This window comes from Marinifilum sp., from assembly GCF_965230805.1.
Classification (GTDB): domain Bacteria; phylum Bacteroidota; class Bacteroidia; order Bacteroidales; family Marinifilaceae; genus Marinifilum.
On record NZ_OZ246019.1, the window covers coordinates 2,941,244 to 3,056,586 of the forward strand.

The window sequence follows — 115,343 nt, forward strand, 5'->3', positions numbered from 1 at the left end:
CATGTTTGCACTAGGTATGGTTTACTGGATGTTCGATCGCCCGTTGGAACATACCGAAGAGTTTATTCAGAACAAGTTTAAGAAGCACCCGATGGTGGTTGAAGGTAACAAAAAGGTATTACGTGCTGGTTATAACTTTGCAAAAACAATTGAGGCATTAGCGTATAATTATAGTGTAGCTCCTGCTAAAATTAAGAAAGGAACCTATCGTAATATTACAGGTAACAAGGCAACAGCTTGGGGACTAATTGCTGCAGCCGAGAAAGCCGGCTTAGAGTTATTTTGTGGTTCGTATCCAATTACTCCTGCAACCGAAATATTACAGGAACTGGCTGCTCGTAAAGATCTGGGAGTAAAAACTTTTCAGGCAGAGGATGAGATTGCGGGAATTTGTACTGCAATCGGTGCTAGCTTTGCAGGTAATTTTGCAGTTACAACAACTTCAGGTCCAGGCTTGGCATTAAAGACCGAGGCGGCAGGTTTGGCGGTGATGACAGAATTGCCATTGGTAATTGTAAATGTTCAGCGTGGAGGACCATCAACAGGTTTGCCAACAAAAACTGAGCAATCAGATTTGATGCAGGCGATTCACGGTAGAAGTGGAGAATGTCCTATGCCGGTGATTGCAGCAAGTACGCCTTCAAACTGTTTTGAATATGCATATCGTGCTGGTAAAATTGCATTAGAGCATATGACACCAGTGATTCTTTTAACTGATGGCTTTCTTGCAAATGGTGCAGAACCATGGAGAATCCCTAAGATGGCAGATCTTTCGCCAATTACGGTTCCTTTGGCAAAAGAGGGCGACGATTACATGCCATATGCCAGAGATGAAGAAAAGCTAACAAGAAAATGGGCCGTTCCCGGAACGAAAGGCTTAGAGCATAGAATTGGTGGATTAGAAAAGATGGATGTTACCGGTACGGTTTCGTATGTTCCGGAAAACCACCAGGTAATGACAGATATCAGAGCCGAAAGAGTTAGAAAAGTAGCTAATTTTATTCCGGATCTACCAGTTAAAGGGGATGATCATGCAGATGTATTGGTAATTGGTTGGGGTGGTACTTACGGTCATCTTACCACTGCAGTTCGTGAGCTTCAGGCCGAAGACAAAAGCATTGCCTTGGCTCAATTTAATTATATTTTCCCATTGCCAAAAAATACCGAAGAGGTATTAAAGCGCTACAGGAAAATTATTGTTTGTGAATTGAACGATGGGCAATTTGCTGAATATTTACGAAGTAATTTTCAGGATATCAGATTCCAGCAATACAATAAATTACAAGGATTACCATTTACTGTAAAAGAGTTGAAAGAGACGTTTAACCAATTATTGGAGGAAAAATAATCATGGCAGATACATTATTAAAACAATCAGCTCCTGAGAAATTTACTCCAAAAGATTTTAAGAGTGATCAGGAAGTAAGGTGGTGCCCGGGATGTGGCGACCATGGAGTTTTAAACTCGGTACAGAAAGCAATGTCTTTAATGGGTAAACCAAAAGAAAACTTTGCAGTAATTTCCGGTATTGGTTGTTCATCTCGTTTCCCATATTATATGGACACTTACGGATTTCATTCGATTCATGGGAGGGCAGCAGCAATTGCATCAGGAGCAAAATCAGCAAATCCAAATTTGGAAATTCTACAGGTTTCGGGTGATGGTGATGCATTGGCAATTGGTGGTAATCACTTTATTCATGCTGTGCGTAGAAATATCGATATGACCATTTTGTTGTTTAATAATGAGATTTATGGTCTCACAAAAGGTCAGTATTCTCCTACATCAAAGCATGGTATGGTAACCAAAACTTCTCCCTTCGGAACAGTTGAGCAACCTTTCCATCCTGCTGAGTTGGCTTTGGGTGCTCAATCAAAGTTTTATGCAAGATCTATCGATACCAATATCAAATTAAGCTCGGAAATTCTCCTTGATGCCACCAAGCACAAGGGAACTTCGATTGTTGAGGTACTGCAAAATTGTGTAATCTATAATGATGGAGCTCATTCTTTAATTACCGATAAGAATACCAAAGAAGATTACCAATTGATTCTTCGACACGGTGAAAGAATGATTTTTGGAAAAGAAAAGAACAAAGGATTGGTAATGGGAGGTAATGGTAAACTGGTTGTTGTTACCATTGGCGAACATGGTATTACCGAGCAGGATGTTTTAATTCATGATGCTCATACTCCTGATCCGCACATGCACTGGTTGTTGTCTAATATGACAGCACCCGAATATCCGGTGGCACTGGGTGTAATTCGTGATGTTGCTGCACTTTCGTACGAAGAAAAAATGGTACAGCAGATCAAGTATGTTCAAGAACAATCATCTATTAAGTGTATGGATGATTTGTTGAACAGTGGTGATACATGGGAAGTTGAATAGCTTTTGTTGTAAATGTATATATATCAGAGAGGAGGCGATGAGTTTCCTCTTTGTTATTTACAGAAAAATTTAACTATTTTCGCCAATCTTTTATTGTGGGTAGTGTTCAATTTTATGAATCATTTGCTACAATTAAAAAGATTGTGAATAAGGCTTGTAAACAAAGACATTAGGCAATATTATTAGTATTTTGTACGTAATATTGCCTGAAACAAACAACACACTAAAATAACATTAACGGATATGGAAGAAATTTCGATTTCGAAGATTTATAAACGCAAAAAAAACGACCGCGATATATTTCAGGAATTGATGCCTTACAAAGTAAAGGAGATTCTGTTGATCGCAACCTATTACGATGCATATACAATTGTTCGGGAAGGTCAGTTCTCCGATAAAATTGTAGGAGAATATCTTCAGTTAAACTTATATGCTGCACCTCGTTTTACTAGTGTGGCAACTAACGAGGAAGCTTTAGAAGCACTTCAAAATCGACATTACGATATGGTGATTCTAATGGCTGGATTGGATAAGGAGTCGCCTCTGGAGCTTAGCCAACAGATAAAGACTGTAAATCCGGTAATTCCTGTTTTGGTTTTGGTGAATAACAATAGCGACCTTGCCTATTTCGATCGGGCTGCAGACAAAATAAAGAACAATATCGACAGAGTATTTGTATGGAATGGTTCTACCAAGATATTTATGGCCATGACCAAGTATATTGAGGATAAAATGAACTTGGAAACCGATACAAAAAGTGGTGATGTTCGTGTAATTCTATTGGCCGAGGATTCGGTAAAATATTATTCGCGTTATCTGCCATTGCTTTATACATCGGTAATGACTCAAACTCAGAAAGTAATTTCGGATGAAGGGGATATTGATGAATTGCACAAAATCTTAAAAATGCGTGCAAGGCCAAAAGTGATTTTGGTGAGTACCTTTGAAGATGCTGTTGAGGTTGTAGATAAATATCTGGAAAACCTGTTGTGTGTAATTTCTGATGTTCGTTTTGCCCGTAATGGAAAATTGGATGACGATTCGGGTGTAGATTTAATCAAATACGTACAGGCAAAAAACATGAGAATTCCATGTTTAATGCAATCGCACGATACCGATAATGCCATTAGAGCCATGCAGGTGGATGCTGATTTTATCAACAAAAACAGTGATACTTTGGCATTGGATATCTATAATTTCATTTATACGAAATTGGGGTTTGGAGATTTTGTTTTCCGAAATCAGAGCGGTACTCGTGTTGCAGTTGCAAAATCGATGGAGGAGTTTGAGGAGAAGCTAAAGTATATTCCGGATGAATCTTTGCTTTTTCATTCAAAACGAAATGGTATTTCGACATGGTTGATGGCTCGTGGCGAAATTAACATTGCTAAAAAATTAAGAAGGTATCAGATTGAAGATTTTAAATCGGTAAAAGATCTTAGAAAATTCTGTCTGGATGTTTTCGAAGCATCAAGAATTAAACAGTTAAGAGGCAGAATCATACGCTTTAAGCCAAACATTGTTAATTCCAATCATTACATCGTTCGTTTGGGTCGTGGTTCATTAGGAGGAAAAGGACGTGGTTTAGCCTTCTTGAGTAACTTTATCGAGAATATCTACTTTAAGAAATTGATTAAGGATATCAATGTGTCGATTCCTAAAACAGCTATTATTGGGGTTGATGAGTACGATAACTTTATCGAGAAAAATGATCTTTACGATAAAATTTACCTTGATAAAAATTATAAGAAGGTAAAAGAAATGTTCATTAAAGGAGATATTCCTGAAAAATTAGGCGGTAAGCTGCGTCAGTATCTCGAAGAAATCAATAAGCCATTGGCCGTGCGATCATCAGGATTGTTTGAAGACTCGTTGATGCAGCCATTTGCAGGAGTTTATGCAACTTATTTATTGCCTAATAACGATCCGGATATTGAAGTTAGATATCAACAACTGGTAACAGCGATTAAACTAATTTATGCTTCCATTTTTACGCCTGAGGCGCAATCGTATTTTAGTGCTGTAGATTACAAGATTGAAGAGGAAAAAATGGCTGTAATCATTCAGGAGGTAGTAGGTCAGGAATACAATGGTAAGTTTTATCCGAATATTAGTGGTGTTGCTCAATCGTACAACTATTATCCATTTTCTTATATGAAACCTGAAGATGGTTTTGCGGTAATCGCCATCGGCTTGGGAAAATATGTTGTTGGTGGAGAAAAAACTCATAGATTTTGCCCCGAACATCCAAAATTGCAATTGGCTTCTATCGAAGATCAGATAAAGGATTCGCAAAAATATTTCTATGGCATTGATATGCAAAAAGAGGGTATTGATCTTGTAAATGAAGGCGAAGATGCAGTAACCATTAAATATGAATTGGCACAAGCCGAGAAGGATGGCAATTTGTTGCATTGTGCCTCGGTTTACGATTTCCAGAATGATAGGTTGGAACCGGATTTGAACCTACGGGGACCAAGAGTTGTTGATTTTGCGAATATTTTAAAATACAACCAGGTACCAATTGCTCATGCTCTTAGTGTGTTGTTGAATATCTTTAAACAAGCCATGGGTGCTCCGGTCGAGATTGAATTTGCGGTGGATTTATCGAAAGGTAAAGATGCTAATCCAACTTTTCATTTGTTGCAAATAAAGCCTTTAATTCGTCAGGAAATGAGTGTTAATATCGATATGTCGAAAATAGATCGAGATAAACTACTTATGCTGGCCAATAAAGGAATGGGTAACGGAAAAGTGAAGCATGTAAGAGATGTAATTTACATGGATTTAAGCAAATTCGATAGAACCAAAACCGAAGAAATGGCTGAAGAGATGGAAATCCTGAACCAAAAAATGAAGGAGCAAGATCGTCAGTACGTTTTATTTGGTCCGGGTCGCTGGGGAACTCGCGATAAGTTTACAGGAATTCCTGTGCTTTGGTCACAAATATCCAATGCAAAGGTGATTGTTGAGCAAGGCTTGGAAGATTTTCCTTTGGATGCATCCTTGGGATCGCATTTCTTCCACAATGTAACTTCAATGAATGTTGGTTATTTTTCAATTAAGAGCAATTCGGAGTATAACTTTGTGAACATGGAGATACTGGAAAAGCAAGAAAAGGTGGAACAAATCAATTATTTTAAGCATGTACGCTTTAAGGAACCATTAGAAATTTTAATGGATGGTAAGAAACAAACCAGCCTCATTAGTTTTAAGTAACGTGAGTTCGAGGTAAAATTCGTTCACAGTTTGATCTGATTTTGAGTAGAAATTTTCTCAAATTTTCGAAGGAATATCGGGATATTTCAAGAAGATTTGAGGAAATTTATGCCGAAAGCAGGCAAACACATAATGGAAAGTTCTCTTTACGACATCTTCATATTAAAAATTCCTCAAAATAGCCCGCTATTCTTTCCAAATTTTTAATGCAAATCTATCGCAAATATAACTTTCTGTGGATAGAATTTTACGTCGAACTCACGTTAACTTGCAAAATGCAAATCCTTATCCCTTAATTTTTATACCATTTGTAATAAAACCGGCATTGGCTATAGAGCTCGATTGCATAAAAAAAGCTGCCCCAACGGACAGCTTTAAAAATATCATTAATATGGATTATCCCTGATATGAATCGATACCAGCTGTTTCCATTTTGCGATCAACTTTTTTCACTAATCCTTGAATTACTTTTCCGGGACCAACTTCTGTAAACGAAGAAGCGCCATCTTCGATCATATTTACCATTGTTTGAGTAAAGCGCACAGGAGCGGTTAACTGAGCAACAAGGTTTTGCTTGATTTCGGCAGGATCAGTAACAGGTTTAGCATTAACGTTTTGGTATACCGGACAAGCAGGAGTAGAAAAATTCGTATTCTCGATAGCTTCTTCCAATTCAACACGGGCAGGTTCCATTAATGGCGAATGGAATGCACCACCTACTTTTAATGGTAAAGCTCTTTTAGCACCAGATTCTTTCAATTTTTCGCAAGCAATTTCTATACCTTTCATGCTACCCGAAATTACCAATTGGCCTGGGCAGTTAAAGTTTGCAGGAACAACTATTTCATCAATTTCAGCACAAACTTTTTCAACAGTCTCATCATCTAAACCAATAATTGCAGCCATGGTTGAAGGTTCAATTTCGCAAGCTTTTTGCATTGCCATAGCACGTTGCGAAACCAATTTCAAACCATCTTCGAAAGAAAGAGTTTCGTTTGCTACCAAAGCAGAGAATTCACCCAATGAGTGACCCGCTACCATTTCAGGTTTAAAATCTTCGCCAAGAGTTTTTGCTAAAATTACAGAGTGCAAGAAGATTGCAGGTTGAGTCACTTTGGTTTGTCTTAAATCTTCGTCGGTTCCTTCAAACATTAAATCAGTAATACGGAAACCAAGAATTTCGTTAGCTTTTTCGAAAAGTTCCTTGGCAAGTTCCGAATTTTCGTACAGGTCTTTACCCATACCTACAAATTGGGCACCTTGTCCCGGAAATACATATGCTTTCATATTCATTCTCAATTAAAACGATCCATCATTTTTTTTGACAGATCATCATGGTAAGTTTTGAATTATTCGGGCACAAAGATATCTAATCCGTTCGCAATCTGCAATTTTACATTTTAGTATGCTGTTGGATGAATGGTTTGCAACCCATGAGGTAATAAAATTCTAAATGTTTTTTGTCGAAATTAATCGAATAAATTCTTCACGAGTGGCTAGGCTCTCGAATGCTCCTGTAAAATCGGATGTTGTGGTAATGGAATTTTGTTTTTGAACACCACGCATCGACATGCACAAATGTTGAGCTTCTATTACCACAGCTACACCTAAAGGATTAAGTGTATTCTGAATGCAATCTTTAATTTGCATGGTCAAACGTTCTTGCACTTGCAATCGGCGGGCAAAAGCATCAACAACTCTTGCAATTTTGCTCAAACCGGTAATGTGTCCGTTGGGAATGTATGCCACATGAGCTCTACCAATAATTGGAAGCATATGATGTTCGCACATCGAGTACACCTCGATATCTTTTACAATCACCATTTGTTTGTAGTCTTCCTTAAACATGGCCGATCGTAAAATATCTTCGGGTTTGATATGATATCCCTGACTTAGGAATTGCATGGCTTTGGCAACACGTAAAGGGGTTTTTTCAAGTCCTTCCCTTGCCACATCTTCACCCAGTAATTCTAAAATCTTTTTATAATGATACATCAGTTCTTCTGTAGTTTCCTGATTGTATTTTTCTATTTTTGTGAATCCTTTTTCTTCTTCTCCGTTTATTGAAAATTCCATTCGTTATTATTGTTGTTAATAAGTCGTTGTATTGCAATGCAAATTAAGTAATAATTTCACCTTTATAACAAACTTTTTGGAGCTTTGTTTAAGCTAAGTCCTTGCATTTATGGATATTTTAATCGTTACAGAGACTTTTGATGTGCTCAAAAATTTTATTTCCCAACTTGAATTGGAAGAAAATTTAGGTCATAATTATGCTCGCTTTACATATCAGGATCAATCATTGGATATTTTAATCACGGGATATGGGGGAAGTATATCTACTTAACGTGAGTTCGAGGTAAAATTCGTTCACAGTTTGCACTGATTTTGAGTAGAAATTTTCTCAAATTTTCGAAGGAATATCGGGATATTTCAAGAAGATTTGAGGAAATTTATGCCGAAAGCAGGCAAACACATAATGGAAAGTTCTCTTTACGACATCTTCACATTAAAAATTCCTCAAAATAGCCCGCTATTCTTTCCAAATCTATCGCAAATATAACTTTCTGTGGATAGAATTTTACGTTGAACTCACGTTACTTACGTTTTTACAAAGGCAATAGCCAATAAAAACTACGATCTGGTAATCCAATTTGGTCAGTTCTATTCATTAAAAGATCAAACTAAAAAAGATCAGATGGTTTGCATTATTGATGATTACTTTGGTGATATAGGTATAGCAGCAGTAAATCAGTTTGCATCGGTATTCGATCTTGGCCTGAGAAACCAAAATGAATTGCCTTTTAAAAATGAGATTTTAGAAAATGAAAGTCCGATTCCGGAAGTCTTAGCAGATATTCGAAAGGTAAGTGGTATTACTTGTAATGCCATTCCCAACCAGCTTAATCTTATTGCAAATTCCTATGCAAAAAATTATCCTGAGGTAATGAGCAGGGAAGGAGCCAATATGCTTTATGTCTGTCAAAAAGAATCAGTAAGATTGCTTCAACTTTTCTATGTTATCGATTGGATTGAAAATGTACAAAATGCAATTGCACCAAACGAATCAATGGCAAATGCAGTGAATAAAACCATAGACCTGCTTTTTAAAGAATCGCACCTGTGAAAATTCGTACTTTTTAAGCAGCGACTATTTTGAGAAGTAAACCATTACGGCTTTCTTGTAATAAATGGCTTGAAATAAACCTCTTGCAAACATAAAACCCAACATGGCTATCCAAAGGCCATGGTTTTCAAGCGACTCGTTTAAAAAATAATACAAGGGTATAAATATGAATAGGGTGGCAGCCAACATGGTTTTTCTCATGTAGGTTGAAGCGGTTGCCCCGATAAAGATTCCGTCCATTAAGAATGAGGCAAAGCTTAAAATAGGCAGCAGAATAACCCATTTTAAATAATCACGAGCCATTGCAATGGTCGATTCAACATCAGTAAGAATGGATAAAATATCAATACCCCAAAAGCCATAAGCAAGGGTGAACATTACGCTTATGCCAATTCCCCAAATAAAAAGTAAGCGAATTACTTTTGCGAGATTCTGAGAGTTGTTTGCTCCAATAAATTTACCAACCAAGGCCTCTGCTGCAAAAGCAAAACCATCCATAAAATACGAGAAGATAAAAAGGAACTGAAGCAATAAGGAATTTACGGCAAGAATTTCTTTGTTTACACTTGCCGATTCGGTGGTGAAAAAGGTAAACACAAAAATAATACAGAGTGTTCTGATGAAGATATCTTTATTCACCAGAAAGAAATGTTTTAATTCCTGTAGCTTCATCATTCCTTTGGCACTCCAATATTTAAATAGTCGCCTGTAGTTTTTAAAGATAAAGAACAGCGCAATCAGTAAGCTGCAATATTGAGCAATCAGTGTACCTAAGGCAACGCCTCTGGCATCCAGCATTAGTCCGTACACAAAAAATGCCGACAAAGCGATATTGATAATGTTTCCGGCTACTGCAATTAGCATTGGTGTTTTTGCATTTTGCATACCAATAAACCAACCGTTTAAAGCATAAAGACCAATGGTAGCAGGAGCTGCCCAAACTCTGATGTAGAAATATGATTTTGCAATGGATTCAACAGACGCCTCACTTTCGATCAACCAGAAACTTAGCATTTCAATAGGTTTTTGAAGGATAAGAATCAGTGCACTACCTACCAAAGCAACGCTCAAAGCTCTGGACAGCGAAAGAATGGCTTCGCTTAAGTTGCGTGCACCATAGGCCTGAGCCGTAATGCCGGTAGTTCCCATGCGTAGAAAGGCAAATCCCCAATATAAAAAATTGAATATGGTACTTCCTAATGCAATTGCCCCAATAAAATCTACTTTTCCCAAATGTCCCATTAAAGCCAGATCGACTAATCCCAGTAATGGAATGGTAATATTACTAACAATATTGGGTACGGCTATATTTAAGATTTTTCTATTCACAATTCAATTTCTAATCAGCAAGCGAAAGTAGCCAAAATTGTTCTGTTTCAAGAATGTTTAAAGGTGAGAAAATAAAAGATGAAAAAGTCTTTAAATTATTTGGAATTAATCTACGTAAAAATTAGATTTGTTTTAGTAACAATTAAATCTATTCACACAACCATAAAAAAATAAAAATATATGGCTTTCGAGTTACCAAAATTAGCTTATACGTATGATGCATTGGAACCGCATATTGATGCGAGGACAATGGAAATTCACCATTCGAAGCACCATGCGGGATATACAAATAATTTAAACGCTGCTATTGAAGGAACCGATTTGGAGAATCAAAATATTGAAGAGATTCTTGGCAATATTTCTCAGCATTCAGTTGCAATTAGAAACAATGGAGGAGGATATTTTAATCATGATTTATTCTGGAAGGTGATGTCTCCTGATGGAGGAGGAGAACCAACCGGCGATTTGCTCTCCGCCATCGAAAAAGATTTTGGATCTTTTGATTTCTTTAAAGCAGAATTTGCTAAAGCTGCTGCAACACGATTTGGTTCAGGTTGGGCTTGGTTGGTAAAACAAGCCGACGGCAAGTTGGTGGTTTCGTCAACAGCAAACCAGGATAACCCACTGATGGACATAGCAGATGTGAAAGGAACACCAATCTTAGGGTTGGATGTATGGGAACACGCGTATTACTTAAAGTTTCAAAATAGAAGACCCGATTATATCTCAGTTTTCTGGGAAGTAATTAATTGGGAGGAAGTGACTAAACGCTTTCAGGATTAGTTTTGTTTATTGTTTTTTTGATTTTGAGGCTGGTTCTTTTTATAAGAATCGGCCTTTTTCTTTTTTATTTTATTGAATATGTAATTTTTAATTGTGAAATTGAGGAGAAAATCAAAAATCAATAAAAAATGGAACACAAACTACCTACATTATCTTATGAATTAAGTGCTTTAGAGCCTTATATCAGCAAAAACACCCTGGAATTCCACTATGGAAAGCATCATCAGGCTTACATTACGAACTTAAATAATCTAATTAAAGGAACTGCTTTTGAAGATGCGAGTTTAGAGGACATTGTAAAACATGCCGAAGGTGGAATTTTTAACAATGGAGCCCAAGTTTACAATCATACCTTTTATTTTGAGGCATTTAAGCCAAAAGGAGGAGGCGAACCTAAGGGCAAACTGCTGGCAGCAATAAACTCATCATTTAACTCTTTCGATAATTTTAAAGCTGAATTTTCAAAAGCCGGAGCAACATTGTTTGGTTCAGGATGGGTTTGGTTGGCAGCTGATTCAGCAGGCAAACTTAATATCATTCAAAAAAAGAATGCAGAAAATCCATTAAGAGATGGTTATGTGCCAATCCTAACAATGGATGTTTGGGAGCATGCTTATTATTTGGATACTCAGAATGCACGACCAAAGTATATCGAGAATTTCTGGCAATTGATTGATTGGGATCTAATCGAAACAAGATTTGAAAAAAGTTGAGATCATTCTTACTACCAGTTTTGTATGAGATTTATTTCATGGCAATACTAGGTATACTGACAAAAATATTGAATTGATCCAGTGAAAGCTTATCACTGGATTTTTTTATTGATATTATTGGGTAGTCCAGGCTTTGGTTAAAGCCGTTGATTAATAATGAGTAATATCGGTATCAGTAATGATCTTGTGTAGCATTTTAAATATTGGATAGAATAGAATGTTTAATTTCTTTGATGAGTCAATAAAAATGGATTAATTTATATCCTAGACTAAATACAATAGGTGTATAACAATATTTCATTAAAAATGTTAAGAGAATTAGTTGCCAAAAACAGAAGTTACCGAAGGTTTTACGAAAATGAAAAGCCAAGTTCAGAGCAGCTTAAGGCTTGGATTGATTTAGCAAGACTTGGTGCCTCTGGAAGAAATGCACAAACAATAAAATACATGATAATCTTATCAGAAGAGATGTGCGAAAGTGTATTTGAACAATTGGCTTGGGCTGGTTATTTGCAAGATTGGGATGGACCACGAAAGGGGGAAAGGCCATCTGCATATGTGGTGATGGTAAACGATGATGCGCTTGGGAAAAACTATTTTAGTGATGATGGAATTGCAGCTCAAAATTTGCTGCTTGGTGCTGTTGAAAGGGGTTTTGGAGGCTGTATCATTCGTGCATTTAAAGAGAAAGAGCTTCGTGAACTACTAAAAATTGAGGCGGGATACTCCATAATCCAGCTAATAGCATTGGGAAAGCCAAAAGAGGAAGTAGTTATCGAAGAAATGAACAATGGAGATATCAAATATTGGCGCGACGAAAATGGGGTTCATCATGTTCCAAAACGTGGTATCGACGAGATCATTTTAGAAGAATTGTAACTGTAATTTTGCGGACTTAAAAAATACTGGTAAAATGAGAAGATATATGGTTGGATGCATTGCTCTTTTTTGTTTTGTTCTTGCAACAGAGAAGCTAAATGCACAGAAGATAAAAACAGATTCCTTGTTTTTTACAGGTGCGGTTATGGATCAGGAAGAACTTTCTTCATTGCCATATGCCCATTATACGGTAAATAATAAGAAGGCAGGAACCTCCAATGCATTTGGTCGCTTTTCATTTTGGGTAAATGCGGGTGATACCATTCAATATTCCTATGTTGGATATCAGAATGTACAAATTGTGGTTAGCGATAGCCTGACATATGATTCTTATCTTTTTGGGGTATTTATGGCAAAAGATACAGTAGCATTGCAGGAAGTATTGATTCTGCCACGATTTGGAGACTTTAAACAGGCTTTTATTAATGCCAAGGTAAATACGCCCGAGTATGTTAGGGCTAAGAACAATGTGAATTCGGCAACCTATGAAGCCTTAACCCAAAAACCCGAAGAGATGGATGCCAAGGCCAATACTGACATGTTAATTAAAAGACATGTGATAGAAAATAATAACAAAGCCATGGTTCCCCAAGAAATGGTTGCGGGAGTGAGTACCTTAAGAACTTTGCCCGAAGTAAAAAGACTTCAACGAAAGCGTACTATGAAAATCCCGGATAATTTGGTTACCGATAAGGAGATCATCAAACTAAAACAGATGTATCGATACGGAATTAAAACAAAGAATAAGAAATAATACAAAAGCGGTGAATTTTCACCGCTTTTGTATTATCCTCTATTAAATAAAGCCTTTATAATTAAGGAGGCCATTTTTGGATTTTCTTTTAATCTCCTGGTTGAATATCCAAACCAATCTTTTCCAAATGGCACATAAACCCTCATGTTATGTCCTTTCTCAACAATTGATTTTCTTAGCTCAGGAGTTACACCGTATAGCATTTGGAACTCATATTTATCTTTCGGTACATTGTACTTCTCAATCAATTTGTAAGCACCATCAACCAAGGGCTTGTCGTGGGTTGCAATTCCAGGATATACATCATTCTTAAGCATAAAATCCAAATCTTTCAAGAAGTGCTCATTGATTTCTTCGTATTTCTTGTATGCAATTTCATCGGGCTCAACATAGATTCCTTTACACAAACGGTAGTTTAGTTTCGAAACGCCGTTCTGCATGTCCATCATGTTGTTTAAGTCGTTAAGGGTGCGTTTTAGATAAGCCTGTACAACCAAACCTACATTTTTCGGGAACTCAGCCTTTAATCTTCTAAAGATGCTGATTTCTTTATCAACGCAAGGAGAATCTTCCATATCTATTCTAACAAAGTTGTTGTATTCAGACGCTTTAGCTACAACGGTTCGGATGTTCTGGTAACAAACTTCCTCGTCAAGCAACAACCCAAAAAAGGTGGGCTTAACCGAATAGTTTCCGTCAATTTTGTTGGCTTCGAAAGTTTCGATGATTTCCAGATAAGCCTCCGTGTTTTCGGTAGCTTCGTCAAGGTTTTTAATGAATTCTCCTAAAAGATCAACGGTAACTTTCATACCTTGATCATTTAATTTTTTTGATTCTCTTACTGCATCTTCAATGCTTTCTCCGGCAATGTATCTTTTAGAGAATATCCAAACTAATTTCTTTGGCATATAGGGGAGAGTTGCTGCTATAAGTTTATTGAACATTGATTTAAATTTTTAGTGATTAATACTTGATAATTGTAGTCCACAATGTAAAGAGTAAAAAGTAGAAAAAGAATGATGTTTATCAGCAAATAAAGATCTTTGGATATTTTAGGAGGTTTTAAAGTTGATGCGATTTTAAAATTGAGGCATTAGATAGAATTTAACCAATTTAGACTTCATTCTTTCATCCAAAAAAGCTGAGGGATAAATTTTAAACCCTTTCTGAATGTCAGGAATTTTTTAGTCTACTTATAAAAGTTATATTTGTTAGGCAAAATCAAAAAATGGCAATACCCTACTAAGAGGTATTGAAATAAATGAGAAAATTAAATACTAAATACCTATGAAAAATTTATCTGTTGCATTAAATGCCGTGTTAGTTGTTGCTGTTGCAATTCTTTACTTTGTTCAGTTCTCAGGTAAAGGAGAATCGAAAAATGTGAAAACTGTAGCGGAAGAAGGAGCTGTTGTGTACATTAATACGGATTCATTACTAAGCAACTATAACTTTTCACGCGATTTAAATGAGAAGTTTTTGAAGAAACAAGAAGATTCGCGTACTGATTTTAACTTTAAAGCTCAGAAATTAGAGAAAGAAGCAATGGAATTTCAGCGCAAGCTTCAAAATAATGGCTTTTTAAACCGTCAAAGAGCAGAAGAAGCACAGCAAAAGTTAATTGCCAAACAGCAAAATTTACAGCAATTGGATCGAGAGCTAAGTGCGGAGTTAATGGGTGAGCAGCAAGCAAACAGCAAGCGTTTGTTTGATAGTGTTACCAACTATTTAAAAGAATACAACTCAACACGTAACCACAGCTTGATTTTAAGTACTACCCAAGGAGGTAACGTATTGTTCTCGCAAGATGGTTTAGATATTACTCAGGAAATTATCGATGGGTTAAACGCCAGATATACACCTGAAACAAAATAACTGAAGGTTTTAAAATTTAAGAAAGGGCAGGTAGCTGATTAGCTAGCTGCCTTTTTTATATATTTGCCACGAAATTAGATCAGAGATATAAGAAATGAGACATTAAATTCCTTCCAAAGTAATAAGGATATAATCTCAGATCTCATATCTGGAATTTCGCATCTCATATCTATAAAAAATGGCTTTTGCTGATAAATACCTGAATAAACAACGCATGTACCCCGAGTACATCGCTGCCACTGTGGACGAAAGGTTGAACATGATTGTAACAATTCCTTGTTACAATGAACCAGATTTAATTCCAAGTTTGGAGGCATTATGGAATTGCGATCGGCCTTATGGTGTGGTGGAAGTAATTGTAATTGTAAATTCAGGAGAACAGACGGAGCAAAAAGTTTTAGATCAGAATGCCAAAACCATAGCCGAAGCAAGGGAGTGGATGGAAACCCATCAGGATGAGAAATTGAAGTTTTATTTAATTCATCAGCCCAAGCTAAAAAGAAAGTTTGCAGGTGTGGGTTTTGCTAGAAAAATAGTAATGGACGAGGCGGTGGCTCGATTCAATAAAATCGACAAATCGAATGGGATCATTACAGGTTATGATGCAGATTCGGCCTGTGATCCGAATTACTTGGTGGAAATTGAGAAGCTCTTTCAAAAGGATCCGAAAGCCAATGGAGCCAATGTCTTTTTTGAGCATCCTTTGGAGGGGGATGAGTTCGATCAGCAAATTTATGAGGCTATTTCGCAATACGAATTGTATCTGAGATACTACATGCTTGCGATGAGATATGCCGGACACCCTCATGCTTATCACACGGTTGGGTCAAGTTTTGCTGTAGCAGCAAGTGCATATATCAAACAAGGAGGAATGAATCGCCGACAGGCAGGCGAAGATTTTTATTTCTTGCAGAAAATTATACCACTGGGTAGGTTTTACGAGATAAAAACCACACGTGTAATTCCTTCTCCTCGTGTTTCGGATCGAGTGCCATTTGGAACAGGAAAAGCTGTTTCAACTTTTGTTGATGAGGGAATTGTTGATTACCAAACTTACAACTATACGGCCTTTAAAGAGCTTAAAGTATTCTTCGATAAAGTGGATGATTTCTTTGGAGTGGATTACGATACCTATTTAAATAGTTTATTGGTACAATTACCAGGCTCGGTTCGTAGTTATTTAAAGGAAGACAATTTCTTTGAGGTATTGGATGAAATCAATAAAAACTGTGCCTCAATCGATACATTTCGTAAGAAATTTTTTGGAGCCTTTAATGCTTTTAAAGTTTTAAAATTCTTAAATAATGTGCACGAGCAATTTATCGAGGAGGAAAGTATTGTGGTTTGTGCCAAGCAGTTGTTAGCCGATTTGGGAATTGATTCCAAAGGAATCTACTCAGCCAAGCAGTTGTTAGAGATTTATCGCGATTACGAAAAAAGATAAATCATACCAATTTCGGGGTAATACGGGTTAGTCTTCAATAAAAATAAAAATATCCTCATTTTCTTTTTTCATGAGGTACTGTTCGCGGGCAAATTTTTCCAGGTTTTTCTTGTTGGTTTTCAGTTGGTGAATTCGGGCTTTATCATTCTCAATTTTCTTTAGGTAATAAGCTTTCTCTTTTTCGAGAGCTTCAATTTTAGATTCATATTCTTTTCTTTCCCAAATGGAATGTTGGTCACCAAAGAACAACCACAAGTAGAAAATCAGGAAAGCAATAAGGTATTTACTTCTGATTATTTTTGGAAAGTATCTTTTTGCGAGTTTGAGAATCATTGCTTTGTCTTTCCGGCTAAAATACAAATAATGTGTAAGAGTGGAAAGGTGTAAAACTAGAAAATTTGTGTATTGGTAGAGAGCTTGCATGCAAGGTTTCTATAGAAATAATAACAGCGAGATATTATCCCAATAAAAAACGACCGAAGAGATTCCGGTCGTTTTCACCTTAAATATTCATACAAAATTGGAAACCGGAATCGTACTGACGTAGGTCCGACTTACGAATCCTATATTTTTATTCCTAGTCTTCCAAGAAGTTAGGGTACATATAATCTACAGGAGGAACAAATGATTCTTTGATGGTTCGTGGAGAAACCCAACGCAATAGGTTAATCATCGAACCAGCCTTATCATTTGTACCCGAACCTCTACCGCCACCAAAAGGTTGCTGACCAACAACAGCACCCGTTGGCTTGTCGTTGATGTAGAAGTTACCGGCAGTGTGAGTTAAACGCTTAACCAATTTTTCGATTGCGTAACGGCAACCAGCGAAAATAGCACCAGTCAATGCATAAATCGAAGTCTGATCAAGAATGTCTAAAGTTTCGTCTACCTTATCATCTTCGTAAACAAAGATGGTGATAATAGGACCGAACAACTCTTCTTCCATGGTAATGTAATCTGCTTTTTTAGCTTGAATTACCGTAGGCTTGATAAAGTAACCTACCGACTTGTCGTACTCACCACCAGCCACAATTTCGGCATCCGGAGAAGCCTTGGCATCGTCAATGGCAGAAGCTAACTTATCGAAAGTAGTTTCGTCGATAACCGCATTGTGGAAGTTTGTGAAATCTTCAGTTCCACCGGTTTTGATCTTTGCCAAATCTTCCTGAACTAATTTCAAAACAGCATCCCACTTGCTTGCCGGAATATAAGCACGCGAAGCAGCAGAACATTTCTGTCCCTGATATTCGAATGCACCACGAGTAATTGCAGTGGCAACTTCGTTTACATCAGCAGTTGGGTGCATAAAGATATAGTCTTTACCACCTGTTTCGCCCACGATACGAGGGTACGACTTGTATTTGTGAATGTTGTTACCAATGGTTTTCCAAATGTCCTGAAATACGCCAGTTGATCCTGTAAAGTGAATACCGGCAAAGTCAGGAGAGTTGAAAATTACGTCAGCAGCAGCAGGACCGGAAACGTATACCAAGTTGATAACGCCATCAGGTACACCTGCTTTTTTAAATACTTCCATTAAAACCTGAGCCGAGTAAACAGCAGTTTTAGATGGTTTCCAAACTACAGTATTACCCATCATAGCAGGAGCAGTTGGAAGGTTGCCTGCAATCGCTGTAAAGTTGAATGGCGTTAAAGCAAAAATAAACCCTTCAAGCGGACGTTGCTCAACGCGGTTCCAAACACCTTTCGACGACATTGGCTGTTGTTTGTAAATTTCAGTCATATACTGAACGTTGAAACGCAAGAAATCAGCAATTTCGCAAGCAGAGTCGATCTCGGCCTGGAAAGCATTTTTCGATTGTCCCAACATGGTTGCTGCGTTTAATTTCATACGGTAAGGACCGGAAATTAATTCAGCAGCTTTTAAGAAGATAGAAGCGCGATGTTCCCAAGCTAAATTTTCCCATGCTGGCTTGGCTGCTAAAGCTGCATCAATAGCCATTTGAACATGTTCTTTTCCTCCTTGGTGATAGTGTCCCAACACATGTTTGTGATCGTGTGGTGGCGTCATTGCAAACAAATTGCCTGTTTTTACTTCTTCGTTACCGATATACATAGGTACTTCGATTACTTCAGAACGCATTTTTTTAATGGTAGCTTGCAATTCAGCTCTCTCTGGAGTTCCTGGTGCATAGGAGTAAATAGGCTCGTTTGTAGCAACCGGAACATTGTATATACCTTTTGGCATAGTAATGATTGTTTAAGGGTTATTATTTTACAGTTTTTTTATTCTCTCAGCAAATCTATAAAAAAAACAATTCTTGATTTATGAGTATTATCATGATTTAGCATTTATATCAAAAACATTGTACCTAAGAATTTCACAAGATTTTGTATTAATGGCTTAATTTTTAACTTATGATATTTTTTAAGTGCCTAAAGTACTTAAAGTGTATGAAAAAAAGTTAAGACTCATTTCTTAATAGAACTGGTATTAATTCTTCGAATCTTGATGTTTAAATAAGCCATTGTGATGGAAACAAAGGGACTAATGATATTAAAGAAGCAGAAAGGTGCGAATGCTGTTGTTGCTACTCCCAATGCTCCGGCTTGTGCAGCTCCGCATGTATTCCAGGGAACCAAAACTGAGGTTACTGTTCCCGAATCCTCAAGTGTACGGCTTAATACTTCGGGTTTTAAATTTTGATCCTGGTATGATTTTGCAAACATTCTTCCGGTAACTACTATTGAGATGTACTGGTCGGATGCCGTTAAATTCAAAAATCCGCAGCTAATGGCTGTAGTGGCAACCAACGAGCCGTTTGAATGCACCGCCTTTAACATGTATTCTGTAATTTTTTTAAGAATACCTGCTGTTTCGAGGATACCGCTAAATACCATGGCGGTTAAAATCAACCAGATGGTATTCAACATTCCTTTCATACCACCTGTTGATAGTAAATCCTGAATGTTTTCATTATCGACAGGAACACTTATATCTGTAAAAATTGATTTCATTACCGCATCGTAGCTTGCTTCGATAAATGATGTACTATTCGAAAGTTGATTTATAATTTGCGGCTGGAAGATAATTGCAAAAATACCACCTATTAATGTACCTGCCAATATGGCTGGCAATGCCGGAACCTTTTTGCTGATGATTACAAATAATAGTATAGGAACCAGAAATAACCACGGCGTAATGGTGAAAGTTTCTTTGATAGCAAATTGTACTTGCTGTATGCTTTCCGGATCTATTTCGCCATGTTTGGTAAATCCTATGATAAGGAAAATCACCAATGTGATTAATATTGAGGGAACTGTTGTGTACATCATATAACGAATGTGTACAAACAAATCGACATTGGCCATGGCTGGAGCCAGATTTGTAGTATCCGACAGGGGAGAAACCTTATCGCCAAAGTAAGCGCCGGATATAATGGCACCGGCAACCAAAGCCGGATTAAACTGCATGGCATTTCCAATTCCGAGCAAAGCAACACCAATGGTGGCAATGGTAGACCACGAGCTGCCTGACACCACCGATATAATGGCACATATCACCACCGAAAGCATTAAGAATAGTTTCGGATTCAGGAATTCCAGTCCATAATAGATCATAGCCGGAACAACGCCCGAAATCATCCAGGTACCAGCTAACGAACCAATCAATAGTAATATCAGTATCGATGGCATTGCTGTACCAATACTCTTTACAAAGCCTTTTTGCAGATCCTCCCATTTTTTACCATGGCGCAGTGCAATAATACCGCCAATGGCAGCAGCTATTAATAAGGAGAATTGATTGGCACCTTCGATGGCGAGATCGTCAAAAACAATGGTATTAACACTTAGCAAGGCGATTAGAAGAAGAATTGGAATTATGGCTTCTCCTAAAGAGAGGGATTTGTTGTTCTTGGTCATGTGTAGGTTTTGGCTTAGTTTTAGAGCTTATGAACTTACAAAAAATAGGTGGGAATTGGAATTAAAATAAATCAGTTGTTAAATTTATATGCTGAGAGGTCGAAATCGATAGGAATTTGTTTTCTATCGAAATTAAGCCGGCAAACATCGAAAGATTTTTAGATTGAAGTATTGATTCCTTTATTTTGATTGTAGATCATGATCAAATAGACAGATGTTTCACTAAAACAAAAATCATGAATACAAAACTAAGTAATAAAACAATAGTTGTCAGATTTTTATTCATCCTAATCGTGGCTACCCAATCTTGTACGGTGAGTTCTTTAAATCCATTGTATACCGATAAGGACAGGGTGCATTTAGAGGAATTGAATGGAGAATGGATTGATCAGGACCAAACCATTTATGAGATCAAAACCATTGTAGATTCTCTAGGTTTAAATGAACCGGCTGTTAAAACAAAAGACGGAGAGGAATCCTATAATTTTGATTTTTTTACTACCGAAAAACGTAAAAAAGAAAAGATAAAGAGGATAAAAAGATATGCCAAGAATCCTGATCTACGAAAGCATTATAAGGTTACTATTATAAGTAAGAAGGATACTTGCGTTTTGGATGGGAGGTTGTCGAATTTAGATGATCACTATTTTATTGATGTTGTTCCTAATGAAGATGACATGTATGATAAAATGGGAGATACCTATGCAGCTGGATTAATGAGCAGAAATCATGGTTTTCTTAAATTGCATTTGAAAAAGAATGAGATCAATTTTAACTCACTTGAACAAGATGCATTTGACGAACTCGTACAAACAAAAAAAATAAGGATTGAGCATGTTAATAGAGACAATAAGATAATTATTACTGCGAAAACCGAGGACATTCAAAAGTTCTTAATCAAGTTTGCAGATTCTGAAATGTTTAATAATCCTAAGGAAGCATTGATTTTGAAAAGAACAAAATGATTCATCAATTGAAAAATATCTTAAGCAGAACAATCCAAAGCAGGTTTTTACATCACCTCCTGTTTTGGGTGCTTTCCTTTTATGTGCTGATCCATTATTTCTCCTACGAAGAGAAATTATCCAAAATAGACTATGTGTATACTGCTTTATTTCACATCAGTTTGGTCATTGGAGTATACATCAATCTACTGCTGTTGATACCAGGATTTTTAAGAAGGGAAAAGTACTTCTTATTCCTGGTTTGTTTTATTGTTGTATGGTTTGCCATTGCCTATTTAAATGAGTTTACATTCGGATATTTAAGTGATTATATTGCTCCGGATTATTTCTTTATCTCTTCCTACGAAATTGCTGATTTACTAAAGTTTAGTATCGTTTACTTGGGTCTAACTACATTACTTAAGCTTTCGGAGTCATGGTTTGCAGTGATCGAGACTGAGAAAAAATTGGTGGAGATGAAACAAAAGCAATCGGAAACTGAATTGTTGGCCCTGAAATCAAACATACATCCGCATTTTTTATTCAATAACCTAAATTCATTATATGCTTTGGCAAGAAAAAAGTCGGATGAAACACCGCACTACATTCTCCAATTATCCGATTTAATGCGATACATGATTTATGAGTCGAACGACCTGTATGTAGATTTGGAAAAGGAAATAGCCTACATTACGAATTATTTGGAATTACAAAAGCTAAGATGTAAAAACAAAACAAAAATTCAATACCTGATAGAAGGAGAATTGGACGGTCAGAAAATTGCACCCTTTTTAATGATTCCTTTCATCGAGAATAGTTTTAAGCATGGAGGTTTAAACCAGTTCGATCGGGATATCATTGATCTCAGTATTCGAATTGAAAATGCTAAATTGGAAATGAATTTGCGTAACTCTATTCCAAAGCAATCCCGTAAGGAAATTGATCCAATTGGTGGATTTGGAATTGAGAATGTAAAAAGCAGGTTGGATTCCCTTTATCCAAACAAACATGAATTGCATTTATCCAAACAGGAAGATGAGTTTAGCATAGCTCTTAAAATAGAACTTAATCATGAACAAAAGTATTGATAGAATATATACGTGTATTATTGTTGAAGACGAACCATTGTCGCAAGAGGTTTTAGAATCCTATGTACTGGATTGTGCTAAATTAAAGCTAAAAGCAATATGTAATGATGCCCTAGAGGCAAATCAATTCTTATTGAAAGAGCAGGTAGATTTGTTGTTTTTGGATATCAATATGCCCAAAATGAATGGCATTGAATGGTTGAAAAGTTTGGAGCAATCGCCAAAAGTAATATTCACCACTGCCTACCCAGAATATGCGGTTGAAGGATTTGATTTGAATGCTTTGGATTATCTCTTGAAACCCTTTTCCTTTGAACGTTTCTTAAGGTCGGTGAATAAATTTCTCTCTTTACAGGATAAGGCCGAGCAGAAACAAGATCTGCAGGAAGAAACGATTTTGGTCAAATCCAACAAGAAAACCTACCTGTTAAAACCGTCTGAGCTGAACTTTATTGAATCGGAAGGGGATTATTTAAAGCTACATAGAGAAGGTGATTGTTTGATAATTCATGAAACGTTAAAAAACTTCATCACAAAACTTCCCGAAAAGGTCTTCTTGCGTGTACATCGCTCTTATATTATCAATGTCAGGAAAATTGAATATTTGGAAGGGAATCGGCTTTGCATTGCTGGTAATATGGTTCCTTTAGCAAACTCTTATCGCGAGCAACTAATAGATCTTATTCAAGAAAGGTAATTTGAATTGTTGTTGACGGCTGTTTCCGGCATTGAAAATGGACCTTGAATTTTCCCGACATATGTTTCCGACATCGGAAACCCCCTTCGGGATCTGCAGGCGTATGTTTTCGGTCCCGGAATACCCCATTGTAATTTTCCAGGCACCCCATTCCGGAGCCGGAAAACCCTTCTGAATTTCTCCGATACACGTTTCCGGCGTCGGAATATCATGTCGGATTTCTCAGATGCGCATTTTAGATACCGGAAACATGTGTCTGGAAATCGTAGGCTTGATAGATTAATGAGAATAAAGAGCCTCACTAAAAAGTAAAGCTCTTCATAATTATCAGATTATTTATTCTTCAATTGTTGTTAATTCCTGATATTTGGTTGGAGTCAATCCCAACAGGCTCAACAAGTGCTCATCTTCGTTGATGGTCATATTGTCAACAGTAAGCAATTTATCTCCAAAGAAAATTGAATTTGCCCCGGCAAGGAAACAAAGAGCTTGTCCTTCCTGGCTGTAATGTGTTCTACCTGCTGCAAAGGCAACAACAGTTTTAGGCATTAAAATACGAGCTGTTGCAATGGCACGAACCATTTCGAAAATACCAATGGTTTCCTTTCCATAAAATGGAGTTCCTTCAACCGGTACCAATGAGTTCAATGGAACATTATACGGATGATGTACCTGGTTGGCCAAAGTTCGAAGCATTTCAATGCGATCTTCGTCGTTTTCACCCATACCTAAAATTCCACCAGAGCAATATTGAATTCCTGCTTCCTGAAGGTTTGCAAGAGTTTCCAATCTTTCAGAATAAGTACGTGTTGTTGTGATATTAGGATAGTGTCTTTCCGAAGTGTCGATATTGTGATTTACGGCGGTGATTCCTAGTTCAGCTAATTTTTGAGCTTTTTCTTTATTGATCATCCCCATGGTACAACAAACTTCCAGTCCCATTTTTTTCACTTCGGTAATCATTTCCGCAATCTCATCGAAACGGTCATCGCGGTTTCCATCTCTACCAGCTGAACTTAAACATACACGCTTAACACCATTTTCTTTGGCAAACCTGGCTTCTTCCAAAACTTTCTCAAGGCTAAGTTTTTGTGGTTTTACGTGGGTGTTGTACCTGGCTGATTGTGCACAGTATTTGCAATCTTGCGAACATGCTCCGGTACGAACCGAAATCAGCGTATTCATATTCATTTTCGATGGATCGTGATATTTTCTGTGAAGATTCGAAGCACGATTCACCAAATCAAGCAATGGTAAGTTGAAAATTTCTTTAACCTCTTCGTGAGTCCAGTTGTTTCTAATGTCAGTCATAATAAGATTTTTCTAGTCGTTTAATTTTTAGGATAGGATAAAACTTGAGCAGAAAGAATCTTATTCGACATTATGCCGGACCCTTTCCCATTGGTGATTTTTTTACTTTCGTTTTGTATCACCAGCATTTCGATGATTTCGGATGCTATAAGATCCGGATCATCCATTTCATTTTTATCCCGTCCGCTTTCTGGTAAAAAACAGAATCCCGAAAAGCCAGATTCTTTCGATGGCATCAGTAAGTTGTAACTTGCATTCATGGTGGAAATTTTTATTTCCTGATTCATACTTGCAAATACAGCATATGATTTTCTGCTCCATCGTCTGAATACCTGCAAATTCGATCTTTGTTTACCGATTTTTTGTACAGACGTCATCATTTCAATTTTTTGTTTGAAGATAGCAAGCTAAGATTAAATGATTGAAGAAAGCAAGATAGCTAATTCGGAGTCAAAAGTATTATTTTTTTCTTTTCGAACTTGATTTTGCAAGATGTAAGTAGAGGTGTTACAGGCTTGGTCAGTAAAATCAAAACCTCTCGGTAGAATTAATGCTTTTATAAGCAATCAACATATCGTAATTCAGAGCAATATCATGATAGTAAACATAGATTACATAGTCGTTTTCGGTTTCCCAATGATTGCCCTCAATATAAGATGTATCAGGAATCTTTGTATTGTGGTCAACCAAGGCAAACTGGTAATTGTAATAACCTTGTTTCATAAAAATTGTGGCAACATAAGCACCCTTCTCATAGTCGTAGTGCATTTTATTTCGCTCATTGCATTGCCAGTTGTTGAAATTACCATGTACATAAAAGTCACCATGCCTTAGTTCATTATCCATAGGCAAAGTAAAATTGATATATGCATAGTCTGCTTCAGTTTCGGGAGTATCACGCTCTTGAACTTCAATAAGGTAATTCCCATTAATATCCTGTTCGAAGATATATTGCTTAAAGTGGCGGTTGTTGCCTGGCGACAGTAGCACCAATGAGGTATCCATTTCTCTGGTAATTTCTCTGATGAATCTGGTTTGATATCTTAAACTTTTTAAATCAAAATGGCGGAATTCATTACCACCTGCAAATATGTTTTCCTCCTCGTAATCAAAAACCAATTCGTTTTTACGAATAAAAATGGGTTTTAATTTTTTCTCCGTGCCGTCCAATCTATTGTTTTGTGTTAGAACTACAGTAAGATCAAGTTGAGGGTTATCAATCTTGAAATTTGGGTGAAAAATGCTAAAATCCACTTCTTGATGAGAATCTCTTTTGTCAATTGAAACAGGATGTTTTACAATTCCTTGAATATCAACTTTGAGTCTAATATCATGAATCGCTGACGAATAACGACCTTTTCAGGATCAAAATCTTCGTAAACCTCAATCACGTAATTGCCGGATAGTTTTAAGCTGATATCATCATTGGGGATTTTAACACTATAGTGGATATAATTAACATTTGTATTAAAAGAGTGTTCGTACTCTGTAATTTGGTTTTCCGAAAAACCTTCAAGAAAATCGAACTCGCTAAGGCCTGAATTGTACCAATTTTTATCACAATGTAGAATTCGATAGGAGTAATCTTGAATATTTTCTTTAATTTCGTCAAAAGAAAAAAGGAGCTGATTATCTCCTTTTAATTGGATAACTGGTTCTGCAAGTTCCCAACCAATAGGAAACATCTGAACAGTATTAATGCTGTTTTTCTTTATTTCATTGCGATATATAAATCCAGAATCAAGATCGGAAGCCTTACAATTTACTGAAATTAAGATGGAAAAGGAGATAATGGATATCAAGAAAATTTTACGCATATTGATATGTATATATATTGGTTAAAAATAGACCAAAAACTTATATTTTAAGAATTTGCTTTATATATTTGTGAGCGAATTTTTTACATGTATTAAAAAACATGTATCCGATCGTTTTAGAACACATTCATGCAATTTGTTCTGTTATGAATTGGAGTATTAATTATTTATTTTTGACGCAAATTAATAAAATCAAATAGTTTAACATGTCTGAAGTTAAAAAGATCAAAAAAGGCTTAGATATTAAGCTGATGGGAAAGGCTGAAAAAGTACTTGAAAAATCTGATCGTTCTGAGACATATGCAATTAAACCTACCGATTTTCCCGGATTAACACCAAAATTAAAAGTTAAGGTGGATGCTGAAGTAAAGGCTGGAACTCCTTTATTCTTCGATAAGTATTGCCCTGAAATTAATTTTGCATCTCCGGTTAGTGGTAAAGTAGTTGCTATCAATCGAGGAGAACGAAGAAAGATTTTAGAAGTGGTTGTTCAAGCCAACGCAGAAATCCAATACGAAGAGTTTAAGAAAGCTGATCCTACTGGTCTTTCGCGCAATGAAGTTAAGGAAGAAATCCTTAAAAGTGGTCTTTGGGCCTTTATTCGTCAACGTCCTTACGACGTAATAGCAAAACCAGAAGAAACGCCTAAAGCAATCTTCATTTCTGCTTTCGATTCAGCACCTTTAGCGGCAGATGTTGATTTTCTTTTAGAAGGAGATGCAGAGGCATTCCAGATTGGTATTGATGCACTCCGCAAGCTTACCGAAGGAAAGGTTCATTTGAATATCAATCCGAATCTGAATCAGGCAAAAATATTTACAGAAGTTAAGAATGCTATCGTAAATCAATTTACAGGAGTTCACCCATCAGGTAATGTAGGCGTTCAAATCCATCATGTCGATCCGATTAACAAAGGAGAAGTTGCTTGGGTTGTTCGTCCGCAAGAAGTTGTTTTCATTGGTCGTTTGTTTCAGAAGGGGATTTATGATGTAAGTCGTAAAGTAGCTCTTTGTGGTTCCGAAGTTAAAACACCATGCTATTTCGAAAGTATAGCCGGATCTTCTGTTCGAAATATCTTAAAAGGAAAACTGAAAGATGATGAGAAGATTCGTGTAATTTCAGGTAATGTATTAACAGGGAAACAAATTCCGGAGGATGGTTTCATTAGTATGTACGATTCACAAATTACAGTGATTCCCGAAGGAGATAAGCATGAATTCTTAGGTTGGGCTATGCCTGGCTTCAACAAATTCTCTATGTCAAAAGCCTTTTTCTCATGGTTAAGTCCTAATAAGGAGTATCGTTTGGATGCTAATCTGCATGGAGAGCATCGTGCTTACGTTGTTTCCGGAGAGTATGAGAAAGTTCTTCCTATGGATGTATTGCCTGTTCACTTGATCAAATCAATCTTGGTTGAAGATATCGATCAAATGGAGCAATTGGGGATTTATGAAGTTGCACCTGAAGATTTTGCTTTATGCGAATTCGTTTGTACATCAAAAATTGATGTTCAGGATATCGTCCGTAAGGGAATTGATCTGATGATTAAAGAAATGAGCTAAAAATAGTTAGTACTTAAAGTCCATAAAGTTAAAAAGGAATAATTAATTCATAACTTTCAATTTTAGGCACTTCAAGTATTTAAAACTTAAAAATACAATGAAAGCACTTAGAAAATTTCTTGATAAAAAGAAACCTTTATTTGAAAAAGGGGGTAAGTTGGAAAAGTTGGCGTCTACTTTCGACGCTTTTGAGACTTTCTTATTTGTTCCTGATCATACTTCCAAAACAGGTACACACATCAAAGATGCTATTGATTTGAAGCGCACGATGTCTGTGGTTGTTATGGCTTTAATACCTTCCTTGTTGTTTGGTATGTACAACATAGGATACCAACACTTCTTATCTGTTGGTCAAACTACTGATCTAACTGAGATATTCGTATATGGTTTAATCAAAGTATTACCAATCGTGGTGGTATCATACGTAGTTGGTTTGGGAATCGAGTTTGCATTTGCGCAAATGAGAGGACATGCTGTAAACGAGGGATTCCTGGTTTCCGGTATGTTAATTCCTTTGGTTATGCCAATTGAAGCTCCGCTTTGGATGGTAGCTGTATCAACTGCCTTTGCAGTAGTTGTTGGAAAAGAAGTATTTGGCGGAACTGGAATGAATATTTGGAACCCGGCTTTGGTTGCACGTGCATTCTTCTTCTTTGCCTATCCGTCTAAAATGTCGGGTGACGCAGTTTGGATAGCTGAAAAAGCAGATACTTTTTCTGGGGCAACACCACTGGCTCATGCTGCGTCTTTGGTTGATACCAATGGTGATGTTGCAAAATCAATCTTTGAACAACATCTAAGCAATGCTTGGGACATGTTTGTGGGATTTATCCCTGGATCGATTGGAGAAACATCCACTCTTGCAATATTGATTGGTGCAGTTATTCTGATTGCTACTGGCATCGGAAGTTGGAGAATCATGTTATCGGTATTTGTTGGAGGTTACGCTATGGGAGCTATCTTCAACCTAATTGGTGCAAACCCATATATGGAATTAGTTCCTGCTTGGCAGCACTTAATTATGGGGGGATTTGCATTTGGTGCCGTATTTATGGCCACTGATCCTGTATCAGCAACTCAAACTACACGTGGTAAATACATTTATGGTTTCTTAATTGGATTTCTGGCTGTATTAATTCGTGTTGTAAATGCAGGTTTCCCAGAAGCCATGATGTTGGTAATTCTTTTCATGAACACTTTTGCCCCATTGATCGATCACTATGTTGTTCAAGGCAATGTGAAGAGAAGATTGAAACGAGTAAAGGTGAAAGCTTAATCAAATAATCAAACTAAGACATGAATACGAATAGTAATAAATATACTTTCCTTTATGCTTCTGTAATGGTGCTGATTGTAGCAGCTGTATTGTCTTTTACTGCCTTGCAATTAAAGCCACGTCAGAATAAAAACAAGGAAATTGAGAAAAAACAGGACATATTAAAAGCTGTGGGTATTACTTCAACTCCTGGTGATGCAGAAAAGTTGTATGATCAGTACATTGTTAAAGCTTTTACTGTTGGAGCAGAAGGTAAGGTGAAATCAGAAGACAAAGAGGAAGCCTTTAAGATAGATTTGAAAAAAGAAAGTAGTAAAGATCTTAACAAGAGAAATTTACCTGTTTTTGTTTTCAATAAAGAAGGTGTTGGTGAAAAAATGATCTTACCAGTAAGAGGTAAAGGAATGTGGGGGCCAATCTGGGGATACATTTCAATGGAAAAAGATGGAAATACCATTTTCGGGGCCACTTTTGCTCATAAAAGTGAAACACCAGGTTTAGGTGCAGAAATTGCTACCGATGAATTCCAGAATCAATTTGTTGGAAAACAAATTTTCGATGAGGTTGGCAAATTTACCTCTATCGTAATGGTAAAAGGTACGGCTAGTGGAAATCTCCATCAGTTCGATGCAGTATCGGGTGGTACTGTTACTTCTAAGGGGTTCGAAACCATGCTTCGTGATAACCTTAGTAGTTATGAAAAGTTTTTAAAATCTTCAAAATAAGTACGAGATGAGCGATAAAGAACCATTATTCTCGGCTAAAAACCGAAAATTGCTAACCAATCCATTGGGTAGTGATAATCCTATTACTGTGCAGGTATTGGGTATTTGCTCGGCCTTGGCAGTAACTGCAAAATTGGAACCAGCTATTGTTCTTTCCATTTCAGTTATGGCTGTATTGGCACTTGCTAATGTTATAGTTTCAATACTTAGAAATACAATCCCATCACGAATTAGAATAATTGTGCAATTGGTTGTGGTTGCTGCTTTGGTAATCCTTGTTGACCAGATATTGAAAGCCTTTGCCTATGATGTAAGCAAACAACTATCGGTATTTGTTGGGCTGATAATTACTAACTGTATTATTATGGGACGTTTAGAGGCATTTGCTTTAGGTAATAAGCCTTGGCCAGCATTCCTTGATGGAATAGGAAATGCTGCCGGCTATGGTATTATTCTGGTAATTGTAGCCTTTTTCCGTGAATTACTTGGATCGGGAACCCTTTATGGTTTTCATGTGATCCCGCAAGCAGTTTATGATATGGGTTACGAGAACAACGGATTAATGATTCTACCTCCAATGGCATTGGTGGTTGTAGGTATCATTATTTGGGTACAAAGATCTAAGGATAAGTCCTTAATTGAGTCGAACTAATCTAAAGAAAACTGAAACATGGAAAATCTGATTAATATATTTATCAAGTCGATCTTCATCGACAACATGGTATTCGCATATTTCTTTGGGATGTGTTCATACCTTGCGGTATCAAAAACCGTTAAAACTTCTATGGGATTAGGTTTGGCAGTAATATTCGTATTGGGTATTACAGTTCCTATGAACTACATGCTAAACAAATACATATTGGCTGAAGGAGCTCTGGTGTGGTTAGATCCTTCTATGGCAGATGTTGATTTAAGTTTCTTAAGCTTTATCATGTTTATTGCTGTAATTGCTTCTATGGTGCAGTTGGTAGAGATGATCGTTGAGAAATTTGCACCTACATTGTATTCTTCACTTGGTATTTTTCTACCATTGATTGCTGTAAACTGTGCAATTTTAGGTGGGTCACTATTTATGCAGGAAAGAGATTACTCCTCTTTGGCAGAAGCGACTTCTTTCGGTTTAGGATCTGGAATTGGGTGGTTACTTGCGATTGTAGGTATTGCAGCGATTCGCGAAAAAATACGTTACTCTAATGTTCCTGCTCCATTAAGAGGATTGGGGATTACATTTATTGTAACAGGATTAATGGGAATCGCCTTTATGAGCTTCATGGGTATCAAACTCTAAGCTTTAAATTAATTATTAATTATTAATGATGAATTAAGAATTAAAAGGAGTAAAATAAATTATTCATTCAAAATTTATAACTCTTCATTCATAATTCGAAATTAGAATAGAGATGATATTATTAACAACACAGGGAACAGTGATTGCCACAAGTATTGTTATTTTCTTGCTTGTGATACTGGTACTGGTTTCTATCCTATTGTATGCAAAGAAGAAACTTACTCCATCAGGAGAAGTTACAATTGATATTAATGAAGGAGACCTAAAATTGGTTGTTGAACCAGGGAATACTCTTTTGGGTACCTTAGGAGAGGAAAAAATCTTTTTACCATCTGCTTGTGGTGGAGGCGGTACTTGTGCAATGTGTAAGTGCCAGGTGCACGATGGAGCTGGATCAATTTTACCAACCGAAACAGGATATTTTACTCGTAAAGAAGCTCAAAGTGATTGGCGTTTGGCTTGTCAGGTTAAGGTAAAAGAGGATATGACCATGTCGATTCCTCAGGAAATTATGGGAATCAAGAAATGGGAGTGTGAAGTGGTTTCGAACCACAATGTGGCTACTTTCATTAAGGAGTTCGTGGTAAAACTTCCCGAAGGAGAAATTCTTGACTTTAAATCAGGGGGATACATTCAGATTGATGTACCTAAGGTTGATGTTGATTTTAAGGATATGGATATCGAAGAAGATTACAAAGGAGATTGGGAACAATTTAAGATGTTCGATCTTAAAATGAAAAACCCGGAGCCTACCTACCGTGCGTACTCAATGGCTAACCATCCGGCCGAGGGTAATATTGTGATGTTGAACATCCGTATTGCTACTCCTCCATGGGATAGAGTAAACAATAGTTGGATGAATGTAAATCCAGGGATCTGTTCTTCTTTCATTTTCTCTCGTAAGCCAGGTGATAAAGTAACTGTATCGGGTCCTTATGGAGAATTCTTTATCAAGGAAACAAACAACGAAATGATGTTTATTGGTGGTGGTGCTGGTATGGCTCCAATGCGTTCACATATCTTCCATTTGTTCCACACCGTAAAAACAGGTCGTAAAGCTACTTTCTGGTATGGAGCACGTTCCTTAAAAGAGGTGTTCTATGCAGATCAGTTCGACGCTATCGCTGCCGATTTCCCTAACTTTGAATGGCATTTGGCACTTTCTGAGCCATTACCTGAAGATAATTGGGAAGGACCAACTGGTTTTATTCACCAGGTGATTTACGATAAATACCTAAGTAATCATGAGGAGCCGGAAGATATAGAATACTATTTGTGTGGACCTCCAATGATGAATTCAGCTGTTCAAAATATGCTTTATGAATTAGGAGTGCCAGATGAAATGGTAGATTTCGACGACTTTGGATCGTAATAATAAAAAGTAAGCCTCGAATTTTCGAGGCTTGCTTATTTTTTGGACTCTTTGTAAATTCGAGAATTCGTAATATCATAATTTTCTATCATGAAAAAGTTTAAATTGCTAATCCTTTTGATGGCAGGATTCGTACTGTTTTCTTGTCAACCTAAAGCTAAATATCATTTCAACGAAGGAAAAGTGTTTGGAACATTTTATCACTTCGTATATCAATATTCGAATGACAAAGGACTTCAGACTGAAATTCTCAAACTGTTAAAGGAGTTCGATAACTCATTGTCAACCTATAATCCTGAGTCGGTAATTTCCAAGGTGAATGAAAACGATTCTTCAGTGGTTTTGGATGATTATTTTATCAACTGTTTTAAGACCAGTGAACAAATCGCAAAAATCACAGGCGGAGCATTTGATTGGACTGTAGCTCCTCTTGTAAACGCTTGGGGATTTGGGTTCAAAAATAAGCTCGAACCTGAGGATATACCAGTTGATAGTTTATTGAAAATAGTAGGATATCAAAAGGTGAAATTAGAGTCAGGGAAAGTGATAAAAGATGATCCTAAAATCATGTTCGATGCCAGTGCTATTGCAAAGGGATATGGAGTAGATATAGTTGCCGATTATTTGGAATCACAAGGGATTGTTAATTATATGGTTGAAATTGGAGGCGAGATTAGGGCGAAAGGCAATAGCAATAAAAAAAGGCCATGGCGAGTAGGAATTGATAAACCTATTGATGACCCATCTATTTTATCCAGACAAATACAAGATGTTCTTGAATTAGAGAATGGGGCTTTAGCAACATCAGGCAATTATCGCCAGTTCTACATTAAAGATGGAAAAAAATATGCTCATACCATTGATCCACGAGTTGGATATCCTGTGCAGCACAGCTTACTATCTGCATCGGTTGTGGCGCCAAACTGTATGAAAGCCGATGCTTATGCCACTGCATTTATGGTGCTAGGACTCAAAAAAAGCATTGAGATTGTTCAAGATGATCCCGAATTGGAAGCTTATTTCATCTTCACAGATAAAATGGGAAGCTTGCAAACATTTACTACAGAAAGTTTAAAAGGAAAGATTCTCGATTAAGATGATTTATAGCTAAATGTGAAGCTTAAATATTTTTTAGGTAGGATTTACGGGTAAATTCGATTAGCAAACTTTGTAAATGCAATAAGTTAATGGTTCTCTGGTATAATTGTTTGAAAAGTAGTTGTTATGAAAAAGAACTGGTATAATGCAAAGAGAGTAAAACAGAAAATTATATCGGTATCATTTTGTTTCGCATGATTCTACTTCATAATCATTGCAGACACACGAACCGCAACTACTTCCTGTAAATTTTGCTTTCTTATCGAACAGGAGTTTTATTCCAAATCCAATAAAAGCCAAAACAAGTAAAAATGCTGCGAGTAACAATATTTTAAAGAATACACCCATAAGTGTCTATTTTTTATATTTAAAACGCAAACATTAACGGACTTGTTCTGATACAACCCATATTTAAGATTTTTTAACTTTTATACCACCATTAAGTTCAGGCTGTGCCAGTATTATGATAAACCATAGCTTTAGTTACGGCGATATTCTTTAAGAACAATCAACTCAAAAGAATGAGACTTATTTTATGGTAATACCAGTAGTATTATAAGCTTTCCATTTCCTTATCCAGAAGACTTAAATTCTTATGTAATTTGGCATTTTTTGCTTTTTCCTGCTCTATTTTGTGTTGGGATGTGGCACAATTGATTCCTCGTTTTTTTAACTCTTCGTTTCTTCCAATATGGAGTTCAGGGAACCTTCCATTCTTTTTAATTAAGATTGAAATTGCAAAACCAATAAACGCAATTACAAGTATGATAATAGTTAATAGTAAAACCTTTACAATCATTCGAATAATTCTTAAAAATTATTGGCAAAGATATCATTTCAAGATTGTAAAGCCAAATCAAACAGGAATAAAAGGTCTGAAATACTTAGAGTGATCTTTCTAATTTAGAATAATTCTCACTAAATTTGGTCTTATAAAAAACAGGAAAATTCTGTTAAATAAAAACAAACCTACTTATGGATTCTGAAATACAAGGAGGAATTGTTTCGAATTCAGAAAATTAAAAAATATGTCAGAAACATTAAAAGAAAATATGGAAGCAAATGACGGTAACCTTTCTTACGAAGATTTTACTTCCGAAGTCCTTGAAGATTACCGCATCGCAAATATAAGCCGACAGTTAAGTATTTTTGGCCGAAAGGAAGTTTTAACGGGAAAGGCCAAATTTGGAATTTTTGGTGATGGCAAAGAGATTGCACAGATAGCAATGGCCAAATCATTCAGAAATGGCGATTGGCGGTCGGGATATTACAGAGATCAAACTTTTATGCTTGCAGCTGGCATGTTAACTCCCGAAGAGTTTTTTGCTCAATTGTTCGGAGAAACACAATTGGATAAAAATCCAGCCAATGGAGGACGTTTAATGAATAACCATTATGCCTCAAGAAGTTTGAATGAAGATGGTTCTTGGAAAGATTTGATCAGGCAAAAGAATTCATCTGCCGATATATCACCTACTGCAGGTCAAATGCCAAGATTGCTTGGCTTGGCTTATGCTTCTAAACTGTTCAGAGAAAATAAAGATCTGCATCAGTTTACCGATTTCTCTATAAAAGGTAATGAGGTGGCTTTTGGTACAATCGGAGATTCAAGTACATCCGAAGGACATTTTTGGGAAACCATTAATGCAGCAGGGGTATTAAAAGTTCCGATGGCAATGAGTGTTTGGGATGATGGCTGGGGAATCTCTGTTCCAAACAAATATCAGACGACCAAACAAAACATTTCTGAAGTATTAAAAGGTTTTGAGCAGGATGAAAATGGAGATGGTTATCTGATTTACAAAGCGAAGGGCTGGGATTATCCTGCCCTATGCAAAATGTATGCTGGGGGAGTTGAACTCTGTCGTCGGCATCATACGCCTGTGTTGTTCCACGTTACTGAAATGACTCAACCTTTAGGACATTCCACTTCGGGTTCACACGAAAGATATAAATCAAATGAACGTTTGCAATGGGAGAAAGACTTTGATCCCATTAAAAAGATGAGAGAATGGATTTTATCAATGGACTTGATTGATGCGGAAAAATTGGATCAGATAGAGAAGGAATCAATAGTATTGGTAAAAAAAGCGCGTCAAGAAGCATGGAAAAATTATATTCATCCGATTAATAAAGAACGTAATAAGTTGATTCAAATGATTGAGAATTCGGCTTGTAACTGCAAGAAAACAGATAGAATTGATAATATCACTTCAGGTTTGAACAAAATCATTCACCCGGTAAGGAAAGATAATGTAAGTGCGGCGAAAAAAATCTTAAGACATATTTGTTCTAATTGCGATAGCTTTAAACCTCTAAAATCTCAATTACGCGAATGGTTAAAACATACCATTGAGGAGAATGAAAAAAGATATAGCAGTCATTTATATAGCGAGACAGAAAAGGGAGTTTGTAAAATAGAATCCATTGAACCAATTTATGGTGAAAATTCAAAAACTGTAAATGGTAGAGAAGTATTGCGTGATAATTTTGATAAATTATTTACGAAATACCCTTTGCTTTTAACTTTTGGAGAGGATACCGGATTTATTGGTGGGGTAAACCAAAGTTTGGAAGGTATGCAGGAAAAATTTGGTGAGCTTCGTGTAACGGATACTGGTATACGTGAGGCTACTATTCTAGGTCAAGGTATAGGCCTTGCTTTACGCGGATTGCGCCCAATTGCCGAGATTCAATATTTTGATTATTTGTTGTATGCCCTGCAAACCATAAGTGATGATTTGGCAACCCTGCAATATAGAACCAAGGGAGGTCAAAAATCACCTGTAATTATTCGTACTCGAGGTCACCGACTGGAAGGCATTTGGCACTCAGGATCACCTCTTAGTATGGTCATTAATTCTATTCGTGGAGTACATGTTTGTGTACCTAGAAATATGACTATTGCTGCTGGTTTTTACAATACGCTTCTTGAATCGGATGAACCGGCATTGGTAATCGAGCCTTTAAATGGATATCGTTTAAAAGAAAAAATGCCTGACAATTTAGGTGATTTTAGAACTCCAATGGGCGTTCCAGAAGTTTTATGCGAGGGTTTTGATATTACTTTGGTTACATATGGATCTTGTGTAAGAATTGCTGAAGATGCAGTAAAACAATTGAAAGATTTTGATATTTCTGTTGAACTAATCGATGTTCAAACGTTATTGCCATTTGACATAAACCATACAATTTTAGAATCAGTTAAGAAAACCAATCGAATTGTATTTTTTGATGAGGATGTTCCAGGTGGTGCAACTGCTTTTATGATGCAAAAAGTTTTGGAGAATCAAAAAGCGTATTTCTATTTAGATTCTGAACCTAGATCAATAACAGCAAAAGATCATCGTCCAGCTTACGGAACTGATGGAGATTATTTTTCTAATCCTAATGCTGAGGATGTTTTTGAAGTGATTTACGATGTAATGAGAGAATCAAATCCAGATAAGTTTCCTTCTATTTACTCTGAATAACTGTATTTTATGACAGTATTACCATGAAATAAGTCTTATTTCGATCTGTTTAAAATGTTTCCCATTTGTCAGATGGAAGCCACGAAACCAAAATAATCATTACCATACATATTTAATATTCTTTAATCATGCTCATTACATAGATAAAGTTGTTTTTACATCAAATTCATATTAAAATAAATTTAAGAAATAAAACTTTTTGTAAATTTTTTTTGTTATCAATTCACCCGATTTATGAATTAAATTGTCTTGTTAATGATTGAGAGGTTTTCTTTATGGGTTATTTCTCAATTAGGCTTATTAGTTAGTAATAGTTGGATGCAATGTGGTAATTCTTCTCAACAATTCAAGCAATAAGCATATTATACCTTTATAGGCAATCACTTTTTCAAAAAGTGATTGCTTTTTTGGTTATCAGTAATTTTTTGTGTTGAATTCTTTTAATTGAACTTAGGTTAGTAGTAAAAAAACTTTTCATCAAAATAACTCTTGTTTTAAAAAAAAGATTTTTTAAAATTCTTGTCACCCTTTTTTTATACTTGCCTGTTTTAGTATTGTTCGAGGCAAGAAATAGGGGTCTTGTTAAGAACTTTAAGTTCGTTCGTGTCGACGCAAATGGTAAAGATCTTATAGGGCACAATTCTAAAGGGCTATTTATATAGCGTTAAAACGATCATTCTAATGGGGAGTGATCGTTTTTTATAATAGCCTTTTTGAGTTTTTATTCTATCTGGATCAAGCATGAAGTCGCAGTAACTTTGATCCTTACCTTAAAACGATTAAATATTCTTTTCTTTTTATATTTTTTTCTATAAAATAAAAATAATTGTTACGGTGTACATGCTCATTTCATAATTAAAACTGGTATTATTGCCGTTAAAGAATTGCAATTATGGGAAAATGCAGAATTTGGATAATTAAAGTTACTTCCAGAATCGATTAATATCATATCCAAATGTTAAAAAACGTTAAAAAATGAAAGAAAATTGATTTTTGAGTAACCCGATTAGCTGTTTTAGTGGTCTTATACTTGAAAAACTTTTTAGTTAGTGTTGGTTTGATTCATTGTGGTTAGTGGTTAATTGTCTGAGAGGATAATTTGCAAATCAGCATAAATTTTTTGCCCGGCATTGCACCCCTGTATATGCCGGGTTTTTCTTTATCTCTTTCCAAAATAGGGTAAGATATTCATATGGAATTAAAATACAAGAGCTAATCCTATAAGCAGTAAGAATTAAGCCCAAAAATGGATACTGAGAATAATTGCGTACGAACATGCTCAATGTGTTTACATGAACTAGCTAATAAACTTAGAATTGTAGTATCTGAAATTGGAGGGCAATGATCACTGAGCACAGAACCTGCCAAAATTGCAGAGACCGTAATGCTTTGTGCGTCGATCATTCTTGATGCGGAAAGAATTAAGATTCCCCATGAAGATCCGATTGAAAATGCAATTAAGGCTGATAAAAAGAAAGGGAATGTTGGCAAGAATTGTGGAGGAATTTCAGTGGATATTAAGATTTTTGATATAATAATTGCTGTGAGCAAATCTTTGGTAATGTCGGCTAATGACCATGCAATATTAATATTGTCGTAAGCATGGTTATAAAACTTTGCACCTAGACATAGAATTCTCTAACCGAACTCAGCGAAGAATTAATCAATACAGCGGTCAGAGGAGACCTTAGAAGACCAAAATAAGAATCTAAATCCCCAATAATTTTTGATAGTTTTGTTTCAAATGCCAATGATGAATCGTGCCAAACATCATCATTTCAACCTGTATAAATTAAACCAAAAGTGTACTAAAAATGACTACCATTATAGGAATTCCTCCATACCACATCAACATTGAAAATACGATGATGGACATGTGACCAGAATCTGCTAAAGATCGTATGATGTAGGTATCGGAAATTGCACATATGGCTTTAAAAAATGCAGTAAAGAATAAAATATCCTGATAGCTAAGATGAATAAAGTCCCGAAAAACAACCCCACACACAGGGCAGAAAATACTTCTGTGAATACCAATGCCATTAAAATTGCAATAAGGGGAGGTAGATTGACATCCAAAAATGAAGCGTTTGATTTTGTTTGGAGATACGAATTTGAACACGATCTTGTCCATTGAACACATTTGCAGCAATCAAACAATTGTTCTTCACCGTGCCCCATAATTCCATTTTGTTGATTTTCATTAATATCGAATCATTATTGGTTTGGGTGAATATCAGAGATTATAATTTTTAGGAAGGTCAATTCTGAAGCTTTCAGTGTGCAATTCTCGTTTTTTAGCTTCAGCAAATGCACTTTGTTCAATAAATAGCATGAAGAGCTTTAGTTTCTTATTCATGGTTTTCAATTTGGTTAGGCAGACTTTAATTTAATTATTTTGTTTGCCTTGTACTCATATTTGGTAAGGGCTAATTAGAATTTCAAAGAGGAGAACTCTTTTTTTCTTTGACAAAATTGGTTAATTTGTATTTCAAAACTTAAACTTAATCGAGTGGACAGAACTTCGGATTTATTCAGAATGGAGAATAATAATATTGATCCTGAAAAAGGAAAAATTTTAATTGCTGAACCTTTTTTAGAAGGAAGATATTTTAAACGCTCCATTGTTTTGTTGGCAGAATTGAATGAGGATGGTGCTGTAGGATTTGTTTTGAACAAACCTATAAACTTATCGGTTGATGAGGTTTTGGTTAGTATAGCTCATTTTGATGGAGATGTATTTGTAGGTGGACCTGTTGATACAAATAGAATATACTACATTCACACCTTGCCGGATTTAATTCCCAATAGCATTCACATATTCGATAATCTGTATTGGGGAGGTGATTTTAATGTTTTAAAAGATTTAATAGAACAGAAAAAAGTACTTTCACATCAGGTCAGATTTTTTGCTGGTTATTCAGGTTGGAGTGCAGGTCAGCTGAATGAAGAAATTAATGAAAACTCTTGGTTGGTTAGCCAGATTGATGTAACAAGTATCTTGAGCCTCACTACTGAGAACTTGTGGGAGCAATCGCTAAGAAAGCTTGGTGGCAAATACCGAATGTGGTCTAACTTTCCCGAAAATCCAAGTATGAATTAATTAGAATTTAAAAGTGCTTTGATTGAGTTCTTCGAGCAAGAGCTTAGCTGTTGTGTTAAAATACCTGCGCTCCTTGTATGCAACAACCCATCTTATTCCATTGATGGTATTGCTTAAAAATATCTCATCAGCCTCAAGCAGGTCATTTGCTGTTATTATGCAGTCATCGTAAACGGTTAAGTTTAAATTTAAGGCAGTCTCGATAATTTGTTCACGCATAATTCCACTAACAGCGCCACTTGCAATAGATGGGGTCATTAAAACACCATTTTTAACAATAAACAGGTTTGAGCTGATACTCTCAATAGGATTACCTCTCTCATTTAAGATGAGGCAGTCGTCCAGTAGTCTTTTATTTTTGTAGTTCCCTGCCATGATAAAAAGCAAGGAGTTTCCTGTCTTGAATTGAGAAATTATACCTGAGGATTTTTTACACTCAGGGTAGATATCAATTTTCAATCCTTTTTTGTTTAGAACATACCGATCATTTTCCAATCCTGAGGTTTCAATCAGATATGAAATATTATTGTCGCTTGGCGTATATAAACCACCATCGTTCCTAAAAACACTTAACCTGATCCTAGTTCCTGCAAAAGCTTTGTTTTTGTTAATAAGATAAGTGATGTTTACTTTTAATTTGTTTCTGAATCTCTCAGGTATAATCATTCCGATGGTTTTCATACCCTTAATCAGGCGATCCAAATGTTGATCGAAAAATTGAATTTCGGTACCATTGGAATGAATCGTTTCAAAAAGAGAATCTCCATACCTAAATGCACGATTTTCAGCACCAAATACAGCACTATTTTTAGGAAATAATACTCCATTTAAATTGACATACTTCTTTGTATCCATGCTATAATTCCCCCTTTAAAATTTGATCGCAGTAGACTTCGATATTCTCGTTTGCCTTTACTTTTATTCCTTTAATTCCAGCGGCCTCAGCCGATTGTTTATCTCTTAGGCTATCACCAATCATAAACGATTTATTTGGATCGATATTGTATTCCCTTATGGCATTTTTGATAAAGTAAGGGCTTGGTTTTCTGCATTCGCAAGCAGCAACACTCTCGTGATGAGGGCAGGAGTAGATTTTCTCAATATGTATATTGTTATTTTTTAGAATTGACAAAAGATGTTTATGTACTTTGTTGACATCATCTTCGGTATAAATTCCTTTTGCAACACCACCTTGGTTTGTTACAATAAACAACATGTATCCCGCATTAGAAAACTTTTTAAGCGAGGGAATAATACCTTCATTAATTACAAAGTCTTCTACACGATAAATATAATAATGTCCTACATCGGAATTGATTACTCCATCGCGGTCGAGAAAAATGGCTTTTCGCATGCTTTAAAAATTGATAATCTGCTGCAAAAATAAGGAGAATAATTTGGGATTAATGATTAAAGGAAACAGAAATCCGAACAAAGCACCATAGAAGTGTGCGCTGTGACCGATATTGTCAATATTTTTCTTCCCCATATAGTAGGAATAGTAAAGATATCCGGCAGCAAAAAGGATTCCGGGAATTGGAATTACAAAGAATAAGTAAATGGGTTGTAATGGGGCAAAAAAGATGGTAGCAAACACAACGGCAGAGGTTGCTCCGGAAGCACCAACTGCATTATAATGGTAATGTTCTTTGTGCTTTCTTAAATCGTAAAGAGTTGAAAAAATGATTGCACTAATATATAAGGCAAAAAAATAGATGACACCAGCAGAACCAAAATTGTAACTAAAATAGTATTCAAGTGCATCGCCAAAAAAATACAGTACAATCATGTTCACCAACAGGTGATCCCAATTGGCATGTAAAAAACCGTAGGTAATGATTCTATACCACTGATTTCTTTTGGTAATTTGATAAGCGTTGAATTGATATTTATACAACATATCGTTATTCTGAAATGCTGCTAATGAAACAAGAACTGTAATCGCAATTATTATAATGGTCATGCTTATAATGTTAGAATGCTTCTAATAACTTAACTGTTAAAGCAGGTTTTCCTGCATCGTATCCTCCGGATTTATATTCCACCCTATTGCTGGTAATGCCTTTAGATATAACATATTCAGCAGCCCGAGATGCTCGTTCAAGACTAAGAATTTTATTGTCTTTTCTACCGTTGTCAAAATTTGTAAAACCAATAATTTGTATGGCGATATTAGGATTAACGAGCAATAAATTAGCTAGGTTATCCAATTCTGTGATTGTATTATCGCTAAGTTCTACAGAGTTCTTTTTATATTCAACTCCGAAAAGTTGCATGTTATCATTTTTATTGAACTTTTGCAACTCTATTTGTTCAAATTGATCTCCTTGATAACGATAATTTGAAATTACCTTGGTAAAGTAAGCATCCTGACGGATAATAATATCGTAAGACTGTGAAGGATCTATATCATGAACAAATTCGCCGTAATCGTTGGTTTCGCAATAACTGTCTGTCTTATAGCTGCGACTGATGAGCTCAATGGTAGCATGTTCTAATGCTCTTCCGGAGTACTGATCCATTACCACTCCTTTAAACTTTACCCAAGGAGTGGTTTCCATCGAAATGTTTAATTGCTTTGGTATTGATCCTTTTTGATTAAAATATAGAATTCTTTTTGATTTATAACCTGGTTTGCTTACGATTAAACTGTAATTTTCTCCTTCTAAAACATCAAGCTTAAACATTCCTTTTTCACTGCTTTTTGTAACCTTTTCTTTCGATAGTTTATCCATTAAAACAATTTCAACATCCGAAATGCTTTGTTTTGATTTCAGATCAACAACTCTTCCATGCAATGATTTTACTTTTTCAGGATTTTGCTTGAAAAAGAAAATATCATCGTTGCCACTTCGGTTGGAAGAGAAATACCCCTCTTCTTTGGATCCTTTGAAAATGAGGGCAAAATCATCCTTCTCAGAATTAAAAGGAGGGCCAAGATTTACCGGGAATGTCCAGTGATTTTGTGCAAAAGTAGTTTTGAAAATGTCCAAACCACCAAAACCAATATGTCCATCAGAGGCAAAGTATAAGTAATTGTCATGGCCGATAAAAGGGAACATTTCATTCCCGGATGTATTTACTGTTGGTCCCAGATTGATGGGTTTACTCCATGAAAAACCGAGTTTACGACAAAGGTAAATATCAGTTCCTCCATATCCACCTTTCATGTTTGATATGAAATAAAGTGATCTTCCGTCAGGCGAAATGCTAGGGTGTCCAACGGAATAGGCTCGACCGGAAAATAAAAACAGTTCAGGTTTGTCCCATGATTTTCCATTAAAACGGGAAGTGAAGATATTCAATTCCGACTTTCCTTCCAGATTGAGATTTCCCTTGTTTCTCGTAAAAAATATAAAGTGTTCGTTTGGAGTAAAACAAGCAGGGCCTTCATGATATTTCGTATTAAAAATGTTGCTAAATGGAATTGCTTCCAAAAAACGATCTCTCACACGTTCTGCATAATACAAATCCAGGTAATGTTCTCCTGTTCTGCCATCAATCTGCTTTGAAGTTTTGTTATAACGGCCTGAGACGAAAACAAGCCCATCTTTATAAAGAGCTGAAGCAAAGTCGGATTGAGTAGAATTAATACTAATCGGGTTGACGATAAATTGCTCTTTGTCTTCAAGCTCGTTAATTAAATTGCAGGAGAGAATCAGGTTTTTAATTTTTTGATCTCTTGGTTTAATTTTTGCGTACTTTTTAAACCAATGCTTTGCTTCATCATATTTTCGCATTCTTTTCAAAAGATATGCGTAGTTCAGAAAATCTTTTGAATTGGCGCGTAGATCACTCACCAATTTTTCCATGATATGCAGAGCTTCGGAATCTTTATGGATTTGCACGTAGCATTTGGCTAATTTTCTTTCGGTTTCAATGTCATTATTGCCTTCAAGAAACTTCTGAAAGTAATTTATAGCGTTTGCAAATTCATTATTGTTGAAATGTCGATTTCCTTTCTGAACCAATTGCGATTGTGCAGATAGTGTTATATTTCCTACGATGATTAGAAAAAATGCAAGTAAAATATTTGTTATAGCTTTACTCTTCATAGTACTTAGAAATATCGTGGTGATGTAATTCGGCTCTTTCTTAAGGATAAATTGTAATTTAAAATTATTTCGTGATTTGTATAGCCTTTCGTTCCATAAATTCCGAAATATCTTTCATAAGAATATGAAAATCTAAGCTTTGGACTTAGTTGATATCCTATAATTCCTGCCCAAGAATCATCTGTTCTGTAACCAATACCAGCAGAAACGCCACTATCGTGTTCCACTTCAAAATTTATCATGGCTGCTGTCGATCCGGAATATGAGATAATTACCATTATTGATGGTTTAAACTTTAACTCCTGACTCATTGGAAAACTAGCCCCGGCTCCCAAATAAAAAACAGTATTTTTGAATTTGAATTTCATGTTATCGGAAAATCCTTCAGTTGCTGGTTGATCATTTGAAAGTAATCGTGGAGCAGATAAGCTAAGGTAATATTTGGGAGTATAGTAATAAAATCCAATTCCAAAATTAGGCACCCAGCTTGAGATATCCTGATCAGGAAAAGCCGGATCGTTGGGCGACGGAAAGTTTGGATCATAGGTACTTAATTCGGTCCAGTTAATTTGCTTATTTACGGCACCAGCTTGTATCCCCATCGATAAAATTCCTTCGTAGCTCACCTTTATATGGTAAGCATAGTTTAAAAATATAGCATTGTCTTTTTGTATCCCAAAACGGTTATTGTACACCACCGCTCCCAAGCCAAATTTACTAAAGTTAATAGGAGCTTGAACAGATAGGACTGCCGTTTCCGGAGAACCTTCGATATCTACCCATTGGTTTCGATAGGCAAGAACTGCTTCCATAAAACCAGTGCTTCCGGCGTAAGCAGGATTGTAAAATAATCGATTGTAAGAATAGTTGGAAAATCTGATGTCTTCCTGAGCCTGTGCATAAAATAGCGATAGTAAAAGAAATCCAACTGATATGGCAAGTTTGTAAAGTTGATTCATTCTCAATATTTAACTACAATATAACCACTTTTTACATACTCCTTATCTTTAATAATCAGTTTAAAGAAATAGGTGCCTTTTGGCAGTTTATTCCCAGGTCCGAGCTTTACCCCAGCATTGTTATAGCTACCATCCCAAGCTTCTTGATTGCTGTAGTTTTTCTTTTCAAAAACTTTAGTACCCCAACGAGAGAATACAATAAATTCGTTTTCCGGATAGTTTTCAATACCCTTGATGTAAAATTTGTCGTTAAGATTGTCGTTATTCGGCGAGAATGATGAAGGTATAAATAATTCAACTTGATTCGGATCAAGAACATTTACAACAATTAAAGCCTTACTGCATCTATCTGCCTGATCACATATTTCATAATAGATTGTATCTGTTCCATAACTCATTTCATAAGGGTAATACACCATAAGGGTATTGTCTTCTATTAAATAAGCTTTACCAAATTGATCTGTTTGTCGAAGAATAGATTTCTCTATTTCATCAGATGATGAGAAACTGTCATTCTTAAGAAAATCAATTTCGATGTATACCACTTCGCTTGACGAGCTATGGTTAGTTATCGAAACCGTGTCGTTTTTTGAAACAAGAGGTTGAGTGGTTTGTCCCATGCACAATAAACCTGTACAGAGAACCAATCCGGTTAGTAGTAGTTGAATGGGTAAAAATACTCTCATATTAGGGTTCTGCGTAAATTTAAGTAAACGATGTTGCTAATGGAGAATTTTAAAAATCAATTCTTTTAACAGATCTCCTTGTTTCGTTCCTGCATCACCAAATCCTTTCGACCTTAAATCATATTCCCGCAGCATTTTGATTATAGACACCAATTTTTTGGGGCTGTAATTTCTCGAAGCAAGTTTATAATCTTTAACGAAGTAGGTATTGATTCGCAAGCCCGAAGCAACAACTTTATCGTTCGTTTTATTTTTTAAGAAATAGTACTTTAAAACTTTGGAGAAATACGAGTGTAATAAGGCAATGGTTACAACGATAGGATGATTTTTTTCGTTTGTCTCGAAATAGCTTATGATTTGATTGGCCTTCAAAACATCTTTTTTGCCTAATGCATTTTGCAATTCAAAATTATTATAATCTTTTGATATTCCAATGTTTTTCTCGATATCTTCGGGGGTTATAAGATCGCTATGGGTAATATTTATAGTTAACTTTTCTATCGCATTGGTAATTTTCCCCAAATCATTTCCTAAAAATTCAGCCAACAGAAAAGCTGCTTTGTTATCAATCTGATATTTTAAGTTGGCAGTATACTTTTTAATCCAATCCGGAATCTGATTATCGTAGATTTTTTTTGACTCGAAAAGAATCCCGTTTTTAGCCACTTCTTTGATAAATGTCTTTCTTTTATCAAGCGATTTGTACTTGTAATTGATTACTAAAATAGTAGAATGAAGTGGATTTTTTACATAGGAAGATAGCTGATCAATGTTTTTTATATTCTGAGCCTCGCGAACCACAACAACTTGTTTTTCAGCCATCATAGGAAATCGTCGGGCCGTGGTTACAATTGTTCCGATATTAGTGTCCTTGCCGTATAAGATGCTTTGGTTAAAATCTCTTTCATGTACAGGTAAAGCGTTATGAATAATGAAATCGGTGATTTTATCAATAAAGAAGCTTTCCTCTCCCATTAAAAAATAAACAGGAGCGAATTCCTTTTTCTTAAGGCCTTTAAAAATTTCTTCGTAAGTCATTTTATAATCTTAAAATCTAAGGTGTTTCACCGATTGGCGATTGTGCATAATTTCTTTCAAGGCTTCTATACCAATTTCCAGGTGCTGACTCACGTAACTATCCGTTACCAAAGCATCACTTTTATCTGTTTTAACACCTTCCGAAATCATTGGTTGATCTGAAACCAAGAGCAAAGCTCCAGCCGGAATTGTATTGTAAAAACCAACCGTAAAAATGGTAGCGGTTTCCATATCAATGGCCATTGCCCTTGTTTTGCTCAGGTATTTTTTAAAGCGTTCATCGTATTCCCAAACACGCTTATTGGTTGTAAGTACGGTTCCGGTATAGTAATCTTTGTTGCGATTAGAAATGACTTGAGATACCGCCATTTGCAATGAATATGCGGGTAAAGCGGGAACTTCAGGTGGAAGATAGTCATTTGAAGTACCTTCGCTTCGGATTGCTGCGATGGGTAGGATTAAATCGCCCAATTTATTCTTTCTTTTTAACCCGCCACATTTACCGAGAAATAGTACACCTTTTGGTTTGATGGCACTTAATAAATCAAGAACTGTTGCTGCATTCGGACTCCCCATCCCAAAGTTAATTATCGTAACTCCTTCAGCTGAAGCATTTGGCATTGCTTTATCTTCACCTAAAATCTCACAATTGTGCCATTCTGAGAATAACTCCACATAATGATTAAAATTGGTAAGCAAAATGTATGGGGTAAAATCAATAAGTTCCCGACCAGTATATCTTGTTAGCCAGTTTCTTACAATTTCTTCTTTCGTCTTCATAAATGTGTAGCGGTTTTATAAGGAATATTCTTGTAACTTTAGCCGATGAATAGCTTTTTATGGAAAATTTAAATTTACCAACTTATTCCTTTAAAATAAAATCTGATCTGCAAAGAAAACTAATTTTCGACAGTATCCGAAAGAAGTATGTTGTATTAACTCCTGAAGAGTGGGTGAGGCAGAATTTCATTCGTTTTCTGGTTGAAGAAAAGGGATATCCTGCATCTTTAGTTGCGGTTGAAAAGAAAGTGGATGTAAATCTATTACCTCAGCGCAGCGATATTGTTTTGTATAATTGTAAAGCAAATCCAATTATGATTGTTGAATGCAAGGCAAGCAAGATTAAAATTACTCAGGATGTGTTCAACCAAGTGGCCCGGTATAACATGAAATTAAAGGTGCCTTTTTTAGTGGTAACCAATGGATTAAGACACTTTTGTTGTTATATGGATTATAAGAATAAAAATTTTAAGTTTTTGGAAGATATTCCGGGGTATCCATCGGCTAAAGATTTGTAGTGTTTATTTTCTGAAGCAGATATTCATCCAACCATCCATTTGAGGTTTTAATCCACTCTTTTTTTATCCCGGCAATTACGAATCCTTGATTTTGAAAAAGTTTCAAGCTGATTTCATTCTTTGAGGTGATATTACAATACAGTTGGTGTAGCTGCAACACCCCCAAAGCATAATCACATAAAGTTTCCAAGGCTTCGGTAGCATATCCTTTTTTCTGATGTTCTTTGTCGTTAATAGAGATTCCTACTCCTGCATGTTGATGGAATGGATCAAAATCAAAAAGATCAATCAATCCAACTGGTAAATAATCCTCTTTTTTTTCAATTACCAAACGCAACTGCTTGCTTTCAAAAATATCCAGATGGCTGGTTTCTAGGTATTGTTTTAAAATAAACAGAGAAAACGGTTTCAATGTGTGGCTAACTTCCCAAATATTTGAGTCGTTTTCCCAACTATAAAGTAGCTTTAAATCTGTTGGTTCCAAAGCTCTTAACCGAATATTGCTATTTTCGAGGATTTGCATATTAGTGTTCGTTATACCATTTAATCTCTCTTGTAAAGGCATCAAGATACCCTTTCGTAATCACCGAAGAAAGGCGACTTTGTGCATTTGTTTGTGATGAAAAATTTTGAAATGTATATCTGGATAATCCATCCTTACCCTCATACAAACTCAAATTATCTATTCCTAAATTATCGAAATAGTTTAAAGGGCGAGCATTTTTTAATGCCATAACCTGAATGGTGTAATATCTTTCTTTATCCATCAATTGATTTGCAGGCATGCGTTCGCCAATTAAGGATTTTCTTACAAACGAATCCCAATAGCCATTTCTAAGAACTGTTCTTAAATCCCTTATGGCTTCAGCTTTCGTTTTGTAAGAGCCATAAGTGTATCTATGCAAACCTTTCTTATCCGAAAAAGCAATTACATTTTCTAAATCTTTAAAAAAGCTTAAAGGTTTAGGGTAACGCAAAGCCATTATTTGAATGGTGTAACTTGAAGCACGGGAATATTTCAATTCTGAATATAATAATTCATCATTGATCACGGTTCTGACGAAAGCATCCCAATAACCCATTTTAATCAAACGGTTCATGACTTGAATGGCTTGCTCGTGTGATTTAAATTTCCGGTATGTGAATCGTGTGAATCCATCTTCTCCAACAAAAACTCTAACATTATCAAGATTATCGAAAAATTCAGTTTTAATAGGAATCTTAAGAGCCATGATCTGTATGGTGTAGTAAATTTCACCACCAGTTTCCTCTTTTACCAACTTATCATTCCTTAATATCCTAATTTTAGAAGATTTAAATCCCTTATTAGTTATAACTTTTTTGGCCTTGCTAGCATCTTTATAGTCTTCAAATTTTCCATAGGTATAGTGATATTTATCACCAGGGCTTTTGGTTTCTATTACTCCATCTAATTTTTCGAACAACTCAGGTTGTGGAGAATTAAAGTTTCCTAAATCCAAAGTAAATGCAAGATCGCCAGACTTAATGGCATCAAGTTCAGTAGTTTTACCTTCAATAGCAGATATTTTCTGAACAGGTTTATCTTGTTTTACCGTTGGTTTGGTTTTAATTTCTTTTTCAATTGCTTTATCAACCTTAGCCAATTCAGTCACTTTATCAGGAACAGTTACTTTTTGCAACACCTTAGGTGTAACAATTTTTTTAGATGGTATTGTTAATTGCGAATCACTTTTCTTCTTATTTTCAACAATATCTTTTCTAACTGTATTGCTATCCTTTAATTCACCTGCATCAATGCTTTGATTTATTTCACTTGCTACTTTAGTATCTTTTTTAGAAATCGTACTGTCTTTTTGAAGCTTTTTCATTTCTTCAAACTTCCTGTCATCAGGAATTGAATCCTTACTTCCTTCCAAAGTACCAAGCTGGTTAATTTTACTTTCTTCAAAGTCTATCAGCTCAATAGTTTGTGGATAATCAGGTTCATCCTTAGAACGAAGAGTTAATGGCAGTAACGTAATTACGCTATGATTTTCTTTATTAGCATACTTAGGAGGAATATTCAGCACTGTTCGTAAGGTTCGGTATCCTTCGGCAACAATTTCAATATCATATTTTTTTCCAGCTTCGATAATGAACAAGAACTTACCTGTTGCCGAATTTGGAGTGTAAATGCCAATGGTTTTTCCGCCTTTGCTCACTGTAATTTTAGCTTCTCCCACGGGTTTACCATTGGTTGTAACAATTTTTCCTTTAAGTACAAAAAGTCCTGCTTCATCAGCATCGGGTGTTTTTATCAGAAAAATATCCGTTCTGCCAACACTACCTGTTCGGTATGAGGCGAAATAAGCTCTTTTTCCATCAGGAGTAGGAGTGTAGTAAATGTCGTGGTCGGTTGAATTTATAGGGTAGCCGATGTTTACCGGATTTGTCCAACGACCTTTGATATTTATGCTCTTAAAAATATCCAGCCCGCCCATTGTATTATGCCCTGCTGAACTAAAATACAAAGTCTTTCCATCCGAATGGATAAAAGGAGCATCGTCGTTGTATTCGGTATTGATAGCCGGGCCAAGATTTTTAGCTCTTCCCCATTTGCCATTTGGAAGTTTGCTTACTGTGTATATATCCATTCCTCCATATCCACCGGGACGATTGCTTGAGAAATAGATGGTTCTTCCATCGGCAGAAATTGAGATGTGACTTTCCTTACTTTTAGAGTTGATACTTGGTCCTAATTTTTTGGGTTCCGACCATTCATTGCCTTTTAGTTTACTTACGTAGATATCTCCACCTTCCGATTCTTTTCTGCTTAAATATCCTGCCTTGTAGATATAAAGTTCTTGTCCGTCCGGGGAGATTGAGATCGAAGCATCATGATCAATAGTATTCAGTTTCTGAATGCCTAAGGGTTTGGTCCACTTACCATTTAGCTTGTTCGAAATGTAAATGTCCTCGAAGTATTGACCATCAGAGTCTAATTTGCTTCCTGTTCCGTTTCTTCGGGATGTAAAAACCATGGTACTCTCATCGGCAGTAACTCCGGGACTGTGCTCGTCATATTCGGTATTGATTTTATTTCCAAGATTAATGACAGAGATATTAACAGGATGTTTCACCAACTCCAAACCATTCTGGCACATCTTCATTTCGCGCTGAATTTCGTTGCGAAAACTTGTGTTTTGAGGTGAAATAATTTGTAGTAAGTCTTTGTATACTTTTAAAGCCTCTCTGAATTGATAGTTTGTGTGATAAGCTTTTGCCAGATTGTGAAAAACATCCATTGGCACATTGTTTTTAGAGCTGGTGTATTGAATCGATTTCTCTAATAATCCAACAGATTTGTCCTTTTCCGAAACAATATTTAAGTAACACAATCCCAGTTTAAAATTTAAATCGGCATTGCGAGAAGCTTGTTCCAAAAGTTCTTTGTAAATGACAGCGGCCTTTGAATAGTTTCGGTTCGCCAGAAACTTTTCTGCAATTTGATATTTGCGTCGATCTTTGATTTTCTGCTTTTTGGGGCTTGCATTAAGGGAGTACGCACTACAAACCCCTATATAAATAGAGAGTATCACCATTAAAATTGTCTTAGTGGTTGAAGACAATTTCTTTTTTAGCTTAGGGCTTGAGTTGGGCTTTATATGTTTTGAACTAATTAACAATAACTAAATATAACTTTTATAAGTCACATATTAACAGAGATTCTGATAAAAAAGCAAAATTGTTAATAAAAACTCTTTTGCATCAGGTTTATTTATCAAATTATAAATGTAAGCACATAAATTTTAATAAATAGACAAAATAAATAAAAATGTAACATTATTTACACATGTTTATTTAAAAAGCACAAAAAAGCCGAAGAAAAAACACTCTTCGGCATAAATCAATACGATAAAACTAAGTTATATTTCTCTTTCGGTATCGAAATTTTCAAGGTACTCGGCAACTCTCTTTAGGAACATTCCTCCCAAAGCGCCATCAACAACTCTATGGTCGTAAGACAGGGAGAGAACCATAATATTTCTGATTCCAATTGTATCGCCTTGAGGTGTTTCTATTACTGCAGGTTTCTTTTTAATTGCACCAACAGCAAGTATGGCAACCTCAGGTTGATTAATAATTGGTGTGCCTGTCGTACTACCAAAAGCTCCAAGGTTTGTAATGGTGAAAGTGCTGCCCTTAATTTCGTCGGGTAGCAATTTGTTTGCCCTAGCTCTATCTGCCAAATCGTTAACCTGTTTGGTAATGCCAACCAGGCTTTTTTCATCTGCTGATTTGATTACCGGAACAATTAAATTACCACTTGGTAGAGCAGTTGCCATACCAATGTTGATAAATTTCTTACGGATAATTTTATCGCCATCAACAGATACGTTTACCATTGGGTAATCCTTAAGTGCTTTTGTTACAGCCTCTACAAAAATAGGAGTGAAGGTTAGTTTCTGTCCTTCCTTTTGCAGGAATTTATTCTTTACTCTATTTCTCCACTGCACTAAAGCAGTAACATCAACATCTATAAAGGAAGTTACGTGAGGTGCAACTTGCTTTGATTGAACCATGAATTGCGCAATCAGCTTACGCATTCTGTCCATCTCAATAATTTCTACATTTTCGCCGCTGTATGATTGATGAGAAGCAGGAGCTGGCGCAGAGCTAACAGGAGCAGCAATTGGTTCAGCAAGTTTGGTATTCGATTCTTTATTTTCGATGAACTTAAGAATATCCTTCTTTGTTATACGATTGTTTTCGCCGGAACCATGAAGCTGGTTCAATTCTTCCAGGCTAATATTTTCTTCTTGAGCTATTTTTCGAACCAAAGGTGAAATGAATGATCCATTTTCGGTTTTACTTGCAATTTTTGGTTCTGATTCAACTATAACTGTTTCCTTTGGCAATTCAACTACTTTTTCTGCAACTTGCTCTGATTCCGATACGGTAAGGTCATCATCATTTATTTCTTCACCATCGGGAACAAGAATTGCAACAACATCGCCAACTTGAGCAACATCACCTTCGGCAAATAGAAATTTTGCAATTTTTCCACTTTGTGGAGCAGGAATTTCTGAGTCAACTTTATCAGTAGCAATCTCTACTATCGATTCTTCTTCTTCAACAAAATCTCCTTCTTTTTTCAGGAATTGAGTAATGCTTGCTTCGCTGATTCCTTCCCCCATTGCAGGAATCATTATTTCAATTTTAGCCATGTGTGATTGTTTTTTTGATACCCATTAAGTTAGGCAATCCCTATGAATATTTACATAGAAATCGGGCATATTGTTTTGTGTTTATTTAGTCTAAATACTATGCGAATTTAATAAAATTGAAGAAAAAGACAAACGTATCCGAAGATACAATTTATCGATGTGCAGATAGAGAGAGTTTAAGCTTCAAGTTGCAAGGATAAAGGATGAAGATGTCAAAATCCAAAATCCAAAATTCAAAAATCAAATCCCAGATCCCAAAAGCTAACTGCTTACAAATTCTGATCGAAAGGGGTGCGGTGCAGGATTGATCTTCCCAAAGTAATTTCATCGGTGTATTCCAGTTCGTCGCCAATGGAAACACCGCGAGCTATGGTTGTGATATTGATATCGAACTTATTTAGTTTCTTGTAGAGATAAAAGTTAGTTGTATCGCCTTCCATGGTGGTGCTTAAGGCAAGAATTACTTCTTTCATTTTTCCCTCATTGGCTTTTGCAATTAAAGGATCAATTTGCAAATCGCTTGGTCCGATTCCATCCATCGGGGAAATAATTCCGCCAAGCACATGATAAATTCCATTGTATTGCTGAGTTCGCTCAATTGACATTACGTCGCGAATGCTTTCAACCACACAAATGGTTTGGTGATCACGTTTCGGATTTGAGCAAATGTCGCAAACTTCGGTATCAGAAATATTATAGCAAGAAGTACAATGCTTTATTTCATCGCGAAGCTGAGTAATTGAAGAACCAAAACGATGCACATCTTCCTTTGGTTGATTTAACAAATGCAAAACCAAGCGTAATGCAGTTTTTCTTCCAATACCTGGAAGTTTAGAAAACTCTGCAACTGCATTTTCCAATAATTTAGATGGGAAGTTGGTGTAGCTCATCTTGTCTTCAATTCTTAAGTTTAGCTCAAAAGTAATAAAAAACCACTCAGGATTCGAAAGCATCCCGATTTGATTAAACAAAGCCTTTGATTATTTTTGATTTTCAATCTAAAAAAATCAACTGTGACTCCAATAAGCATTCTATCTGTTGTTGTAGGGTATTTTGCCTTACTATTATTGATTTCATATTTCACTGGTCGAAAAGCCGATAACAAAGGATTCTTTGTAGGAAATAAACAATCACCGTGGTATGTGGTTGCATTCGGAATGGTAGGTGCATCCTTATCCGGAGTTACTTTTATTTCGGTTCCTGGTTGGGTAAAATCAATAGATTTTACCTACATGCAAATGGTATTAGGATACATGTTAGGATATATTGTTGTAGCTAATATTCTCTTACCATTGTATTACAAGCTGAATCTAACATCAATTTATACCTACCTGGATGGGCGATTTGGAAGAGCATCATATAAAACCGGAGCATCATTTTTTCTTTTGTCGAGAACCATTGGAGCATCATTTCGATTGTTTCTAATGGCAAATGTTTTGCAGATAACAGTATTCGATTCCTGGGGAGTTCCGTTTGCAGTAACAGTTGTTTTAACCATTCTATTAATTTGGCTTTACACCTTTAAAGGAGGAATAAAAACCATTGTTTGGACCGATACCTTGCAAACTTTATTCATGTTGCTTGCCGTTGGGGTAAGTATCTTCCTAATCATGGATAAATTGAATCTGAATATATCGGGATTAACAAACATGATCAGCGAAAGCGAGTATTCGCAAGTTTTTGTATTTGACGATTGGCAAAGCAAGCAAAATTTCTTCAAGCAATTCTTTACAGGTGCTTTTATCACCATTGTAATGACAGGTTTGGATCAGGATATGATGCAGAAAAACCTAAGTTGTAAAAATCTGGGCGAAGCCAAAAAGAACATGTATTGGTACGGATTTGCTTTTATTCCTGCCAATTTGTTATTCCTTGTACTGGGTGCTTTGTTGTTGCTTTTTGCGCAACACGAAGGAATTGCGATACCAGAACGAGGCGATGATCTGTTTCCACTTTTGGCAACCCAATATTTAGGACCTGTAGTAAGTTTGTTCTTTTTGGTTGGATTAATGGCTGCAGCTTATTCGAGTGCCGACTCAGCATTAACTTCGCTTACAACTTCATTTACCGTAGATATTTTAGGCGCCGATGAAAGCGACGAGGCTAACACAAGAAAATTGCGTCGCCAATCGCATGTGCTGTTTTCAGCATTATTGCTTGTTGTGATAATGATATTTAGGGCCATAAACGACGATTCGGTGATTGCGGCCATTTTTACCGTTGCCGGATATACTTACGGTCCACTCTTGGGATTGTATGCCTTCGGATTGTTCACCAAGCTTCAGGTAAAAGACAAATTGGTTCCTGTAATTGCCATTGTGTCGCCAATTATTTGTTATTTCCTTAAAGATAATTCAATGGAATGGTTTGGCATTTCTATCGGATTTGAATTGTTGATGATTAATGGGGCCTTTACTTTTCTTGGATTGTGGGGGATTAGAAAGTAGAATATTCTTTTGGTACAGTTTAATAATTTCGTATTTTTCTGGTCAATCATCGGCTGCACCAATTAAATGCGGAAGAAGTTTGTCGTTTATAATTTTTCGTACTACTTTTTGCTGAGTTGATGGTGGCAAATAATCAAGTTGGCTTGCCTTGTTCTCGCTCAACTATTCGATAGAATCGGATAATGCAGCCGTTGATTCGGCAAATTTAGTAACCCTATCGGTTACACCTAGCAGTTTGTCCACTTTAGGTTTAGAAGTTTCGTTGTCCAAATTTTGCTTAGGATAAAGTCTTCCATATAATCTCCTCTATTCAATTCTTCAATTACGATGTTTGCAACAGTATTTATCTCTTTGCTATTGCAACAATAATAGATTTTTTCAGCCATTTTCTTTTAGGATTAAGGAAACGATACATTAAATTGAGAAACGCCATTTTTGTCTCCTTAAACGCTGATTTTTATACAAAAACAGCAATTTAAAATTGGAAAACGCTCGTATTTGCGCAAATACACCAATTTCAATTCTTTTTTCGTTTATTCGGAATGACATTGTGAAATTAAAAGTCTTGCAATGCTGATTTCGACAATCAAAAGGGTAATAAAATCATTATTAATGTCTTTGTTGCTTGCAAATATCCGGTTAAAAATGATGTAGTGTCAATAATGATAGTAAAACTCTCTTTTTTGATCTGTGTATCAACGAGTCGTAAGAAATAACCTATTATGTGATTATAATTTTGTAGGTTTGGGTTTAAAATCATAAAAGACACAGCATGAAACAAGCATGATTAAAATAATTATTAAACCTGCACAGTAATGATTATTTTGATTTTGCGGCTTCCATCTGACAAATAGAAAAAATTATATACAGATGAATATTAATTACCCCATTTTAATAATATTATTAATCTCATCTTTTGGATGTAAAAATAAACCACAAGAAAAAGAAAAGCTTACACCAAATTTTTTTAAAAATCTATATACACAAGAAATTTATTCTAAAGAAGAAATGCAAGAATTTGTAGATTCATTATTTGCTAAGTATGATAGCACTGCTAAGGAATCAGCACATATTCATTTCTGGAATCATAAAATTACTCAAATAAACGATTCGATAATCCAAGCCTTTAAATATGATTTTAGAGTTGGGATTGACTATAAGATTAGAGCCAAAGAATATAAAAGAATTGGGATGAAAATTCCTGCTAAAAAGTTAAGAACAATATATGGAGATAGTATCCGGATAGGAGGTAAGCAAGATAAACCAACAGTTATTAATCTATGGTTTATAGGTTGCTGGGGCTGTTGTGCCGAAATTCCAGCCTTAAATAGATTGCAAGAAAAATATTCTGGCAGAGTAAATTTTATTGCTTTAACACCGGATAATGAAAAGGATGTAAGAAAATTTGTAAGAAAACAAGCATTCAACTTTATTCATGTGGCTAGTAAAAATGATAAATATGAAGAAACAAGCAATCGGCCATACATTAAAACAATAGAGAGTTACCCATACCCGGAAACCATTTTTGTAGATAAAGATGGTACGATTAGATTTGTTGAAGGGATGATTTCGAAAGTTGATGACATTGATAAAGAAACAAAGTATTTTGAGATGATAATCGACAATCTATTGAATGAGAATTAAAAAAGAAACACTTAGCTCCCTCAGATTTGAAATCTGAGGTTTCGGAGAGCGAAATTTTTAATTTCTTTGGTAATACTGGTGTTATTTTTTAGATATTGGTTGCAACTCGTGTTCTGCAAAAGCAGCAAACAATAAGCAACAATACACCGACCTGCCCAATTCAACTGGCAGGTCTTTTTATTTTCTTTCTCGTGCAAATACTTATATTTGTTGCTCTTAATTGCTAAAACAAAGAAATATGAAGTACAGATTACTAGCCGTAATGTTGGCATTTATAGTAGCCTCGTGTTCGAGCGATGGCGATAAAGACTATAGACAGGAGAACGAAGCAGAGATTAAAGCATATATTGCTGATAATAATTTAAATGCCGAACGCTCGACATCGGGCTTGTATTACGTAATTGAGGAGCAAGGAACAGGAATAGAAATAAATGGATATTCTAATGTTACAGTTAGCTACAAAGGGCACTTTACCAATGGTGTAGAGTTCGATAATACAGGCGATGATTTCACTTCTTTCAACCTGCAAGAAGTACTTCCAGGATTTGTCGAAGGTTTGACTTATATAAACGAAGGAGGATCGATAATTTTATTAGTGCCAGCTCATTTGGGATACGGTAGCAATGATGCGAATGGAATTCCAGGCGGTTCGGTACTTGTTTTCGAAGTCACAGTTTACTCACCAGAAATGATTGCTGAGAAAAACGATGAAGATATAGCAGCTTATATCGAGGCTGAAGGCTTGGATGCTACGAAAACAGAATCGGGTTTATACTATGTGGTAAACCAAGAGGGAAAAGGAGCGCAGCCAACTGCTGATTCGGATGTAAGAGTAGCTTACACCGGATACTTCTTAGATGGAACAAAATTCGACGAAAGCGGAGCCAGCGGATTAGAATTTAATCTAAGCCAGGTAATTGAAGGTTGGAAAGAAGGAATCACCTATTTTAAAGAAGGTGGCAAAGGTAAAATAATTGTACCAGCTCATTTGGCCTATGGTACTTACAATTACGATAGAATTCCTGGCGGTTCAGTATTGGTTTTTGACATTGAACTGATTGAAGTAAAAGAGTAGTTTATAAAAATACAAGAACAAAGGTGCATGAGAATGTGCCTTTTTTTTCGCTTCCTCAGATTTGAAATTTGAGGTTTCGGAGTAAAGTACTACAGGTATTATCTTTTCGGCATTCAATTCATGAAGCGCAGCAGAATACCATTTGCAAAAAAAAAGGAGACACAAACACTTGCGCCTCTCCTCTACATGAAATGATATTGTAACGTGAGTTCGAGCTAAGCTACTTTGTTAAGGTTAACATTTTCAACAATATCGACGTTAATGTTGGGCTTTTTTGGCAAAAAATGATATGCTATTAATCCCGAGATTAAATTGGCAAGGAAATTTTCAAAGCTCCTGTGTCTGGTATGTTCTATCTGACAAATATTTTTTAATTCATCGTTAACAGATTCAACCAAAGCCCTTTTTCGCAATAAGATCTTGTCATTGATATGCATAAGGGAATTCTTCATATTCTTTCGAATTTTAGTAATCATGTGTATGCCATCTACGAAAAGCTGCTCAAAGAGTGTTTTGCTTATATAACCTTTGTCGGCTATTAATTTTTCAAATAGTTTGTCATGGAAGTCTTTGTTCTTTAATGGCGACCTGTCATCTACATTCCCCTGAGTGAATAGAAAATCTATGATTTCGCCTTTGTCGTTGATGACAATATGAAGCTTAAAGCCATAAAACCAACCCATGGAACACTGCCCTTTTGTTGCAATACCCTGAAATACCTTGTTTTGCTTTTCCCGGCGGATATGACAAGCTCTTATTGGCGTTGAATCAATAAAGGAGATGCCTGTACATTCACCCAGACAACAAGTTTGAAGAAAAACACTCATCGGCAGAAAGACCTTCTTCTGTAGCTCCACAAAGCGATTATAGGATACCGTCTGCGGAAACTCTTCTTTCATATGCTTTTGGACGTAGTTTAGATAGAAGTGTTTTAAGTTTCTGTACTGTCCCAAATGGAAAAATATCAAAATAGTAATCACCTCACTATCTGACAATTTAAACTTTCGTTTTCTTCTGTTTATCCCTTTTTCAAGACTTAAAACATGTCCTTGTCTGGCCTGTTCAAATTCTTTGCAAAATTCATCTGCCAAATAAAAAATTTCTGTAAGTTTAGACAACATCTCAGAATAAGGTTTTTGTTTGATACATATTTAAATATCAGAAACTTAAATATAAACAATGCCTTATTCATTTTTTACTTTGATCTGATTTTTCTTACATCGAACTCACGTTAATTAAGTATTTAAAAAGGGTCTAAGGCAGTATTCCCGTTTATACAAATTGCATTTCAAAACATCTGGTAAACCAATCTATTTTCTTGCAATCATTAATTCTTTTTGTATTGATTTGTATTTTCTCCATCAAATTGTAAACAATCAATAGGAGAATAAAATACAAATCATTTTGATTCTTAAAATGTCAAATCAATTAGGCAGTATCAATTACTCAATATACTGACAGAAACTTTTGGTTTACAATCAGTGTAATACCAGTTGAATAGCCAAAGGATTCTAACTTGTTTTTGCTAAAATCTCTACAAATTTTTTGTGATTTCTAGAAAACCGCTGCTTTTGTTCTTTTCGCACTTGCATTTGATTACTCTGCATGTTGTGTTGATTTCAATTTCAGATGGTTTAATTGTGTCCGCAGCTTGTTTTGTATCAAAAACCACTGCATTTGTTCTGTTCGCACTTGAATTTAATTGCTCTGCATGTTGTGTTGATTTCAATTTCAGATGGTTTAATTGTGTCCGCAGCTTGTTATGTATCAAAAACCACTGCATTTGTTCTGTTCGCACTTGCATTTGATTGCTCTGCATGTTGTGTTGATTACGATTTCGGAAGGTTTAATTGTGTCCGCAGCTTGTTTTGTATCAAAAACCACTGCATTTGTTCTGTTCGCACTTGCATTTGATTGCTCTGCATGTTGTGTTGATTACGATTTCGGAAGGTTTAATTGTGTCCGCAGCTTCTTTTGTATCAAAAACCAGTGCTTTTGTTTCATTTGCAGGAACTATCGGGGACTATTTAACGTGAGTTCGACTTATATAACTTTCTGTGGATAGAATTTTAAGTCGAATTCACGTTATTGTATTAAGCCTCTTCCATTTCCGGCTCATCCTTGTGTTTATTGTAATTAAGGTATGCAAGCATACTTAACGCAATTAGTGTACCTACAGTATAATACACCCAGTTTGGAATTGGAACAGGATCGCCTTTGGCGTAAGAGTGTAAGCCGGCAAGGTAATAGTTCACACCAAAGTAGGTCATAAGAATGGAACTATACGACCAAACCGAAGCAATATTAAAAGCATAAACCGATTTTAAGCCAGGAATAAAACGCATGTGAAGCACAAAGCTATACACCAAAATGCTTACCAAGGCCCAGGTTTCTTTGGGGTCCCAACCCCAATAGCGTCCCCACGATTCGTTGGCCCAAATGCCACCCAAAAAGGTTCCTATGGTTAGAAAATACAAACCAATGGTCATGGTCATTTCGCTAATGCGACTTAGGTCGATAATGTTTTCTGCAATTACGCTTTTATTTTTATTGTCTTGCAAGATATACAGTGTAAGGTTTATCATTCCAAGTATTGCGCCAAGAGCTAAGAATGCATAGCTGGATGTAATAATGGCCACATGAATGGTAAGCCAATACGATTTTAGTACGGGAACCAAATTGGTAACCTCGGGATTCATCCAGCTTAGGTGAGCCACAAATAAAAACATGCCACCCAATACTGCGGTTGCTGCCAGAGCCAATTTCGATTTTTTGGCAAAAATAAATCCGGCCAGCAAGCATCCCCAGGCAATAAATGTCATGGTTTCGAATCCATTACTCCAAGGCGCTCTTCCTGCAATGTACCAACGAGCAGCCAGACCTCCTGTATGCAGAAGAAAACCAATTCCCAAAATAATCATGGCAGCACCAACAACCCATTTAATTGGGAATTTTGGACGCAGAATATGTGTTACCAGAAAAATTAGCAAGAAAAATCCGATTAGCAGATAGTAAGGAAACAGGCGCTTAAAAATGTTGAGGTTGTTGTACAAGATCTCTACTTTCTGCTTTGCCTCCGATGGCATAACTTCGCTTCCAAATTTCTTCTGGTATTTTTTGATTCCATCGATGTAGGTATCGGCTGTTTCTAAATCACCAGCATTTAATGCCTGGCTCAACATCACTACCGATTTTTTAATGAATAAGGAATCATCTTTAGCGACATTTACCTCGGATGTTGGATTGTACCATGCACCCATCTTATCTTTCGGATTGGGGAAAATTTTAAGAAACTCTCCTGTAAACACCATGTAAGTAATGTTGATTCTTTCGTCAACAGCCATAATCTCCTTATCGTATTTTGTACGATGTACAGGCTTCTTTGAATAAGCATCCTGAACCTTTTTGCTCAGTTTGTATTGCCCCATTTCATTCACAAAATCCTTAAACGAGCCGTATTTTCCACTAATGCCTAACTCTTTTGCCAGATCAGGATTTCCGACCTTAATCATATTTACGCTTTGCCACTCTTGTGGATTGCATACCATGCTCAAGAAAATCTGTTCGGCAGGATAGCCTTTAAATTTTGCTTTTTTGCTTACTTTTCGAACTACTTCGCTGGCCAGAGTATTTACCGGTTCAAACCTTCCTCCTTTATCCTGTATGATGATTTTTCCAAATCTTTTGGCTTGCTCTATTGGCACAACTTTTAAGTCTTGAGCATTTGCTGCGAAAGTGCTACCCGCCAAAATAAAAGCCAGTATTGCAGTGGTTTTTACTTTACGTGATTTACGTCCAAGAATTTTAAATCGGCTGAATGGATTAATTAAGGACCATGCCATTCCTAACATCAACAGGAAGTATCCAAAGTAGGTGATTGTCATTCCTATCCTGTCGTGATTTACCGAAAGAACAGTTCCCAATTCATCGGTGTCATACGAAGCCTGAAAGAATCTGTATCCCTCATGGTTTAAAATGTTGTTCATATAAATTCTGTAGTCTTTTTCTATTCCTTTTTCTTTATCGATAAGCGTTACCTCACTGGCAAATGACGATGGACTGTTAGAGCCAGGATATCTCTCCAATTGGAAATCGTTCAACTTTAATGAAAATGGAAGTTCAATAATTTTAGACCCATAGGCAATAGAAATGTTTGCATCACCAATTACTGTAATTTCTGGTTTCCCTACATAATCTTTTTGTCCCTTAACAATTACCTCTTTTTTATGGTCTCCATTCTCAACATCGAAAACCAGTAGGGTAGGAGCATTTTTATCTTCTCCCTGAACGTACTTAAATTTAGCAGTAGGGTAGAAGTTTTTAATTACAAATTTGGTACCTCCTACATCGTATAGTTTACGAGGAGTAACCACGTGCCATTGCTTTGCTTGCATTGGTATTGCATCGCCGCCCATCATGCTTAATTCTTGCATTGGCATCGGGCTTATCATACGCAGGCTATCGGTATAATCAAATAAAATTGCATCGGGATGTTGCTTGCTTCCAAAAGCCAGCAGGTTATTGTCAATCATTTTATGGGAGTTGTATTCCATGGTGAAATTTTGCATTGCACTCATTCCACCGCTGCCAACTGCTACCATTTCTATTACCGGCGCACCATGTCTATCTTGCACAAGTGTGGTTTGTGCATTAGGGATAAAAGTCTTTAGTCTGATATCAATTGTACTTCCATCAACCGATACACTTTCATCAAACTTATCTGCTTTAACAGTCGAAAGACTAATCTTTTCGCTTACTTTATTTTGTTTGCCATTCTTTTCAGCTTTAACCTTTATATAAGAATCCACGGTGGTAATCTGGTTGGTAGCTTCACCTTCACGAATGTGCATGTTTCCTTCGTACCCAAGGTAACGGGTAAAGGTCGACCCTATAAGAATCACCACAAACGAGGCATGAAAAATAAGAATGGACCACTTTTCTTTCTTGTATAGTTTGTATCTAAAAATATTGACTACCAAATTTATTGCCAGCAATAATAGCATGATTTCAAACCAACGCGCATCGTAAACCAATGCCCGGGCAGCCGGAGTGCCAAAATCATTTTCTATAAAAGTTGCTGCTCCAATCGAAAATGCAAACAGAACTAGGAGTACGCCCATCATTTGCATAGAGAAAAGAAAATTGAAAAGTTTCTTCATTTGATTATTGATATTTTAATTGCGTATGCTATTACTTTTTGGTCAGTGTAGCGTGTTAGCTCTTGTAAATTGGAGTTCAAGATACGCTTTTCTTTATAAATTAAAAATCACCAATATCACTTCTATTTCGAATGATTCTAAATGTTTGGGGCGTTTTAATATCGTAACTTATTACTTGTAAAACAGATTTGACAGAATAGAAATAAATTGTGCTTTTGTTTTGATTTTCTGTACCGGAATAAAGAATGATTTCTAAAAAAAATACCTTTATTTAGATCGGAAATAAATTACAAGAGCATTGTATCTCATTTGATCGACAAGAATTGATTGAAAGTCAAGAATAGAAAAGGATAAAGAGGTATTAATATTTAAATATAATAAATTTAAATAATCCCTAATTCTTGAAAAAAATCAATTATTCGGTTAGTATTGTAACAGCATTGCTTTAATTACTGAATTGAAAAACAGATTTTTAATTTGAAATCTAACCAAATTATGAAAAAATTATTTCGTCTATTTCTAGTCCTTTTTCTAGGACTAGTGCCATCTATTGTAATGGCTCAGTTAACATTTACCGGAGAAGTTAGACCACGTACAGAGTATCGTCATGGAACAAAATCGCTATTTAATTCTTCCGATGATGCTGCTTTTTTTACATCGCAGCGTACTCGTTTAAATCTTGGATACACCGAAGAAACATTCCGAGTTGGATTATCTGTTCAAGATATTCGCACTTGGGGTGATGTAAAGCAATTGAACCTATCTGATCAGAACCAGTTTATGCTTCACGAAGCTTGGGGAGAAATCCTTTTCAGCAAAAACTTCTCTTTAAAAGTTGGTCGTCAGGTATTGGCTTACGATGATGAGAGAATTCTAGGCGGTGTAGGATGGGCGCAGCAAGCCAGAAGGCATGACTTGGCATTGTTAAAGTTCAAAACCGATGAAAAGGGTAAATTTCATTTGGGTTTTGCTGTAAATAACGATTCAGAAGGACTTAAGAGAGTATTGTATACAACAAATTATAAAAGCATGCAGTTTGCATGGTACAACCGTAAATCAGATCAATTTGATTTTAGCTTGTTATTCATGAATGTAGGACAAGAAAGAAATCAAGGTACCGAAATGGATATTGATCGTGATACCCGTTATAGCCAAACATTTGGTACACACATGAACTACCGTCCCGGTAAGCTTTCTTTCACAGGTTCATTATATGCGCAAACAGGTAAAGATCCTGGAAATAATAATTTAAGTGCTTACATGTTTAATTTAGGGATGAAATTCCCACTTTCTTCGAACTGGAAAGGTAATGTAGGAATTTCAATGTTATCAGGATCAGACTATGATTCAAATGCAAAAAGCAGGTTAGATTCCGATAATGAATCATTTATTCCGCTATTTGGTACAAACCACAAATTTAATGGTCATATGGATTACTTCTTTGTTGGTAATCATACAGGTAATGTTGGTTTAACAAATATCTTCGGCGGATTAAATTACGCTAAAGGACAATGGTCTTTCGGTTCAGCTGTTCACTTGTTCTCATCAGCTGCTGATTTGTATGCAGGAGCAGAAAAGCAAGACAAATATTTAGGTGCAGAAGTTGATTTATCAGTAGGATACAAATACTCAAAAAGTGTTTTGATTAAGGCTGGTTACTCGCAATTGTTTGCTACCGATTCAATGGAAGCATTAAAAGGTGGAGACAAAGATGAGACCCAAAACTGGGGATGGGTAATGCTTGTATTCAAACCCAACTTCTTGAAAAAATAAGGAAAACTCCAAACATCTAAACTTTTGCTAATGGTAAGATTATTTAAATTTTTAACACCACCTCCCAAATGGAAGCTTCCGGTTTATGTGTTGCTTGGGATATTCTTCGGATTAGGATGCTATGTGCTTTATTTATCGAAAGCCGCATCCTACCTGTCGGATGCTCCTGAAACATGTGTGAACTGCCATGTTATGGCTCCACAGTATGCTACCTGGAACCATAGCTCGCATCGCGAAGTTGCCACTTGTAACGATTGCCATGTTCCGCACAACAACCCAGTGAATAAATACTACTTTAAAGCGAAAGACGGATTGCGTCATGCAAGTATGTTTGCGCTGAGAATGGAACCTGAGGTAATTTTTATACACGATGAGGGTAAGGAAGTAGTTCACAATAACTGCGTCCGTTGTCACAGTCAACAGCTTACTAATCCGAAACTGGCAGCACAAGTGCCAAATCATGCTCATAATACGCAGGAAAGAGTATGTTGGGAATGTCACCGCGAGGTTCCTCACGGTAGAGTGAACAGTTTATCAAGTGTTCCGAACGCCAGAGTTCCGCTTCCTGAAAGTCCGGTGCCAGATTGGTTAAAAGAATACATGAAAGACTCAGAATTAGAAAACGAATAAAACTTAAATCAAATATACTATGAAACCAATACAAGAATCTGTAGGCAAAAAACCAATGTTGGGATGGTTAATCTTTCTGGTAACTTTGGTGGTTGTGTTCTTACTTGGATTGTTAGCTTCATCTATTATGGAAAGAAGGGCAGAATCTGTTTATGCCTATACTCCGCAATTGGAGCACAGTCAGTGGGAACCAAGAAATGAAGTTTGGGGAGAAAACTTCCCAAGAGAGTACCAATCGTACTATAAAACTGCTGATACTACTTTTCGCAGTAAGTTTAACGGTAGTGCGATGATCGACATGCTTGAGGTTGATCCTCGCTTAGTTGTTCTTTGGGCTGGTTATGGTTTTGCAAAAGACTACAACCAAGGTCGAGGACACTACTATGCAGTTGAAGACTTGCGTAACTCCTTGCGTTCAGGTGGACCTAAAGATGCCAATTCAGGACCGATGCCATCAACTTGCTGGACCTGTAAATCGCCTGATGTACCTCGTTTGATGAATGAAATTGGTGTAGCCGAATTCTACAAAGGCAAATGGGCAGCTAAGGGGCACGAAGTGGTGAATCCTATCGGTTGTGCCGATTGTCACGATGCTGAAACCATGAATCTTAGAATTTCTCGTCCTGCTTTAATCGAAGCTTACGAAAGAATGGGAAAAGACATTAATAAAGCTTCACATCAGGAAATGAGATCATTAGTTTGTGCTCAGTGTCATGTTGAGTACTATTTTAATAAAAAGCGTGCAGGTGCCGAGGGTGTTGCTTATCTAACTCTACCTTGGGATAAAGGTATGGGCGTTGAAGCTATGGAAGAATATTACGATGAAATTGAATTTAAAGACTGGACCCACAAATTGAGTAAAGCTCCTATGCTAAAAGCTCAGCATCCAGGTTACGAGGTATATCTTAAAGGGATTCATGCCGATCGTGGTGTTTCTTGTGCCGACTGTCATATGCCTTACAAATCGGAAGGTGGACAGAAATTTACCGATCACCATATTCAATCTCCTTTGAACAATGTGGCTAACTCATGTCAGGTTTGTCACCGCGAAGAAACCGATAAGTTGATCGAAAATGTGTACACTCGCCAGGATCAGATCATCGAGAATCGCGATAAGCTTGAAGAATTGTTAGTACGTGCTCATGTTGAAGCTAAAAAAGCTTGGGATCTTGGTGCATCCGAAGAAGAAATGAAACCCGTATTAAAAATGATTCGTCACGCACAATGGCGTTGGGATTATGCTGCTGCTTCTCATGGTGGATCATTCCATGCACCAACCGAAACAGGCCGCATTATTACCACAGGTGTAGAGCGTGCTCAGGAAGCTCGTATTGCATTGGTTAGAATATTCCACAAGTACGGATTTACAGGTGAGGTACCATATCCTGATATCGCTACAAAAGCTAAAGCTCAGGAATTTATTGGTCTTCCTATGGAGAAATTGAAGAAAGAAAAAGAAGAATTCCAGAATGGATTCATGAAGGAATGGGATAAGAAAGCGAAGGAACGCGAAGCTACTTATCAAGTAAGATTGTAAGAAAAGTACAGTTCAAACTATAAGGTTCGTATGCCGTCCAGTTTTGGGCGGCATATTTTTTTAAAAGCAGAAAATCTTGCGATCTGAACAAAATTTGTTAAAAAATGAGTTATGAGTAAACATACCAGACATCTATGGCAAAACCCTTGGGGATATACCGAAAGTTTTTTTATTGCATTTGGTTTATTGCTGATTGGTTTTCTGCTCGAGATAACCAGCCAAAACTCCTCGGCTAACTCTATTCAATATCCCATAAATATAATGTTAGGAGTCGTGTTTTTGGTTTTGATATTTGTGTTTTATCGGTTGATACGCAAATCTAATTTGTACACCTTCTTATCGGGAATACCGGCCACCATGGGAGCAATATCGGCACTAAGCCTTTTGGTAATTTTAATGGGAATCACTCCGCAGATCGTTATGAAACAGGAAAACTTCATCACCAAACTAGGTTTAAACCAGCTAACAAGTTCGTGGCCTTTTCTGCTCATTAATTTTTATGTATTGGTGATTTTGGCATTGGTAATTATCCGAAAAAGCTATCCGTTTAAACTAAAAAAATGGGGATTTGTATGTAGTCATTTAGGTTTATGGATTACCATTTTTTCGGCAGGTTTAGGCTCGGGAGATTTAATGCGCTTAAAAATGGATCTGCATGAACACAAAACCGAATGGAGGGCTTATGATGACAAAGGTAATTTTTACGAATTGCCACTAGCAATTAAGCTGAACGATTTTACTATAGAGGAGTTTAATCCAAAATTGGCGGTTGTAGAAAATGAAACTGGTAAGCTATACGAAGCAAGTAAACCATCCATGATTATGATAGAGGATGATTTAACTTGTAAGCTACACGATTGGTCGGTAAAAGTCGATGAATTTTTACTTATGTCAGGAAGGGCAGGGGATAAGTATCATCCATTACATGATTTTGGCGCAGCTCCGGCGGCTAAAGTAATTGTTACTAAAGGTTCTTCCGAAACTCTTACAGGTTGGATTTCTTGTGGCAGCTTTAACAGGCCACACGAATCGCTTAAATTGGATGAAAATTACTCTTTGCTAATGACAGTGCCCGAACCAAAAAAATTCTCTTCTAAAGTCACCATTTTTACGCCTGATGGTAAAAAAGAAGACAATACTCTTGAAGTGAATAAACCACAATCGGTAAACGGTTGGAAAATCTACCAATTAAGCTACGATGAAACAATGGGGAAATACTCCACTTTAAGTGTAGTGGAAGTGGTAAAAGATCCTTGGCAGATTTATGTATACATCGGAATTTTTATGATGATGATTGGGGCGATTTACATGTTTTGGAGAGGTAACAAAGTAACGATAGAGAGTACTTAAAATAATTAGAGTGCTAATGTAGCTAGAGTTAAGTTTAGTAATTGAATTATAAACCAAGTAAGGATGTATTTAATTAAGATTTTTATCTTGATAATTCGTACTTGATACTATATACTTTTCAGATGATTTGGAACTATTTTTTAATGGCGGCAGGTGTGAGTTCGGCAAGTTGGATATTGTCGGCATTTATTCAAAAGAAAGAGATTCTTAGAAATGCTCTGGTTCTTACCGGAATTCTTAGCATGGCAATTTACATTGTATTTTTGTGGACAAGTCTTGAGCGACCTCCTTTAAGAACTCTTGGAGAAACCCGCTTGTGGTATTCTTTGTTTATTTCGATTATAGGTCTGATCACTTATTTCAGGTGGCGATACCATTGGATGCTATACTATTGCCTATTTATGTCATTGCTATTCTTATTCATAAACTATTTGCATCCAGAGAACTTTTCGAAGACTTTAATGCCGGCATTACAAAGTCCATGGTTTGTTCCGCATGTGGTAGTGTACATTATTTCCTATGCATTTTTGGCTGCTTCTACGCTTGTCGCGATATATGGTTTATATCAGATTAAAAGAAAGAAATTCGAAGCAAAATTCATGCAGGTAGCCGATAATTTGGTCTACCTTGGATTTGCATTCCTCACTTTTGGATTGCTTTTCGGAGCCTTGTGGGCAAAAGAAGCCTGGGGACATTATTGGACTTGGGATCCGAAGGAAACTTGGGCATTTATTACCTGGATGGGATATTTGGTATACATCCATCGCAGGTATCAAAAACCATCGAAATACATTTCTGCTTTATGGATTTTGGCCTTGGCTTTTGTTATTCTTCTGATATGTTGGTTTGGCGTAAATTACCTGCCATCGGCACAATTTAGTGTTCATACTTATAGCATGCAGCCATAGTGCTAGTACTTAAAGTGCCTAAAATACTTAAAGTTTTAAGTTGATTTAAAGCCAATTAGTTTCTTGGGTAGCTTTCAAAATGTTGATTTTCTATATTTCGCCAATAATTGATCGAGTCATAGTGATAATGATACAGTCATTACATGAAGTTAAAATACCTATATAATAATAAAAACGCCGATTCTTTTGAGCCGGCGTTTCTTATTCTGTTAGCTGATAGCTGTTTGCGGACAGCTAATTTTATCCTTCAATTTTGTGCAGAATCAATTTCTTGGCAGTTTCGATAGCTTGTTTCAAACCTTTAGGATCTTTACCCCCTGCCGAAGCAAAGAAAGGCTGTCCACCACCACCACCTTTAATTTCTTTGGCGGCTTCGCGAACGATATTACCAGCATGTAAGTCAAATTCTTTAACTAAATTATCCGAGAACATGATGGTTAAGTTTGCTTTTCCTCCCAAATCAGCTCCAGCAATAAATACAAGATTTTCAACTTCGCCTTTTAACTGGAATGCAATGTCTTTTAGTTCCCCTGCATTTTGCACTGCAACAACATCAGCAATAATACCTACATTGTTTGTAATCGAAACATTAGCCTTTAAATCATTCTTAACAACTTTTAACTGATCAGCCATAAATGCATCCAGTTCTTTTTTCATGCCCGAATTTTCAGCCATCAGGTCTTCAATATTCTTAATCAGGTTCTGATTTGATTTGAATATTTTTTCGATATCACGTAAAGTATTTAATTTATCGTTGATGTATTGCTCGGCTTTGTCAGCAGTAATGGCTTCGATACGACGAACGCCTGCCGAAATGGCACCTTCCGAGGTAATCTTAAATAATCCGATTTGCCCGCTTGCCTTAACATGAGTACCACCACACAATTCAACCGAATCATCAAATTTTACTACACGAACCAAATCGCCATATTTTTCGCCAAACAAAGCCATTGCGCCTATGTTAACCGCTTCGCTCATAGGAATGTTATTTCGAATATCAACAGCTATGTTTTCCCTTATTTTTTTGTTTACAATTGCTTCAACTTCTGTAATTTCTTCATCGGTAACTTTTTGGAAGTGCGAGAAGTCGAAACGCAAGTGATCAGGATTTACCAATGACCCTTTCTGTTCAACATGTTCACCCAAAACCTTACGCAAAGCATGATGCAACAGGTGAGTTGCAGTATGGTTGTTTGCCGTAAGCGTTCTTTTGCTTTGGCTAACCACAGCTTTAAAAGTTGCAGTAGGATCGCTTGGCAATTCTTTGGCAAAATGAACGATTAAACCATGTTCCTTTTTGGTATCGAGAATAGAGATTTTCTGCCCGTTTGCTTCAATGTATCCGGTATCGCCAACCTGTCCGCCACTTTCGCCATAAAAAGGTGTGATGTTGAATACCATCTGATAAGAATCTTTTCCTTTACTGGTGATTTTTCTGTAACGAGTAATTCTTACCTCGGTGTTCAAGTAATCGTAACCAACAAATTCCTCAACATCATCTTTTAAAAGCTCCACCCAATCGCCTGTATCAACCGAAGTAGCAGAACGCGATCTGTTTTTCTGAGCTTCCATTTCAGTATTAAATTCCTTACGATTGGCAACTAAACCTTGTTCTTTCAAAATCAATTCAGTTAAATCCAAAGGAAATCCATAGGTATCATACAACTCAAAAGCCAACTTGCCAGGCACAACTTTAAAGTCGTCAGCTTTTGTTTTTTCAATAATCTGATCTAACAAGCGAATCCCGTTCTCAAGAGTTCTTAGGAACGAGTTTTCCTCTTCTTTAACTACCTTTTCGATTAAAGTTTGCTGTTTTACCAACTCAGGGAAATGCTGCCACATCACTTCAATTAAAACAGGAATCAAACGGAACATGAAAGGATCTTTAAAGCCAAGGAAAGTGTATCCGTAACGAACGGCTCTGCGTAGAATACGACGAATTACGTAACCGGCTTTGTTGTTCGATGGCAACTGTCCGTCGGTAATCGCAAAAGCAATGGTTCTGATGTGATCGGAGATAACACGAAGGGCTATATCAATCTCTTCAGCTTTGCCATATTCTTTACCAGCCATTTTAGCGATAGTCTGAATAATTGGCTGGAAAACATCGGTATCGTAGTTCGAAGTTTTTTCTTGCATTGCCATGCACAAACGCTCGAATCCCATTCCTGTATCAACATGCTGATGCGGAAGAGCTTCCAACGAACCGTCGGCCTTACGGTTGAATTGCATAAATACAAGGTTCCAGATTTCAATTACCTGCGGGTGATCCATATTTACAAGATCTCTTCCAGAAGTAAGTTTTCTTTCCTCATCGCTTCTTAAGTCGATGTGAATTTCAGAACAAGGTCCACATGGTCCCTGATCGCCCATTTCCCAGAAATTATCCTTCTTGTTTCCATTGATGATGTGATCTTCAGGAAGATATTTCATCCAATATCCGGCGGCTTCGTCATCACGGTCTAACTTGTCTTCAGCACTACCTTCAAAAACTGATGCATACATTCTGTCGACAGGAAGTTTGTAAACTTCGGTTAAAAGTTCCCAAGCCCAATCAATGGCATCTTTCTTAAAGTAATCTCCAAACGACCAGTTTCCCAACATTTCGAACATTGTATGATGGTAGGTGTCGTGTCCTACTTCTTCTAAGTCGTTATGTTTTCCCGATACGCGTAAACATTTTTGCGAGTTTGCGATGCGATTGTATTTCACTGGCGAATTGCCAAGAAAGATATCTTTAAACTGATTCATACCAGCATTGGTAAACATCAGAGTTGGATCATCTTTTATCACCATTGGTGCCGATGAAACGATTTTATGTTGCTTTGAATTAAAGAAATCCAAAAATGCTTGTCTGATTTGGCTAGAATTCATGAGTCTATTATGTTTTAAATAGATGAGATTTCGTTACTTAGCTTGCAAAGTTAGATTAATTCCTTAATTTTGTTGACTTAAATGAGCAAAAAATTAGGCTTTTTCTGCAAAAAATTAACCTATAAACAATACATGGCGAAAACGAAGTATCAGTTTAACCCTGAGTCGGTTAGCTACGAAAAGGTAGAGATTAATTTTAAGACACGTTTTGTCAATGTTCTTAAGCATATGGCTTCCAGTTCGGTACTGGCTATTTTAATGGTTGTGGTGCTGTTTTATTTCTTCGGCTCTCCAAAGGAAAGATCATTGGAAAGAGAAAACCAAAGGCTGATAACCCAATACAGTTTACTAAATACAAAACTACAGCAAATGCAGACAGTTTTGGGTGATCTGGAACAAAGAGATGACAACATTTATCGTGTTATTTTTGAAGCTGAACCCATTCATTCAAACATCCGTAAAGCAGGAGTTGGAGGTGTGAATCGTTACAAGCACCTGGAAAGTTTGGATAATGCTGAGCTTGTTATTTCAACAACCAAGAAGATAGATCAAGTTGCAAAATCCTTATACGTTCAAACCAAATCATACGATGATGTTGAAGATATGGTGAAGAACAAATTCAAGATGCTTGCCGCAATTCCGGCCATTATGCCTCTTGCAATAAAAGATTTTGGGAGAATTTCAGCAGGTTATGGATGGAGAATTCATCCAATCTATAAAACCAGAAAATTTCATGATGGAATGGATTTCACAGGAAAAATTGGTACCCCAATTTATGCAACTGGTGATGGTGTCGTAAAATCTGTGAAAAAGGAAAGAGGTTATGGTAAGAAAATCGTTATTGATCATGGATATGGGTACACAACAGTTTATGCCCACCTTGACAGCTATCGGGTTAAAAGAGGGCAGAAGGTAAAACGTGGAGAAATAATCGGAGAACTTGGGAATACCGGGATTTCTACCGGTCCACACTTGCATTATGAAGTGAAAAAGGGTCGTAAATCTTTAAATCCGATTAATTATTACTTTAACGACCTTACAGCCGAAGAATACGATCAGATGGTTGCATATGCCGAAAATACAGGCCAGGCAATGGATTAAATTCTACCCAATAATAGCGGGAAAACATAAAAAGTGGCACGGAAAAATTTATTCCGTGCCATTTTATTTATTACTTTAGTTAAGAATTTATTCCCAATGATTTAGCATTGCCCGGATTTTCTAAAAGGGTGGGATTTAAAAATAGTCGACGTGCCTTATAAAAATATGAAGATAGAAAAACTTTACTACTCAATTGGAGAAGTAGCCGATATGTTTCAGGTGAATACTTCTTTAATCAGATATTGGGAAAAAGAGTTCGATATTATTAAACCAAAGAAAAACAAGAAGGGGAACCGTTTTTTTACGCAGTCTGATATCAAAATTTTTCATTTGATTTTTCACTTGGTTAAGGAAAGAGGAATGACTTTAAAAGGTGCAAAGCAAAAACTTAAAGAAAACAAAGAAGACACAGAAAACAATTTTATTGTTGTTTCTCGTTTGCAAGAGATTAAAGATTTGTTGTTGGAAATCAAAGATGAACTGTAATCATTAAAATTTTTTAGAATTGAAAGTACGGGATATTATTTTGTCCATTGAAGAGCTTGCGCCATTATCTTATCAAGAATCGTATGATAATGCTGGCTTAATTGTGGGAGAATACAATCAGGAGGTGAGTGGCATTTTAATTTGCCTTGATGTAATTGAGAGTGTTGTAGAAGAAGCAATTCAAAAAGGAGCCAACCTGATTATTGCCCATCATCCAATTGTTTTTAAAGGCTTAAAAAGATTTAATGGCTCGAATTATGTAGAGCGGACCGTAATGATGGCCATTAAAAACAATATTGCCATTTATGCAGCACATACCAATATTGATTCGGTTCGGGGAGGTGTTAGTGAGAAAATTTGTGATCTGATCGGATTACAAAACAAAAAGATTTTGTCACCTATTTCAGAGGATCTTAAAAAGCTTGTAACCTTTGTTCCTAAAGATCATGCCGAACAGGTAAGAGAGGCACTTTTTAATGCTGGAGCAGGAAGCATTGGAAATTACGATTCGTGTAGCTTTACTACTTGCGGTAAAGGATCTTTTAAGGGAGGTGAGGAAACAAATCCTTATGTTGGCGAAAAAGGAAAGTTGCATTTCGAGGAAGAAGTAAGGATCGAAACGGTTTTTCCGAAACATTTAAAAGGAAAAGTGCTTGGAGCGATGCTGAATGCTCACCCTTACGAAGAAGTTGCCTATGATATTTACTCTCTCGACAATAAAAATCCTGAAGTAGGATTGGGAATGATAGGAGAATTAGAAAGTGCAGAAAGTACAATTGATTTCCTAAAAAGAATAAAGGAAATTTTTGGTTGTGGATGTATCAGACATACTAATATTACCAATGAAAAGATTAAGAAAGTAGCTGTTTGTGGTGGAAGTGGAAGCTTTTTATTAACAAAAGCCATATCAGCAAAAGCAGATATATTTGTTACCGGAGACTTTAAATATCACGAGTTTTTTGATGCCGAAGGAAAATTAATAATTGCCGATATTGGACATCATGAAAGTGAACAGTTTACTCGAGATATTTTTTATGAGATAGTTACAAAAAAATTACCTAACTTTGCGGTTCATATTTCTGAGATAAATTCGAATCCAATAAATTATTTGTAAACATATGACAACACAAGATCCAAAAGCTTCAGATTTAAAGGATATTTCGGTTGAAGAAAAGTTACGTACTTTGTACGAAATGCAATCTGTTGATTCTGAAGTAGACCAAATTAGAACGCTAAGAGGGGAGCTTCCATTGGAAGTGCAGGACTTGGAAGATGAGATTGCCGGACTTGATACCAGAATCGAAAATCTAAATAACGAGGTAAAAGAACTTGTTGATACAATTGCGAAGAAGAAACAAGAGATTAAAGAAGCTGGTTTGTTAATTAAAAAGTACGAAGCTCAGCAAATGAATGTTCGCAATAACCGTGAGTTCGATTCGATTTCTAAAGAAATCGAATTTCAAAACCTTGAGATTGAATTGTGTGAAAAACGCATCAAGGAGTTTACTGCGGAAATGGGTAACAAGAAAGCATTGATCGAAAATTCAGAAGCAATTTTTTCTGAGAAGAAAGCTGACTTGGAATCTAAAAAAGGTGAGTTGGATGCGATTGTTTCCGAGACCCAAAAAGAGGAAGATAAGTTGTTAGAAAAGTCTGAATCATTTAAAAGCAAGATCGAAGAGAGACTTTTGACAGCTTATTCAAGAATTCGTTCGAATGCAAGAAACGGATTGGCAGTTGTAACTGTTGAGCGTGATGCTTGTGGAGGTTGTTTTAACAAGATTCCACCTCAAAGACAAATGGATATTCGTTCGCGTAAGAAGATTATTGTTTGTGAGTATTGTGGCCGTATTTTGGTTGACCGTTATATTTGCGATTACGATCATAGTCTTGAAGAGGCAGATAAAGCTGCAGCTGCTGCTAAGCCAAAAAGAAGAACTCGTAAAAAAGAGTAATGCAACTATTAAAAATATAGAAACGGTTATCTTTAAGGTAACCGTTTTTTTATGCAGCACATCAGGTAATGAAAATTGAAGATAGAAGGGAACTGGATCGATTGAAAGAGGCAAATGAATCGTTCTATATTTATTTTTCAGCTCCATCTTGTGGAGTATGTGAAGTGCTTAAACCCAAGATCGATCATATGTTTGATGGCAAATTTCCCAAGCTCAGGGCTTTTCATGTGAATACTTCAATGCAATCTGATATTGCAGTATTTAACGTGAGTTCGATGTAAAATTCTATCCACAGAAAGTTATATTTGCGATAGATTTGCATTAAAAATTTGGAAAGAATAGCGGGCTATTTTGAGGAATTTTTAATGGAAGATGTCGTAAAGAGAACTTTCCATTATGTGTTTGCCTGCTTTCGGCATAAATTTCCTCAAATCTTCTTGAAATATCCCGATATTCCTTCGAAAATTTGAGAAAACTTCTACTCAAAATCAGATCAAACTGTGAACGAATTTTACCTCGAACTCACGTTATTTACCAATCCATCCTTGCTTGTCTTTATCCATGGAAAGGAAGTATTGAGAAGAAGCAGAACAATTGGTTTGGATGAGGTTTACAACTCCTTAAATCGATATTACGACATATATTTTAAGGAATCAAAAAGCCGGTAATTCAGGCGAAAAACCGGCTTGTGATTTTGATATTTATATTTTTAATAAACACCTGTATTCAACATTACCAAAGGACAAGCCTCTTCGGTTTCAATACCATGGGCGTTGGCCTTTTTGTAAAACTCCGGATTTTCTGTTCCTGGAGGAAATAGAATTCTTTCCGGTTTTAATCCAATGATATAATCATAGTAGGATTCTTGGTTTTTAGGAGAAAGATAAATAGCAACTGTCTGGAGCTTTGATTCACAAGGTCTGCCAGTTTGAATTTCCACATCGGCAATTGTTCCTTCTTTGTTACCAATGGCAACAGTTTCAATATTGTGCTTTCTCAATAATCTTACACATTTGTTTGAGTATCGGTCTTCTTTTGTACTTGCGCCGATTACAAGCGTTTTACCTGTATTTTGCATGTCGATTTATTTTTATATCTATAGGTAATAAATGTAATAAAATAGCTCATACAATTTAATTAGTAAGAATAAAAAAGCCTTTCACAATAATGTAAAAGGCTTTGTTATATTTTGAAACTGCATTTATTTCTCAATTAATACCGTTGCATAGGCAGATATACCTTCTTGTTTGCCTACAAATCCTAATTTCTCGGTTGTTGTAGCTTTAATTGCCACATCATCAACATCAATTGCCATTACTTTTGCAAGTACTTGCTGCATTTCGGGAATCAATGGTTTTATCTTTGGTTTTTGAAGAGCGATGGTTGAATCGATATTGCCAATTCGGTATCCTTTCGCACCAATGATTTCAACTGTTTTTTGTAGTAGTATTTTACTATCAATTCCTTTAAAATCATTTGAGGAATCAGGAAAATGATAGCCAATATCTCGCAAATTTGCAGCACCCAGAAGAGCATCGCAAATGGCGTGAATTAATACATCGCCATCGGAGTGAGCAACACAACCTTTGCTGTGCTCTATTTTAATGCCCCCTAACCAGAATTCCTGTTCTTCGGCCAATTGGTGAACATCGTAGCCAAATCCAACTCTAATTTTCATTTGTTTATAATTTATTCCATTTGTGAGATGGAAGCCGCAAGATCAAAATAATCATTAACATCTATGTTTAATAATTATTTTAATCATGCTCGTTTCGTTATCTGGTTATTTTATCAAGATTTGCAGTTAAACTAAATCTTAAGGTGTTTTTAAGTGGATTATTCTGTGTGGTAGGAATCAGATAAGAAAAATCAAGATCAAACATATTTAGCTTTACCCCTATACCAGCAGTAAAATATTTGCGGTTTCCTTTGTCCTCGTGTTCGTAGTAATATCCACCTCTTAAGGCAAATTGTTCCTGGTACCAGTATTCCAAACCAAGCGACCATGCAATTTCTTTAAATTCTTCACTCATTCCTCCCGGAGCATCTGAAAATGAACTGAAAATACCCGACACTACTGATTTATCGGAGTATTCCCCACTTCCTATAATTACTCCATCACCTTCTCCTTCTTCTAATGTTCCACTATTAGGTGTTGGTACCAATAGTTTGTTGATGTCGGCTGCAATGGTAAGTGAATTGTATCTATCCAACTCCATTTTTAAAGCAGTACCTAACCTTAAATTGGTTGGAATAAATTCTTTCTCATCATCGTTGGTATAGCTAATTTTAGAACCGATGTTCGAGATGTTTAATCCCCATGACCATACCATGTCTCTTCGGTTTCTTCTGAATTCGTGTTGGTAGTACACCGATACATCGGCAGCAAATGCATTACCCGCCTGAGTTTCCAAACCTGCAACAAATTGCGATTGAGTTAAATCGGATCGAATGTATCTGAATGCGATACCACCCGAAAATTCATCGCTCAATCTTCTGGAGTAAGAAACATCAAATGCCCATTCATTTGGTTTGTATAATGTTGCATTTTGATCTGCAGTTTGCAGAAATGCAATCTCTCCCAAAGAAAAATAGCGAAGAGATGCGCCAATTACCTGATTCTTGTCCAATCGGTAATATCCCGTAAGGTATGAAATGCTCATATCATCTACCAAATCTCTTAACCATGGAGTATACGATGCAGATATACCATATTCACCATCAATCATGGCAAATTTAGCAGGATTCCAATGCATAGAGTTTACATCAGGAGATGTGGCCACCCCGGCGTCGCCCATTGCACCGGCTCTGGAGTTTGGTGTAATTGTTAAAAAAGAAACAGCAGTAGAAATGTAATTTGCACCAGATGTAGAAGTCTGGGCTGAAGTTTTGTGAATGCTTGTATAAAGCAGCAAGCATAGTAAACTTGTGATTAAAGTTAGTTTTTTAGTCATAATGTTAATGTGTAGTAAAATACAAATATACTTCAATTAACTAATAAAGCTGATTTTTATTATTTCAGGATCACTAATTTTTGAAATTTGTTTACTGTTTTTCCATTATCGGCACGAACCTTTATGCGATAGAAGTAAACCCCACGACCAATGGAATTTCCAAACTCGTCTTTTCCATCCCACTGTATAGGGCCAACTCTGTTGCCCGACGAGTTGATTGTAGTCTCTATGCTCTTAATAAGTTTACCGGAAACTGTTAGTATCTGAATCAATACATCCAGTTCGCCGGAAGCCTGGTTGTGCTCGAAATAGAAGCCGGTATTCGTAGTAAAGGGATTGGGATAATTCAGAACATGCCTGATTACCAAATCAGCAGTTTCAGCCACCACAAAATCGAGGCTGGCTACCGAAGAATTGTTCACATTATCCCATGCTTTCAGCTGAATTTCGTGTTCGCCTGTCTCCAATTCGCTGAGTTGGTAGGTAACTTTACCCTTTTTGTAATTGTCCAGATCGGCTTCAAAAAAATCATTTAGCTTGATGGGTTGATCGCTTTTTTGATCCAAAATGGCAACCAGGTCGTGACCAATGGCATTGCCAATTGTATTGATGCCACTTGAATCCTGAACAATAGCCAGCAAAAGTGGATTTTCGTTGGTCATGCCTCCTTGCGTAAACTGTTCATCATTCATGTAAAGTTCAATATCGGGACCTATTTTATCATTGCTGGCATTCGGGTTGGTACCACCTACAATAATGGAGTTTGTATAACCGGATGCATCGGTGTTTGCTCCAGATGCATAATAGGATATTTTTCCATTGCCATATTGGTAATTGATATCTTTTGGAACAAAAAATGAAAATTCGAACTTCCCATTTTTAATGCTTGCTTTTCCTTTGTATAATATGCTGGTTTGACTGGTGTATTCAAAAGGTCTGCCATCATTTCCACGAGTTGATTTACGAATTGCCTTATCGTATACCGTAGGGTAAAGGGTACCGGTAAAATTACTCAGATCAGAACCTGATCCTGACACAATCTTACCTGCAACTTTCACCTCACTTAATGCTTTTAAAGTATCTACAGCTGCCGATAAACTTACATCATTCAGATGTGTACTAATGGCAAGGTGCTCGGGATAATTCAATTGTAAGGCAGGATCGCCAAGTAGTGTAAAATTTCGCTTGTTGATTCCTGAAGAAGTAGCATTCTTGGTCATTCTCATGATATCACCCAATCGGTAATAATTCCCATTGGCATCTCTTTCGAAAGCAAAGTTGTAGAAGTTTTGATTGAGGGTATAATTTGGCGATGAAAAAACCAATCGGGTAGTTGTGAACAAACCAATTCCTCCTCCGTTTTCGCGAAGAAAAATGATCTCGCCAGCAGAAATCTTCTTGTAGTTATCGAATCGGCTAAACTCACAGGTAGCTGTCATAAACAAAGGAAGTTTTGCGGGATTCTGCCAGGCGTAAATGTCATCTATCATTAAAATATGCTCATGAGCCAAGCCATTTTCGTTGCCATGGCCAGTGTAATTCATTAATAATGTTCCCTTGTTAACACTTTCGTTGATTTCTGTATTGACATCAGGATATTCCTGCCCGGCAGAGCTTGTAATCTGTTCAAAGTCATCCAAAAAAGTTCTTTGTGCCTGATATTGGGGATAGCTGCTTTCAACTTTTACAGCCAGTCTGTTAGCATCCCTCACATGTGTGTTGTTGTCTTCATCATCGCCAATAAAGCAAAGCCTGGTTTGCCAATCGCCTTTTTCTGCCAAATTGTAGTTTATAATTTTATTGACTGCAATTTGAGCTTCTTCTTTCGTGTTAACGGGCAATCTTCCAATTCCGATATCTACCAAACCAATAGCTTCTCCTTCCTCTTCATCCAATAAACCGTAAAAATCATCGGTAACAAAAGATTGGGTAGGACTCAAAGAATTTTCCGATTGATAAGTCAATATTTTATTTGTGTTATTTTCTCTCTCAGATTTATTGTCGAAGGAACCATCTCCAAACAATAGCAAATATTTTATCCTATCAGAATCATCAGAAGAACGATCGTAAAACATTTTCACAAAATTGCGAATGGCAGCAACATCAGGAGCTCCCGAAGAAAACTCATTGAATATGACATTTTGGTCAACCACACTTACCTGTAAGTTGTCCTTGTTTCGGTGATAGTTGGCAATTTGCTTGGCATAGGATAAGAACAGGCCATTGCTAACAATTAGCATGTCGGTTTGTGGCAAGGCATGCAGGTTTTGATTCGCTACATTACCCATTGGTTCAGGCGTCGGAAAGTCTGCTTCAGGATTGAAAACCACAAATTCTTTTAGGCTGTTTGTTGATGCATTAAAGCTTCCGGTTGAACCTGAAAGACGAATCGGAATTTGCTTTATGCCATTCGGGTTTGTAACATCCCAAAGCAGGGTGGAACTCTTGCAGTTTTCAATCTGAAATCTTGAAATCCTGCCTATACCTACCGATTCGGGATCACGAAATGCCATTTGCGAGCCGGAAAATATCAACTTGCGTTTTGCATTTACCCTTATAAAGTTTAGCCATCCAAGCGAAGATGCAGAACTCTTCTGATACGCTAAACCAATTGTAAAATCATCGGAAGAAGGGGAGAAGTTGCTAAAGGTTTGTTCTTTTAAATCGGCATAAGTAGCAGTGTAAATGCCTGTTTTAACTGCTTTAAAGTTAATCTCCCCAATGTCTGATGATCCGGAACTTACATCCAATTTAGTGTTGGAAGAAGATCTGGCTGCAAAACCAATCGTTAAAATGGATTGTGAACCAGTTTGCAGATTCGGAAAATTAAAATCATAATCGAATTCTGTTGTGATATCAAATTCCTGCCCAAACCATAATCTTCCTGATTCTAAAAGATTAATTTCATCAAGGTCGATTGCCCTGTAATCAGTAAATGTGTTTACCGTAGTGGAATAAGATGTTTCCGAATTTTGTTGTAATATCCTTTCAGGACTTCCCATATCCGAACTCAGAAAATAGAAAGACTTATTGGAGTACAGATGATTTTCGTGTACAAATTCAGATTTAGATTCATTGTATTCCCAATTTCGTGGTCCTTTAGCATAGAAAAGCAGGTAATCACCGTGGTTAAAAACTCCATCGCTACCAGTATGAAAATAGACCGGTACAACAGGCAGGTCATCAATATAATTTCCTGAATTCATTTTGGGTAACATTCCGCCGTAGCCATAGATACGCACATTGGCTGGATTCGATATTCCCATATCAAGCAATTCGGAGTATGTTATTTTATGAATTGCCGAAGTATCAATTGCCACCTTTACCCATTTGCCTGTGCTTAAAACAGAACTGCTGGCATATGTCTTTATGGATTTAACCGATCGGCTCTGCCCAATCTTTTTAAAACTTAGTTTAAAAGCAATCAGTTTTTCAATGGTACCATTTGCCGGATTTCTTCGAATTGGCACAAATTGCACCTTTTGGTATGTGGTTTTCCGAATGCTTACTGGCTGAACTTTGGGAATGATTTCGGAAGGAAATGATCTGTTTCGTAAAATTTGCTGCTCGGTGGAACTTAACTGTTCGAATTGCGTATCCAATAACTCGACAGAGAATTTTTCTCCGTTCGAACCAGTTCTTTGCAGGTAATGAAAAGCGGGTAACCAGTTGTTGTTCTGTTCGAGTGATGCGCCATTAAAGCTTACAGCTTTACTATTTTCCCCATCGGGTGACGAAATAGATGTATCGTACCATTCCAATTTAAATGTATCGGAAGTTTGAGAAAAACTTAGTTTTCCGATAAATAAGATGAGAAGTAAAAGCTGATAGCGCATTTTTGTATTAGAATATAGGTTCTCAAAAACAGAATTAATGCAAAATAAACAAAAGTTTACACATTGACGATTAAACTGCTTATGATATCTGAAACCTGAAAGCTTAGGGCAGATCTGAAAAAAAATTAAAAAAAATAAATCAGGTGCTACTGAATGAGTAAAACTTTTGGCAGGCTTTAGTTTCAGAGAATCAAGCAGATGAAAAGCGCATAAGAATTACAAAGAAAAATGTTAAATCATTAAAAGAAAAACTAAAATCAGATACAATAAATTTATAGCACTTTTAGTTATATTTGTTGAGTTAAGTATTTTTGAAGATAAACTACATTCAATCTATTATGAAACTAAATTATAGCATTCTTATTGCTGTTTTTGCTGCCGGTTTACTGATCTTCCCATCCTGTTCGAAGGTTAAAAACCTGGTAGGTAAAGGGGAGAAATCAAAAACTACGGGTTGGGCATACAACGATCCTGAAAATGGAGGTTTTGAATATCATAGCGGTTATGAACAGGCTACCGGCCCGGGACTTAAATTTATACAAGGTGGTACATTTACCATGGGAAGAACCCAGGAAGATGTAATGTACGACTGGAATAACATACCCAGAAGAGTAACAGTTCCTTCATTCTATATCGACGAAACCGAAGTTCGTAATGTTGATTATCTGGAATACTTGCATTGGATTAAAAGAGTATACGTATCCTATCCCGAGGTGTACAGAAAAGCTTTACCGGATACCTTGGTTTGGCGCGACGAATTGGCATACAACGAGCCTTACGTAAATAATTACCTTCGTCATCCTGCTTATGCCGAATACCCTGTTGTTGGGGTTTCCTGGGAACAAGCCATTGATTACTGCGAATGGCGTACCGATCGTGTAAACGAAAGAATCCTTATTGAAATAGGTGTTTTAAATGATGATCCTGCACAACGCGACCAAAACAACTTTAATACCGAAGCCTACTTGGCAGGTCAATACGAAGGTTCGGTAAATCGGAATTTAACCGATTTAGATCCGGATAACGAAGAAAGATCGGTTCGTTGGACCGACGGAATCCTTCTTCCCAAATACCGTTTGCCATCAGAGGCCGAGTGGGAATATGCTGCAACTGCTCTGATTGGTAACTCGGAACAAGAAAGAATTACCGACAAAAGAATTTTCCCTTGGGATGGTCACTGGGTACGAAACGACAGCAAAAAAGTGAGAGGCATGATGATGGCTAACTTTGCTCGTGGTCGAGGTGACTACATGGGTACAGCCGGCGCTTTAAACGATGGTGGTGATGTTACCGTTCCGGTAAACTCTTTCTGGCCAAACGACTTTGGTTTGTATTGTATGGCAGGTAATGTAAGCGAATGGGTGGCTGATGTATACCGTCCGATGTCGCCCGAGGATATTGCCGAATTTAATCCATATCGTGGTAATGTTTTTAAAACCAAAGTGCGCGACGAAGAAGGAAACATTGCTGAAAAAGACAGCTTGGGACGCATTCGCTACCGATTACAAACCGATGAGGAATTGGTAGGACGTGACAATTATAAAACCGCCGATAACCGTAACTATCGCGATGGTGACGTGTCATCAAGTATTGTTTCTGATTACGAATGGAACAATCCGGAACATCAGGGAAAAGGATCCAGCCGCATGTATGTTCAAGGCAGAGGCCAGGATGGTAGCGATTTTAGTTCGATGGTAACCGATAACACAAGAGTATACAAAGGTGGATCGTGGAAAGACAGAGCTTATTGGATGGCGCCTAGTGCTCGCAGATATCTGGATCAGAAAGAAGCCAGAGACGACATTGGTTTCCGTTGTGCCATGACACGCGTGGGAAAACCAACTCAAAGATAGAAAAGTAGTTTTTCGAAATAAAACAAAACCTCATCCCGCTAGGGATGAGGTTTTTTATTAATTTCGTTTGTTGAACACTCAAGAGATAATTCGTATGCAAATTTCAGGTTTATATAGCTTATTTAAACAGTTTCCTGTTGTTGTTACAGATACAAGAAAGGCAGTTCCCAATTCCATTTTTTTTGCTTTAAAAGGAGCAAATTTTAACGGCAATCAATTTGCCAAGTCGGCGCTCGAAAAAGGATGCAAATATGCTGTGGTCGACGAGGAAGAATATGCAGCCAACGATTCCTATATTCTTGTGGATGATGTATTAAGGGCATTACAGAATCTGGCTCGTGAACATCGCAGGAGTTTGGGCATCCCGATTCTGGCAATTACCGGTACCAACGGAAAAACAACCACCAAAGAATTGGTAAATACGGTTTTAAGTAAGAAATACAAAACATTTGCTACCCAAGGCAACTTTAACAACCACATCGGAGTGCCTTTAACACTCCTGTCTATGAATGAGGAAACCCAATTTGGGGTGGTTGAGATGGGAGCAAATCACCCGGGCGAAATAAAATTATTGTGCGAGATTGCAGAACCAAATTTTGGGATCATTACCAATGTGGGCAAGGCCCATTTAGAAGGTTTTGGATCGTTCGAAGGGGTTAAAAAAACCAAGAAAGAGCTTTACGATTACTTGCAGGAAAAAGGCATAGTGTTTGTAAATGGCGAGAACGATCATTTAATGAGCATGCTAAACGATCAGGAAATATATAGCTATGGCAATGCCGATGGAGCCGACAGCAAGGCAAAATTTCTGCAAGCGGCGCCTTATCTGGTATTGGAATTAAGATCTCCGAAAATTGGGAAGCTCTACATCAAAACCAAACTGATTGGTGGCTACAATTTCGAGAATGCACTGGCGGCAGTTAGCGTGGGCAGGTATTTCGATATCCAGCAATCGGATATTAAAGTGGCTCTAGAGAACTACGAACCAAGCAATAATCGTTCGCAGCTTAAAAAAACCGAGAACAATGTTTTGTTCCTGGATGCATACAATGCAAATCCTACCAGTATGGGTGTTGCCGTAAACAATTTTGCCGATTTGCCAATGAAAAACAAGTTGGTGATTTTGGGAGACATGCTGGAACTGGGCGAAGATTCGGAAAAAGAACATCAGCAATTGATTGACTTATTGCAGCAGAAAAAGTTGGACAAGGTCTATTTGGTTGGCGATATCTTCACGAAAGTGAATACTGTGGATCGGTTTAAAACATTTGTGAAAACAGAGCAGCTAGCAGCCATTTTAGAGAAGGAAGTGCTTAGGAATCACTACATCCTGATAAAGGGATCGAGAGGCATACAGTTAGAGAAGTTGGTGGATAAATTGTAATTATGGGAATGGCTTGGATTTTTTTAATCATTGCAGGATTGTTTGAGGCCGTGTGGGCCATTGGTTTAAAATATGCACAAGGATTCACAAAGCTGTGGCCTAGCCTAATTACCATCCTTGCTATGGGCATTAGTCTGTACTTTTTGGCTTTGGCCATTAAAAATTTACCGGTAGGAACGGCCTATGCCGTATGGACCGGGATTGGTGCTTTGATTACAGCCATTCTGGGAATCATTTTGTTTGGCGAGCCGGTTCATTTCTCCCGGATATTTTTTATGCTCCTTTTGCTTATTGCCATTGTGGGTTTAAAGTTTACGGCTACGGCCTGATTTAAAGAAAGTATTTGTTCTTCGCTTTAAAAATTTCGCCTCTTAGCAATCATTCTACAAGGGGCTTTAGCCCCGATATCTTAGTAGCATTGCATTAAGCCCAATTGTAAAGGAGCGTTCGCCCTAACATCTGCAAATTTTTTGGGGAGTATTTTACGTCGAACTCACGTTATTTAAAATACGATTGGCTTGCTGATCGGATATCAGGGCTAAGACCCCTTGCTGTTTGTTCCGATTAAGCTTTCTACTAGGATTACAGAGTTAATCCCCTGGCTGATTGACAGAGGGCGTCCGACTTTTGGCAATAACGGTTTAAATATCATATTCCATTTTAAAAAGATTGCGCTTTTGTGATGATGATTCATCTTTCCGGTCCCCTCTGTTAAGCTTTCGGCAGCTTTGCTTGTATTGCTTTTTCCTCTAAAAATAACTTGCCGCTAATGTGTTGCAATATAGATTAATAGGCTTATGAATATGTGCCTAAATATTATTATGTACCCCCACCGGAAAACCATAACCTAGCGGCGGAAAAGCTTAACCGAGTGGCGAAAAATCTCAACCTGGCGGCAAAAAATTTTAACCGAGAGCCGGAAATTGATAAGCGATCAAGGAAAAATCATAAGCAATATCAGAAACATCGTAAGCCATTGGCGGAATTTCATAAGCAAGCAGCGGAAAACCATAACCGAGCAACGGAAATTTACAAGCAGTCAACAAAAAAGCATAAGCAGTCATGGGAAGTTTACAAGCAGTCAACAATAGATGGTAAAATGGCAGCGGAAGAACGTAATCACTTGGCCTGATATAAGCATCTTACAAAGGAAGATGATAAGCAGGCAGCGCAAGCAGACATATAAAGCACACAAAACCATTCTTGCGGCAGCATAGGCCTCGAATACAGGGCGTGTAAGCCCAAGCTGCTGCTACTTAAAAACTTTAAGTGCGGCGGGGTGATCTTCTCAATTCTTCGAAGCTTCCCCTTCTTTCTAAAAGTTTTTTGCGTATCAGCAGCTTGTCCTTCCAATGCCCAAGGAGACGGGTGCGATAGGTGCTAAAAAAAAAATCAGAAATAAAATACTTGCTGGTACAGCCTTTTGAATATGGTTTTAAAAAACAATTGCAAGCCTTCGTTTGCCGGATTGCCTAAAAAATCAACAAACAAAAAAAAAGCCCGGACATTCTTAGGCTTTAAGCTGATCTTCAATCTGGGAATATTTCCTTTTCCTCCTTAAAAAGTAATCGAAAATAATGCTATTGCGGTAAATTTCGTTGTGATGATTTTTTGTAACAAGTGGCAGCAAGACTTTTCTTTTTTTACGGAACTTTGCAAGCATCGAATAAAACGACATGTGGGCTTTAAACACCACGGTAAAATTGGCAAACTCGCCGGTAAGTAAAAATTTAAAAGCTGCCACTCCATCTAAAATCATTCTGTAAAAAAAGATGAACAAGAGTCTGTTGGAAGGCAAATTCTTATACAACATGAACAGGTTGTTGCGAAAATTTAGGAATAATTTTCGTGTACTGTGGTGGGGAAGGGTTGCCCCGCCAACATGATAAACCGTTGAGTTGGGATCACAAATAATTCTGTGCCCCTGGTTTTTAATACGCCAGCAAAGATCAATTTCTTCCATGTGCGCAAAAAAATCTCCATCTAAACCACCAGTTTTTTTATAGATATCGGCCCTGATGAACAAGGCAGCCCCACTGGCCCAAAATACATCAATCGTTTTATCGTACTGCCCCTTGTCTTTTTCAATCACATCAAGAATTCTACCCCTGCAAAAAGGATAAGCAAGATAATCGATAAAACCTCCGGCAGCACCGGCATACTCAAAATCTGATTTGCGATAGTAATCCTTAATTTTGGGTTGAGCAGCGGCAATATCGGCATTGTTTTCGAATTGATGGTAAATGGGATCTAACCAGTTCTGGCTTACTTTAACATCCGAGTTTAGCAAAACAAAGTATTCATGATTGAGCTGAGAAAGTGCCCGGTTGTATCCTTCGGCAAAACCGTAATTTTTATCTAGCTTAATGGTTCTGATATCAGGATATTTTTGTTCAAGAAAAGCTATGGAATCGTCATCCGAGGCATTATCAGCAACAATAATTTCGGCCCATTCTCTTTTCGAATGGCTAATAACCGAGGGAAGAAATTTTTCTAACAAATCTTTCCCATTCCAGTTTAGTATTACAATTCCAATTCTATTCATCTGTTCTTATAAAATATCTGCAAATCAGTAAGTTTTACTGTAATTATTCCCCAACAAGCCATAACTGGCAACCCTTTACTCTTTTTTGTGTTTCCAGCGTTTGTGCGACCACAACCAATAGGCAGGCTGCTTGCGAATGATCTCCTCTAAGCTGCGGGTATGTTTCTCGGTAATCTCGTAATCTTCTGTTTCTTTCGGATGATCGAACAAAGGAATAAACTCTACCTCGTAATAGCCACGTTTTACCTTTTGCATATTGATAAAAATTACAGCCTGATCTAATTTTTTAGCAATACGCTCGGTTCCCTGCAAAATAGGAGTATCCTGATTTAAAAAACGGGTCCAGTAATGAATACTTTGTTTGTTGGGTGTCTGATCGCCAAGAAAAACCGTTATCGTAAATTCTTTTCTGTTCCGATAGCCCAACATGGTGCGTAAAGTATCGTCTTTCGGAAGGGTTTTGGCACCAAATCGTTCTCTTAATTCGATGTACAATTTATCGAAAACCTTGTTGTGTAAAGGTTTGTAAATGGGCAACAAATTTACATCTTTCCACAACGGAAAAGAAGACATCCATTCCCAATTGCCATAGTGTCCAAGAATGGCGATAACGCTTTTTCCTGATTCTTTGTACCGATCGAAAAACTCAGGTTCCAGGAACTTACATCTTTTTTTGATTTCTTTCTCGCTTATGGTCCACAGCTTAATGGTTTCGACAAAGCTATCGCAGAAATGCGAGAAAAATTCTTTTCCTGTTTTTCGGATTTCCTTATCGGATTTATCGGGAAAAGCATTCTTTAAATTGGTGTGCACAACCTGTTTGCGATAAGCCACAAGATGGTACACAATAAAGAAAATGATATCAGAAAAAATATAAAGAACTCGCAAAGGCAAATAACTAATCAGTTTTAAAAAAGCGTATGCGATATAGGAAATGAGTTTGGTCATCTTAATCAAATCAATAAAAAACAGTTTTATTTAAGCATGTGTTTTTGCACCACCTTTTTAAATTCTTCCTGCACCAATCCGTTTGATGCAATGATTTCTTTTCCAAAGATATAATCATCGCCACCTTTAAAGTCGCAAACCGCACCGCCAGCCTGTTTTACAAGGAACGAACCTGCTGCCACATCCCAGGCCTGCAAACTATATTCGTAAAATGCTTCGAACCTACCGCAAGCCACATAGGCCAAATCGGTGGCAGCAGAACCAGGACGACGAATGCCATGAGAGTTAATAATGAAATACTCAAGTGTTGCCATAAAGTTCTTAAGCAAATCGTAATCGTAGTAAGGAAAACCGGTTGCAATTAGCGAAGCATCAACTGTTTTTGCCTTCGATACTTGAATGGTATTGCCATTTAGGAAAGCTCCCCGGGCACCTTTCCAGGAATAAAAGCATTCGTTTAAACTGATTTCGTAAACTACGCCCAAAACAATTTCATTGTTTTCCTGCAAAGCAATGCTTACCGCAAAAGGAGAGAAACCATGAATGTAATTGGTTGTTCCGTCAAGCGGATCGATGATCCAATTGTAACGCTCGGCACGATAGTTTTCGGTTCCTTCTTCGGCAATAAAACCAGCTTCGGGAAGAATCACTTTTAGTTCGCTAACAATTAATTCTTCGGCAGTTTTATCCACATAGGTAACAAAATCATGCATGCCTTTGGTTTCAACAACATCGGCTTTAATCTTACTTTGTTGCTCTTTAATAAAAGCACCGGCTTTTATAGCAATTTCCTTGGTTTCTAAACACAATTCTTCCAATTCTTTCATAACAAGTTTGCTTGGTAGTGATTTAAAATTGATAATTAACTACTATAATTTCTTTTAATTCTTTTAATAATTTGCTCAGCAAGCATTTTACAAAGCACCGATAACACAAATTAAATAGGATTATTGATCGGCAATCAGTTCGAATCTCGAAGTAATTCAAAATTTGTGATAATCTGAATATTTTGTGTTTAAAATCAATGCATTATTTTATTAATGATCTGCATGTCATCCATCATTTAACTACGAATGGGCCTAAAACTAAATTCGGCTTTGTTAAGCAAATCGGCAGCAACATGTCCTTTTTCGTTGATGCTTAACAGCCTAACCTTTGCCAAGCAATTGCTTAGGTTTTGATTGTAAGGAATCTCTACCTTAATGTAATTTTCGGTAAAGCCATACATGGCACCATGATCGTTATAGCCTTCAAACAAAACTTCCATTTCCTGGTTCAAGTGTTCCTGATAAAATGCGCGTAGTTTTTTCTCTGATAAGACCTGTAGCATTTTCGCCCTACGTTTTCGCTCTTCAATCTTAACCGATTCCTTTATTTCCAAAGCCTTTGTGCCTTGTCTTTCCGAGTAAGGAAACACATGAAGCTGGCTAATGGGCAAGTCGTTTATAAATTGGTAAGCATCTTTAAAATCATCTTCGCTTTCTCCGCGGCTACCGGCAATCACATCAACACCTATAAAAGCATCCGGAAGCAATGATTTGATTTTCTCGATTCTTTGCGCAAACAATTCGCAGTCATATCTTCTCTTCATCAAGTTCAGCACCTTGTCCGATCCGGCTTGCAAGGGAATATGAAAATGATTGACAAACTTTTTTGAGCCGGCAACAAAATCGATAATCTCATTGCTTAACAAATTGGGCTCTATGGATGAAATTCTGAAACGCTCAATGCCTTTCACCTTTTCCAGTTCCTTAATCAGCTCCAAGAAAGTTTCGTTCGTACTTTTCCCAAAATCACCAATGTTTACGCCTGTAAGGATAATTTCTTTGGCACCTTCGGCAGCAACCTTTTCGGCTTGTTTTACCGTTTCGGCAATGCTATTGTTACGGCTTCGTCCCCTGGCATAAGGAATGGTGCAGTAGGTACAAAAGTAGTTGCAGCCATCTTGTATTTTAAGAAAGCATCTGGTTCTGTCGCCCATCGAATACGAGGAGTGAAAATCTTTCAACGATTCCACCTCGCAAGCTTGCAATTCCCCGATTCCTTTTTTCTCAAGGTGATCGATGTATTTATGGATATTGAATTTTTCCTTAGCTCCTAAAACCAAATCAACACCGGGAATCTGCAATATTTCCTGTGGTTTTAATTGAGCGTAACAACCAATCACAGCCACAAAAGCATTCGGATTGGTTTTAATTACTTTTTTTATGGCTTGTCGGCACTTTTTGTCGGCCTGATCGGTAACCGAACAAGTATTGATTACATAAATATCAGCTTTTTCGGTCATCTTTACCGATTCGAAACCCATTTCCTTAAATGATCTTCCAATGCTTGAAGTCTCCGAAAAATTCAACTTGCATCCTAATGTGTAAAATGCAACTGTTCTGGCGTGTAACATGTTCTTTCCCTCTGCTGATTTATACTGGTATTCATACGAAATCAGTTTTCTGATTTTGTCCTTTCAAGTTTATTCACCCTTAAAAAGCAGGGTAGTAGGCGTGGCTATTCCTCTATCTTTGTGTCTTTACCCAACTCAAAATGCTCAAAACAATCGAAAACCCATTTCACAATAAAAGCATCATTACTTCAAATAAGAAGCCATGCGAATCAAAATAACAGATAAAAAAAGAACTGAATCAATTACAATTGAATCAGTTCTAATTTATACAAATTAATTAGTTCGCAAATTTACAAAAAGAATTAAGTTTTCAGGCCATTCCTAAGTAATTAGAAGCCTGTTCGAGGCATATTCCTTGTATAGTTGATGAACAATACCATCCGAAACACCAATTTTAGGAACATGAATGCGTTCGGCTTTTGCCCATTCCATAATGCTAAGGAATATTGTGGCAGCAGGAATAATTACATCGGCTCTGTCGGGATTCATATTGTAATTAATCATTAACTCTTCCTGCGTATACTGCTTTAAATCGTAATAGATATCCTTTAGCTCCATATAGCTCAGGTATTTCTCTTTTCTTGGAGTAGCAAGCTTTACCAATCTGTTAATATTACCTCCCGATCCAATAATCTCGATATTTTCGCAATTGGGGCAGATGTCCAATAAGCATTCCTTAATCCGAATAAACTCGCCTTTCGGAACACAATCTTTAAGGATCTTAATGGTTCCAACATTAAAGGAAGCAGAGAATGAGCAAACACCTTTCGAAAACAAGGTAACTTCGGTGCTGCCACCACCCACATCAACATAAAGGTAATCCTTATTTGGCTCAAGGGTGTCGGCAATTTTATTGTCAAAAATAATACTTGCTTCTTCCTTACCATCAATGATATCAATTTTAATATTCGATTCTTCTTCAATTCTTTTAATGATTTCATCTCCGTTAGCGGCCTCGCGCATAGCCGAAGTGGCACAAGCCCTATAGTTAACGATATCGTGAACCTCCATTAAGTTTCGAAAAGCAATCATCGATTTGATTAGTTTTTCGCCTTTTTCATGAGAAATAAACTTATCAATAAATGTATCGGTTCCCAATCGAATGGGAACTCGAATTAAAGATGACTTTTTAAAATGCGTATTTCCGCCTTCTTCAAATACGTTCATAAATAATAATCGGATAGCATTCGATCCAATATCTATGGCGGCAAATTTCATGATTTTCATGACCTGTGGATTAGATTTAATAAATGGTTGATTGCATTACTCCTTTAATAGATTATCAGAATCAAATTAAAGGAAATTTATGAGTAATGCAAAATCACAAATTACAGAAGATTACTTGCTAATTCGGCAAGGTGACTTCTTTCTCCTTTTAACAGATTAACGTGAGCAAACACATCCTGGCCTTTCATTCTGTCCGAAAGATATGCCAATCCGTTTGACTTTTTATCCAGGTATGGAGAATCGATTTGCTCAATGTCGCCGGTGAAAATCATTTTGGTTCCTTCTCCTGCTCTTGTGATAATGGTTTTTACTTCATGCGGAGTAAGGTTTTGGGCTTCGTCAACAATAAAATAAGTGTTCGATAAACTTCTTCCTCGTATGTACGCTAATGGCGTAATCTGTAACTTATCTTCTTTCAGTAGTTCGTCAATTTTAAGGTATTCCTTACTGTGAATATTAAACTTGTGTTTAATTACACTTAAGTTGTCGAACAAGGGTTGCATGTAGGGGCCAATTTTTTCCTTGGCATCGCCGGGAAGATATCCCAGGTCTTTGTTTGCCAGTGCAACAATTGGCCTTGCCAAAAAGATCTGATCGTACATATCGTTTTGAGCAAGTGCCGAAGCCAAAGCCAAAAGAGTTTTTCCGGTTCCGGCTTTTCCTGTTAAAGCAACCAAACTTATTTTAGGATCTAAAAGAGCATTCATCGAGAAAGTTTGCTCTGCGTTTCTTGGGTAAATACCATAGGCATTTGGCTTTTCAACTCTTGTAATTAATCGCTCTACAGGATCGAAATGTGCCAGAGCACTAGAGCTGCTCCCTTTCAAAATAAAATACTCGTGTCCTGATTTTAACAGGTCAACTCCAAATTCTTTTTCAGGAATACCATCATGCGTTTTGTATAAGGATGAGATTTTGACATCATCGAAATTTTCCAAAGTGGTTATGCCAAGGCTCATTACATCATCCAAATCCTGAACCTGATCATTTTTGTAATCTTCAGACAAAATCCCCAAGGATTTAGCCTTCATTCTAAGGTTAATATCCTTGGTTACAAGAATTACCTTTTTGCGTTTGTATTGCTTGAAAATATGTTCGGTAATTGCAAGAATTCTGTGATCAGGAATGTTTTCGTGGAATGAAGCTTTCATTGTAGGAGAAAACTCTTTTCCTGTTTCAATAAAAAGAGTACCTAATCCTTTACCAAGATTTGCACCATCTTTAAATAGGTTATCTCCAGAAATTCGATCAAGCTCGCGGGTAAATTCTCTTGCATGATAATTGATTTGATCATTTCCTTTCTTGAATTTGTCTAATTCTTCAAGTACTGTAATAGGAATAACAACATCGTTTTCTTCAAAATTATAAATCGAGTTAAAATCATGTAGGATAACGTTCGTATCTAATACGAAAATCTTTCTGAGTTTTGCCATATTGGAAAATTATAAGAGGTTTATTTCGACCTTTCGTTTGTCGAATTTATTTTGCTTACCAAAAACTATTTCAATCGAAATTGGTTTGACTTCTTCTTTCTGTTTAATAATCAATATTTAAGGTTTTTTTTCTTTTAAAGCATTCAAATTTGATAGCTTTTGATCCATTTAAATTAGCAAAAAATATAGGAAAACTAGCTTGTGAAATATTTTTTTAAGATTTTTTATACTTCTTTGCATTGGATTTAAAATCAGTAAAGATTTTTAGTATGACTTATCAGGAAACACTGGAATATATGTTTACTCAGCTTCCCATGTATCAACGCACAGGGAAAGCTGCTTATAAAGCCAATTTAGACAATACCTTAGCCTTAGATGCTCACTTTAATCAACCTCACAAAAAGTTTAAAACCGTTCACATTGCAGGAACAAACGGGAAAGGATCTGTATCTCATTCTATAGCATCGGTATTGCAAAAATCAGGATTAAAAGTTGGCTTATATACATCTCCACACCTGCGTGATTTTAGAGAAAGAGTAAAGATTAATGGAAAAATGATTAACGAGTCGGCTGTTGTTGATTTTGTTAAAAACAACAGGGGAAAGTTTGAAGAAATTAAGCCTTCGTTTTTTGAAATGACCGTAGCATTGGCTTTTGATTATTTTGCGCAAGAACAGGTTGATATTGCAGTAATTGAAGTAGGATTGGGGGGAAGATTAGATTCGACCAATATTATTACACCTCTGCTCTCGGTGATTACAAATATTAGTAAAGACCATACTAAGCTCTTGGGGAATGATATTGCTGTGATTGCAAAGGAAAAAGCAGGTATCATTAAGCCAGATATTCCTGTTGTTATAGGAGAAAAACAAGATTGTATATCACAGGTTTTTGAGCAAATTGCTGAGGAAAGGAACGCAAAATTACAATTTGCGGATGATATGTTTCAAATAAAGTGTTCTGAAACAATTCAGAGAAGACAAGTGATTAGGATTGAGAATAAAATGCTTGCAAAAGAATTTCTTGTTGAATGTGATTTGCTTGGAAAGTATCAACAAAAAAACATTAGAACAGCAATTTGTGCATTATATCAACTTAAAGCAAAAGGCATTAACATTACAGATGAGAATATATATAACGGACTTGCTGAAATTGTAAAAGAAACAGGACTTTTAGGGCGCTGGCAAGTTTTACAAGAAAAACCGGTGATAATTTGTGATACAGGACATAATGAGGCTGGAATTAGAGAAATAATAGAGCAAATAAGGATAACGGATTACAGAAAATTACATATTGTTTTTGGTTTGGTTGATGATAAAAATACCGATGAGGTTTTGAGTTTAATGCCTAAAGAAGCGAATTACTTTTTTACACGCGCCAGTATTCCACGAGCACTAAACGAAAATGAACTTCGGAAGCTGGCCAAAGACTATGGGTTAATGGGAAAAGCATACAGATCTGTTGAAGAAGCATTAAATGCTGCTAAAAAAGAGTCGGAAAAAAATGATTTAATTTTTGTTGGAGGTAGTACCTTCGTGGTGGCAGAAGTGGTGTAAACAAAAGCAGAAAAAATATTGCGTGGTAAATTTTTCTGTTTATATTTGCATTCTCATTAGGGGCGATTAGCTCAGTTGGTTCAGAGCACTTGGTTTACACCCAAGGGGTCATAAGTTCGAATCTTATATCGCCCACTCCTACAGTTTTTTAGATTTTTTAAAAAACTATTTTTTTTCCGAATACCCAAAATCAAATTTTATATGTAGTCAAAAAATCATTAAAGAAATTTTTCTTCAATAAAAACTTCTTTATTTTTGTCTTGATTTTGGTTTAAGAAATTTACTATGGTTCAAAATTCTAAAAAAAATCAGGCGGTTCCAGAGCCAACGATTAGACGCATGCCTTCCTATTTGGCTTACGCCGAAGGTCTACTGCGTAAGGGTCAGCAATTTGTATCATCAACCCAAATTGCAAATTATATGAATATAGATCCAACGCAGGTAACAAAAGATTTATCATACACCACTATAGTAGGAAAAACCAGGGTTGGATATGAGGTTAAAGCAATTGTTGATGTTTTATCCGATTTTCTTGGCTTTTCCGTAATGGATAATGCTTTTCTTGTTGGAGCAGGATCATTGGGATCTGCTCTGCTGCATGATAGTGGATTAAATCATTTTGGATTAAACATTGAAGCAGCTTTTGATGTAAATCCGTCAACAATTGGAAGGAAGATTAATGATGTGGAAGTTTTTCACATAGACCAGTTTAGAGATCTGGCTCAGGAATTGAATGTCGTTATGGGGATAATTACGGTTCCTGCCGAAAATGCACAAACTGTAGCTGATTTAATGGTGGCATGGGGAATTAAGGCCATTTGGAATTTTACTCCCGCAAGAATTAAAGTACCGGATGATATTATTGTTCAGAATACAACATTGTATTCTAATCTTGCAATTATCTTTAATAAGCTACATTACGAAAGAAGAGAAGAATAATTATTCGAGAGATAAAATAAAAAAAGGGGTTTTGAAATTTTTCAAAACCCCCTTTTTATTTATCTGATGTAAAAACTTTTCTTAGGCATTCTCCAAGATACGGAAAGCGTGATCTAAAATTGTAGTATCATCAAGTTCAACAATTCCTCCATTTGGGCCTTGCTCAACATGGATTCCTGTACTTTTACCTTCATCAAAATTTGTTCCACCAAAATAATTTCTAACAGTTTCAACGTTTAATTGTAAGTCTTCTGCAATCCTTTGCATGCTGCCGTCTGGCAAACGATCCTTAATTTGTCTTAGCTCATTAAATGTGATTGTCTTAGTCATATGCTGTTTATTTTATTAAGGGTTAGAAATATATTTGCCCTTTAAATTTAATGAAAGAATTTCTTAAATTAAAATTATTAGAACGTTAATTCTACCATTAACAATTAAAAGGTAAGTGTGAAACTAGTTCGCTCGTCAGGCACAGAATAAGCTGTAATTGTTCCACCATGCAGTCGAAGGATTTGCTTCGACAGACTTAAGCCAATGCCGGATCCTTTGGGTTTTGTGGTAAAAAATGGGATAAAAACTTTATCTAATACTTCTTTAATAATGCCTTGGCCGTTATCACTTACTTGAATAGAAATCCGGCCTCTTGAATTCATAAAAGCTTTTAGTTCAATTTTAGGATTTTCGGTATGTTCCAAAGCATGTATTGAGTTCTTAATTAAATTTATTAACACCTGCTCAATCAGCTGCTCATCTGCCGAAAGTTCAATGGATTGAGGATTGATGCTGATATCGCATTCAATTCCATTTCTTTTGATTTCCTCTTCCATTAATCTGTAAATATTATCAAATAGTTTTTGAACCTGAAAGATGCTGAAGTTCGGCTTTGGAATTTTTGTAAGATTACGATATGTGTCAACAAAATGGAGCAGACCGGAGCTTCTTTTGTGAATTGTCTCCAATGCCATCTTAACTTCATTTAGAGTTTCGAGGTCTTGCTCATCAAAACGATTGGTATTGTTTTCACCAAAATCATCAAGAATGGTAGTAAGTGTAGTCGATAGTGAAGAGATTGGTGTAATTGAATTCATTATTTCATGTGTTAACACACGGATCAGTTTCTGCCATGATTCAATCTCTTGTTCTTCCAATTCATATTGGATATTCTTTATTGATACCAATATAACTTGACGATTGTTTATTTTAAATTCGGTTGCATACACAGCCAACTGTAGAATGTCGTCATTGTCATTTACCTTTATCAGCGTATTTTCGCCATGCTTCAGGTTCAATAAAGAATCCACCAAATCAGGGCTAAATGATTTTAAATCCTGAATCATTTTAAGATTGCTGATTTGGAAAAGTTTCTTGGAAGCATTGTTAATCATTTCTACTTTGCCATCACGATGAAATGCGATTAAACTAATCCCAATATGTTGAATAACGGTTTGCAGATAAAAGTAATGTTCTTCTTTTTCTGCACGGATTTTTTGGAAATCCGTGATTACAGCATTGAAAGATTCTTGTAGTTTATCAAAAGAACTGCCTAAGCCTTGAACCTGAAAGTTTCTAGTAAAATCGGAATAACGTATCGATTCCAGAAAGTTTTTAAGCAAACGGTTGGTTTTTTCCACATACCTTATGATCTCATATATCTGGTAAATAATGGCAATAAAAGTCAGACTTGCAGTAAAGTATAAACTTCTTTTAGCAAGCAAGTAGAATAAAAGAAAAATCGTGGCTGATAGCACGATAATCCTGATAATAAAGTTAATTCGGAAACTCTTATAAACCATATTTTTCAAGTCTTCTGTATAGCGAGGTTCTTGTAAGTCCAAGTTCGCCTGCGGCTTTGGATATGTTACCTTTATTTGTTTTTAATACCTTTTGGATGATATTTTTTTCTACCTCTTCAAGATTGTATGAATCGAACTCAACATCGTCTTGATGACTTCTTTCCATGCTAATTTGGAAATCTCCAGGTTCAAGACTTTTATCATCAGCCATAATTACTGCGCGTTCCATTTGATGTTGAAGTTCGCGAACATTCCCCGGCCAACCGTAATCGTAAAGTTTGTTAATGCAAGCTTTCGATAATGGATTAATTCTTTTCTTGTACTTTTTAGAATAAATTTTTAGAAAATGATCAGCTAACAAAGGTATGTCTTCATATCTATCACGCAGCGGAGGAAGGTCAATTTCTACAGTATTAATACGGTATAATAAATCTTGACGGTATTTTTCTTCTGATGCCATTTGTTTTAGAGGCATGTTTGTTGCACAAATCAAACGTATATCGATTGGAATCGGTTTGTTTGATCCAACTCTAATCACTTCTCTTCTTTCAAGAACGGTTAAAAGTTTGGCTTGCATAGGTAAACTTAAGTTACCAATTTCATCGAGGAATAATGTACCACCAGATGCTATCTCAAATCTTCCTGGCCGATCTGTTCTTGCATCAGTAAAGGCTCCTTTCACATGACCAAACAATTCACTTTCGAACAAGTTTTCGTTTATGGAACCAAGGTCAACACTAACAAAAACTTCATCTTTTCTGCTGGAATTACGGTGTAATGCTCTTGCAACTAATTCTTTCCCTGTTCCGTTTTCTCCTAAAATCAATACATTAGCATCTGTTTTTGAAACTTTTGAAATGGTTTGAAATACTTGTTGCATTTCTGGAGAAGTACCAATAAAATCATTAAAAGGTTGATCCAGAACAGCGTTTAGTTCTTTTTGCTTGGTTTTGAGTTCGCTAACTTCTTCTTTTGATTTGCGAAGTGTAATGGCAGATGAGATAGTGGCTAAAAGTTTCTCGTTTTGCCAAGGTTTTAATATAAAATCAGTAGCCCCAGCTTTTATCGCTTTTACCGATTTTTCAATATCGCCATAAGCCGTAATAAACAAAACTACAGCTCTTGCATCTATTTCAAGAATTTTATTTAACCAATGATAACCTTCTTGACCACTTATGGCATCCTTGGTAAAGTTCATATCCAACAGAATTACATCATATTCTTCCTGTTTCATTAATTTAGGGATCATTTCAGGATCTGATTCTGTATGAATTAGTTCTACATGTTGTTTTAAAAGTAGTTTCAGGGAAAACAATATGTCTTCATTATCATCAATGGCAAGTATTTTACCACTCTTCTGTATTGTCATAATATCTGAATAATTGTAGGTTTGGTTTGTTTTTTAAATCTGGACTCAAGTTATTATTAATATTTCAGAAATAAAAAAAGGATGTACGTAAACGTACACTCTATGTCTTAAATCCGTTCAAACTTTGTAGGTGAACTTGATGTTTGTATTGATTAAGTGGTTGTTATTCAGGTTTAAATTGTGTTTGGCATAAAAGTGGATAATGCTTTAAGGTGTTTGAAAAAAAGGTATATAAAAAGTCAAAAAAAATATGGATAGAATTATTGAGAAGAGGCCTTGGTATCTTCAGAAGAAAAATTGGTACCTAGCTGTTGGTGTAATGGCCATACTTATTCTCTACACAGCATTTCTAGGAACTTCGGGATTAAGCTTTCGGGTAAATGAAGAAACACTATCAATTTCCGATGTAAAAAAAGATTATTTTCAAGAATACATTGCTCGAACCGGTACTGTTAACCCTATTACGACTGTATATTTGGATGCAATTGAAGGGGGTAGGGTAGAAGAGATTTTACTGGAAGAAGGTAGTATGGTTCAAAAAGGTAATATTATCTTGCGTTTAAGTAATTCCGAGTTGAATCTGCAGATATTGAACTCTGAAGCAGCTTTTACAGAACAAGTAAATCGGCTAAGAGATACACGTTTGAGCATGGAGCAAGATCGTTTGAATATCAAACGCAATTTGCTGGATATCGATTTGAATTTGGCAAAAAGCAAAAGGCAATACTTTCGAAATAAAACTTTCTACAAAAAGGATTTAATAGCCAAAGAGGAATTTGAAGCTTCACGCGATGATTATTTTTATCACAAAAAGGTAAGGGATTTATTGTTAGAGCGTCAAAAAACTGATTCCTTATCGAGGACAATTCAGATAGAAAGATTAGAAGCGAATTTGAGTAAAATGGAAGACAATTTAGATTTGGTTCGTGAGAAACTTCAAAATCTAAATGTGAAAGCTCCTGTTAGCGGTCAGCTTGGATCATTAAATGCCGAATTGGGAGAATCTATATCAAAAGGACAAAGACTTGGTCAGGTTAATATTTTGGATAATTATAAAATTAATGCAATGGTTGACGAGCTTTACATTGCTAGATTAAATAAAGGTTTAAATGCAAATTTTAAATTTAATGGAAAGGAATATCTATTAATAGTATCTAAAGTATATCCTGAGGTGCGTAATGGACAATTCGAAATAGATTTAAAATTTGTAAGTGAGTTGCCGAAAGGTATCAGAACCGGACAAACATTCCGAACCAAAATTGAATTGGGTGAACCTAGAGAAGCTTTATTGGTTCCAAGGGGTGGTTTTTTTCAAAGTACTGGTGGTCAGTGGATTTTCGTAGTGGATGCATCTGGAGAATTTGCAGTGAGAAGACAGATTAAGCTTGGAAATCAGAATCCAAAATATTACGAAGTGCTGGAAGGCTTACAAACAGGCGAAAAGGTGATTACAAACAGTTATGAACTCTATGGAGATGCAGAAAAATTGCTATTAAAATAAGTGGATGATTAAAATTATACTCAATACAGTAATTAGAAATTTGTACAAGCAAAAAGCTTATTCGTTAATAAATATTTTCGGATTGGCTACAGGTGTAACGTGTACACTTTTAATATTGATTTGGGTTAATTATGAACTTAGTTTTGATACCTACCACAAGGATGTAAACAGAATTTATGCCGTTTATGAAAATCAACGATATGCTGATGGAGATGTTTTCTCTGTTTATTCCACACCAAGCCCACTGGCAGAATCCTTAAAGAAAGAATATGCCGAAGTGGAATATTCATCGAGAATGGTGAGTACATGGGGACAATTGATTTTATCAGCCAATGGAAAAACGATTGTAGTAAATGGGGGTAAGGTTGTAGACCCTGATTTCTTTAAGATATTTTCGATTCCGGTTGTTCATGGAAACTTTAGTAATCCATTGACAAATGACAATACCATTGTGTTAAGTCAAAGGATGTCTGATAAACTATTTGGAGATATCAATCCTGTTGGAATGAATGTAGAAATTAACTCAAGCTATCAGTTTATTGTGGGTGCGGTGGTAGAGAATGCTCCTGAAAATTCTTCAATACATTTTGACTTTTTTCTGCCAATTAAATTTTTTCAGGATTATTGGCAATATGATTTAACCGATTGGGAAGCAAATTCATTCTATACTTTTTTAAAACTGAAAGAAGGTGCCAATAGTAAATATTTGGCAGAAAATATAAAGCATAATTTACGACAGCGAACTTCATATTCAAACATAGAGTTAGATATACAGGAGTTTGATAAGTATCATTTGTATTCAATCAATAAAAATAAGGTAGGGTCGATTTGGTATGTAAGGCTTTTTCTATTGGTTGCGGTGCTTATTCTATTAATAGCGTGTTTTAATTATATGAATTTGGCAACAGCCAGATCAGAGAGGCGAGCAAGGGAAGTAGCAATTCGAAAAGTTGTTGGAGCACAAAGAAGCGGATTGGTGGGATTATTCCTAACCGAGTCAATCATTTTTACAGGCATCGCTCTAGGATTAGCCGTTGTGTTTGTAGAATTACTATTGCCGGTGTTTGGTGATCTTACTAACCGAACACTCTCCTTAATGCCAGGCAACTTTAAATTTTTACTTGCAGTTGTCTTTATTGTTCTAATCACCGGCATTTTATCAGGAAGTTATCCTGCTTTATTCCTTTCTTCTTTTCTGCCTATAGAGGTAATCAGAGGAGTGTTCAGACAAGATTCAGCAATGCTGCGAAAAGTTTTGGTGGTGATTCAGTTTACCATGTCAATCGCACTTTTTATTTGCACTTGTGTGATATATAAACAACTGAATTTTTTACAGGAATCCGATATCGGCTATAATAAAGACAATATTGTTTACGTAGAAATGCTTGATGATTTTTATCAGGAGTACCCTGAGCTAAAAGAGGAATTGCTTAAAGTTGCCGGAGTTCATTGGATAACAGCGGCAAATCAAATGCCGGTTAATTTCTCAAACTCAACATGGGATGTGTCGTGGCCCGATAAAACAGAAGGTGCTGACCAAGTATTATTTCAATTATCATTTGTGGATTTCGATTTTATTGAAACCTTCGAAATGGATGTTATTCAAGGCCGGGGATTTTCTAAAAAGCATGGCGAGGATACCCTAAAATTTATTATTAACGAATCGGCAGCAGAAAAGATGGGAATGGTGCATACCATTGGTGAGAAAATCACTCTTTGGAACTATACTGGTGAGGTGATAGGTATTGTGAAAGATTTTAATTTTAACAGTTTACAGGTTGGAGTCAATCCATTAATTATGATGCGTAACCCAAGATCTTTTAAATACATAGGAATTCGTATTGGAGCAGATAAGGATCCGATAATAAATCGTATTCGAAAGGTTTGGACACAAAAATTTGCTCATATGCCTTTTAACTACAGGTTGCTTGAGGAAGATTTCGATTATTTTTATCAGGCAGAATCGAGAATGGGAAAGCTGTTTGCTTCATTCACGGTCATAGCATTTATCATTTCCTGTCTTGGTTTGTTTGGATTGGTATCCTTTATAACAGAGAGTAAAGCCAAAGAAGTAGCATTGCGAAAAGTGTTTGGTGCCAATGTCGATCATGTGCTACAGCTATTGATTAAAGACATTTTTAAATGGATTATGCTATCAGTTGCAATCGCTTGGGTGCTTTCGTTTTTTGCAATGGAATGGTGGTTGCATGGATTTGCCTACCGAATCGAGATCGGAATTGGCATATTTATTTTAGCTGCTATTTTATCCATTTTAATAGCATTTTTAACTTCGTACAAACAAATTGCAAGAATGGTTTACAGTGCACCTGCTCAAATATTAAAATATCAATAAATTATAAATGTTAAGGGTATGATTAAAACGAAAAACTTAATTAAGATCTTCCGAACAGATGAGGTTGAAACAACTGCTCTAAATAATGTGAACCTTGAAATAAAAGAAGGTGAATTTGTGGCCATAATGGGACCATCGGGTTGTGGCAAATCAACTTTATTAAATATTATTGGCTTATTGGATAATCCTAGCGAAGGTGAATTACACTTTACTGGATACCAAGTGGAAAAATATTCTGAGCGCCAAAGAACAAATTTAAGAAAAGAGAATATCGGTTTTGTTTTTCAGAGTTTTAATCTGATTGATGAACTGACAGTTTTTGAGAATGTTGAGTTGCCACTTCTGTACATGAAGGTTTCGGGATCGGAACGCAAAAGAAGAGTAAATGAAGCACTGGAAAGAATGAATATTGCACATAGGGCAAAGCATTTTCCGCAGCAACTTTCAGGAGGACAGCAGCAGCGTGTAGCTATTGCTCGCGCGGTGATCTCTAATCCGAAATTAATACTTGCCGATGAGCCAACAGGGAACTTGGATTCTGCAAATGGTGAAGAAGTTATGAACCTTTTAACGCAATTAAATGAAGAAGGAACAACCATTGTGATGGTAACTCACTCCCCATCCGATGCCGATAGAAGCCATAGAATTATTCAGCTATTCGATGGCCATATTGTTACCGAAAATATGAGACAAAAACTATAGTGCTACATCCCACACCTAAAGGTTTCATTAATAGAATCGCAATGTTAAAGAATTTCTTGATTACCATTATTCGAAATTTTAACCGAAATAAGTTTTATACCGTTCTTAATGTAACTGGTTTGTCGGTGGGATTGACATGCGCAATTTTAATTGTGCTTTTTATTCAGGAAGAGTTATCCTACGATAAGTACAATGTAAATCACAAAAGAATTGTGCGTTTGGCATCCGATTTTAAATTAAATGGGAAACGCGATCGGGTTGCAACAACGCCTATTCCATTTGGACCAACTTTTAAACAGGAATTTCCGGAAGTTGAGCAATTTGTTCGAGTTCGGGGTTCAGGGGGGCAGCAATTCAGATATCAGGATAAGGAGTTTTACGAGGAACGAATTCCTTATATCGATTCAAGTGTGTTTAAGGTGTTTAGCTATAAGCTCTTACAAGGTGATCCTGATAAAGCTTTAAGCGAACCTTACTCAATTGTTTTGAATCAAAGCTTAGCCAAAAAATATTTTGGGGATGAAGATCCTATAGGTAAAGTGCTAATTGTTGGAGAAAAAAGATCTTTCACGGTAACAGGAGTAATGGAGGATATTCCTGGAAATAGTCACTTTAGGTTTAGAGGTTTCTATTCAATGAAAACACTGGAAGTCTTGCTTGGGACAGAACAGTTTAATAGTACCGAACCCATTTCATTTTGGAGTTTTAACAATTATACTTATCTGTTGTTAAAGGAAAATTCCCAGGTTGAAGCGATCACGGAAAAGTTTCCGCTGTATTACCGGAAGTACATGAAGACATTGGGCGATCAGTTGGGAATTGATTATACATTAATTGTTCAGAAATTAGCCGACATCCATTTGAAATCGGACTTACAATGGGATGCACCTACAGGTAACATCAAGTACATTTTTATATTATCGGCCATAGCCTTTTTTATTTTATCGATTGCTGGTATCAATTATATGAATATGGCAACGGCACGCTCAACTAAAAGAGCCAGAGAGGTTGGTGTTCGCAAAGTTGTAGGTGCCCATCGCGATACTTTAGTAAGACAGTTTCTTATGGAAAGTTTGTCGCTTACAGTTCTGGCTTTGGTCATTGCTATAATTGTTGTGGAATTAATTCTGCCTTTCTTTAATGATTTGGTAGATAAAGAATTGGTGTTAAGTATATCAGATACTCCTGAAATAATAATATTCAGTGTTGTTTTGGCATTGGTTCTTGGAGTGGTTTCGGGCAGCTATCCGGCATTTTATCTGTCTTCTTTTCATCCTGCTGTCATTTTAAAGGGATCAACCATAAAAGGCAAGGCCGGAAGTTTGCTGAGAAAACTGCTTGTAGTCTCGCAGTTTACTATATCTGCCATAATGATTAGCGGAACTATAATTGTTGGTATTCAGCTGAATTATATGAACAATAAGGATATGGGATTTGGCAAAGAGGATGTACTGGTAAGTATTGTTAGAGATTCTTTAATGAGAACCAAGATTCAACCTTTAAAGGAAGAGCTTCGAAAAAATCCTAATATTAATTCTGTGGCTACCTCTAACACATTAATAGGTTTTGATGGGTCGAAAACCGTACATATGTATGAAGGGGAAGAAGGAATGGAAGAGTATGCCTTAAATTTTAGTGTAATCGATTTTGATTATCTCGATATGATGCATATGAAAATAATACAAGGCAGAAAATTTGACAGAAATATTGCTTCGGATACAAGTAGTGCATTTATTGTGAATCAGGCAGCAGCCAGAAAGTTTAACTGGAACGAAAATGCGGTGGGCAAGAAACTGCAATTGGGTGTAGAGTTCGAAGGAGGCGAGGATGATGATATCATGAAGGGTGAGGTAATTGGTGTAGTTGCCGACTTTCATTACAGGCCATTACGCGAAAATATCGAACCCATTAATTTTTTGGTAAGCGAGAATGCTAATTATCGAAGAGTGATGTATGTGAAACTGAACCAGAAAAACCGAGAGGAAACACTTCGGTATATCGAGAAGGTATGGAATGAATTTAGTCATGGAATGGCTTTTAACTATGTCTTTTTAGATGAAAAATTGAGAGAGAATTACGACTCGGAAGTAAGATTAACTTGGATTTTCTCTATTTTTTCATTCATAAGTATCCTGATAGCTTCTCTAGGTTTATTTGGCCTTTCTTCCTTTATGGCCGAACAGAGAACCAAGGAGTTGGGCGTTCGAAAAGTACTGGGTGCTTCTGTTAATCAACTTGTAAATCTGCTAACCAAAGAGTTTGTGAAGCTGGTTTTAATCGCAAATATCATAGCCATTCCAATTGCTTACTGGGTAATGCATGTTTGGTTAAATGATTTTTCATATCGCATACAGATCAGCTGGTGGATTTTTCTTCTAACCATTATGATTTCATTGGTAATTGGAATTTGCACTGTGGCATGGCAATCGTTCAAGGCTGCTTCGTCCGATCCGGTTAATGCAATTAAATATGAATAATACTGGAATAACACCATTAGTTTTAAGTTATGAGAGAAATATGTGTCCCCATTCCATTTGTCGACGATAATCAAATGGCTGAAGTGGAAGTGAAGTTTGCAAATCGAAATGTAAGAGTTCAGTTTCGATTGGAATCATTTGTTTGGGATGTAAGTGATGATTCTGATTTTAATCCGGATGATTCTATAACTGAACGTTTAATGAAGATTTACAAGCTTAAAAAGTCAATATCAGATTATGATCCTGCTTGGGAGCTGATACAAATATTTACGCCCCCGGAAAATTCGAAATACATTCAGGTGTTATTCCGAAAAAAATAATTTTATTTTGCGATTGTAACTAAAAAGAGTTTTGTTCGTCTTGTAATCAGTTCAAAACAATAAAATCAACCGTCATATGGACTATTTGATTAAAATCGCACTGTTTTTCACCTTATTTTTTAGTTTGTTGTTGGGTGCGTTGGGTTTAAATGCACAGGTTTACCCATGCTACTTGTATGGTTCTATTACTACAGTTGATGGAGATGTGTATTCAGGAGCAATTCGCTGGAATGATGAGGAGGTGTTTTTATCGGATGTATTTAACTCGGAAAAAATTGAAAATCCATATTTAAAATATGTTAAAAAGGAAAATCCTAAACTAATTGAATACAAGCGAAGAAGAAGAACTTCATGGTATCGAGTAGAGTATTCCGATGAGCAAAGCAATAGTACATACAAAAGAAGATTCGAGTGCCGGTTTGGTGATATCAATTCAATTTCTGTTACAGGGAATGAGTCTGTAAATCTAGAACTTAAGACGGGTAAATTTATTAATTTGGCAGGAGGTTCGAATGATGTCGGAAATCAAATATGGATATTGGATCATGAGCTGGGTTTGTTAAAAATTGATTGGAACAGAATTGATGTTGTTAAATTTTTTAGACCCGATACTGAAATTCACGAAAATTTCGGAAATCCAATTTATGGCAAAATTACAACTACAATTGGTGAATTCACCGGATTTATTCAATGGGATCACGATGAACGATTGTTACAGGATAAATTAGATGGTGAAAGTCGGGATGGTGAGATGAATATCCCATTTGCCAAAATTAAAGAAATTATAAAAGAGGAAAACGGATCAAAGGTTGTGTTGCAATCGGGTCGCCAACTGCTTTTGAAATCATCCAACGATGTTACTCGAAGTAATAGAGGAATTGTAGTAACCATACCACAAGTAGGTAGGATTGATTTTACCTGGAAACATTTTTTAGCATTACAAATACTTGCTTTGCCTAAAAAAAGTGATGGCTGTTATTCCGAGTTTAAAGATTCGGAGAGATTGTATGGAAAAGTAACTACAAAAAAAGGTGAAACTTTTGAAGGAGTTATTGTTTACGATTTGGATGAAGCAATGGATTCTGAAATTTTAAACGGCTTGAATGATAAACTTGAGTTTTCTGTACCATTTCGAAATATAAAAAGAATCATTCCCAAAGCTTACAATTACTGTTTGGTAGAACTTAAGAGTGGACAAGAGCTTTTTTTAGGTGATAAAACAGATGTTTCAGAAAAAAATGCCGGGATATTAATTTTTACGGGAAATGATTCGTATGAAATTGTGGATTGGACCAACTTAAAGGAAATAGAGTTCTTTTGAATAAACCGAAGTTGGACTTAATTTCTTTGGTAATGAGAACCTTCCATTAAAAGTTAGCCTGAATTTGGGAAAAATCCCTTCAATCGTTTTTAAATATCCTAATATCCCATCGCTAACCTTTATACAAAATCACATCAAATTGTGATGGAATTTGTGTTCAGGTTCTAATCTGTTCTTTACTCGTTCTACTTGGCAACAGTGCCGTTCTACCTGCCAAAGTCACCCTTCGAGCTGCTGTTGTAGTCGTTCGTTCTATTATCTGCGCTGTTCGTTCTTCCATCTGCATCCTTCTACCTGTCATTGGAGCCGTTCTACCTGTCGTCTGCATCGTTCTATCTGTCATCGGAGGCGTTCTACCTGCCATCTGCATCATTCGACCTGCCATCCGAGGCGTTCGACCAGCCAACCGCACGCTCATTGTTAATAAATGCAATGCATTTTGCAGGTCTCTCGAAACTTTTTACAGCTCGAACCATGCATTTTACAGGAAAAAGGCATGCATTAGCAGGTCGAAGCATGCATTTTCTTACTCGGTCTCCTCCATTAGCAGGCAGAACGCCTCCAACAGGAGTAATAATCTTGCCAATAGCAGGTAGGAATACTGTATTTTTAATGGCTTGGGAAATGTTACAAATCGGAACTGTCAATGAAAGGCGACAAATGTTCATTTTATCAAGGGGGTTTAGGACAAAAGAATGAAATTCATTTCAGGATACCAATTGGTATAATAACGTGAGTTCGACTTAAAATTCTATCCACAGAAAGTTCTATTTGGGATAGATTTGCATTAAAAATTTGGAAAGAATAGCGGGCTATTTTGAGGGATTTTTAATGTAAAGATGTCGTAAAGAGAACTTTCCATTATGTGTTTGCCTGCTTTCGACATAAATTTCCTCAAATCTTCTTGAAATATCCCGATATTCCTTCGAAAATTTGAGAAAATTTATACTAAAATCAGATCAAACTGTGAACGAATTTTACGTCGAACTCACGTTATAATATTATAGCTTGAACAAAAGTTTGTTTGTAATTCAGAAATATTATTGTACAATTACAAAAGCCGTTCATTGAAAGATATTGTGTTTTTTGTTGGTAAATGTTTGATCTGATTAAGATTATGCTAGTTTATTTTTTTTCAGAAAAAGAAGCTGATCCGTACTTCAGAAAATGAATAAAAAGTAGTTTGGAAATAATGTTTGTGGCATAATTAAGATGTTGAAAATTTTCGCCAAATTTGAAACTTATTCATTTTTCTTTCGTCAAAACAAGAAGTTCTTTTGTAGAAAGAATAATTGATTTTATCTAACCTATTAGCAAGTTTGGATGATAAGAAAACTGGGTTTTATGAAAAGATATGGCATACGACTACTACTATTAATTTTACTACATACTGTTTATTTTAATGCCGAAGCACGTGATTTCTATTGGATTGGAGGATCAGGTAATTTTAATGATATTCAACATTGGAGTGATCAGCCCGGAGGAAAAGTGAATCCGGATGCCTTGTTGCCGGATAAAGATGACAATGTGTTTTTTGATGAATTTTCATTTCCCGATCCGGGTGCAGAAGTTATTATTACCAGTGTGGCTCGATGTGCCAATATGCATTGGGGAAATGTAAAGAACATGCCTACCTTAAAAACAGATGCTAATCCGGCGCATTACTTGGTAATTTATGGGGGAGTTACATTCACCGATCAAATGATTATTGATCTTGAGCGGCCATTGTATTTTAGAGCAAGCACGCAAGGAAATACAATAGATTTTGGAGGCAATACTTTCGATGGAGATATCATCTTCGAGAATAACGGAGGCTGGAGAATTACTGGGGGTTTGGATATTCTCGATAATGACATTCAATTTCAGCAAGGAAGTTTAAGTATTGAAGCTGAGATTAATTGTGGTAGTATAATTTCTCAAACAGCTAGTTCCAGAGAACTTTTTTTGAATTCTGCCACAATAAACCTGAGTAAATCAGGAAATGCGGTAATTGCATTACAAACCGATAATCTTTCAATTGATCCAGGCAATTCTACGATTAATGTATTATCTGATGATTCGGATATAGAAATTTCCGGAGCGGAAAAGGTAGATTTTTATGATGTCGTATTTTTTGGGGATTCAGGAAATATTGTAAATACCAGTTTAAAGGCAAATTTCAACAAACTCACATTTCAGAAGGATGGTAGCTTAGGTGGTGAAAACGATTTTCAGGAATTGGTTTTTACCGAAGGCTATTCATATAGTTTAAAAGATGGTGTTCAAGATGTTCAGGCTTTGTTTACAGCAAAAGGTCGATGTTATGCATACATTAATATAAACGGAGAAAGTTCGGGAGGATTTATTTCCGCCGAAGGGGTGGATCTTGAATATCTTAAAGTGCAAAATGTTACGGCAAGTGGAACAGCTGCTAATTTCTTAGCCAACAATTCGTATGATTTAGGCGGGAACAAAGGCTGGAGTTTTGGAGATCCTTCTTCTGATGATTATAAATGGACAGGAGCAGGAGGTGATAACCTATGGGGAAACCATTTAAACTGGGATAAGGCTTGTGTGCCTTCCCGAAATAATAATGCTATAATTCCAGATGGATTTGCATTGGAAATAGATATTGATGCCGAGTGTAAGGATCTTGACATTAAAGGAAGCTCAACCATAAGTGGGAATAAGAATTTGGAGATTTATGCATCATTAAAAGCTAGTGGAGCGACATGGACATTTAATGGAGAAACTACAATGAAAGGTAGCGGAACAATCTCTTTAAATGCAAGTATGCCGGGAATGTTAAGCATTGAAGCAACAGGAATTTACAATCTGGGAACAAATCTTACAATTGATAATGATCTGAATTTAAATTCGGGTACTCTTAATTCTGTAACAAAAAACATCGATGTCGATAGGTTTGTGTCTAATTCGGGAGTGTATCGAAAGTTAGACATTACAAATACTAACTTACAAGTAAATGCAGGAGTTTTAAAAGCATGGCATGTTGAAGGAAGTGGTTTTACTTTTATAGGCACAGGATCGCAAATTACTTTGACACAAAGTGGTGCAGAGTTTTATAATAACAACTCCGATGGAATAAATTATGGAGCTGTTTTATTTAATCCTTTAGATAATCAAGTGTTTTTAACCAATTCCAATGCTAGTGATTATCCAACATTTGATGAGTTAAGATTTAATGGGAGTGCTAAAATTTCGGGGAATCATCAATATCATAATATGATTTTGGCTGCAGGCAAAGAATATTTGTTTCAAGCTGGAAGCAATCAGAAGATTATCGATAGTGATGGATTTTATGCAATTGGTACCTGTTCCGAAATTATCTCTTTAAAGGGAGATGGCGGTATTGCATTTATTGAGAGCGATGTGAACTCGGCAAACATTCAGCGTATTAGAGTAGAAGATGTGAATGTGGTTGGAGGTATGGCTGGAAATCTAAAAGCCAATGAATCAGTTGGAGTTTCAGGTTATGATGGTTGGGTTTTCCCTAACGATTTGTTAGGAGGAGATGTTTATTGGACAGGAGCCATAAACGACAATTGGTTTGAAGCTGATAACTGGGATACGGGATGTGTTCCAACTCGAAAAGACAATGTGTTTTTCGAAGATGATAAAGTAACAGGAAGTTACGATGTTAACATTTCAGTAAAAGGCAAAATTGCTGAATGTAACAACATGACCTGGACTGCATCACCAAGCATGACATTCTCTGGGGATCAGCAGATAAATATCTTTGCTGGTATTGATATGACTGGTATGACAGCAGGAAACAATTCCTTTTCAGGAGATATAAATTTTAAAGCTGAACTTGCCGAGTCTGTAAGTATTGGTGCAGTTGAGTTGTTAAGCGATTTAAATTTTGTAGGAAACGAGCAGGAAGACGGAACATGGAAAGCCGGTTCATGGAAAATTAATACCAACTTACTTACCACAGGTATCATAAACTTGGAGCGTGGTGAACTTATTACCAGTGGATTCGAAATTGAAGCTAAAGAATTCTATTCAACTAGCGGAGTAGATAATGTTCGATCCTTAGACTTAGGATCCTCTATATTAAGAGTAGATAGATTTGAAGTATCTGCTAACTCATTTACCTTAGAGGCTGGCACTTCTGAGATTCAGATGGCAACAGCAGGATCATTCATTGTTTCTGCAGGCGATGAAGTTTTAGAATTTTACAATGTAAGCTTTCAGGAAAGTACAGGAAATGTTTATGTCGATATTTATGCCGATGACGTAAGTTTTAATAATATGGTTTTCAATGGGAATACATATTTTAGAAAACCAACTGATTCAAAAATTAGTTTTACCGCCGAAAGCATTCAAATGGCAGTTGGAAAAACCTATGTTTTTGAAAGTGGACAAACCTTTGTTTTAGGTGGTTTAGTTGCAAATGGAGCCTGCGAAGGAACAATTGATATTTCCGGATCCGATTCGGATGCAGCATTTTTTAAGGCAAAAACAGGAGTTACTGATATCGAGGTTAATTCGGTTAACTTATTGAATATTCATGCTGATCCAAGCAATGTTTTTGTAGCAAAATCATCATTAGACCTTGGTAATACTGCAGGTTGGAAATTTGAAGATGAACCAATAGGTAAAGATCTGTATTGGGTGGGTGGCGAAGGTAATTGGGATGACCCTAATCATTGGTCAACCACATCCGGAGGCGCAGCAGATGGTTGTGTTCCAACAGCAAAAGACAATGTGTTCTTTGATGTTAATTCATTTGATGGATTCGATCAGAATGTGTCTACAGGAGCAGGAGATATTCGATGCAGAACTATGGATTGGACCGGGTCAGAAAAAGCCCGACCAAATTTTGTAATGGGTGATACTGATATCTCGGGCGTATATATTTATGGCTCATTCATTTTAAATTCTGAGGTGGATTTTGAAATAGAGGATATGGTAACTTTTTATTTTAGAGCTACCGAAACGCAAATATTAAATACATTTCATTATACATTCCCTCACAATGTGGAGTTTGATGGTAAGGGCGGAATATGGACTATGGATTCGGATTTCCAGACTGAAGGAGATTTATTTATTCGTCATGGTAAGCTTATTGCAAATGGTAATTTACTCGAATGTAAAAGTTTAACTTCAATTGATCAACCTACAGGGATTCATTCTCGTGGGTTAGATATTGCTGATTCTCGTTTAATTGTAAATGGTAGCGAGGATGTTTTAGGCCGTTCGATTTATATTTTTGCAAATGATCCTACCCTGGAGCAGGGCTTTGAGCTAGTTACTACTAATAGTATTATTCGACTCAAAGAAGACGCAGATGTTATTTTGGCAGGAACTGTGGCTCAGTCAATCAGATTAAATGAGATCATTTTTGAGCAAGGCGGTAAGCTTGATGCTGGTTTCTCAGGACTGGATGTTTATGCAAAGCACCTGCTATTTGAAGGCGATGGGATAATTAATGGTAAAAAGAATTCTTTTGGGACTCTTGAATTGGCAAGAGGTTTTGAGTATAAATTTGAAAAAGGCAGAACGATTACTACCGATAGTTTAATTGTGGACGGTAGTTGTTTTGCTCCTATTTATTTGCACTCAACTAAGGATGGATCTGGAAATGAAACATTTATTAAAGCCAGCAATAATGTAATCGGTAATTTTCTTCAACTAAAAGACATACACGCTGATACATCCGAAGGAGCCACTTACACAGCAAGCAATTCTTTTGATTTAGGAAACACAAGTAACTGGAATATTGATGGCGCGGTTGCTCCAATAGCTCTTTACTGGACAGGAAATGGCAGTGATGATGATTGGAATAATCATGAAAACTGGAGCCGTGCTATGGATGGCAGTGAAGAAGGATGTGTTCCAACACTAAACGACGATGTGTTTTTTACTTCGATTTCATTTTTGGGTAGTAAATTGGTTGAAATTACAACTGATGCTAAATGTCATAGCATGACTTGGAATGATGATATTGATCCGGATGCTAATTTTTCAGTAACAGCAAAACTACAGATGAGTGGTTCAATGGATCTAACCGAAAGTATGGCATTAGACCTGCAAGGAACTTTTGAATTTATTGGCGATGGCTTAACAGATAATAAAATTGTCGATTTTGCCAATAAAACAATGGATGGAGAT

The 115,343-nt window shown here is 36.5% G+C and carries 94 protein-coding genes and 1 tRNA gene (2 of these 95 running past the window's edge); 51 read left to right on the top strand and 44 right to left on the bottom strand.

The genetic code is table 11. The features are described from left to right. From ACO05S_RS11900 to ACO05S_RS11910, 3 genes are all read left to right on the top strand, one after another. A protein-coding gene (locus ACO05S_RS11900) for a 2-oxoacid:acceptor oxidoreductase subunit alpha (RefSeq protein ID WP_421918225.1) crosses the window boundary here: on the top strand, positions 1-1,348 show its 3' portion. The gene continues 497 nt to the left of window position 1, outside the view; the window shows 1,348 of its 1,845 coding nt (coding positions 498-1,845); the start codon falls outside the window, past its left edge; the stop codon is at positions 1,346-1,348. A gap of 2 nt (positions 1,349-1,350) precedes the next feature. Then, a complete protein-coding gene (locus tag ACO05S_RS11905; protein ID WP_421918226.1) occupies positions 1,351-2,391 on the top strand; it encodes a 2-oxoacid:ferredoxin oxidoreductase subunit beta in 1,041 nt (346 codons plus the stop codon). A gap of 243 nt (positions 2,392-2,634) precedes the next feature. After that, the gene (locus tag ACO05S_RS11910; protein ID WP_421918227.1) at positions 2,635-5,610 is read left to right on the top strand and encodes a PEP/pyruvate-binding domain-containing protein; all 2,976 of its coding nucleotides are present in this window, start codon (positions 2,635-2,637) and stop codon (positions 5,608-5,610) included. A gap of 396 nt (positions 5,611-6,006) precedes the next feature. On the opposite strand, the gene fabD is transcribed toward ACO05S_RS11910, so the two are convergent. Together fabD and folE are read right to left on the bottom strand one after the other, a co-directional pair. Continuing rightward, complete coding sequence (gene fabD, locus ACO05S_RS11915) at positions 6,007-6,897, bottom strand: ACP S-malonyltransferase (protein WP_421918228.1); 891 nt, start codon at positions 6,895-6,897, stop codon at positions 6,007-6,009. A 162-nt stretch (positions 6,898-7,059) separates the two neighbouring features. Beyond that, positions 7,060-7,686 carry a GTP cyclohydrolase I FolE gene (folE, locus tag ACO05S_RS11920; RefSeq protein WP_421918229.1) on the bottom strand — a complete coding sequence of 209 codons (627 nt, stop codon included), beginning with the start codon at positions 7,684-7,686 and terminating at the stop codon, positions 7,060-7,062. Positions 7,687-7,795: 109 nt separating this feature from the next. On the opposite strand from folE, the gene ACO05S_RS11925 reads away from it, so the two are divergent. Together ACO05S_RS11925 and ACO05S_RS11930 are read left to right on the top strand one after the other, a co-directional pair. Then, the gene (locus tag ACO05S_RS11925) at positions 7,796-7,957 is read left to right on the top strand and encodes a hypothetical protein (protein ID WP_421918230.1); all 162 of its coding nucleotides are present in this window, start codon (positions 7,796-7,798) and stop codon (positions 7,955-7,957) included. 351 nt (positions 7,958-8,308) lie between these two features. Beyond that, entirely contained in the window at positions 8,309-8,737 is a 429-nt protein-coding gene (locus tag ACO05S_RS11930; RefSeq protein ID WP_421918231.1) for a hypothetical protein, read from the top strand. Between the two features lie 24 nt (positions 8,738-8,761). On the opposite strand, the gene ACO05S_RS11935 is transcribed toward ACO05S_RS11930, so the two are convergent. Continuing rightward, the gene (locus ACO05S_RS11935; RefSeq protein WP_421918232.1) at positions 8,762-10,066 is read right to left on the bottom strand and encodes an MATE family efflux transporter; all 1,305 of its coding nucleotides are present in this window, start codon (positions 10,064-10,066) and stop codon (positions 8,762-8,764) included. Positions 10,067-10,246: 180 nt separating this feature from the next. On the opposite strand from ACO05S_RS11935, the gene ACO05S_RS11940 reads away from it, so the two are divergent. From ACO05S_RS11940 to ACO05S_RS11955, 4 genes are all read left to right on the top strand, one after another. Continuing rightward, positions 10,247-10,849: a superoxide dismutase gene (locus ACO05S_RS11940; RefSeq protein WP_421918233.1), complete on the top strand. Its 603-nt coding sequence runs from the start codon at positions 10,247-10,249 to the stop codon at positions 10,847-10,849. 128 nt (positions 10,850-10,977) lie between these two features. Further along, a complete protein-coding gene (locus ACO05S_RS11945; RefSeq protein ID WP_421918234.1) occupies positions 10,978-11,562 on the top strand; it encodes a superoxide dismutase in 585 nt (194 codons plus the stop codon). Between the two features lie 306 nt (positions 11,563-11,868). After that, positions 11,869-12,441 (top strand): nitroreductase family protein, encoded by a 573-nt coding sequence (locus tag ACO05S_RS11950; RefSeq protein ID WP_421918236.1) that lies wholly within the window; start codon positions 11,869-11,871, stop codon positions 12,439-12,441. Between the two features lie 34 nt (positions 12,442-12,475). After that, positions 12,476-13,195 carry a hypothetical protein gene (locus tag ACO05S_RS11955; RefSeq protein WP_421918237.1) on the top strand — a complete coding sequence of 240 codons (720 nt, stop codon included), beginning with the start codon at positions 12,476-12,478 and terminating at the stop codon, positions 13,193-13,195. A gap of 32 nt (positions 13,196-13,227) precedes the next feature. Here ACO05S_RS11955 and ACO05S_RS11960 read toward each other — a convergent pair whose 3' ends face one another. Further along, entirely contained in the window at positions 13,228-14,139 is a 912-nt protein-coding gene (locus ACO05S_RS11960) for a proline dehydrogenase family protein (protein WP_421918238.1), read from the bottom strand. A gap of 343 nt (positions 14,140-14,482) precedes the next feature. Between ACO05S_RS11960 and ACO05S_RS11965 the strand changes: the two genes are divergently transcribed. Next, complete coding sequence (locus ACO05S_RS11965) at positions 14,483-15,070, top strand: OmpH family outer membrane protein (RefSeq protein ID WP_421918239.1); 588 nt, start codon at positions 14,483-14,485, stop codon at positions 15,068-15,070. Positions 15,071-15,248: 178 nt separating this feature from the next. After that, positions 15,249-16,514, top strand: coding sequence for a glycosyltransferase (locus tag ACO05S_RS11970; RefSeq protein WP_421918240.1), 1,266 nt, complete (start codon positions 15,249-15,251; stop codon positions 16,512-16,514). 27 nt (positions 16,515-16,541) lie between these two features. On the opposite strand, the gene ACO05S_RS11975 is transcribed toward ACO05S_RS11970, so the two are convergent. The 3 genes from ACO05S_RS11975 to nhaC all read right to left on the bottom strand — a co-directional run bounded on the left by ACO05S_RS11975 (position 16,542) and on the right by nhaC (position 20,399). Then, positions 16,542-16,847, bottom strand: coding sequence for an FtsB family cell division protein (locus ACO05S_RS11975; RefSeq protein ID WP_421918241.1), 306 nt, complete (start codon positions 16,845-16,847; stop codon positions 16,542-16,544). Positions 16,848-17,091: 244 nt separating this feature from the next. Continuing rightward, on the bottom strand, positions 17,092-18,723 hold the full coding sequence (pruA, locus tag ACO05S_RS11980; RefSeq protein ID WP_421918242.1) for an L-glutamate gamma-semialdehyde dehydrogenase: 1,632 nt from the start codon (positions 18,721-18,723) through the stop codon (positions 17,092-17,094). Positions 18,724-18,947: 224 nt separating this feature from the next. Beyond that, entirely contained in the window at positions 18,948-20,399 is a 1,452-nt protein-coding gene (gene nhaC, locus ACO05S_RS11985) for a Na+/H+ antiporter NhaC (protein ID WP_421918243.1), read from the bottom strand. Between the two features lie 236 nt (positions 20,400-20,635). Here nhaC and ACO05S_RS11990 point away from each other — a divergent pair, with 236 nt between their 5' ends. From ACO05S_RS11990 to ACO05S_RS12000, 3 genes are read left to right on the top strand one after another with little or no spacing between them, the layout of a single operon-like run. Beyond that, positions 20,636-21,364, top strand: coding sequence for a hypothetical protein (locus ACO05S_RS11990; RefSeq protein ID WP_421918244.1), 729 nt, complete (start codon positions 20,636-20,638; stop codon positions 21,362-21,364). After that, positions 21,361-22,431: a sensor histidine kinase gene (locus ACO05S_RS11995; RefSeq protein ID WP_421918245.1), complete on the top strand. Its 1,071-nt coding sequence runs from the start codon at positions 21,361-21,363 to the stop codon at positions 22,429-22,431. The genes ACO05S_RS11990 and ACO05S_RS11995 overlap by 4 nt, the downstream gene beginning before the upstream one ends. Further along, entirely contained in the window at positions 22,415-23,128 is a 714-nt protein-coding gene (locus tag ACO05S_RS12000; protein ID WP_421918246.1) for a LytR/AlgR family response regulator transcription factor, read from the top strand. Before ACO05S_RS11995 ends, ACO05S_RS12000 begins: the two co-directional genes overlap by 17 nt. 336 nt (positions 23,129-23,464) lie before the next feature. On the opposite strand, the gene bioB is transcribed toward ACO05S_RS12000, so the two are convergent. The 4 genes from bioB to ACO05S_RS12020 form a co-directional block, all read right to left on the bottom strand. Then, complete coding sequence (gene bioB, locus ACO05S_RS12005) at positions 23,465-24,439, bottom strand: biotin synthase BioB (protein ID WP_421918247.1); 975 nt, start codon at positions 24,437-24,439, stop codon at positions 23,465-23,467. A gap of 20 nt (positions 24,440-24,459) precedes the next feature. Beyond that, the gene (locus ACO05S_RS12010; protein ID WP_421918248.1) at positions 24,460-24,819 is read right to left on the bottom strand and encodes a hypothetical protein; all 360 of its coding nucleotides are present in this window, start codon (positions 24,817-24,819) and stop codon (positions 24,460-24,462) included. Between the two features lie 148 nt (positions 24,820-24,967). Then, positions 24,968-25,609, bottom strand: coding sequence for a hypothetical protein (locus ACO05S_RS12015; RefSeq protein WP_421918249.1), 642 nt, complete (start codon positions 25,607-25,609; stop codon positions 24,968-24,970). Between the two features lie 125 nt (positions 25,610-25,734). Beyond that, complete coding sequence (locus tag ACO05S_RS12020; RefSeq protein WP_421918250.1) at positions 25,735-26,256, bottom strand: type IX secretion system plug protein domain-containing protein; 522 nt, start codon at positions 26,254-26,256, stop codon at positions 25,735-25,737. A gap of 206 nt (positions 26,257-26,462) precedes the next feature. On the opposite strand from ACO05S_RS12020, the gene ACO05S_RS12025 reads away from it, so the two are divergent. From ACO05S_RS12025 to ACO05S_RS12055, 7 genes are all read left to right on the top strand, one after another. Next, positions 26,463-27,818, top strand: coding sequence for a Na(+)-translocating NADH-quinone reductase subunit A (locus tag ACO05S_RS12025; RefSeq protein WP_421918251.1), 1,356 nt, complete (start codon positions 26,463-26,465; stop codon positions 27,816-27,818). A gap of 97 nt (positions 27,819-27,915) precedes the next feature. Beyond that, on the top strand, positions 27,916-29,094 hold the full coding sequence (locus tag ACO05S_RS12030; RefSeq protein ID WP_421918252.1) for an NADH:ubiquinone reductase (Na(+)-transporting) subunit B: 1,179 nt from the start codon (positions 27,916-27,918) through the stop codon (positions 29,092-29,094). Positions 29,095-29,114: 20 nt separating this feature from the next. Next, positions 29,115-29,819 (top strand): NADH:ubiquinone reductase (Na(+)-transporting) subunit C, encoded by a 705-nt coding sequence (gene nqrC / locus ACO05S_RS12035; protein WP_421918253.1) that lies wholly within the window; start codon positions 29,115-29,117, stop codon positions 29,817-29,819. Between the two features lie 7 nt (positions 29,820-29,826). Beyond that, positions 29,827-30,471 (top strand): NADH:ubiquinone reductase (Na(+)-transporting) subunit D, encoded by a 645-nt coding sequence (locus tag ACO05S_RS12040; protein ID WP_421918254.1) that lies wholly within the window; start codon positions 29,827-29,829, stop codon positions 30,469-30,471. 18 nt (positions 30,472-30,489) lie between these two features. Further along, entirely contained in the window at positions 30,490-31,107 is a 618-nt protein-coding gene (gene nqrE / locus ACO05S_RS12045; protein ID WP_421918255.1) for an NADH:ubiquinone reductase (Na(+)-transporting) subunit E, read from the top strand. Between the two features lie 112 nt (positions 31,108-31,219). Next, on the top strand, positions 31,220-32,479 hold the full coding sequence (nqrF, locus tag ACO05S_RS12050; protein ID WP_421918256.1) for an NADH:ubiquinone reductase (Na(+)-transporting) subunit F: 1,260 nt from the start codon (positions 31,220-31,222) through the stop codon (positions 32,477-32,479). Positions 32,480-32,569: 90 nt separating this feature from the next. Then, positions 32,570-33,574, top strand: coding sequence for an FAD:protein FMN transferase (locus ACO05S_RS12055; RefSeq protein ID WP_421918257.1), 1,005 nt, complete (start codon positions 32,570-32,572; stop codon positions 33,572-33,574). A gap of 556 nt (positions 33,575-34,130) precedes the next feature. Here the strand turns inward: ACO05S_RS12055 and ACO05S_RS12060 are convergent. Further along, the gene (locus ACO05S_RS12060; protein ID WP_421918258.1) at positions 34,131-34,376 is read right to left on the bottom strand and encodes a hypothetical protein; all 246 of its coding nucleotides are present in this window, start codon (positions 34,374-34,376) and stop codon (positions 34,131-34,133) included. Positions 34,377-34,605: 229 nt separating this feature from the next. Between ACO05S_RS12060 and ACO05S_RS12065 the strand changes: the two genes are divergently transcribed. Beyond that, positions 34,606-37,050 carry an alpha-ketoacid dehydrogenase subunit alpha/beta gene (locus ACO05S_RS12065; protein WP_421918259.1) on the top strand — a complete coding sequence of 815 codons (2,445 nt, stop codon included), beginning with the start codon at positions 34,606-34,608 and terminating at the stop codon, positions 37,048-37,050. A gap of 1,218 nt (positions 37,051-38,268) precedes the next feature. Here ACO05S_RS12065 and ACO05S_RS12070 read toward each other — a convergent pair. Then, positions 38,269-38,601, bottom strand: coding sequence for a Na+/H+ antiporter NhaC family protein (locus ACO05S_RS12070; protein WP_421918260.1), 333 nt, complete (start codon positions 38,599-38,601; stop codon positions 38,269-38,271). Positions 38,602-39,562: 961 nt separating this feature from the next. Here ACO05S_RS12070 and ACO05S_RS12075 point away from each other — a divergent pair. Continuing rightward, on the top strand, positions 39,563-40,153 hold the full coding sequence (locus ACO05S_RS12075) for a YqgE/AlgH family protein (RefSeq protein ID WP_421918261.1): 591 nt from the start codon (positions 39,563-39,565) through the stop codon (positions 40,151-40,153). On the opposite strand, the gene ACO05S_RS12080 is transcribed toward ACO05S_RS12075, so the two are convergent. The 8 genes from ACO05S_RS12080 to ACO05S_RS12115 are packed head-to-tail and all read right to left on the bottom strand — an operon-like array spanning position 40,154 to position 47,671. Next, on the bottom strand, positions 40,154-41,008 hold the full coding sequence (locus ACO05S_RS12080) for an aminotransferase class IV (protein WP_421918262.1): 855 nt from the start codon (positions 41,006-41,008) through the stop codon (positions 40,154-40,156). It abuts the gene before it with no gap. 1 nt (position 41,009) lies between these two features. Next, complete coding sequence (locus ACO05S_RS12085) at positions 41,010-41,507, bottom strand: D-glycero-alpha-D-manno-heptose-1,7-bisphosphate 7-phosphatase (RefSeq protein WP_421918263.1); 498 nt, start codon at positions 41,505-41,507, stop codon at positions 41,010-41,012. Between the two features lie 3 nt (positions 41,508-41,510). Continuing rightward, positions 41,511-42,116: a rhomboid family intramembrane serine protease gene (locus tag ACO05S_RS12090; protein ID WP_421918264.1), complete on the bottom strand. Its 606-nt coding sequence runs from the start codon at positions 42,114-42,116 to the stop codon at positions 41,511-41,513. Positions 42,117-42,126: 10 nt separating this feature from the next. Then, the gene (locus tag ACO05S_RS12095; RefSeq protein WP_421918265.1) at positions 42,127-44,208 is read right to left on the bottom strand and encodes an OmpA family protein; all 2,082 of its coding nucleotides are present in this window, start codon (positions 44,206-44,208) and stop codon (positions 42,127-42,129) included. A gap of 5 nt (positions 44,209-44,213) precedes the next feature. Continuing rightward, a complete protein-coding gene (locus ACO05S_RS12100; RefSeq protein ID WP_421918266.1) occupies positions 44,214-45,167 on the bottom strand; it encodes a type IX secretion system membrane protein PorP/SprF in 954 nt (317 codons plus the stop codon). A 2-nt stretch (positions 45,168-45,169) separates the two neighbouring features. Further along, on the bottom strand, positions 45,170-45,853 hold the full coding sequence (locus ACO05S_RS12105) for a gliding motility-associated C-terminal domain-containing protein (RefSeq protein WP_421918267.1): 684 nt from the start codon (positions 45,851-45,853) through the stop codon (positions 45,170-45,172). Between the two features lie 36 nt (positions 45,854-45,889). Further along, positions 45,890-46,891 (bottom strand): DNA polymerase III subunit delta, encoded by a 1,002-nt coding sequence (gene holA / locus ACO05S_RS12110; protein WP_421918268.1) that lies wholly within the window; start codon positions 46,889-46,891, stop codon positions 45,890-45,892. A gap of 9 nt (positions 46,892-46,900) precedes the next feature. After that, the gene (locus ACO05S_RS12115) at positions 46,901-47,671 is read right to left on the bottom strand and encodes an AMP nucleosidase (RefSeq protein ID WP_421918269.1); all 771 of its coding nucleotides are present in this window, start codon (positions 47,669-47,671) and stop codon (positions 46,901-46,903) included. 59 nt (positions 47,672-47,730) lie between these two features. Here ACO05S_RS12115 and ACO05S_RS12120 point away from each other — a divergent pair, with 59 nt between their 5' ends. After that, complete coding sequence (locus ACO05S_RS12120) at positions 47,731-48,189, top strand: type I restriction enzyme HsdR N-terminal domain-containing protein (RefSeq protein ID WP_421918270.1); 459 nt, start codon at positions 47,731-47,733, stop codon at positions 48,187-48,189. Here the strand turns inward: ACO05S_RS12120 and ACO05S_RS12125 are convergent. The 4 genes from ACO05S_RS12125 to recR form a co-directional block, all read right to left on the bottom strand. Then, entirely contained in the window at positions 48,176-48,712 is a 537-nt protein-coding gene (locus ACO05S_RS12125) for a GNAT family N-acetyltransferase (protein ID WP_421918271.1), read from the bottom strand. The two genes, ACO05S_RS12120 and ACO05S_RS12125, sit on opposite strands and share 14 nt — an antisense overlap. 1 nt (position 48,713) lies before the next feature. Beyond that, positions 48,714-51,752, bottom strand: coding sequence for a hypothetical protein (locus tag ACO05S_RS12130; RefSeq protein ID WP_421918272.1), 3,039 nt, complete (start codon positions 51,750-51,752; stop codon positions 48,714-48,716). 324 nt (positions 51,753-52,076) lie between these two features. After that, on the bottom strand, positions 52,077-53,378 hold the full coding sequence (locus tag ACO05S_RS12135) for a dihydrolipoamide acetyltransferase family protein (RefSeq protein ID WP_421918273.1): 1,302 nt from the start codon (positions 53,376-53,378) through the stop codon (positions 52,077-52,079). A gap of 269 nt (positions 53,379-53,647) precedes the next feature. Then, positions 53,648-54,331 (bottom strand): recombination mediator RecR, encoded by a 684-nt coding sequence (recR, locus tag ACO05S_RS12140; RefSeq protein ID WP_421918274.1) that lies wholly within the window; start codon positions 54,329-54,331, stop codon positions 53,648-53,650. Between the two features lie 60 nt (positions 54,332-54,391). Between recR and ACO05S_RS12145 the strand changes: the two genes are divergently transcribed. Continuing rightward, positions 54,392-55,825, top strand: a complete 1,434-nt coding sequence (locus ACO05S_RS12145) for a sodium:solute symporter (protein ID WP_421918275.1) — start codon at positions 54,392-54,394, stop codon at positions 55,823-55,825. A gap of 227 nt (positions 55,826-56,052) precedes the next feature. On the opposite strand, the gene ACO05S_RS12150 is transcribed toward ACO05S_RS12145, so the two are convergent. After that, complete coding sequence (locus ACO05S_RS12150) at positions 56,053-56,211, bottom strand: hypothetical protein (RefSeq protein WP_421918276.1); 159 nt, start codon at positions 56,209-56,211, stop codon at positions 56,053-56,055. Between the two features lie 484 nt (positions 56,212-56,695). Between ACO05S_RS12150 and ACO05S_RS12155 the strand changes: the two genes are divergently transcribed. Together ACO05S_RS12155 and ACO05S_RS12160 are read left to right on the top strand one after the other, a co-directional pair. Next, positions 56,696-57,469, top strand: a complete 774-nt coding sequence (locus ACO05S_RS12155; RefSeq protein WP_421918277.1) for a TlpA family protein disulfide reductase — start codon at positions 56,696-56,698, stop codon at positions 57,467-57,469. Between the two features lie 238 nt (positions 57,470-57,707). Beyond that, a complete protein-coding gene (locus ACO05S_RS12160) occupies positions 57,708-58,544 on the top strand; it encodes an FKBP-type peptidyl-prolyl cis-trans isomerase (protein ID WP_421918278.1) in 837 nt (278 codons plus the stop codon). Positions 58,545-58,759: 215 nt separating this feature from the next. On the opposite strand, the gene ACO05S_RS12165 is transcribed toward ACO05S_RS12160, so the two are convergent. Beyond that, positions 58,760-59,665 carry an IS982 family transposase gene (locus ACO05S_RS12165; RefSeq protein WP_421918279.1) on the bottom strand — a complete coding sequence of 302 codons (906 nt, stop codon included), beginning with the start codon at positions 59,663-59,665 and terminating at the stop codon, positions 58,760-58,762. Between the two features lie 972 nt (positions 59,666-60,637). After that, the gene (gene ccsA / locus ACO05S_RS12170) at positions 60,638-63,703 is read right to left on the bottom strand and encodes a cytochrome c biogenesis protein CcsA (RefSeq protein ID WP_421918280.1); all 3,066 of its coding nucleotides are present in this window, start codon (positions 63,701-63,703) and stop codon (positions 60,638-60,640) included. A 495-nt stretch (positions 63,704-64,198) separates the two neighbouring features. On the opposite strand from ccsA (ACO05S_RS12170), the gene ACO05S_RS12175 reads away from it, so the two are divergent. From ACO05S_RS12175 to ccsA (ACO05S_RS12195), 5 genes are all read left to right on the top strand, one after another. After that, a complete protein-coding gene (locus tag ACO05S_RS12175; RefSeq protein WP_421918281.1) occupies positions 64,199-65,476 on the top strand; it encodes an alginate export family protein in 1,278 nt (425 codons plus the stop codon). A 30-nt stretch (positions 65,477-65,506) separates the two neighbouring features. Then, entirely contained in the window at positions 65,507-66,106 is a 600-nt protein-coding gene (nrfH, locus tag ACO05S_RS12180; protein WP_421918282.1) for a cytochrome c nitrite reductase small subunit, read from the top strand. A 19-nt stretch (positions 66,107-66,125) separates the two neighbouring features. Further along, on the top strand, positions 66,126-67,643 hold the full coding sequence (nrfA, locus tag ACO05S_RS12185; protein ID WP_421918283.1) for an ammonia-forming cytochrome c nitrite reductase: 1,518 nt from the start codon (positions 66,126-66,128) through the stop codon (positions 67,641-67,643). 111 nt (positions 67,644-67,754) lie between these two features. Then, complete coding sequence (locus tag ACO05S_RS12190; RefSeq protein WP_421918284.1) at positions 67,755-68,993, top strand: cytochrome c biogenesis protein ResB; 1,239 nt, start codon at positions 67,755-67,757, stop codon at positions 68,991-68,993. Positions 68,994-69,115: 122 nt separating this feature from the next. Continuing rightward, complete coding sequence (gene ccsA, locus ACO05S_RS12195) at positions 69,116-69,901, top strand: cytochrome c biogenesis protein CcsA (RefSeq protein ID WP_421918285.1); 786 nt, start codon at positions 69,116-69,118, stop codon at positions 69,899-69,901. A 240-nt stretch (positions 69,902-70,141) separates the two neighbouring features. Here ccsA (ACO05S_RS12195) and alaS read toward each other — a convergent pair whose 3' ends face one another. Beyond that, positions 70,142-72,775 carry an alanine--tRNA ligase gene (gene alaS, locus ACO05S_RS12200; RefSeq protein WP_421918286.1) on the bottom strand — a complete coding sequence of 878 codons (2,634 nt, stop codon included), beginning with the start codon at positions 72,773-72,775 and terminating at the stop codon, positions 70,142-70,144. Positions 72,776-72,856: 81 nt separating this feature from the next. Between alaS and ACO05S_RS12205 the strand changes: the two genes are divergently transcribed. From ACO05S_RS12205 to ACO05S_RS12225, 5 genes are all read left to right on the top strand, one after another. Beyond that, entirely contained in the window at positions 72,857-73,876 is a 1,020-nt protein-coding gene (locus ACO05S_RS12205) for a peptidoglycan DD-metalloendopeptidase family protein (protein WP_421918287.1), read from the top strand. A gap of 165 nt (positions 73,877-74,041) precedes the next feature. Further along, complete coding sequence (locus ACO05S_RS12210; RefSeq protein ID WP_421918288.1) at positions 74,042-74,362, top strand: MerR family transcriptional regulator; 321 nt, start codon at positions 74,042-74,044, stop codon at positions 74,360-74,362. Positions 74,363-74,381: 19 nt separating this feature from the next. Further along, positions 74,382-75,476: a Nif3-like dinuclear metal center hexameric protein gene (locus tag ACO05S_RS12215; RefSeq protein ID WP_421918289.1), complete on the top strand. Its 1,095-nt coding sequence runs from the start codon at positions 74,382-74,384 to the stop codon at positions 75,474-75,476. A gap of 4 nt (positions 75,477-75,480) precedes the next feature. After that, the gene (locus ACO05S_RS12220) at positions 75,481-76,317 is read left to right on the top strand and encodes a zinc ribbon domain-containing protein (RefSeq protein ID WP_421918290.1); all 837 of its coding nucleotides are present in this window, start codon (positions 75,481-75,483) and stop codon (positions 76,315-76,317) included. 68 nt (positions 76,318-76,385) lie between these two features. Then, a complete protein-coding gene (locus ACO05S_RS12225; RefSeq protein WP_421918291.1) occupies positions 76,386-76,598 on the top strand; it encodes a thioredoxin family protein in 213 nt (70 codons plus the stop codon). A 428-nt stretch (positions 76,599-77,026) separates the two neighbouring features. Here the strand turns inward: ACO05S_RS12225 and ACO05S_RS12230 are convergent, their stop codons facing one another. The 4 genes from ACO05S_RS12230 to porU form a co-directional block, all read right to left on the bottom strand. Next, complete coding sequence (locus tag ACO05S_RS12230) at positions 77,027-77,395, bottom strand: CoA-binding protein (RefSeq protein ID WP_421918292.1); 369 nt, start codon at positions 77,393-77,395, stop codon at positions 77,027-77,029. 123 nt (positions 77,396-77,518) lie between these two features. Continuing rightward, complete coding sequence (ispF, locus tag ACO05S_RS12235; RefSeq protein ID WP_421918293.1) at positions 77,519-77,995, bottom strand: 2-C-methyl-D-erythritol 2,4-cyclodiphosphate synthase; 477 nt, start codon at positions 77,993-77,995, stop codon at positions 77,519-77,521. Positions 77,996-78,092: 97 nt separating this feature from the next. Next, positions 78,093-79,271 carry a type IX secretion system outer membrane channel protein PorV gene (gene porV / locus ACO05S_RS12240; RefSeq protein ID WP_421918294.1) on the bottom strand — a complete coding sequence of 393 codons (1,179 nt, stop codon included), beginning with the start codon at positions 79,269-79,271 and terminating at the stop codon, positions 78,093-78,095. 59 nt (positions 79,272-79,330) lie between these two features. Further along, positions 79,331-83,107, bottom strand: a complete 3,777-nt coding sequence (porU, locus tag ACO05S_RS12245; protein WP_421918295.1) for a type IX secretion system sortase PorU — start codon at positions 83,105-83,107, stop codon at positions 79,331-79,333. Between the two features lie 338 nt (positions 83,108-83,445). Between porU and gldJ the strand changes: the two genes are divergently transcribed. The 4 genes from gldJ (at position 83,446) to ACO05S_RS12265 (ending at position 87,476) form a co-directional block, all read left to right on the top strand. Next, positions 83,446-84,960, top strand: coding sequence for a gliding motility lipoprotein GldJ (gene gldJ / locus ACO05S_RS12250; protein WP_421918296.1), 1,515 nt, complete (start codon positions 83,446-83,448; stop codon positions 84,958-84,960). A 94-nt stretch (positions 84,961-85,054) separates the two neighbouring features. After that, positions 85,055-86,344 (top strand): UDP-N-acetylmuramoyl-tripeptide--D-alanyl-D-alanine ligase, encoded by a 1,290-nt coding sequence (locus tag ACO05S_RS12255; protein ID WP_421918297.1) that lies wholly within the window; start codon positions 85,055-85,057, stop codon positions 86,342-86,344. 8 nt (positions 86,345-86,352) lie between these two features. Further along, positions 86,353-86,673, top strand: a complete 321-nt coding sequence (gene sugE, locus ACO05S_RS12260; protein ID WP_421918298.1) for a quaternary ammonium compound efflux SMR transporter SugE — start codon at positions 86,353-86,355, stop codon at positions 86,671-86,673. A 476-nt stretch (positions 86,674-87,149) separates the two neighbouring features. Further along, the gene (locus ACO05S_RS12265; protein WP_421918299.1) at positions 87,150-87,476 is read left to right on the top strand and encodes a hypothetical protein; all 327 of its coding nucleotides are present in this window, start codon (positions 87,150-87,152) and stop codon (positions 87,474-87,476) included. Between the two features lie 378 nt (positions 87,477-87,854). Here the strand turns inward: ACO05S_RS12265 and ACO05S_RS12270 are convergent, their stop codons facing one another. The 6 genes from ACO05S_RS12270 to ACO05S_RS12295 form a co-directional block, all read right to left on the bottom strand. Beyond that, complete coding sequence (locus ACO05S_RS12270; protein ID WP_421918300.1) at positions 87,855-88,889, bottom strand: glycosyltransferase family 2 protein; 1,035 nt, start codon at positions 88,887-88,889, stop codon at positions 87,855-87,857. A 75-nt stretch (positions 88,890-88,964) separates the two neighbouring features. Next, positions 88,965-89,837: a lysophospholipid acyltransferase family protein gene (locus tag ACO05S_RS12275; RefSeq protein WP_421918301.1), complete on the bottom strand. Its 873-nt coding sequence runs from the start codon at positions 89,835-89,837 to the stop codon at positions 88,965-88,967. Positions 89,838-89,863: 26 nt separating this feature from the next. Continuing rightward, positions 89,864-90,664 (bottom strand): inositol monophosphatase family protein, encoded by an 801-nt coding sequence (locus tag ACO05S_RS12280; RefSeq protein WP_421918302.1) that lies wholly within the window; start codon positions 90,662-90,664, stop codon positions 89,864-89,866. Between the two features lie 236 nt (positions 90,665-90,900). Beyond that, on the bottom strand, positions 90,901-92,235 hold the full coding sequence (gene mtaB / locus ACO05S_RS12285; RefSeq protein WP_421918303.1) for a tRNA (N(6)-L-threonylcarbamoyladenosine(37)-C(2))-methylthiotransferase MtaB: 1,335 nt from the start codon (positions 92,233-92,235) through the stop codon (positions 90,901-90,903). 321 nt (positions 92,236-92,556) lie between these two features. Further along, a complete protein-coding gene (locus ACO05S_RS12290) occupies positions 92,557-93,462 on the bottom strand; it encodes a phosphatase (RefSeq protein WP_421918304.1) in 906 nt (301 codons plus the stop codon). A 101-nt stretch (positions 93,463-93,563) separates the two neighbouring features. Continuing rightward, positions 93,564-94,895, bottom strand: coding sequence for a PhoH family protein (locus ACO05S_RS12295; protein WP_421918305.1), 1,332 nt, complete (start codon positions 94,893-94,895; stop codon positions 93,564-93,566). 269 nt (positions 94,896-95,164) lie between these two features. Here ACO05S_RS12295 and ACO05S_RS12300 point away from each other — a divergent pair, with 269 nt between their 5' ends. From ACO05S_RS12300 to ACO05S_RS12310, 3 genes are all read left to right on the top strand, one after another. Further along, complete coding sequence (locus tag ACO05S_RS12300) at positions 95,165-96,451, top strand: bifunctional folylpolyglutamate synthase/dihydrofolate synthase (RefSeq protein WP_421918306.1); 1,287 nt, start codon at positions 95,165-95,167, stop codon at positions 96,449-96,451. A 60-nt stretch (positions 96,452-96,511) separates the two neighbouring features. Further along, a tRNA-Val gene (locus tag ACO05S_RS12305) sits at positions 96,512-96,586 on the top strand. A 150-nt stretch (positions 96,587-96,736) separates the two neighbouring features. Further along, positions 96,737-97,390, top strand: coding sequence for a redox-sensing transcriptional repressor Rex (locus tag ACO05S_RS12310; RefSeq protein ID WP_421918307.1), 654 nt, complete (start codon positions 96,737-96,739; stop codon positions 97,388-97,390). 81 nt (positions 97,391-97,471) lie between these two features. Here ACO05S_RS12310 and ACO05S_RS12315 read toward each other — a convergent pair whose 3' ends face one another. The 3 genes from ACO05S_RS12315 to ACO05S_RS12325 all read right to left on the bottom strand — a co-directional run bounded on the left by ACO05S_RS12315 (position 97,472) and on the right by ACO05S_RS12325 (position 100,552). Continuing rightward, positions 97,472-97,720 carry a DNA-binding protein gene (locus ACO05S_RS12315; protein WP_171596589.1) on the bottom strand — a complete coding sequence of 83 codons (249 nt, stop codon included), beginning with the start codon at positions 97,718-97,720 and terminating at the stop codon, positions 97,472-97,474. Positions 97,721-97,824: 104 nt separating this feature from the next. Beyond that, positions 97,825-99,225, bottom strand: a complete 1,401-nt coding sequence (locus tag ACO05S_RS12320) for a sensor histidine kinase (protein ID WP_421918308.1) — start codon at positions 99,223-99,225, stop codon at positions 97,825-97,827. Beyond that, on the bottom strand, positions 99,173-100,552 hold the full coding sequence (locus ACO05S_RS12325; protein WP_421918309.1) for a sigma-54-dependent transcriptional regulator: 1,380 nt from the start codon (positions 100,550-100,552) through the stop codon (positions 99,173-99,175). The genes ACO05S_RS12320 and ACO05S_RS12325 overlap by 53 nt, the downstream gene beginning before the upstream one ends. 250 nt (positions 100,553-100,802) lie before the next feature. On the opposite strand from ACO05S_RS12325, the gene ACO05S_RS12330 reads away from it, so the two are divergent. The 6 genes from ACO05S_RS12330 to ACO05S_RS12355 all read left to right on the top strand — a co-directional run bounded on the left by ACO05S_RS12330 (position 100,803) and on the right by ACO05S_RS12355 (position 109,226). After that, positions 100,803-102,053: an efflux RND transporter periplasmic adaptor subunit gene (locus ACO05S_RS12330; RefSeq protein ID WP_421918310.1), complete on the top strand. Its 1,251-nt coding sequence runs from the start codon at positions 100,803-100,805 to the stop codon at positions 102,051-102,053. A 4-nt stretch (positions 102,054-102,057) separates the two neighbouring features. Beyond that, positions 102,058-104,406: an ABC transporter permease gene (locus ACO05S_RS12335; RefSeq protein WP_421918311.1), complete on the top strand. Its 2,349-nt coding sequence runs from the start codon at positions 102,058-102,060 to the stop codon at positions 104,404-104,406. An 18-nt stretch (positions 104,407-104,424) separates the two neighbouring features. Next, positions 104,425-105,108, top strand: a complete 684-nt coding sequence (locus tag ACO05S_RS12340; RefSeq protein WP_421918312.1) for an ABC transporter ATP-binding protein — start codon at positions 104,425-104,427, stop codon at positions 105,106-105,108. 41 nt (positions 105,109-105,149) lie between these two features. Further along, entirely contained in the window at positions 105,150-107,585 is a 2,436-nt protein-coding gene (locus ACO05S_RS12345; RefSeq protein WP_421918313.1) for an ABC transporter permease, read from the top strand. Positions 107,586-107,614: 29 nt separating this feature from the next. Continuing rightward, positions 107,615-107,905: a hypothetical protein gene (locus tag ACO05S_RS12350; protein ID WP_421918314.1), complete on the top strand. Its 291-nt coding sequence runs from the start codon at positions 107,615-107,617 to the stop codon at positions 107,903-107,905. A 76-nt stretch (positions 107,906-107,981) separates the two neighbouring features. Next, positions 107,982-109,226 carry a hypothetical protein gene (locus ACO05S_RS12355; RefSeq protein ID WP_421918315.1) on the top strand — a complete coding sequence of 415 codons (1,245 nt, stop codon included), beginning with the start codon at positions 107,982-107,984 and terminating at the stop codon, positions 109,224-109,226. Positions 109,227-109,383: 157 nt separating this feature from the next. Here the strand turns inward: ACO05S_RS12355 and ACO05S_RS12360 are convergent, their stop codons facing one another. Next, on the bottom strand, positions 109,384-109,569 hold the full coding sequence (locus ACO05S_RS12360; RefSeq protein WP_421918316.1) for a hypothetical protein: 186 nt from the start codon (positions 109,567-109,569) through the stop codon (positions 109,384-109,386). A gap of 10 nt (positions 109,570-109,579) precedes the next feature. After that, entirely contained in the window at positions 109,580-109,894 is a 315-nt protein-coding gene (locus ACO05S_RS12365; RefSeq protein WP_421918317.1) for a hypothetical protein, read from the bottom strand. A gap of 655 nt (positions 109,895-110,549) precedes the next feature. On the opposite strand from ACO05S_RS12365, the gene ACO05S_RS12370 reads away from it, so the two are divergent. Then, a protein-coding gene (locus ACO05S_RS12370; protein WP_421918318.1) for a gliding motility-associated C-terminal domain-containing protein crosses the window boundary here: on the top strand, positions 110,550-115,343 show its 5' portion. 4,752 nt of this gene lie beyond the right edge of the window; only the first 4,794 of its 9,546 coding nucleotides appear in the window; the start codon lies at positions 110,550-110,552; its stop codon lies off the right edge, out of view.

Excerpts from the sequence above, each read along its gene's own strand:
- ACO05S_RS11905 (WP_421918226.1), top strand. The coding sequence starts at position 1,351 with ATGGCAGATACATTATTAAAACAATCAGCTCCTGAGAAATTTACTCCA.
- ACO05S_RS11910 (WP_421918227.1), top strand. The coding sequence starts at position 2,635 with ATGGAAGAAATTTCGATTTCGAAGATTTATAAACGCAAAAAAAACGAC.
- fabD (WP_421918228.1), bottom strand. The coding sequence starts at position 6,897 with ATGAAAGCATATGTATTTCCGGGACAAGGTGCCCAATTTGTAGGTATG.
- folE (WP_421918229.1), bottom strand. The coding sequence starts at position 7,686 with ATGGAATTTTCAATAAACGGAGAAGAAGAAAAAGGATTCACAAAAATA.
- ACO05S_RS11925 (WP_421918230.1), top strand. The coding sequence starts at position 7,796 with ATGGATATTTTAATCGTTACAGAGACTTTTGATGTGCTCAAAAATTTT.
- ACO05S_RS11930 (WP_421918231.1), top strand. The coding sequence starts at position 8,309 with ATGGTTTGCATTATTGATGATTACTTTGGTGATATAGGTATAGCAGCA.
- ACO05S_RS11940 (WP_421918233.1), top strand. The coding sequence starts at position 10,247 with ATGGCTTTCGAGTTACCAAAATTAGCTTATACGTATGATGCATTGGAA.
- ACO05S_RS11945 (WP_421918234.1), top strand. The coding sequence starts at position 10,978 with ATGGAACACAAACTACCTACATTATCTTATGAATTAAGTGCTTTAGAG.
- ACO05S_RS11950 (WP_421918236.1), top strand. The coding sequence starts at position 11,869 with ATGTTAAGAGAATTAGTTGCCAAAAACAGAAGTTACCGAAGGTTTTAC.
- ACO05S_RS11955 (WP_421918237.1), top strand. The coding sequence starts at position 12,476 with ATGAGAAGATATATGGTTGGATGCATTGCTCTTTTTTGTTTTGTTCTT.
- ACO05S_RS11960 (WP_421918238.1), bottom strand. The coding sequence starts at position 14,139 with ATGTTCAATAAACTTATAGCAGCAACTCTCCCCTATATGCCAAAGAAA.
- ACO05S_RS11965 (WP_421918239.1), top strand. The coding sequence starts at position 14,483 with ATGAAAAATTTATCTGTTGCATTAAATGCCGTGTTAGTTGTTGCTGTT.
- ACO05S_RS11970 (WP_421918240.1), top strand. The coding sequence starts at position 15,249 with ATGGCTTTTGCTGATAAATACCTGAATAAACAACGCATGTACCCCGAG.
- ACO05S_RS11975 (WP_421918241.1), bottom strand. The coding sequence starts at position 16,847 with ATGATTCTCAAACTCGCAAAAAGATACTTTCCAAAAATAATCAGAAGT.
- pruA (WP_421918242.1), bottom strand. The coding sequence starts at position 18,723 with ATGCCAAAAGGTATATACAATGTTCCGGTTGCTACAAACGAGCCTATT.
- nhaC (WP_421918243.1), bottom strand. The coding sequence starts at position 20,399 with ATGACCAAGAACAACAAATCCCTCTCTTTAGGAGAAGCCATAATTCCA.
- ACO05S_RS11990 (WP_421918244.1), top strand. The coding sequence starts at position 20,636 with ATGAATACAAAACTAAGTAATAAAACAATAGTTGTCAGATTTTTATTC.
- ACO05S_RS11995 (WP_421918245.1), top strand. The coding sequence starts at position 21,361 with ATGATTCATCAATTGAAAAATATCTTAAGCAGAACAATCCAAAGCAGG.
- ACO05S_RS12000 (WP_421918246.1), top strand. The coding sequence starts at position 22,415 with ATGAACAAAAGTATTGATAGAATATATACGTGTATTATTGTTGAAGAC.
- bioB (WP_421918247.1), bottom strand. The coding sequence starts at position 24,439 with ATGACTGACATTAGAAACAACTGGACTCACGAAGAGGTTAAAGAAATT.
- ACO05S_RS12010 (WP_421918248.1), bottom strand. The coding sequence starts at position 24,819 with ATGATGACGTCTGTACAAAAAATCGGTAAACAAAGATCGAATTTGCAG.
- ACO05S_RS12020 (WP_421918250.1), bottom strand. The coding sequence starts at position 26,256 with ATGCGTAAAATTTTCTTGATATCCATTATCTCCTTTTCCATCTTAATT.
- ACO05S_RS12025 (WP_421918251.1), top strand. The coding sequence starts at position 26,463 with ATGTCTGAAGTTAAAAAGATCAAAAAAGGCTTAGATATTAAGCTGATG.
- ACO05S_RS12030 (WP_421918252.1), top strand. The coding sequence starts at position 27,916 with ATGAAAGCACTTAGAAAATTTCTTGATAAAAAGAAACCTTTATTTGAA.
- nqrC (WP_421918253.1), top strand. The coding sequence starts at position 29,115 with ATGAATACGAATAGTAATAAATATACTTTCCTTTATGCTTCTGTAATG.
- ACO05S_RS12040 (WP_421918254.1), top strand. The coding sequence starts at position 29,827 with ATGAGCGATAAAGAACCATTATTCTCGGCTAAAAACCGAAAATTGCTA.
- nqrE (WP_421918255.1), top strand. The coding sequence starts at position 30,490 with ATGGAAAATCTGATTAATATATTTATCAAGTCGATCTTCATCGACAAC.
- nqrF (WP_421918256.1), top strand. The coding sequence starts at position 31,220 with ATGATATTATTAACAACACAGGGAACAGTGATTGCCACAAGTATTGTT.
- ACO05S_RS12055 (WP_421918257.1), top strand. The coding sequence starts at position 32,570 with ATGAAAAAGTTTAAATTGCTAATCCTTTTGATGGCAGGATTCGTACTG.
- ACO05S_RS12060 (WP_421918258.1), bottom strand. The coding sequence starts at position 34,376 with ATGATTGTAAAGGTTTTACTATTAACTATTATCATACTTGTAATTGCG.
- ACO05S_RS12065 (WP_421918259.1), top strand. The coding sequence starts at position 34,606 with ATGTCAGAAACATTAAAAGAAAATATGGAAGCAAATGACGGTAACCTT.
- ACO05S_RS12080 (WP_421918262.1), bottom strand. The coding sequence starts at position 41,008 with ATGGATACAAAGAAGTATGTCAATTTAAATGGAGTATTATTTCCTAAA.
- ACO05S_RS12085 (WP_421918263.1), bottom strand. The coding sequence starts at position 41,507 with ATGCGAAAAGCCATTTTTCTCGACCGCGATGGAGTAATCAATTCCGAT.
- ACO05S_RS12090 (WP_421918264.1), bottom strand. The coding sequence starts at position 42,116 with ATGACCATTATAATAATTGCGATTACAGTTCTTGTTTCATTAGCAGCA.
- ACO05S_RS12095 (WP_421918265.1), bottom strand. The coding sequence starts at position 44,208 with ATGAAGAGTAAAGCTATAACAAATATTTTACTTGCATTTTTTCTAATC.
- ACO05S_RS12100 (WP_421918266.1), bottom strand. The coding sequence starts at position 45,167 with ATGAATCAACTTTACAAACTTGCCATATCAGTTGGATTTCTTTTACTA.
- ACO05S_RS12105 (WP_421918267.1), bottom strand. The coding sequence starts at position 45,853 with ATGAGAGTATTTTTACCCATTCAACTACTACTAACCGGATTGGTTCTC.
- holA (WP_421918268.1), bottom strand. The coding sequence starts at position 46,891 with ATGACTTACGAAGAAATTTTTAAAGGCCTTAAGAAAAAGGAATTCGCT.
- ACO05S_RS12115 (WP_421918269.1), bottom strand. The coding sequence starts at position 47,671 with ATGAAGACGAAAGAAGAAATTGTAAGAAACTGGCTAACAAGATATACT.
- ACO05S_RS12120 (WP_421918270.1), top strand. The coding sequence starts at position 47,731 with ATGGAAAATTTAAATTTACCAACTTATTCCTTTAAAATAAAATCTGAT.
- ACO05S_RS12125 (WP_421918271.1), bottom strand. The coding sequence starts at position 48,712 with ATGCAAATCCTCGAAAATAGCAATATTCGGTTAAGAGCTTTGGAACCA.
- ACO05S_RS12130 (WP_421918272.1), bottom strand. The coding sequence starts at position 51,752 with ATGGTGATACTCTCTATTTATATAGGGGTTTGTAGTGCGTACTCCCTT.
- ACO05S_RS12135 (WP_421918273.1), bottom strand. The coding sequence starts at position 53,378 with ATGGCTAAAATTGAAATAATGATTCCTGCAATGGGGGAAGGAATCAGC.
- recR (WP_421918274.1), bottom strand. The coding sequence starts at position 54,331 with ATGCTTTCGAATCCTGAGTGGTTTTTTATTACTTTTGAGCTAAACTTA.
- ACO05S_RS12150 (WP_421918276.1), bottom strand. The coding sequence starts at position 56,211 with ATGGCTGAAAAAATCTATTATTGTTGCAATAGCAAAGAGATAAATACT.
- ACO05S_RS12155 (WP_421918277.1), top strand. The coding sequence starts at position 56,696 with ATGAATATTAATTACCCCATTTTAATAATATTATTAATCTCATCTTTT.
- ACO05S_RS12160 (WP_421918278.1), top strand. The coding sequence starts at position 57,708 with ATGAAGTACAGATTACTAGCCGTAATGTTGGCATTTATAGTAGCCTCG.
- ACO05S_RS12165 (WP_421918279.1), bottom strand. The coding sequence starts at position 59,665 with ATGTTGTCTAAACTTACAGAAATTTTTTATTTGGCAGATGAATTTTGC.
- ccsA (WP_421918280.1), bottom strand. The coding sequence starts at position 63,703 with ATGAAGAAACTTTTCAATTTTCTTTTCTCTATGCAAATGATGGGCGTA.
- ACO05S_RS12175 (WP_421918281.1), top strand. The coding sequence starts at position 64,199 with ATGAAAAAATTATTTCGTCTATTTCTAGTCCTTTTTCTAGGACTAGTG.
- nrfH (WP_421918282.1), top strand. The coding sequence starts at position 65,507 with ATGGTAAGATTATTTAAATTTTTAACACCACCTCCCAAATGGAAGCTT.
- nrfA (WP_421918283.1), top strand. The coding sequence starts at position 66,126 with ATGAAACCAATACAAGAATCTGTAGGCAAAAAACCAATGTTGGGATGG.
- ACO05S_RS12190 (WP_421918284.1), top strand. The coding sequence starts at position 67,755 with ATGAGTAAACATACCAGACATCTATGGCAAAACCCTTGGGGATATACC.
- ccsA (WP_421918285.1), top strand. The coding sequence starts at position 69,116 with ATGATTTGGAACTATTTTTTAATGGCGGCAGGTGTGAGTTCGGCAAGT.
- alaS (WP_421918286.1), bottom strand. The coding sequence starts at position 72,775 with ATGAATTCTAGCCAAATCAGACAAGCATTTTTGGATTTCTTTAATTCA.
- ACO05S_RS12205 (WP_421918287.1), top strand. The coding sequence starts at position 72,857 with ATGAGCAAAAAATTAGGCTTTTTCTGCAAAAAATTAACCTATAAACAA.
- ACO05S_RS12210 (WP_421918288.1), top strand. The coding sequence starts at position 74,042 with ATGAAGATAGAAAAACTTTACTACTCAATTGGAGAAGTAGCCGATATG.
- ACO05S_RS12220 (WP_421918290.1), top strand. The coding sequence starts at position 75,481 with ATGACAACACAAGATCCAAAAGCTTCAGATTTAAAGGATATTTCGGTT.
- ACO05S_RS12225 (WP_421918291.1), top strand. The coding sequence starts at position 76,386 with ATGAAAATTGAAGATAGAAGGGAACTGGATCGATTGAAAGAGGCAAAT.
- ACO05S_RS12230 (WP_421918292.1), bottom strand. The coding sequence starts at position 77,395 with ATGCAAAATACAGGTAAAACGCTTGTAATCGGCGCAAGTACAAAAGAA.
- ispF (WP_421918293.1), bottom strand. The coding sequence starts at position 77,995 with ATGAAAATTAGAGTTGGATTTGGCTACGATGTTCACCAATTGGCCGAA.
- porV (WP_421918294.1), bottom strand. The coding sequence starts at position 79,271 with ATGACTAAAAAACTAACTTTAATCACAAGTTTACTATGCTTGCTGCTT.
- porU (WP_421918295.1), bottom strand. The coding sequence starts at position 83,107 with ATGCGCTATCAGCTTTTACTTCTCATCTTATTTATCGGAAAACTAAGT.
- gldJ (WP_421918296.1), top strand. The coding sequence starts at position 83,446 with ATGAAACTAAATTATAGCATTCTTATTGCTGTTTTTGCTGCCGGTTTA.
- ACO05S_RS12255 (WP_421918297.1), top strand. The coding sequence starts at position 85,055 with ATGCAAATTTCAGGTTTATATAGCTTATTTAAACAGTTTCCTGTTGTT.
- sugE (WP_421918298.1), top strand. The coding sequence starts at position 86,353 with ATGGCTTGGATTTTTTTAATCATTGCAGGATTGTTTGAGGCCGTGTGG.
- ACO05S_RS12270 (WP_421918300.1), bottom strand. The coding sequence starts at position 88,889 with ATGAATAGAATTGGAATTGTAATACTAAACTGGAATGGGAAAGATTTG.
- ACO05S_RS12275 (WP_421918301.1), bottom strand. The coding sequence starts at position 89,837 with ATGACCAAACTCATTTCCTATATCGCATACGCTTTTTTAAAACTGATT.
- ACO05S_RS12280 (WP_421918302.1), bottom strand. The coding sequence starts at position 90,664 with ATGAAAGAATTGGAAGAATTGTGTTTAGAAACCAAGGAAATTGCTATA.
- mtaB (WP_421918303.1), bottom strand. The coding sequence starts at position 92,235 with ATGTTACACGCCAGAACAGTTGCATTTTACACATTAGGATGCAAGTTG.
- ACO05S_RS12290 (WP_421918304.1), bottom strand. The coding sequence starts at position 93,462 with ATGAAAATCATGAAATTTGCCGCCATAGATATTGGATCGAATGCTATC.
- ACO05S_RS12295 (WP_421918305.1), bottom strand. The coding sequence starts at position 94,895 with ATGGCAAAACTCAGAAAGATTTTCGTATTAGATACGAACGTTATCCTA.
- ACO05S_RS12300 (WP_421918306.1), top strand. The coding sequence starts at position 95,165 with ATGACTTATCAGGAAACACTGGAATATATGTTTACTCAGCTTCCCATG.
- ACO05S_RS12310 (WP_421918307.1), top strand. The coding sequence starts at position 96,737 with ATGGTTCAAAATTCTAAAAAAAATCAGGCGGTTCCAGAGCCAACGATT.
- ACO05S_RS12315 (WP_171596589.1), bottom strand. The coding sequence starts at position 97,720 with ATGACTAAGACAATCACATTTAATGAGCTAAGACAAATTAAGGATCGT.
- ACO05S_RS12325 (WP_421918309.1), bottom strand. The coding sequence starts at position 100,552 with ATGACAATACAGAAGAGTGGTAAAATACTTGCCATTGATGATAATGAA.
- ACO05S_RS12330 (WP_421918310.1), top strand. The coding sequence starts at position 100,803 with ATGGATAGAATTATTGAGAAGAGGCCTTGGTATCTTCAGAAGAAAAAT.
- ACO05S_RS12335 (WP_421918311.1), top strand. The coding sequence starts at position 102,058 with ATGATTAAAATTATACTCAATACAGTAATTAGAAATTTGTACAAGCAA.
- ACO05S_RS12340 (WP_421918312.1), top strand. The coding sequence starts at position 104,425 with ATGATTAAAACGAAAAACTTAATTAAGATCTTCCGAACAGATGAGGTT.
- ACO05S_RS12345 (WP_421918313.1), top strand. The coding sequence starts at position 105,150 with ATGTTAAAGAATTTCTTGATTACCATTATTCGAAATTTTAACCGAAAT.
- ACO05S_RS12350 (WP_421918314.1), top strand. The coding sequence starts at position 107,615 with ATGAGAGAAATATGTGTCCCCATTCCATTTGTCGACGATAATCAAATG.
- ACO05S_RS12355 (WP_421918315.1), top strand. The coding sequence starts at position 107,982 with ATGGACTATTTGATTAAAATCGCACTGTTTTTCACCTTATTTTTTAGT.
- ACO05S_RS12360 (WP_421918316.1), bottom strand. The coding sequence starts at position 109,569 with ATGACAGATAGAACGATGCAGACGACAGGTAGAACGGCTCCAATGACA.
- ACO05S_RS12365 (WP_421918317.1), bottom strand. The coding sequence starts at position 109,894 with ATGAACATTTGTCGCCTTTCATTGACAGTTCCGATTTGTAACATTTCC.